The 113,717-nt window shown below is 63.7% G+C and carries 109 protein-coding genes, 2 tRNA genes and 1 pseudogene (1 of these 112 cut by a window edge); 40 read left to right on the top strand and 72 right to left on the bottom strand.

Going from position 1 to position 113,717, the window contains the following annotated elements; translation table 11 throughout:
• The 3 genes from AWB72_RS22510 to AWB72_RS22500 form a co-directional block, all read left to right on the top strand.
• Positions 1-543 carry the 3' portion of a helix-turn-helix transcriptional regulator gene (locus AWB72_RS22510; RefSeq protein WP_374728912.1) on the top strand. 252 nt of this gene lie to the left of the window's left edge, so the window shows 543 of its 795 coding nt (coding positions 253-795); the start codon falls outside the window, past its left edge; the stop codon is at positions 541-543.
• Between the two features lie 68 nt (positions 544-611).
• Positions 612-1,286, top strand: a complete 675-nt coding sequence (locus AWB72_RS22505; RefSeq protein ID WP_040051640.1) for an energy-coupling factor ABC transporter permease — start codon at positions 612-614, stop codon at positions 1,284-1,286.
• 138 nt (positions 1,287-1,424) lie between these two features.
• Entirely contained in the window at positions 1,425-2,051 is a 627-nt protein-coding gene (locus AWB72_RS22500; RefSeq protein ID WP_040051591.1) for a BspC domain-containing protein, read from the top strand.
• A 98-nt stretch (positions 2,052-2,149) separates the two neighbouring features.
• Here AWB72_RS22500 and AWB72_RS22495 read toward each other — a convergent pair whose 3' ends face one another.
• Both AWB72_RS22495 and yaaA read right to left on the bottom strand, forming a co-directional pair.
• Positions 2,150-3,328 carry a M14 family metallopeptidase gene (locus AWB72_RS22495; protein WP_040051590.1) on the bottom strand — a complete coding sequence of 393 codons (1,179 nt, stop codon included), beginning with the start codon at positions 3,326-3,328 and terminating at the stop codon, positions 2,150-2,152.
• Between the two features lie 37 nt (positions 3,329-3,365).
• Positions 3,366-4,145, bottom strand: a complete 780-nt coding sequence (gene yaaA / locus AWB72_RS22490) for a peroxide stress protein YaaA (protein ID WP_040051589.1) — start codon at positions 4,143-4,145, stop codon at positions 3,366-3,368.
• Positions 4,146-4,201: 56 nt separating this feature from the next.
• Here yaaA and AWB72_RS22485 point away from each other — a divergent pair, with 56 nt between their 5' ends.
• The 7 genes from AWB72_RS22485 (at position 4,202) to AWB72_RS22455 (ending at position 11,434) form a co-directional block, all read left to right on the top strand.
• Positions 4,202-4,687, top strand: coding sequence for a putative toxin-antitoxin system toxin component, PIN family (locus AWB72_RS22485; RefSeq protein WP_040051588.1), 486 nt, complete (start codon positions 4,202-4,204; stop codon positions 4,685-4,687).
• Positions 4,688-4,762: 75 nt separating this feature from the next.
• A complete protein-coding gene (locus AWB72_RS22480) occupies positions 4,763-5,944 on the top strand; it encodes a pyridoxal phosphate-dependent aminotransferase (RefSeq protein WP_040051587.1) in 1,182 nt (393 codons plus the stop codon).
• A gap of 61 nt (positions 5,945-6,005) precedes the next feature.
• Complete coding sequence (locus AWB72_RS22475) at positions 6,006-7,547, top strand: 3-hydroxyacyl-CoA dehydrogenase (protein ID WP_040051586.1); 1,542 nt, start codon at positions 6,006-6,008, stop codon at positions 7,545-7,547.
• Entirely contained in the window at positions 7,544-8,332 is a 789-nt protein-coding gene (locus AWB72_RS22470; RefSeq protein WP_040051585.1) for an oxepin-CoA hydrolase, alternative type, read from the top strand. Before AWB72_RS22475 ends, AWB72_RS22470 begins: the two co-directional genes overlap by 4 nt.
• Positions 8,333-8,335: 3 nt before the next feature.
• The gene (locus tag AWB72_RS22465; protein ID WP_040051584.1) at positions 8,336-9,061 is read left to right on the top strand and encodes a histidine phosphatase family protein; all 726 of its coding nucleotides are present in this window, start codon (positions 8,336-8,338) and stop codon (positions 9,059-9,061) included.
• Between the two features lie 29 nt (positions 9,062-9,090).
• Positions 9,091-10,188, top strand: coding sequence for a phosphotransferase (locus AWB72_RS22460; protein ID WP_040051583.1), 1,098 nt, complete (start codon positions 9,091-9,093; stop codon positions 10,186-10,188).
• Between the two features lie 22 nt (positions 10,189-10,210).
• On the top strand, positions 10,211-11,434 hold the full coding sequence (locus AWB72_RS22455) for an acyl-CoA dehydrogenase family protein (RefSeq protein ID WP_040051582.1): 1,224 nt from the start codon (positions 10,211-10,213) through the stop codon (positions 11,432-11,434).
• Here the strand turns inward: AWB72_RS22455 and AWB72_RS22450 are convergent.
• From AWB72_RS22450 to AWB72_RS22320, 27 genes are all read right to left on the bottom strand, one after another.
• Positions 11,423-11,884 carry a MaoC family dehydratase gene (locus AWB72_RS22450; RefSeq protein ID WP_040051581.1) on the bottom strand — a complete coding sequence of 154 codons (462 nt, stop codon included), beginning with the start codon at positions 11,882-11,884 and terminating at the stop codon, positions 11,423-11,425. The two genes, AWB72_RS22455 and AWB72_RS22450, sit on opposite strands and share 12 nt — an antisense overlap.
• Positions 11,885-11,903: 19 nt before the next feature.
• Positions 11,904-13,040, bottom strand: coding sequence for an acyl-CoA dehydrogenase family protein (locus AWB72_RS22445; protein ID WP_040051580.1), 1,137 nt, complete (start codon positions 13,038-13,040; stop codon positions 11,904-11,906).
• A 10-nt stretch (positions 13,041-13,050) separates the two neighbouring features.
• Complete coding sequence (locus AWB72_RS22440; RefSeq protein WP_040051579.1) at positions 13,051-14,247, bottom strand: acyl-CoA dehydrogenase family protein; 1,197 nt, start codon at positions 14,245-14,247, stop codon at positions 13,051-13,053.
• Positions 14,248-14,299: 52 nt separating this feature from the next.
• Complete coding sequence (locus AWB72_RS22435) at positions 14,300-14,749, bottom strand: DUF1178 family protein (protein WP_040051578.1); 450 nt, start codon at positions 14,747-14,749, stop codon at positions 14,300-14,302.
• 204 nt (positions 14,750-14,953) lie between these two features.
• The gene (locus AWB72_RS22430; protein ID WP_040051577.1) at positions 14,954-15,547 is read right to left on the bottom strand and encodes an NUDIX domain-containing protein; all 594 of its coding nucleotides are present in this window, start codon (positions 15,545-15,547) and stop codon (positions 14,954-14,956) included.
• Between the two features lie 46 nt (positions 15,548-15,593).
• Positions 15,594-15,914, bottom strand: a complete 321-nt coding sequence (locus AWB72_RS22425) for a DUF2818 family protein (protein WP_040051576.1) — start codon at positions 15,912-15,914, stop codon at positions 15,594-15,596.
• On the bottom strand, positions 15,914-17,386 hold the full coding sequence (nuoN, locus tag AWB72_RS22420) for an NADH-quinone oxidoreductase subunit NuoN (RefSeq protein ID WP_040051575.1): 1,473 nt from the start codon (positions 17,384-17,386) through the stop codon (positions 15,914-15,916). Before nuoN ends, AWB72_RS22425 begins: the two co-directional genes overlap by 1 nt.
• A gap of 25 nt (positions 17,387-17,411) precedes the next feature.
• Positions 17,412-18,902: an NADH-quinone oxidoreductase subunit M gene (locus AWB72_RS22415; RefSeq protein WP_040051574.1), complete on the bottom strand. Its 1,491-nt coding sequence runs from the start codon at positions 18,900-18,902 to the stop codon at positions 17,412-17,414.
• Between the two features lie 13 nt (positions 18,903-18,915).
• Positions 18,916-20,985 carry an NADH-quinone oxidoreductase subunit L gene (nuoL, locus tag AWB72_RS22410; protein WP_040051573.1) on the bottom strand — a complete coding sequence of 690 codons (2,070 nt, stop codon included), beginning with the start codon at positions 20,983-20,985 and terminating at the stop codon, positions 18,916-18,918.
• A 17-nt stretch (positions 20,986-21,002) separates the two neighbouring features.
• Positions 21,003-21,308, bottom strand: a complete 306-nt coding sequence (gene nuoK, locus AWB72_RS22405) for an NADH-quinone oxidoreductase subunit NuoK (protein ID WP_007588140.1) — start codon at positions 21,306-21,308, stop codon at positions 21,003-21,005.
• Positions 21,309-21,329: 21 nt separating this feature from the next.
• Complete coding sequence (locus AWB72_RS22400) at positions 21,330-22,028, bottom strand: NADH-quinone oxidoreductase subunit J (RefSeq protein WP_040051572.1); 699 nt, start codon at positions 22,026-22,028, stop codon at positions 21,330-21,332.
• A gap of 207 nt (positions 22,029-22,235) precedes the next feature.
• Positions 22,236-22,724 carry an NADH-quinone oxidoreductase subunit NuoI gene (gene nuoI / locus AWB72_RS22395; protein WP_040051571.1) on the bottom strand — a complete coding sequence of 163 codons (489 nt, stop codon included), beginning with the start codon at positions 22,722-22,724 and terminating at the stop codon, positions 22,236-22,238.
• Between the two features lie 26 nt (positions 22,725-22,750).
• Positions 22,751-23,815 carry an NADH-quinone oxidoreductase subunit NuoH gene (gene nuoH / locus AWB72_RS22390; protein ID WP_040051570.1) on the bottom strand — a complete coding sequence of 355 codons (1,065 nt, stop codon included), beginning with the start codon at positions 23,813-23,815 and terminating at the stop codon, positions 22,751-22,753.
• Positions 23,815-26,151, bottom strand: coding sequence for an NADH-quinone oxidoreductase subunit NuoG (gene nuoG / locus AWB72_RS22385; RefSeq protein WP_040051569.1), 2,337 nt, complete (start codon positions 26,149-26,151; stop codon positions 23,815-23,817). Before nuoG ends, nuoH begins: the two co-directional genes overlap by 1 nt.
• Positions 26,152-26,200: 49 nt before the next feature.
• A complete protein-coding gene (gene nuoF, locus AWB72_RS22380; RefSeq protein ID WP_040051568.1) occupies positions 26,201-27,523 on the bottom strand; it encodes an NADH-quinone oxidoreductase subunit NuoF in 1,323 nt (440 codons plus the stop codon).
• Positions 27,520-28,005 carry an NADH-quinone oxidoreductase subunit NuoE gene (gene nuoE / locus AWB72_RS22375; RefSeq protein ID WP_040051567.1) on the bottom strand — a complete coding sequence of 162 codons (486 nt, stop codon included), beginning with the start codon at positions 28,003-28,005 and terminating at the stop codon, positions 27,520-27,522. Before nuoE ends, nuoF begins: the two co-directional genes overlap by 4 nt.
• A 167-nt stretch (positions 28,006-28,172) precedes the next feature.
• On the bottom strand, positions 28,173-29,426 hold the full coding sequence (locus AWB72_RS22370; RefSeq protein WP_040051566.1) for an NADH-quinone oxidoreductase subunit D: 1,254 nt from the start codon (positions 29,424-29,426) through the stop codon (positions 28,173-28,175).
• Between the two features lie 9 nt (positions 29,427-29,435).
• Positions 29,436-30,038 (bottom strand): NADH-quinone oxidoreductase subunit C, encoded by a 603-nt coding sequence (locus AWB72_RS22365; protein WP_040051565.1) that lies wholly within the window; start codon positions 30,036-30,038, stop codon positions 29,436-29,438.
• 20 nt (positions 30,039-30,058) lie between these two features.
• Entirely contained in the window at positions 30,059-30,538 is a 480-nt protein-coding gene (locus AWB72_RS22360) for a NuoB/complex I 20 kDa subunit family protein (protein ID WP_006052903.1), read from the bottom strand.
• A gap of 61 nt (positions 30,539-30,599) precedes the next feature.
• Entirely contained in the window at positions 30,600-30,959 is a 360-nt protein-coding gene (locus tag AWB72_RS22355; protein WP_040051564.1) for an NADH-quinone oxidoreductase subunit A, read from the bottom strand.
• Between the two features lie 176 nt (positions 30,960-31,135).
• Positions 31,136-31,220: transfer RNA gene (locus AWB72_RS22350), tRNA-Leu, on the bottom strand.
• A 127-nt stretch (positions 31,221-31,347) separates the two neighbouring features.
• Positions 31,348-31,716 carry a preprotein translocase subunit SecG gene (secG, locus tag AWB72_RS22345; RefSeq protein WP_040051563.1) on the bottom strand — a complete coding sequence of 123 codons (369 nt, stop codon included), beginning with the start codon at positions 31,714-31,716 and terminating at the stop codon, positions 31,348-31,350.
• Between the two features lie 80 nt (positions 31,717-31,796).
• Positions 31,797-32,570 (bottom strand): triose-phosphate isomerase, encoded by a 774-nt coding sequence (tpiA, locus tag AWB72_RS22340; protein WP_040051639.1) that lies wholly within the window; start codon positions 32,568-32,570, stop codon positions 31,797-31,799.
• Between the two features lie 187 nt (positions 32,571-32,757).
• Positions 32,758-33,774: an NAD(P)H-quinone oxidoreductase gene (locus AWB72_RS22335; protein ID WP_208863170.1), complete on the bottom strand. Its 1,017-nt coding sequence runs from the start codon at positions 33,772-33,774 to the stop codon at positions 32,758-32,760.
• Between the two features lie 208 nt (positions 33,775-33,982).
• A complete protein-coding gene (pnp, locus tag AWB72_RS22330; protein ID WP_040051562.1) occupies positions 33,983-36,118 on the bottom strand; it encodes a polyribonucleotide nucleotidyltransferase in 2,136 nt (711 codons plus the stop codon).
• A 364-nt stretch (positions 36,119-36,482) separates the two neighbouring features.
• Positions 36,483-36,752 (bottom strand): 30S ribosomal protein S15, encoded by a 270-nt coding sequence (rpsO, locus tag AWB72_RS22325; RefSeq protein WP_040051561.1) that lies wholly within the window; start codon positions 36,750-36,752, stop codon positions 36,483-36,485.
• Between the two features lie 183 nt (positions 36,753-36,935).
• A complete protein-coding gene (locus tag AWB72_RS22320) occupies positions 36,936-38,216 on the bottom strand; it encodes a branched-chain amino acid ABC transporter substrate-binding protein (RefSeq protein ID WP_040051637.1) in 1,281 nt (426 codons plus the stop codon).
• 152 nt (positions 38,217-38,368) lie between these two features.
• On the opposite strand from AWB72_RS22320, the gene AWB72_RS22315 reads away from it, so the two are divergent.
• Positions 38,369-38,884: a hypothetical protein gene (locus AWB72_RS22315; RefSeq protein WP_040051560.1), complete on the top strand. Its 516-nt coding sequence runs from the start codon at positions 38,369-38,371 to the stop codon at positions 38,882-38,884.
• 66 nt (positions 38,885-38,950) lie between these two features.
• Here the strand turns inward: AWB72_RS22315 and AWB72_RS22310 are convergent, their stop codons facing one another.
• The 6 genes from AWB72_RS22310 to AWB72_RS22285 all read right to left on the bottom strand — a co-directional run bounded on the left by AWB72_RS22310 (position 38,951) and on the right by AWB72_RS22285 (position 47,277).
• On the bottom strand, positions 38,951-40,495 hold the full coding sequence (locus AWB72_RS22310) for a 2-isopropylmalate synthase (protein WP_087128711.1): 1,545 nt from the start codon (positions 40,493-40,495) through the stop codon (positions 38,951-38,953).
• Positions 40,496-40,873: 378 nt separating this feature from the next.
• Positions 40,874-41,536 (bottom strand): C40 family peptidase, encoded by a 663-nt coding sequence (locus AWB72_RS22305; protein WP_040051558.1) that lies wholly within the window; start codon positions 41,534-41,536, stop codon positions 40,874-40,876.
• Positions 41,537-41,683: 147 nt separating this feature from the next.
• Positions 41,684-43,282 (bottom strand): ABC transporter ATP-binding protein, encoded by a 1,599-nt coding sequence (locus AWB72_RS22300; RefSeq protein WP_040051557.1) that lies wholly within the window; start codon positions 43,280-43,282, stop codon positions 41,684-41,686.
• Positions 43,279-44,319 carry an ABC transporter permease gene (locus AWB72_RS22295; RefSeq protein WP_250452035.1) on the bottom strand — a complete coding sequence of 347 codons (1,041 nt, stop codon included), beginning with the start codon at positions 44,317-44,319 and terminating at the stop codon, positions 43,279-43,281. Before AWB72_RS22295 ends, AWB72_RS22300 begins: the two co-directional genes overlap by 4 nt.
• A gap of 74 nt (positions 44,320-44,393) precedes the next feature.
• A complete protein-coding gene (locus tag AWB72_RS22290) occupies positions 44,394-45,443 on the bottom strand; it encodes a microcin C ABC transporter permease YejB (RefSeq protein ID WP_040051555.1) in 1,050 nt (349 codons plus the stop codon).
• A 10-nt stretch (positions 45,444-45,453) separates the two neighbouring features.
• On the bottom strand, positions 45,454-47,277 hold the full coding sequence (locus tag AWB72_RS22285; protein WP_040051636.1) for an extracellular solute-binding protein: 1,824 nt from the start codon (positions 47,275-47,277) through the stop codon (positions 45,454-45,456).
• Positions 47,278-47,602: 325 nt separating this feature from the next.
• Between AWB72_RS22285 and fabI the strand changes: the two genes are divergently transcribed.
• Positions 47,603-48,394, top strand: a complete 792-nt coding sequence (gene fabI, locus AWB72_RS22280; RefSeq protein ID WP_040051554.1) for an enoyl-ACP reductase FabI — start codon at positions 47,603-47,605, stop codon at positions 48,392-48,394.
• A 74-nt stretch (positions 48,395-48,468) separates the two neighbouring features.
• Here the strand turns inward: fabI and AWB72_RS22275 are convergent, their stop codons facing one another.
• Together AWB72_RS22275 and AWB72_RS22270 are read right to left on the bottom strand one after the other, a co-directional pair.
• Positions 48,469-48,837 (bottom strand): hypothetical protein, encoded by a 369-nt coding sequence (locus tag AWB72_RS22275; protein ID WP_040051553.1) that lies wholly within the window; start codon positions 48,835-48,837, stop codon positions 48,469-48,471.
• 237 nt (positions 48,838-49,074) lie between these two features.
• A complete protein-coding gene (locus AWB72_RS22270; RefSeq protein ID WP_040051552.1) occupies positions 49,075-49,434 on the bottom strand; it encodes a hypothetical protein in 360 nt (119 codons plus the stop codon).
• A gap of 340 nt (positions 49,435-49,774) precedes the next feature.
• On the opposite strand from AWB72_RS22270, the gene loiP reads away from it, so the two are divergent.
• The 3 genes from loiP (at position 49,775) to AWB72_RS29515 (ending at position 51,831) form a co-directional block, all read left to right on the top strand.
• Positions 49,775-50,545: a metalloprotease LoiP gene (gene loiP / locus AWB72_RS22265; RefSeq protein ID WP_040051551.1), complete on the top strand. Its 771-nt coding sequence runs from the start codon at positions 49,775-49,777 to the stop codon at positions 50,543-50,545.
• Positions 50,546-50,892: 347 nt separating this feature from the next.
• Positions 50,893-51,408: a tyrosine-type recombinase/integrase gene (locus tag AWB72_RS29695; protein ID WP_084592989.1), complete on the top strand. Its 516-nt coding sequence runs from the start codon at positions 50,893-50,895 to the stop codon at positions 51,406-51,408.
• A gap of 120 nt (positions 51,409-51,528) precedes the next feature.
• Positions 51,529-51,831, top strand: a complete 303-nt coding sequence (locus tag AWB72_RS29515; RefSeq protein ID WP_052449988.1) for a tyrosine-type recombinase/integrase — start codon at positions 51,529-51,531, stop codon at positions 51,829-51,831.
• 23 nt (positions 51,832-51,854) lie between these two features.
• On the opposite strand, the gene AWB72_RS22255 is transcribed toward AWB72_RS29515, so the two are convergent.
• The 8 genes from AWB72_RS22255 to cysS all read right to left on the bottom strand — a co-directional run bounded on the left by AWB72_RS22255 (position 51,855) and on the right by cysS (position 60,614).
• Positions 51,855-52,319: a hypothetical protein gene (locus AWB72_RS22255; RefSeq protein ID WP_084592987.1), complete on the bottom strand. Its 465-nt coding sequence runs from the start codon at positions 52,317-52,319 to the stop codon at positions 51,855-51,857.
• Between the two features lie 24 nt (positions 52,320-52,343).
• Entirely contained in the window at positions 52,344-53,339 is a 996-nt protein-coding gene (locus tag AWB72_RS29275; RefSeq protein WP_208863169.1) for a hypothetical protein, read from the bottom strand.
• 401 nt (positions 53,340-53,740) lie between these two features.
• A tRNA-Ser gene (locus tag AWB72_RS22245) sits at positions 53,741-53,833 on the bottom strand.
• Between the two features lie 145 nt (positions 53,834-53,978).
• Positions 53,979-55,229: an aspartate kinase gene (locus tag AWB72_RS22240; protein ID WP_040051548.1), complete on the bottom strand. Its 1,251-nt coding sequence runs from the start codon at positions 55,227-55,229 to the stop codon at positions 53,979-53,981.
• A 333-nt stretch (positions 55,230-55,562) separates the two neighbouring features.
• Positions 55,563-56,987 (bottom strand): tRNA lysidine(34) synthetase TilS, encoded by a 1,425-nt coding sequence (tilS, locus tag AWB72_RS22235; RefSeq protein WP_374728911.1) that lies wholly within the window; start codon positions 56,985-56,987, stop codon positions 55,563-55,565.
• Positions 56,988-57,015: 28 nt separating this feature from the next.
• Positions 57,016-57,987: an acetyl-CoA carboxylase carboxyltransferase subunit alpha gene (locus AWB72_RS22230; RefSeq protein ID WP_040051546.1), complete on the bottom strand. Its 972-nt coding sequence runs from the start codon at positions 57,985-57,987 to the stop codon at positions 57,016-57,018.
• Positions 57,988-58,113: 126 nt separating this feature from the next.
• Positions 58,114-59,169 carry a DNA-3-methyladenine glycosylase family protein gene (locus AWB72_RS22225; RefSeq protein ID WP_040051545.1) on the bottom strand — a complete coding sequence of 352 codons (1,056 nt, stop codon included), beginning with the start codon at positions 59,167-59,169 and terminating at the stop codon, positions 58,114-58,116.
• A 47-nt stretch (positions 59,170-59,216) separates the two neighbouring features.
• Positions 59,217-60,614: a cysteine--tRNA ligase gene (gene cysS, locus AWB72_RS22220; protein WP_040051544.1), complete on the bottom strand. Its 1,398-nt coding sequence runs from the start codon at positions 60,612-60,614 to the stop codon at positions 59,217-59,219.
• Positions 60,615-61,057: 443 nt separating this feature from the next.
• Here cysS and AWB72_RS22215 point away from each other — a divergent pair, with 443 nt between their 5' ends.
• The 4 genes from AWB72_RS22215 (at position 61,058) to AWB72_RS22200 (ending at position 63,957) form a co-directional block, all read left to right on the top strand.
• Positions 61,058-61,864, top strand: a complete 807-nt coding sequence (locus AWB72_RS22215; protein WP_084592985.1) for a tetratricopeptide repeat protein — start codon at positions 61,058-61,060, stop codon at positions 61,862-61,864.
• A gap of 118 nt (positions 61,865-61,982) precedes the next feature.
• Complete coding sequence (locus AWB72_RS22210; RefSeq protein WP_040051543.1) at positions 61,983-62,570, top strand: peptidylprolyl isomerase; 588 nt, start codon at positions 61,983-61,985, stop codon at positions 62,568-62,570.
• A gap of 61 nt (positions 62,571-62,631) precedes the next feature.
• Complete coding sequence (locus tag AWB72_RS22205) at positions 62,632-63,123, top strand: peptidylprolyl isomerase (RefSeq protein ID WP_040051542.1); 492 nt, start codon at positions 62,632-62,634, stop codon at positions 63,121-63,123.
• Between the two features lie 12 nt (positions 63,124-63,135).
• The gene (locus AWB72_RS22200; protein ID WP_040051541.1) at positions 63,136-63,957 is read left to right on the top strand and encodes a UDP-2,3-diacylglucosamine diphosphatase; all 822 of its coding nucleotides are present in this window, start codon (positions 63,136-63,138) and stop codon (positions 63,955-63,957) included.
• On the opposite strand, the gene cysE is transcribed toward AWB72_RS22200, so the two are convergent.
• Positions 63,952-64,737 (bottom strand): serine O-acetyltransferase, encoded by a 786-nt coding sequence (gene cysE, locus AWB72_RS22195; RefSeq protein WP_040051540.1) that lies wholly within the window; start codon positions 64,735-64,737, stop codon positions 63,952-63,954. The genes AWB72_RS22200 and cysE overlap by 6 nt on opposite strands.
• Positions 64,738-64,905: 168 nt before the next feature.
• Complete coding sequence (locus tag AWB72_RS22190) at positions 64,906-65,676, bottom strand: RNA methyltransferase (protein WP_040051539.1); 771 nt, start codon at positions 65,674-65,676, stop codon at positions 64,906-64,908.
• A 255-nt stretch (positions 65,677-65,931) separates the two neighbouring features.
• Here AWB72_RS22190 and AWB72_RS22185 point away from each other — a divergent pair, with 255 nt between their 5' ends.
• The 5 genes from AWB72_RS22185 (at position 65,932) to AWB72_RS22165 (ending at position 73,081) form a co-directional block, all read left to right on the top strand.
• Positions 65,932-66,735 carry an inositol monophosphatase family protein gene (locus AWB72_RS22185; RefSeq protein ID WP_040051634.1) on the top strand — a complete coding sequence of 268 codons (804 nt, stop codon included), beginning with the start codon at positions 65,932-65,934 and terminating at the stop codon, positions 66,733-66,735.
• Between the two features lie 212 nt (positions 66,736-66,947).
• A complete protein-coding gene (gene lplT / locus AWB72_RS22180; protein ID WP_040051538.1) occupies positions 66,948-68,246 on the top strand; it encodes a lysophospholipid transporter LplT in 1,299 nt (432 codons plus the stop codon).
• Positions 68,247-68,457: 211 nt separating this feature from the next.
• Positions 68,458-68,826: an ElaB/YgaM/YqjD family protein gene (locus AWB72_RS22175; protein WP_040051537.1), complete on the top strand. Its 369-nt coding sequence runs from the start codon at positions 68,458-68,460 to the stop codon at positions 68,824-68,826.
• Positions 68,827-69,093: 267 nt separating this feature from the next.
• Positions 69,094-71,724 (top strand): DNA mismatch repair protein MutS, encoded by a 2,631-nt coding sequence (gene mutS / locus AWB72_RS22170; RefSeq protein ID WP_052449986.1) that lies wholly within the window; start codon positions 69,094-69,096, stop codon positions 71,722-71,724.
• A complete protein-coding gene (locus tag AWB72_RS22165; RefSeq protein WP_084592984.1) occupies positions 71,687-73,081 on the top strand; it encodes a hypothetical protein in 1,395 nt (464 codons plus the stop codon). The genes mutS and AWB72_RS22165 overlap by 38 nt, the downstream gene beginning before the upstream one ends.
• Before the next feature lie 61 nt (positions 73,082-73,142).
• Here the strand turns inward: AWB72_RS22165 and AWB72_RS22160 are convergent, their stop codons facing one another.
• On the bottom strand, positions 73,143-73,697 hold the full coding sequence (locus AWB72_RS22160; RefSeq protein ID WP_040051534.1) for an FKBP-type peptidyl-prolyl cis-trans isomerase: 555 nt from the start codon (positions 73,695-73,697) through the stop codon (positions 73,143-73,145).
• Positions 73,698-73,730: 33 nt separating this feature from the next.
• Here AWB72_RS22160 and AWB72_RS22155 point away from each other — a divergent pair, with 33 nt between their 5' ends.
• Together AWB72_RS22155 and AWB72_RS29510 are read left to right on the top strand one after the other, a co-directional pair.
• Entirely contained in the window at positions 73,731-74,966 is a 1,236-nt protein-coding gene (locus AWB72_RS22155; protein ID WP_040051533.1) for a cupin domain-containing protein, read from the top strand.
• 266 nt (positions 74,967-75,232) lie between these two features.
• Positions 75,233-75,487, top strand: coding sequence for a hypothetical protein (locus AWB72_RS29510; RefSeq protein ID WP_084592983.1), 255 nt, complete (start codon positions 75,233-75,235; stop codon positions 75,485-75,487).
• A 141-nt stretch (positions 75,488-75,628) separates the two neighbouring features.
• Here the strand turns inward: AWB72_RS29510 and AWB72_RS22140 are convergent, their stop codons facing one another.
• From AWB72_RS22140 to AWB72_RS22095, 10 genes are all read right to left on the bottom strand, one after another.
• Complete coding sequence (locus tag AWB72_RS22140; RefSeq protein ID WP_040051532.1) at positions 75,629-76,402, bottom strand: MBL fold metallo-hydrolase; 774 nt, start codon at positions 76,400-76,402, stop codon at positions 75,629-75,631.
• A gap of 19 nt (positions 76,403-76,421) precedes the next feature.
• The gene (gene bamC / locus AWB72_RS22135) at positions 76,422-77,564 is read right to left on the bottom strand and encodes an NlpB/DapX family lipoprotein (RefSeq protein ID WP_040051531.1); all 1,143 of its coding nucleotides are present in this window, start codon (positions 77,562-77,564) and stop codon (positions 76,422-76,424) included.
• 187 nt (positions 77,565-77,751) lie between these two features.
• Positions 77,752-78,681, bottom strand: a complete 930-nt coding sequence (gene dapA / locus AWB72_RS22130) for a 4-hydroxy-tetrahydrodipicolinate synthase (protein ID WP_040051530.1) — start codon at positions 78,679-78,681, stop codon at positions 77,752-77,754.
• 63 nt (positions 78,682-78,744) lie between these two features.
• Positions 78,745-79,341 (bottom strand): class I SAM-dependent methyltransferase, encoded by a 597-nt coding sequence (locus AWB72_RS22125; protein ID WP_052449984.1) that lies wholly within the window; start codon positions 79,339-79,341, stop codon positions 78,745-78,747.
• On the bottom strand, positions 79,341-80,543 hold the full coding sequence (locus tag AWB72_RS22120; protein ID WP_040051529.1) for a tryptophan--tRNA ligase: 1,203 nt from the start codon (positions 80,541-80,543) through the stop codon (positions 79,341-79,343). Before AWB72_RS22120 ends, AWB72_RS22125 begins: the two co-directional genes overlap by 1 nt.
• Before the next feature lie 4 nt (positions 80,544-80,547).
• Positions 80,548-81,213, bottom strand: a complete 666-nt coding sequence (locus tag AWB72_RS22115) for a site-2 protease family protein (protein WP_040051528.1) — start codon at positions 81,211-81,213, stop codon at positions 80,548-80,550.
• A gap of 85 nt (positions 81,214-81,298) precedes the next feature.
• Entirely contained in the window at positions 81,299-81,928 is a 630-nt protein-coding gene (locus AWB72_RS22110) for an L-threonylcarbamoyladenylate synthase (protein ID WP_040051632.1), read from the bottom strand.
• 101 nt (positions 81,929-82,029) lie between these two features.
• A complete protein-coding gene (locus tag AWB72_RS22105) occupies positions 82,030-82,875 on the bottom strand; it encodes a 3',5'-nucleoside bisphosphate phosphatase (RefSeq protein ID WP_208863168.1) in 846 nt (281 codons plus the stop codon).
• A gap of 45 nt (positions 82,876-82,920) precedes the next feature.
• Positions 82,921-83,805 (bottom strand): alpha/beta fold hydrolase, encoded by an 885-nt coding sequence (locus tag AWB72_RS22100; protein ID WP_040051527.1) that lies wholly within the window; start codon positions 83,803-83,805, stop codon positions 82,921-82,923.
• A gap of 69 nt (positions 83,806-83,874) precedes the next feature.
• Positions 83,875-84,729, bottom strand: coding sequence for a ferritin-like domain-containing protein (locus AWB72_RS22095; protein WP_040051526.1), 855 nt, complete (start codon positions 84,727-84,729; stop codon positions 83,875-83,877).
• Between the two features lie 197 nt (positions 84,730-84,926).
• Between AWB72_RS22095 and AWB72_RS22090 the strand changes: the two genes are divergently transcribed.
• The 3 genes from AWB72_RS22090 (at position 84,927) to AWB72_RS22080 (ending at position 86,959) form a co-directional block, all read left to right on the top strand.
• Positions 84,927-85,451 carry a gamma carbonic anhydrase family protein gene (locus tag AWB72_RS22090; RefSeq protein WP_040051525.1) on the top strand — a complete coding sequence of 175 codons (525 nt, stop codon included), beginning with the start codon at positions 84,927-84,929 and terminating at the stop codon, positions 85,449-85,451.
• 59 nt (positions 85,452-85,510) lie between these two features.
• Positions 85,511-86,461 carry an Hsp33 family molecular chaperone HslO gene (hslO, locus tag AWB72_RS22085; RefSeq protein ID WP_040051524.1) on the top strand — a complete coding sequence of 317 codons (951 nt, stop codon included), beginning with the start codon at positions 85,511-85,513 and terminating at the stop codon, positions 86,459-86,461.
• Positions 86,462-86,611: 150 nt separating this feature from the next.
• Complete coding sequence (locus AWB72_RS22080) at positions 86,612-86,959, top strand: hypothetical protein (RefSeq protein WP_040051523.1); 348 nt, start codon at positions 86,612-86,614, stop codon at positions 86,957-86,959.
• 68 nt (positions 86,960-87,027) lie between these two features.
• On the opposite strand, the gene ftsB is transcribed toward AWB72_RS22080, so the two are convergent.
• The 9 genes from ftsB to AWB72_RS22035 all read right to left on the bottom strand — a co-directional run bounded on the left by ftsB (position 87,028) and on the right by AWB72_RS22035 (position 97,949).
• Positions 87,028-87,492 (bottom strand): cell division protein FtsB, encoded by a 465-nt coding sequence (gene ftsB, locus AWB72_RS22075; protein ID WP_040051522.1) that lies wholly within the window; start codon positions 87,490-87,492, stop codon positions 87,028-87,030.
• Between the two features lie 106 nt (positions 87,493-87,598).
• Positions 87,599-88,882, bottom strand: coding sequence for a phosphopyruvate hydratase (gene eno / locus AWB72_RS22070; protein WP_040051521.1), 1,284 nt, complete (start codon positions 88,880-88,882; stop codon positions 87,599-87,601).
• A 174-nt stretch (positions 88,883-89,056) separates the two neighbouring features.
• Positions 89,057-89,911 carry a 3-deoxy-8-phosphooctulonate synthase gene (gene kdsA, locus AWB72_RS22065; protein ID WP_040051520.1) on the bottom strand — a complete coding sequence of 285 codons (855 nt, stop codon included), beginning with the start codon at positions 89,909-89,911 and terminating at the stop codon, positions 89,057-89,059.
• Entirely contained in the window at positions 89,908-91,605 is a 1,698-nt protein-coding gene (gene pyrG, locus AWB72_RS22060) for a CTP synthase (protein ID WP_040051519.1), read from the bottom strand. The genes kdsA and pyrG overlap by 4 nt, the downstream gene beginning before the upstream one ends.
• A 133-nt stretch (positions 91,606-91,738) precedes the next feature.
• The gene (locus AWB72_RS22055) at positions 91,739-92,554 is read right to left on the bottom strand and encodes an alpha/beta fold hydrolase (protein WP_040051518.1); all 816 of its coding nucleotides are present in this window, start codon (positions 92,552-92,554) and stop codon (positions 91,739-91,741) included.
• Positions 92,555-92,566: 12 nt separating this feature from the next.
• Positions 92,567-95,095, bottom strand: a complete 2,529-nt coding sequence (locus tag AWB72_RS22050; protein ID WP_040051630.1) for a ComEC/Rec2 family competence protein — start codon at positions 95,093-95,095, stop codon at positions 92,567-92,569.
• A gap of 81 nt (positions 95,096-95,176) precedes the next feature.
• The gene (locus tag AWB72_RS22045; protein WP_040051517.1) at positions 95,177-95,965 is read right to left on the bottom strand and encodes a TatD family hydrolase; all 789 of its coding nucleotides are present in this window, start codon (positions 95,963-95,965) and stop codon (positions 95,177-95,179) included.
• 24 nt (positions 95,966-95,989) lie between these two features.
• Positions 95,990-96,703: a lipoprotein-releasing ABC transporter ATP-binding protein LolD gene (gene lolD / locus AWB72_RS22040; RefSeq protein WP_040051516.1), complete on the bottom strand. Its 714-nt coding sequence runs from the start codon at positions 96,701-96,703 to the stop codon at positions 95,990-95,992.
• Entirely contained in the window at positions 96,696-97,949 is a 1,254-nt protein-coding gene (locus tag AWB72_RS22035; RefSeq protein WP_040051629.1) for a lipoprotein-releasing ABC transporter permease subunit, read from the bottom strand. Before AWB72_RS22035 ends, lolD begins: the two co-directional genes overlap by 8 nt.
• A 243-nt stretch (positions 97,950-98,192) precedes the next feature.
• On the opposite strand from AWB72_RS22035, the gene AWB72_RS22030 reads away from it, so the two are divergent.
• The 7 genes and pseudogenes from AWB72_RS22030 to AWB72_RS22005 all read left to right on the top strand — a co-directional run bounded on the left by AWB72_RS22030 (position 98,193) and on the right by AWB72_RS22005 (position 105,817).
• The gene (locus AWB72_RS22030; protein WP_087128707.1) at positions 98,193-99,290 is read left to right on the top strand and encodes a regulator; all 1,098 of its coding nucleotides are present in this window, start codon (positions 98,193-98,195) and stop codon (positions 99,288-99,290) included.
• A 25-nt stretch (positions 99,291-99,315) separates the two neighbouring features.
• Complete coding sequence (gene recJ, locus AWB72_RS22025; RefSeq protein WP_040051514.1) at positions 99,316-101,016, top strand: single-stranded-DNA-specific exonuclease RecJ; 1,701 nt, start codon at positions 99,316-99,318, stop codon at positions 101,014-101,016.
• A 150-nt stretch (positions 101,017-101,166) separates the two neighbouring features.
• Positions 101,167-101,691: pseudogene (locus AWB72_RS29805) on the top strand (DUF5672 family protein); the annotation flags it as partial.
• Between the two features lie 72 nt (positions 101,692-101,763).
• Positions 101,764-102,045: a hypothetical protein gene (locus tag AWB72_RS28630; protein ID WP_143754665.1), complete on the top strand. Its 282-nt coding sequence runs from the start codon at positions 101,764-101,766 to the stop codon at positions 102,043-102,045.
• 109 nt (positions 102,046-102,154) lie between these two features.
• A protein-coding gene (gene prfB, locus AWB72_RS22015) for a peptide chain release factor 2 (protein WP_208863167.1) occupies positions 102,155-103,259 on the top strand; the annotation gives its coding sequence in 2 pieces (ribosomal slippage) (positions 102,155-102,226 and positions 102,228-103,259; 1,104 coding nt in all).
• 88 nt (positions 103,260-103,347) lie between these two features.
• Entirely contained in the window at positions 103,348-104,874 is a 1,527-nt protein-coding gene (gene lysS / locus AWB72_RS22010; protein WP_040051513.1) for a lysine--tRNA ligase, read from the top strand.
• A gap of 232 nt (positions 104,875-105,106) precedes the next feature.
• Positions 105,107-105,817: a glycine zipper 2TM domain-containing protein gene (locus AWB72_RS22005; RefSeq protein ID WP_040051512.1), complete on the top strand. Its 711-nt coding sequence runs from the start codon at positions 105,107-105,109 to the stop codon at positions 105,815-105,817.
• Between the two features lie 80 nt (positions 105,818-105,897).
• Here the strand turns inward: AWB72_RS22005 and pssA are convergent, their stop codons facing one another.
• The 5 genes from pssA to AWB72_RS21980 all read right to left on the bottom strand — a co-directional run bounded on the left by pssA (position 105,898) and on the right by AWB72_RS21980 (position 110,981).
• The gene (gene pssA / locus AWB72_RS22000; protein WP_040051511.1) at positions 105,898-106,764 is read right to left on the bottom strand and encodes a CDP-diacylglycerol--serine O-phosphatidyltransferase; all 867 of its coding nucleotides are present in this window, start codon (positions 106,762-106,764) and stop codon (positions 105,898-105,900) included.
• Between the two features lie 13 nt (positions 106,765-106,777).
• Positions 106,778-107,422: a phosphatidylserine decarboxylase gene (locus AWB72_RS21995; RefSeq protein WP_040051510.1), complete on the bottom strand. Its 645-nt coding sequence runs from the start codon at positions 107,420-107,422 to the stop codon at positions 106,778-106,780.
• A 105-nt stretch (positions 107,423-107,527) separates the two neighbouring features.
• On the bottom strand, positions 107,528-108,544 hold the full coding sequence (gene ilvC, locus AWB72_RS21990) for a ketol-acid reductoisomerase (RefSeq protein ID WP_040051509.1): 1,017 nt from the start codon (positions 108,542-108,544) through the stop codon (positions 107,528-107,530).
• A gap of 74 nt (positions 108,545-108,618) precedes the next feature.
• Positions 108,619-109,110 (bottom strand): acetolactate synthase small subunit, encoded by a 492-nt coding sequence (ilvN, locus tag AWB72_RS21985; protein ID WP_008341906.1) that lies wholly within the window; start codon positions 109,108-109,110, stop codon positions 108,619-108,621.
• 107 nt (positions 109,111-109,217) lie between these two features.
• A complete protein-coding gene (locus AWB72_RS21980; RefSeq protein WP_040051508.1) occupies positions 109,218-110,981 on the bottom strand; it encodes an acetolactate synthase 3 catalytic subunit in 1,764 nt (587 codons plus the stop codon).
• 391 nt (positions 110,982-111,372) lie between these two features.
• On the opposite strand from AWB72_RS21980, the gene AWB72_RS21975 reads away from it, so the two are divergent.
• From AWB72_RS21975 to AWB72_RS21960, 4 genes are read left to right on the top strand one after another with little or no spacing between them, the layout of a single operon-like run.
• A complete protein-coding gene (locus tag AWB72_RS21975; protein WP_040051507.1) occupies positions 111,373-111,933 on the top strand; it encodes an RNA polymerase sigma factor in 561 nt (186 codons plus the stop codon).
• Complete coding sequence (locus AWB72_RS21970) at positions 111,930-112,388, top strand: DUF3619 family protein (RefSeq protein WP_040051506.1); 459 nt, start codon at positions 111,930-111,932, stop codon at positions 112,386-112,388. The genes AWB72_RS21975 and AWB72_RS21970 overlap by 4 nt, the downstream gene beginning before the upstream one ends.
• A 41-nt stretch (positions 112,389-112,429) precedes the next feature.
• Entirely contained in the window at positions 112,430-113,182 is a 753-nt protein-coding gene (locus tag AWB72_RS21965) for a DUF3106 domain-containing protein (RefSeq protein WP_040051505.1), read from the top strand.
• A 10-nt stretch (positions 113,183-113,192) separates the two neighbouring features.
• Positions 113,193-113,708: an RDD family protein gene (locus AWB72_RS21960; protein WP_040051504.1), complete on the top strand. Its 516-nt coding sequence runs from the start codon at positions 113,193-113,195 to the stop codon at positions 113,706-113,708.
• Positions 113,709-113,717: the final 9 nt, after the last annotated feature.

Genomic DNA, 113,717 nt, shown 5'->3' with positions numbered 1-113,717 from the left:
CTGTTGGGAGCGGGCGCCATGGGCGTGATTCCGAGGACTCTCGAGCCTATCTTGATCCTCCGTGCGTTCGAAATGGTGCTCGTTGGCGGGCACTATATTCCGCCCGATGTCATCGATCTCGAGCCGCTGCGTCTTCTTCCGCTTCGCCGCTTTCAAACCGCTGCTGCACTTCCGCCCAGCGCGCCGATGCATACGACCTTGTCGCCGCGTCAGCAGCAGATCATGCGCTGCGTGCACATGGGAAGCACGAACAAGATGATCGCGAAGACCCTCGGCATCAGCGAGGGCACGGTGAAAATCCACCTTGCGAGCATCTTCCAGCAACTCGGCGCGACAAATCGCGCAGCTGCGGTCGCGATCTACAACGGTGTGCAGAATTCGCACCTCGAGATTCTGCGCATCGAGCGGCAACGGGCGCCCCGGCCGACGCCCGGCGCGTCCAACGTGATTCCGCTTCGTCAGCGGCGGACCAAGTATCCGTCGCTCGCGGGCGGCGGGGCGGTGTCCCTGCCGATGGCCGCGGAGCCCGAGGCGCCGTTCTAGCAACAATCGCCGGAAGCGGGTTCGTGGATTGCGCACACGTTTCACACGCAACGAGTAATATGCAAGGCATGGGGTTCTTCTATACACCGCTACCGCTTTGGCTGACCGCCGGCAGTTGGATTGCCGCCGTGGGGCTGCTCGCACTCGTGCTCGTGCAGCGGCCGTTCAGCCGCCTGCAGGACGCGACGCTCCAGCACGTGTGGCTGGGTGTCATCGTGTCGGTAACGGTGCTATGGGCATGCAATGCATGGTTCGACGACGGACCCGTCATTCACCTGCTGGGCGCGACGCTAATGGTCACGCTCTTCGACTGGCGGCTTGCGCTCCTCGGCACGGCCGCCAGCACGGGGCTGGCGGCCGTGGTGCTCGATGCGTCATGGCTCTCGGTTGCAACCACGTACCTGCTTTTCGGTGCGCTCCCCGTTGGCGTGTCGACGCTTCTGCAACGGCTCTCCAACGCGTGGCTGCCTCGAAATCTTTTCACGTTCATCGTGGGCCACGGGTTCGTTGCATCGGCTGCGGCGGTCGCCGCCGCGTGCGGCGCGACGATACTGCTCGAAACAGCGCTCGCCGGCGGCCCGGTCAACGTTCCTGCGGCTTTCACGCGCGGCTCGCTGCTGCTCGGCGCGGGCGAGGCGCTTTTCACCGGCTTGCTCACCATTCTGATCACGGTGTACAAGCCTGCGTGGATCACCACTTACGACGTGCGCCGTTATCGGCTCGATCGCGGCCCGCGCGTCTGAACGGAGCGATTTCTCGCTCGCTTCCGTAGCACCGTCCGGGACTGCGCGCGGTTCGGAGCGCGCACAAAGTACGATAAGATTGAACTCCTTCCCCACACGAGGCATCTTACTTGCCCGTGTCTTCTTAGCGCCAAATTGATGGAAAGTAACTACGCACCGCGCCGGCTCATGCGGCTCGTCGGCCGGTTCGCGGTATGCGCATGGCTTGCATGCGCGGTGTCCGCCTTTGCCGATACGCTCGACGAGCGCAACGAACTGATTCACCACTTCGTCATCGATTACAACGCCAACCCGCTCGTGGCGGATTGCGCCGCGCACGGCAACTTCATCGCCGGCACATCGACGGCGTTCGATCATGTCGAATTCCCGCCCTCCTCGTTCGATTCGTCGCATTCCACCATCGAGCCGTGGAACGACTCGTTCGATGAGAAGAAGCAGCGCATCAAGGTCGATAACGTCGTGACCGTCGAGGGCGAGGGCATGCCGAAGAGCGGCGAGCGCGAGCCCACGCCGCTCAAATTCCGCTGCGGATATGTCGGCAGCCAGATGCTGGCGTTCGGCTGGAACGATCCCGTGCCGCCTTTGCGTGGGCACGCCGAAGCACCCGCCGCGCGAGGCGCGTCGCGGGGAACCGGGCACAAAGCGACAGGCAAGCACGGCGCGAAGACCAAGTCGGCCTCGTCGGGCAAGGCGAAGAGCACGACCAAGTCGTCCGCCAAATCGGGCAAAGCGTCCAGCCCGAAGAAGTCATCGAAGAAACACTGAGCTTCAAAGAGGCGCGGTAAAACGAAAGGGCGTGGCCATCGGACGATGACCACGCCCTTTTTGCATGACGTGACGTGACGTGACGCGACTCGATCAGCTTACGCAGCGTCGTCGGCAAACGCCTGCAAGTGCCAAAGGATCGCTTGCAGCATCGACGCGCCCAGCGCCGCGCTCCGTTCTCCGCTCCAGCCTACGCGCTCGTCGGGCAGATTCGCGTTGTCCTTGAACGGCATCTCGAGCGTCAGCGACAGACATTTGTATTCGTTGCCGATGTACTTCGACGCGAGCTTCAACGCGTCCGTCTGATACCGGCTCGCTTCGTAGCCGTAGACGTCCTGGAAATCCGGGCTCGCCTGCTTGAAGAAATCGACGAACGTCTTCTGCTCCTTGAGCTGCTGCTCAGTGAACCCAGGCAGCATCTCCGACCCCGCGACGAACACATACGGCAGGCCTTCGTCGCCGTGAATATCGAAGAACATGTCGCAGCCCGTCGCGCGGATCGCATCGCGCACGAGCAGCACTTCGGGGCTGCGCTCGGCGCTCGGCTCCATCCATTCGCGATTCAGGTTCGCGCCCGCCGCGTTCGTACGCAGATTGCCGAGCACGCTGCCATCCGGATTCATGTTCGGCACGATATGAAACACCGCGCGATCGAAAAGCGCCCGCGCGACCGGATCGCCCGACCAGTCGCCCCAGCCCGCCAGGCGCTTCACGAGTCCTTCGACGAACCATTCCGCCATCGCCTCGCCCGGATGCTGGCGCGCGATGATCCACACGTTCTTCTTGGCTTGCGCACCTGCGTCGTTCGCGTCGCCCGTTAAGCCCAGCGTGAGCACCGACATCGGCCGATTCTCGACCGTGCGGCCGAGTTCCGTCAGCGTCGCGTGCGGCATCTGCTGAAGCGCGCCGAGAAATTCCGAATGACGCTCCTCGCTGTACGGCTCGAAGTACGCGTAATAAATGCGATCGAAGTCCGGCGTATGATCGATGGTCAGCACCGCGCCGTCATAGCGCGTCGGCACGCGGAACCAGTTCACGCGGTCGTAGCTCGCGACCGCCTGATAATCGCGCCAGCCCTCGGGGAACGCGCACTTCGACGCGTTCTCGAACGTCATCGCGAGGCGCTCGCCCCGCGCGCCCGATACGCGAAAGTAGAACCACTGCGCGAAGTCCGCGTGCGTATCCGGACGCACGCGAAGGCGAATGTCCGCCGGATTGCTGGCGTCGATGATCTCGATTGCGCCCGCGTCGAAGTTGCTGGTGATGGAAATGCTCATGTCGATGTCCTTTGTGCCGCGTCGGAACGCGTGAATGTCACTCCGCGACGCGGCGGCGAAACACGTAAGTCGTATCGTTCGATGCTGCCTGATCGAACTGGTAGCCTTCGCTGTCGAAGCCCTTCAGCGCCTCGGGCTGGTCGATCCGGTTCTGCACCGCGTAGCGCGCCATCAATCCGCGCGCGCGCTTCGCGTGAAAGCTGATGATCTTGTAGCGGCCGCCCTTCCAGTCCTCGAACACGGGCGACACCACCGGCACGTCGAGCAGCTTCGGCTTGACTGACTTGAAATACTCCTCCGATGCGCAATTCACGAGCACCCGCGCGCCGCGCTGCCGCCTGAACTGCTCGTTGAGCGCCGCCGTGATGCGCTCGCCCCAGAACGCGTAGAGATCCTTGCCGCGCGCGTTCTGCAGCTTCGTGCCCATTTCCAGCCGATACGGCTGCAGCAGATCCAGCGGCCGCAGCAGCCCATAAAGCCCCGACAGCACGCGCACGTGGTTCTGCGCGAAGTCGAGATCGGCGGAACTCAGCGTCTTCGCCGCGAAGCCTTCGTACACGTCGCCGTTGAACGCGAGCACCGCCTGCTTGGAATTGTTCGCGTCGAAAGTCTTCGACCATTCGGCATAGCGCTGGAAGTTGAGCACCGCGAGCTGATCCGAAATGCCCATCATCCCGCCGATCTGTTGCGGCGAAAGCTGGCGCAAGCCCTGGATGAGTTCGGCGGCGTCATCGACGAATTCGGGGAGCGTGTGTTTCCGGATGTGTGCGGGCGTCTCGTAGTCGAGCGATTTGGCGGGCGAGAGAACGATTATCATGGAGGCTCGCCGGCGCCTCGCCGACGAAGATAGGCATAAACCCCTGATTGTATCGAATGGATAATTCCGCCGCGTCACCGCAAAAACCGCGCGTCGTGCTCGATTCGAACGTGTGGATCGACATCCTCGTGTTCGACGATCCCGTCACCCGGCCGATCCGCGCCGCGCTCGAAGCGCGCACGCTCGATGCGCTCATCGACGCCCGCTGCCTCGCCGAACTCACGCACGTGCTCGACTATCCGCAATTCGTGCGGCTGGGGATCGACAAGGCGGCAGCGCTCGATACGCTCGGGCTGCTGTCGCGGCTCGTCGCGCCGGAAGCATCGGCGGACGAGCGTCCGTTGCCGAAGTGCCGCGACCGCGACGACCAGAAGTTTCTCGAACTCGCGCATGCATCGAATGCGGACTGGCTCGTATCGAAGGATCGCGCGGTGCTGAAGCTCGCGCGGCGCGTCGCGCGGGACTTCGCGTTTCGCATCGCGGAGCCGAAGCCGTTCGTCGCGGCGCTCGAAGCCGAGGCGCGCACCGCCGAAGTCGCCTGATCGCGCGCGTGAATAGTCGAAACGCATAGCCGAAACGCAAAGCCCAACAAGCACAGCACACGTCCAACAATCACCATGAACGCCATGCACGAAATGCCTGAAGCGTCACCCGAGCTGTCCTTTCCTTCGCGCCTGCCGAACGTCGGCACGACCATTTTCACCGTGATGAGTGCGCTCGCCGCGCAAAAAGGCGCGGTGAATCTCGGCCAGGGCTTCCCCGATTTCGATTGCGATGCGCGCATCGTCGATGCCGTCTCGGCCGCGATGCGCGACGGCCACAACCAGTATCCGCCGATGGCCGGCGCCGCGCCGCTGCGTCAGGCCATCGCGCGCAAGATCGAGGCGCTCTACGGCCGCGCCTATGACGCCGACCGCGAGATCACCGTCACCGCCGGCGCGACGCAGGCGCTGCTCACCGCCGTGCTGTGCTGCGTGCATCCGGGCGATGAAGTCGTCGTGATCGAACCGATGTACGACAGCTACGTGCCCGCGATCGAACTCGCGGGCGGCAAGCCGGTGTTCGTGTCGCTTGAAGCGCCGGACTACGCGCTGCCCTTCGACAAGATCGCCGCCGCGATCACGCCGAAGACGCGCCTTCTCATGATCAACACGCCGCACAATCCGACCGGCCGCGTCTGGCGCGAAGCGGACATGCGCAAGCTCGAAGACATCGTGCGCGGCACCAACGTGCTGATCGTCTCCGATGAAGTCTACGAACACATGGTCTACGACGGCGCGCCGCACGAAAGCGTCTCGCGCTATCCGGAACTCGCGCAGCGCAGCTTCGTGGTGTCGAGCTTCGGCAAGACGTTTCATGTGACCGGCTGGAAGATCGGCTATGTGGCCGCGCCTGTCGCGCTGACCGCTGAATTCCGCAAGGTGCATCAGTTCAACGTGTTCACCGTGAACACGCCGATGCAGATCGGTCTTGCGCATTACCTCGAAGACCCGAAGCCGTATCTCGAGCTTCCCGCGTTCTATCAGAAAAAGCGCGACTTCTTCCGAGCGGGCCTGGCGAACACGCGATTCTCGCTGCTGCCTTGCGACGGCACGTATTTCCAGTGCGTCGATTATTCGGCGATCAGCGACATGCCCGAAGCCGATTTCTCGCAATGGCTCACGAGCGAGATCGGCGTGGCGGCGATTCCGGTGTCGGCGTTCTATCACGAGAGCCACGAATCGGGCGTCGTGCGTTTCTGCTTCGCGAAGAAGGAAGAAACGCTCGCGCTCGCGCTGGAGCGGCTCAGCAAGCTCTAGCGCGCGACTCGCTGCCGGACATCCAGATCAGACAGAGCACATCGAGGAGACAGAAAGCATCATGAGTCCGCAGGAATACGAGATCGAGACGCTCGGCATTGTCGGCAGCGGCGCGATGGGGCGCGGCATCGCGCAGATCGCCGCGCTCGCCGGCCTGACCGTGCGTCTCCACGATTCGAACCCGGCCGCGCTCGACGCCGCCCGCGCGTATCTATCCGAGACGTTCGACAAGCTCGCGGCCAAAGGCAAGATCAAGGAAGCCGACGCGCACGCCGCGCTCGCCCGCGTCCACGATGCGCGGAACGTCAGCGAGCTGGCCGATTGCGGCGCGGTCGTCGAGGCGATCGTCGAGAACATCGAGATCAAGCGCAAAGTCTTTCGCGAACTGGAAAGCGTCGTCGCCGAGTCGTGCATTCTGGCGTCGAATACTTCGTCGCTTTCGATCACCGCGATCGCGGCGGGCTGTTCCCGGCCTGAGCGCGTCGCGGGCTTTCACTTCTTCAACCCCGTGCCGCTGATGCGCGTGGTGGAAGTCATCGACGGCCTGCGCGGCGACCCGCACGCCGGCGACGCGCTGATGGAGCTCGCGCGCCGCATCGGTCACACGCCGGTGCGCGCGAAGGACATGCCGGGCTTCATCGTCAATCATGCCGGGCGCGGCATGAACACCGAAGGCTTGCGCGTGGCGAGCGAAGGCGTCGCGAGTTTCGCGGACATCGACCGCATCATGCGCGAGCAGGCCGGCTTCCGGCTCGGGCCGTTCGAACTGCTGGACTTGACCGCGCTCGATGTCTCGCATCCGGTGATGGAATCCATCTATCATCAGTTCTACGAAGAACCGCGCTTCACGCCGTCGCCGATCACCGGCACGCGGCTCGCGGGCGGGCTGATCGGGCGCAAGGCGGGCGAAGGCTTTTATCGTTATGTCGATGGCAAGCAGCACGTGCCCGAAGAAGCGCCCGCGCCCACGCAACTGCCGGCGCGCGTGTGGATCAGCCGCGCATCGCACGCGGCGCGCGAGCAAGTGCTGAAGGTCATCGCGAAGCACGACGCGAATGTTCACATCGATTGCGGCAACACGCCCGAGCCGGATTCGCTGATCATCGTCACGCCGCTCGGTTTCGATGCAACCACGACCGCCGTCGCCGAGCATCTCGACGCCACGCGCGTCGTCGCCGTCGATACGCTCTTTCCGCTCGATACCGTCGCGCGCCGCACGATCATGACGACGCCCGCGACCACGCCCGCCATGCGCGACGCCGCCCACGCGCTCTTCGCCGCCGACGGCGTGCCGGTCACCGTCATCCGCGATTCGACCGGCTTCGTCGCGCAGCGCGTCGTGGCGACGATCGTCAACATCGGCTGCGATATCGCGCAACAGGGCATCGCGACGCCTGCGGACATCGACCTCGCCGTGACGCTCGGACTCGGCTATCCGCGCGGCCCGCTCGCGCTCGGCGATTCGCTCGGCGCGGCGACCATCCTCACGATTCTGCGCAACATCCAGAGCGTGCTCGGCGATCCGCGCTACCGCCCTTCTCCGTGGCTCACGCGCCGCGCGCAGCTCGGCCTTTCGCTCACCCACACCGAGGAACTTCGATGAGCGCCGAACTCCTGACACACCGCCCCGCCGGCAGCGACACCACGCTCGTGCTGAAGCTCTCGAATCCGGGCGTGCGCAACGCGCTGCATCCGGACATGTACGCGGCGGGCATCGAGGCGCTTTCAACGGCCGAACGCGACAACTCCGTGCGCGCGATCGTGCTGACGGGCGCCGACAACTTCTTCTGCGCGGGCGGCAATCTGAACCGGCTGCTGGAGAATCGCGCGAAGGAGCCGTCGGTGCAGGCAGAAAGCATCGACCTGCTCGCGGAATGGATCAGCGCGTTGCGCGCATCGACGAAACCGGTGATCGCGGCCGTCGAAGGCGCAGCGGCCGGCGCGGGCTTTTCGCTCGCGCTCGCGTGCGATCTGATCGTCGCCGCCGACGACGCGAAGTTCGTCATGTCGTACGCGCGCGTCGGCCTCACGCCCGATGGCGGCGCTTCGTGGTTCCTGTCCCGCGCGTTGCCGCGCACGCTCGCGAGCGAAGTGCTGCTCGAAGCCAAGCCGATCGGCGCGGTGCGTCTGCATGAAGTCGGCGTCGTGAACCGGCTGACGAAGAAAGGCATTGCGCTCGATGCCGCCATCGCCTGGGCCGACGATCTCGGCAGCGTGTCGCCGAAAGCGCTCGCGCGCATCAAGTCGCTGATCAACGCGGCGGACGTGCAGCCGCTCGCCGCGCACCTCGACATGGAGCGCGATTCTTTCGTCGATGCCCTTCATCACGGCGATGCGCTCGAAGGCATCACCGCGTTCCTCGAAAAGCGTCAGCCGAACTATCGCTAAGCCATGACTCAATACGAATTGCCGAAGCGGCGGCGCATCTTCCTGATGCGACACGGCGACGTCACGTATTTCGACGACACCGGTCGCGCGATCGATCCCGAGAGCGTGCCGCTCAACGAACGCGGCCGCGAGGAAGCGAGCGCGGCGGGCCGCGAGTTCGCGGCGCAGAAGATTCGCTTCGACCGCGTGATCGCGAGCGGCTTGCCGCGCACGGTCGAAACGGCGCAGCGCGTGCTCGCGGAAACGGGGCAATCGGCGGAAATCGAAATCTGGCCCGAGTGGCAGGAGATACGCGGCGGACGGCTCACGAATCTGTCGACGAGCGATATCGAGCGCGCGTTTCTCTCGGTGTTCGACGGCGTCGTGCCCGAAGAAACGCAGTTTCTTGGCGGCGAAACCATCGGGCAACTGCTCGACCGCGCGCTGCCCGCGATGACCAAACTGCGCGCCGACGCCGCGTGGGACACCGTGCTGCTCGTGCTGCACGGCGGCGTGAATCGCGCGTTGCTGTCGCATGCGATCACAGCGGGCGGACGCGCGTTCTACGGGCATCTGTCGCAGGCGACGGGCTGCATCAACGCACTCGATGTCGGCGACAAACCCGGCGACTGGGTCGTGCATGCGATCAATCATTCGCCGCCCTCGCCGCTGCACGCCGACGTGCGCAACACGACGATGGAACTGCTCTACGCGCAATTCGTCCGGTTCAAGGCGAGCGACATGAACTGACGACGCTTCACCACAAAACGGAGGAGACGATGCCTGACAACGACACGAACAAGCACTCCGATTTTTCAGCATTCGAAGGCACGCGCCCGGTGAACGAGCGCCAGCGCTTCGATACCGATGCGCTCGCCGCGTGGCTCGCATCGCACGTCGATGGTTTCGCGGGACCGCTCGCCGTCGAGCAGTTCGCGGGCGGCCAGTCGAACCCGACGTTCAAGCTCGTCACGCCGTCGCGCAGCTATGTGATGCGCGCGAAGCCCGGCCCCGCCGCGAAGTTGTTGCCATCGGCGCATGCGATCGAACGCGAGTATCGCGTGATGGACGCGCTCGCCGCCACCGACGTGCCCGTCGCGCGCATGCTCGCGCTTTGCGAGGACGAAAGCGTGATCGGCCGCGCGTTCTACGTGATGGAGTTCGTCGAAGGCCGCGTGCTGTGGGACCCGTCGCTGCCCGGCATGACGCAGGCGGAACGCGCCGCGATCTACGACGAAACGAACCGCGTGATCGCCGCGCTCCATACGGTCGATGCCGAAGCCGCCGGACTCGCCGATTACGGCAAGCCGGGCAATTACTTCGAGCGGCAGATCGGGCGCTGGAGCAAGCAATACGTCGCGTCGCAGACGGAGAAGATCGATGCGATGGACCGGCTCATCGACTGGCTGCCGCAGCGCATTCCGCCGGCGTCCGACAGAAAGGCGAGCGTGGTGCACGGCGACTTCCGGCTCGACAACCTGATCTTTCATCGCGACGAGCCGCGCGTGCTTGCGGTGCTCGACTGGGAACTCTCGACGCTCGGCGACCCGCTCGCCGACTTCGCCTATCACTGCATGGCGTGGCATGTCGATCCGTCGCAGTTTCGCGGCATCGCGGGCCTCGACTGGGCGGCGCTCGGCATCCCCGACGAAGCCGCATACGTCGCGCGATATTGCGAACGCACGGGCCTCGCGATCGAAGGCGACTGGAACTTCTATCTCGCGTACAACATGTTCCGCATCGCGGCGATCCTGCAAGGCATCATGAAGCGCGTCACCGATGGCACCGCCGCGAGCGCGCAAGCCATCGACGCGGGACGCCGCGCGCGCCCCATGGCCGAACTTGCGTGGCAATACGCGCAGAAAGTCGGACGATAACGACGAACGAGGAGACACCGGCATGAACTTCGATTACACGCCCAAGGTGAACGCGTTGCGCGAGAAGCTGCTCGCGTTCTTCGACGCGCACATCTATCCGAACGAGCGCGCGTTCGTCGATGAAATCGCGGCCAATCGCGCGGCCGGCAACGCGTGGATACCGACGCGCCTCATCGAAGATCTCAAGGAGCAGGCGCGAAGCGAAGGCTTGTGGAATCTCTTTTTGCCCGCGTCGGAGCGAGGCGCGGGCCTGACGAATCTCGAATACGCGCCGCTCTGCGAAATCATGGGGCGCGTGCCGTGGGCGCCCGAAGTCTTCAATTGCAGCGCACCCGATACCGGCAACATGGAAACGATCGAGCGTTACGGTACGGATGCGCAGAAGGCGCAATGGCTCGAGCCGCTCTTGCGCGGCGAGATCCGTTCGGCGTTTCTGATGACGGAGCCGGAAGTCGCATCGTCGGATGCGACGAATATCCGATGCAGCATCGTGCGCGACGGCGACGGCTACGTCATCGACGGCCACAAGTGGTGGTCGTCCGGTGCGGGCGATCCGCGCTGCAAGGTGTTCATCGTGATGGGCAAGACGGACCCCGATGCGCCGAAGCACGCGCAACAATCGATGATTCTCGTCCCCGCCGATGCGCCGGGCATCACGGTGCATCGTCCGCTCAATGTGTTCGGTTACGACGACGCGCCGCACGGTCACATGGACATCACGCTCGACGGCGTGCGCGTGCCCGCCGCGAATCTGCTACTAGGCGTTGGACGCGGCTTCGAGATCGCGCAAGGGCGGCTCGGGCCGGGGCGCATTCACCATTGCATGCGTTTGATTGGCCTCGCCGAACGCGCGCTCGAACTGATGACGAAGCGCACGCTCGCGCGCGTCGCATTCGGCAAGCCGATCGCGCAGCATGGCGTGACGCAGGAACGCATCGCACAAGCGCGGATCATGATCGAACAGGCGCGGCTTCTGACGCTTAAGGCCGCGTACATGATGGATACCGTCGGCAACAAGGGCGCGCGCGGCGAGATCGCGATGATCAAGGTCGTCGCGCCGAACGTCGCGTGTCAGGTCATCGACTGGGCGATTCAGGCGCACGGCGCGGGCGGCGTCAGCGACGACTTTCCGCTCGCGTATGCGTACGCGTCGGCGCGGGCGCTGCGTCTCGCCGACGGACCCGACGAAGTTCACCGCAACGCGATCGCCAAGCTGGAACTGGCGAAATACGTTTCAGGAAGCTGACGCGCTCGAATCGCGCAGACCGAAGAGCGCGGCGGAATCGACCGTCAAAACCAGTTCGCCATCCTGATTGTGCGCTTCCCAGCGCGTCGACACGATGCCGCGATCCGGCTTGCTCTTCGACACGCGCTTGTCGAGCACGCGCACGGTCAGGCGTACCGAATCGCCGACGCGCACCGGCTTCAGCCAGCGGATGTTGTCGAGCCCGGGCGATCCCATCGATGTCGAACCGGCGAGCATGTCGCGCACGAGAATGCCCATCATCGCCGAGCACGTGTTCCAGCCGCTCGCCACCAGTCCGCCGAAATGCGACGCCCTGCCCGCTTCGTCGGAAAGGTGAAACGGCTGCGGATCGTAACGGCTCGCGAATTCCACGATCTCCTCGCGCGAAAAGGTATGCGCGCCGAGCGTCACTGCCGCGCCTGCTTCGAAGTCTTCAAAGCTGTAGGTCATGCAAAGGTCCTCGTGAACGTCAAACGTCGGTGAGAGAAAACGCGGGCGACGCAGCAAAGCGCGCGAGGTGATGATCCACGTCGCCGAGCGTCGTCTCGATGATGGAAAGCCGCTTGAACCAGTGCGCGACGGGCAATTCGTTCGTCACGCCCATGCCGCCGTGCAACTGCACCGCCTGTTGGCCGACGAAGCGCGCGGCCTGCCCGACGCGCGCCTTCGCCGCCGATACGGCCTGCGCGCGGGCGACGGCGTCCGCGCTTGCGTAGCGCGCGGCGGCGAGATACGTGATCGAGCGCGCCTGCTCGGTGTGAATGAGCATGTCGACCATGCGATGCTGCAACGCCTGAAAGCGCGCGATCGGCACGCCGAATTGCTGGCGTTCCTTCGTGTATTCGACGGTCGCGCGATTGAGCGCATCGAGCGCGCCGAGCGCTTCGGCGCATAGCAGGAACGTCGCGTAATCGGCGATACCTTCGAGCGTCGCCGCGCCGGTCCCACGGCCGTCGAGGCGCGTGGCGGGGGTCGCGTGGAAGGCGAGCGTCGCGGCGCGCTGACCGTCGATCGTGCGATATTCGGTGATGTCGGCGTTCGCGGCGTCGCGCGCCACGACGAATAGCGCGATTTCGCCTTCGATGCGCGCGGGCACGATCCAGTAGTCGGCCTGCGCGCCGTGCCGCACGACCGATTTCACGCCGGCAATCGTGTAGTCGCCGGAATTGGCACTGGCCGTGGCCGTCGTGCGCAGATCGAAGAGGTCGTAACGCGCGTGCGGTTCGTCGAACGCGACGGACAGCCGAATGTCCCCTCGCGCCGCGCGTTCGAGCAAGGCGCTCGCGATCGCGCTTTCCTTCGATGCCACCAGCCGCAACGCTTCGATGCCGACCACCGTCGCCCACACCGGCTCGACGACGAGCGCACGCCCAAGCTCCTGCATGACCACGAGCATATCGACGGGACCGCCGTCGAAACCGCCCTGCGCTTCGGGCACCGGCAGCGCGAGCACGCCGAGTTCGGCGAAGGCGCGCCAATGCGCGTCATCGATGCCGGCATCCGACGCCACGATTTTCTGCCGCGCATCGAAGCCGTATTCGTTGTCGAGATAGCGGCGCAGCGCATCGCGAAACTGCTGCTGTTCATCGCTGAAGTCGAAATTCATGCGCCGCTCCTCAAAGTCCCAGAATCATCTGCGCGATGATGTTCTTTTGAATCTCGTTCGATCCGCCGTAAATCGATGTCTTGCGGAAGTTGAAGTAGTACGCGGCGAGCGGCGCGGCGTCATCGTCGCCCGTGATGCTGGTTTCGCGCTCGCCTTCGAGAAACGCGGGATCGAAAGCGGCGGCCTGCGGGCCGATTGCCTCGAACATCAGCTCGGTCAACGCCTGCTGCACTTCGGTGCCCTTGATCTTGAGCATCGACGCTTCCGGGCCCGGCCCCTTCCCGCCCGCCTCGCTCGCGACGACGCGCAGCACCGTCACTTCGAGCGCCATCAATTCGATTTCGAGCGCCGCGACTTTGGCGGCGAAAAGCGGATCGTGCAGCAGCGGCTTGCCCTGCTTGTTCCGGTCGAGTGCGAGGCGCTTGAGAAACGCCAGCTCACGCTTCGATTGCCCCACACGCGCGATGCCCGTGCGCTCGTGGCCGAGCAGGAACTTCGCGTAGGTCCATCCGCGATTTTCCTCGCCGACGAGATTGGCGACCGGCACCTTCACGTCCTCGAAGAACACTTCGTTGACTTCGTGATCTTCGTCGAGCGTGATGATCGGACGCACGGTGATGCCCGGCGTCTTCATGTCGATGAGCAGGAACGAGATGCCCTCCTGCTTCTTGGCTTGCGGGTCGGTGCGCACGAGGCAGAACATCATGTCGGCGTGCTGCCCGAGCGTCGTCCAGGTCTTTTGTCCGTTGACGATGTAGTGATCGCCCTGCCGATCGGCGCGTGTGCGCAGCGATGCCAGATCGGAGCCGGAGCCGGGTTCGGAATAGCCCTGGCACCACCAGTCGGAGCCATCGAGAATGCGCGGCAGGAAGTAGGACTTCTGCGCCTCGCTGCCGTATTTCATCAGCACGGGCGCGACCATCGATACACCGAACGGCAGCACGATCGGCGCGCCGGCGCGCGCGCATTCCTCGTCCCAGATGTGGCGCTGCGTCGCGTCCCAGCCCGGACCGCCGTATTCACGCGGCCATGCGACCGCCGACCAGCTGCGCGAGCCGAGCAGCTTGTGCCAATTGGCGTAGTCTTCGCCATTCAGGCGTTTGTGATGGAGAACTTTGTCGCGCAGAACGCGCGGCAGATTGGCTTCGAGCCAGGCGCGGACGTCGGCCCGGAAGGCGTCGTCGGCAGGGGAATAATTGATGTCCATGCGCGGTGTCTCCTTTTTGTGCCGAAGCCACCGGAGACGCCGCGCTCGCGCTTTACTGCAGCGGCTCCTTCAGTGAGGCCGGTACGGGCAACTGCATCACTTCGATGCCTTCTTCGAGCAAGGCGTGCGCGTCTTCGGGCGTGGTGACGCCGCGAATGTTGCGCGCCGGCGCTTCGTTGTAGTGAATGCGCCGCGCCTCTTCCGCAAAACGCTCGCCCACGTTCTCGGTCTTCTCGATCAACTCACGCATGAACTGCAGCGCGCGGGCCTGAAGCGCGGCGGCTTCGGGCGCGGCGTGCGGCGGCTGCGCGGGCGCGGGCGCATCGCCGCGCGCCGACGACAGATTCAGCCGAGGCGCGGAAGGCATGCGGCTGACATCCGTCGCAGAACACACGGGACACGCGACCAGCTTGCGCGCCAATTGCGACTCGAACTCGTCGGCCGAGGCGAACCAGCCTTCGAACCGATGTTCGTGCGCGCACTTTAAATCGAGGACCTTCATGCTGATGGGGCTTCGTTGTAGTTTAATCTCGCAATCGCGAATTGTGAACGGTCGTTCGTTACATATGACGATATCGAACGATCGCGGAACGGTCTTTTGATTCTAGCCGTTCGCCACATGCGACGCTTAACGTAACGCTGCATCAAAACGACAAAAGCGGCCATGTGGCCGCTTCCAAGAAACGCGTCGCGTAGTGGCTCGCGTTCAGACGGGCTCGCCCGGCTGCCACTCGCCGGAGCGGATCTTTTCCAGCCAGAACGCGCCGATGATCGTCTTCACGTCGCTGATCGTTCCGTCCTTCACCCACGCCATGAGCTGCTCGTGATCGACGATGAACGTTTCGAGGAACTCGCCTTCGTCGAGCTTCGCATCGCCGGCAGTGAGGCCTTTCGCGAGGTACAGATCGATGAATTCGGTCGAATACGAAATCACCGGATGAACGCGCGTCAAAAACGTCCACTCGCGTGCGCTGTAGCCCGTCTCTTCCTGCAACTCCCGCTTGGCGCACGTGAGCTCGTCCTCGTTCGGATCGATCTTGCCCGCCGGAAATTCGAGCAGCACGCGGCCGACCGGATAACGGAACTGGCGCTCGAGCAGCACGCGGCCATCGTCGAACACCGGCAGGATCATTACCGCGCCGGGATGCAGCACGAACTCGCGCGTCGCGTGCTTGCCATCGGGCAACGCGACGGTATCGCGCTTGAGCGTCAGAAATTTGCCTTCGTGCAGCGTGACGCTTTCCACCTTCTTCTCGATGAGGCCGTCGTCGCTATCGGGAACGGACGTGAGATCTGCCATGCTGAGCCCTGAGTTGGAAGCAAACAAGCCGCCGACGGCGGAACCGTCAGCGGCGTTTGACGAGATATTGATACGTGAAGCCCGGAAACGCGAGCACCACGAAGAGACTGAAGGTAATGGCGTAGAACTGCCATCCCTGTTCGAAGCGGTTGCCGGCCTGCGCTTCGAGCATGAAGCCGAGCGTGCCGACGACGAAATAAAGAACGATCAACTCGCCGATCCTGATCCACGCGCTCTTCTTCGCCGCCTTGCGTCCCGTCGGCGCGGGAAGCCGCAACGGCACGACGGCGAAGAGCCGCTGATTCAGGAACGGGATGTTGGCGCCCACGAGCGCCAACAGCACGATGAACCAGCCCGCAACCGACATTACAGCGGCAGCGTATGCGAGATGGCTTGCAGGCACGCCGACATCAGCGGACCCGGCACGAGGCCGAGCACGAGCACAGCCAGACCGTTGAACGCGAGCAGCGAACGATTGAGGCCACCGGCCACGATCGGCGATGCGTCTTGCGGCGCGTCGAAGTACATCAGCTTCACGATACGCAGGTAGTAGAACGCACCGACCAGCGAGGTCAGGACGGCCAGCACCGCGAGCCACGTGAGGCCGGCGTTCATCGTCGCTTCGAGCACGGCGAGCTTCGCGTAGAAGCCGACCGTCGGCGGAATGCCGGCGAGCGAGAACATCATTACCATCATCACGAAGGCGAAGACCGGGCTACGCTGATTCAGGCCCTTGAAGTCGTCGATCATTTCGGCTTCGAAGTCGCGGCGCGCCAGCAACATCACCACGCCGAACGTGCCGAGCGTCGTCACGAGATAGATGATGCTGTAGAACATCGCCGAGCTGTACGCGCCCGCCGCGCCCGTCACCTTGCCGTCCACGACGCCCGCCAGCAGGCCCAGCAGCACGAAGCCCATGTTGGAGATGGCCGAGTAAGCCAGCATCCGCTTGATGTTCCGCTGCACGATACCCGTGATATTGCCGACGATCAGCGACAGCGCCGCCATGATCACCAGCATTTCCTGCCAGTCCACCGCGAACGGCAACAAGCCCATCACCAGGAAGCGCAAGCCCCACGCGAATGCCGCGACCTTCGGTCCGCCGCCGGTGAGCAGCGTCATGGCGGTCGGCGCGCCTTGATAGACGTCGGGCACCCACATATGGAACGGCACCGCGCCCATCTTGAACGCCACGCCCGCGACAATGAAGATCACGCCGAAGAGCAGCACGGCGTCGTTGATGCGGCCCGACGCCACCGCCTTCAGCACTTCGTTCAGTTCCAGCGAGCCGGTCGCGCCGTACAGCATCGAGATGCCGTAGAGCAGGAAACCGGACGCGAGCGCGCCGAGCACGTAGTACTTCATCGCCGATTCGTTCGACTGCGGCGAATCCTTGCGCAGCGCGATGACCGCGTATAGCGACAGCGACATCAGTTCCAGACCGAGATACAGCGTCAGGAAGTTGTTGCCCGAGATCATCACGCACTGGCCGAGCAGCGAGAACAGGCCGAGCAGGAAGAAGTCGCCGCGGAACAGATCGCGGTCTTCCAGATACTGGCGCGAATAGATGATCGACACCGCGAAGCCGAGCGTCACGACGGCCTTCATCGCGCTCGCGAACGGATCGACGATATACATGCGCGAGAAGAAGTAATGCGGTGTCGGATCGAGCGCGGTAAAGGCGAACCACACGCCGACGACGATCGTCGACACGAGCGAGATCAGGTACGTGACGCGACGGCTCGACGGGCCGAACATCGTGTCGTTCAACCAGGCCACGACGACCGCGGCCATCAGGATCGCGTCGGGCAACAGCACACTCATAGGGGCGTTTTGCATGATCTTTTAGTTCCTCCGCACGGCGTTACTGATCCAGCGGCAGCTTGGACTGCGCGACGTGGGAGAGCAGGTTTGCCACCGACTCGTGCATCACGTCGGTGAAGGGCTTCGGATGCAGGCCCATGTAAAGCGTGAACAGCGCGAGCACGACGAGCATGAACATCTCACGCTTGTTGATGTCCGCCAGTTTCGCGACGTGGTCGTTCGCGACCGCGCCGAAGTACACGCGCTTGTACATCCACAGCGTGTACGCCGCGCCGAGAATCAGCGTGAACGTGGCGAGGAAGCCGATCCAGAAGTTGAACTTCACGGCAGCCAGAATCACCATGAACTCGCCGACGAAACCCGAGGTGCCCGGCAGGCCGCAGTTGGCCATGGCGAAGAGCATCGAGAACGCCGCGAACTTCGGCATGGTGTTGACGACGCCGCCGTAATCCGCGATCTGACGCGAGTGGACGCGGTCATACAGCACGCCGATGGAAAGGAACATCGCGCCGGAGACGAAGCCGTGCGAGATCATCTGGATGATCGCGCCTTCCACGCCCAATTGGCTAAAGATGAAAAAGCCGAGCGTGACGAAGCCCATGTGCGCGATCGACGAATACGCGACGAGCTTCTTCATGTCCGCCTGCACCATCGCCACGAGGCCGATGTAGATGACCGCGATCAGCGACAGCGTGATGACGACCGGCGCGAGGAAATGGCTTGCGTCCGGCGCGATCGGCAGCGAGAAGCGCAGGAAACCGTATGCGCCGAGCTTCAGCATGATCGCCGCCAGCACGACGGAGCCGCCCGTCGGCGCTTCCACGTGCGCGTCCGGCAGCCACGTGTGGACCGGCCACATCGGCACCTTCACGGCGAACGCGAGGAAGAACGCGATGAACAGCAGCACCTGCGGCGTCATGCCGATCTTCGCGGCCTGCCACGTGGCGAGATCGAACGTGTGCGTCTGCGTGTACAGGTACAGCAGTGCGACCAGCATCAGGAGCGAGCCGGCGAGCGTGTACAGGAAGAACTTGAACGCCGCGTACACACGGTTCGGGCCGCCCCACACGCCGATGATGATGTACATCGGAATGAGCGTGGCTTCGAAGAACACGTAGAACAGCATGCCGTCGGCCGTCGAGAACACGCCGATCATGATGCCCGAGAGGATCAGGAACGCAGCGAAGTACTGCGACACGCGCTCGGTAATCACTTCCCAGCCGGCGATCACGACGATGACCGTGATCAGCGCGGTCAGCACGACGAACCACATCGAGATGCCGTCCACGCCCAGGTGGTACGTGATGTTGAAGCGCTCGATCCAGTTCGACTGTTCGACGAACTGCAGCGCGGCGGTCGACGAGTCGAAGCCCGTGATCAGCGGAATGGTGACGATAAGGCCGAGAACGGAGCCGATCAGCGCGACCCAGCGCGCGGGCGCCGGGTTGCGGTCATTGCCTACAGCGAGAACCAGGAGACCGAAGACGATCGGCAACCAGATCGCGACACTGAGAATCGGAAAAGAGTGCATAGGATCCCTCGCCTTATTTGCCGCCGAGCGTCACAAACAGGGTCAAGAGCCCCAACATGCCGATAATCATGGCGAACGCGTAGTGATAGATGTAACCGGATTGAAGGAAGCGGATCACACCGGCGAACCAGCCCATGAACCGCGCACTGCCATTGACGATGCCGTCGATGACGACCACATCGCCCTCTTTCCACAGCCCGCGGCCGATCGCGATGGCGCCCTTCGCGAAGACCACTTCGTTGATCTTGTCGAAGTAGTACTTGTTGTCGAGCAGCGTGTAGATGGGACCGAAACGACGGCGGATGACCGGCGGCAGATCCGGACGCTTCATGTACAGGAACCACGCGACGACCACGCCTGCGAGCGCGAGCCACACCGGCAAGCCGGAGACCGAATGCAGGCCCATGGCGAACCAGCCGTGGAATTCGTCGGCCATTTCGCGCATGCCTTCGTGGTTCTCGGCGATGTAGATCACCTTGTCGAACACCACGCCGTGCGAGAAGAAGTCGCCGAAGAGCATCGGGCCGACCATGATCGCGCCGATGACCACCGACGGAATCGCCAGCAGGATCAGCGGGAGCGTGACCACCCACGGGCTTTCATGCGGCTCATGCGCGTGACCGTGGTCGTCGTGACCATGACCGTGGCCGTGGTCATCGTGACCGTGGCCGTGCACGGCTGCTTCGGCGCCCATCGGCGAGTCGGGGTGCTTCGGACCGCGGAAACGCTCTTCGCCGTGGAACACGAGGAAGTACATGCGGAACGAGTACAGCGCCGTGACGAAGACGCTCGCCACCACCGCGAAGTACGCGAAGCCCGAACCCGGCAGATGCGAGAGCTTCACTGCATCGATGATCGAATCTTTCGAATAGAAGCCCGAGAAGAACGGCGTGCCGATCAGCGCGAGCGATCCGATCAGCGACGTGATCCACGTGATCGGCATGTACTTGGCGAGGCCGCCCATGTTGCGCATGTCCTGGTCGTGGTGCATGCCGATGATGACCGAACCCGCGCCGAGGAACAGCAGCGCCTTGAAGAACGCGTGCGTGCCGAGGTGGAACACGGCGACCGGATACGCCGACACGCCCAGCGCGACCGTCATGTAGCCGAGCTGCGACAGCGTGGAATACGCGACGACCCGCTTGATGTCGTTCTGGACGACGCCGAGGAAGCCCATGAAGAGCGCGGTGATCGCGCCGATGACCGTGACGAACGAAAGCGCCGCATCCGAGTGCTCGAACAGCGGCGACATGCGCGTCACCATGAAAATGCCGGCCGTCACCATGGTCGCCGCGTGAATCAGCGCGGAGATCGGCGTCGGGCCTTCCATCGAGTCGGGCAGCCACACGTGCAGCGGGAACTGCGCGGACTTACCCATCGCGCCGATGAAGAGGCAGACGCATGCCACCGTCAGCAGGCCCCAGCTCGTGCCCGGGAACTGCATGCTCGCGAGCTTCTCGCCTTGCGCGAAGACATCGCCGTAATTGAGCGATCCGGCGAACGCGAGCAACAGGCCGATGCCCAGCAGAAAGCCGAAGTCGCCGACGCGGTTCACGATGAACGCCTTCATGTTGGCGTAGATCGCGCTTTCACGCGTGTAGTAGAAACCGATCAGCAGGTACGACACGAGACCCACCGCTTCCCAGCCGAAGAACAGCTGCAGGAAGTTGTTGCTCATGACGAGCATCAGCATGGAGAACGTGAAGAGCGAGATGTACGAGAAGAAGCGCTGGTAGCCGTCTTCCTCCGCCATGTAGCCGATGGTGTAGATGTGCACCATCAGCGAGACGAAGGTGACGATGACCATCATCATCGCGGTGAGCGAGTCGACCAGGAAGCCGACTTCCATCTTCAGCGAACCGAGCGACATCCACTGATAAATGGTGCCGTTGAAGCTCGCGCCGTTCAGCACGTCGTAATAGACGATCGCGGACAGAATGAACGCGATGAAGACGCCGAGAATGGTCACGCGATGCGAGCCCTTGCGCCCTACCGCCTTCCCGAGCAGCCCGGCGATCAGCGAGCCCGCGAGCGGCGCAAGCGGGATCGCAAGCAGGAGGTTTTCGTTGAGTGTCGTGGACATAACAGCCTAGCCTGAAATTAACCTTTGAGCTGATCGAGATCCTCGACGTTGATCGTGTCGAGGCTACGGAACAGGGTCACGAGAATCGCGAGACCGATCGCGGCTTCGGCAGCGGCCACGGTCAGGACGAAGAACACGAAAATCTGGCCGTGCACGTCGCCCAGATAGTGCGAGAACGCGACGAAATTGGTATTCACCGCGAGCAGCATCAGCTCGATCGCCATCAGGATGATGATGACGTTGCGGCGGTTCAGGAAGATCCCCACGATGCTGATCGCGAACAGGATCGCGCCGAGCACGAGGTAATGGGCAAGACTCAACATGTTTTGATTTCTCCTCTCTGCTCAGCCTTTGTTGTCGACCGTGCCCGCGCCGACGTTGCCCGTCACGGCGGGTTCCACGGCCGCGTCCGGCGCCTGCGTCTCGGCCTGCATCTTCACGAGGCGCACGCGATCTTCGCGGCGCACCTTGACCTGCTTGCTGACGGTTTGCGTCTTCTTGTCCTTCTTGTCGCGGATGGTCAGCGAGATCGCCGCAATGATGGCGACCAGCAGCACGAGACCCGCGATTTCGAACGCGAAGATGTAATCGGTGTAGATGACCTTGCCGATCAGCTGCGTGTTCGGCATGAGCGCCGCGCCGCTGACGCCCGCGCCCGCGGCTGCCGTGCCGGCATCGCGCAGCGGCGTGACGGTCGCGCCGTAGCCGTGCCACAAGATCAGCGCCGTTTCGATGACGATGATCGCGCCTACGATGGTCGCGAGCGGCACGAAGCGGCGGAAGTCGCGCCGCAGCACGTCGATGTTGATGTCCAGCATCATCACGACGAAGAGGAACAGCACCATCACGGCGCCGACATACACGAGAACCAGAAGGATCGCGAGGAATTCGGCTTGCAGCAGCATCCAGATCGCGGCCGCGTTGAAGAACGCGAGCACGAGAAAGAGCGCGGACGACACCGGGTTGCGCGAGGTGATCACCTTCAGCGCGGACACGGTCAGCAGCAGCGCGAAGATATAGAACAGTACGGTTGTGAATTCCATGATTACCGGTTCATCGTTAGCCCATCATCAGGCATGGTGTGTGTCGGCGCGCGGCGCGTCCTGTTTCACTTTCTCGGGCAGCACTCACTGCCCTTCGCGTGCGCCACGGTTTGCCGAACAGCAACAGCAAAATCGCATCGATTCCGATACCGGCTCGCGCGAAACGTGATTTCTCGTTCTCGGCGCGGCGCGGGCATCGGAGTCGTATCAACGGTAAGGAGCGTCGGCCGCCTTCGATGTGGCGATTTCCTTCTCGTAACGATCGCCCACTGCAAGCAGCATGTCCTTCGTGAAATACAGATCGCCGCGCTTTTCGCCGTGATACTCGAGAATGTGCGTCTCGACGATCGAATCGACTGGGCAGCTTTCTTCGCAGAAACCGCAGAAGATGCACTTGGTCAGGTCGATGTCATAGCGCGTCGTGCGGCGCGTATTGTCCGCGCGCGTTTCCGACTCGATGGTGATCGCGAGCGCCGGACACACCGCTTCGCACAGCTTGCACGCGATGCAGCGCTCTTCGCCGTTCTCGTAGCGGCGCAGCGCATGCAGGCCGCGGAAGCGCGGCGAAACCGGCGTTTTTTCTTCCGGGAACTGCACGGTGATCTTGCGCTGGAACGTGTAACGGCCCGTCAGCGCCAGACCCTTCAGTAGCTCGGTCAGGAAGAAAGTCTTAAAGAAGTTCTGAATTGCATTCATGATGGTTTTCGTCCGCTCTTTCGCCGTTACTTCCAGATGTTGAGCGGCGACATGATCCAGAAGCCGACCACGACCACCCACACGACCGACACCGGCAGAAACACCTTCCAGCCGAGACGCATGATCTGGTCATAGCGGTAACGCGGGAAAGTCGCGCGCGCCCAGATGAAGATCGACAGCAGGAAGAAGACTTTCAGCACGAACCAGAAGACGCCCGGGATGAACGACAGGAAGCCGAGCGGTGCATCCCAGCCGCCCAGGAACAGCGTCGCCGCGATCGCCGAGATCACGATCATGTTGATGTACTCGGCGAGGAAGAACAGCGCGAACGCCATGCCCGAGTAATCGATCATGTGACCCGCGACGATTTCCGATTCGCCTTCCACCACGTCGAACGGGTGACGGTTCGTTTCAGCGATGCCCGAGATGAAGTACACGACGAACATCGGCAACAGCGGCAGCCAGTTCCACGACAGGATATTGACGCCGAAGCTCGCGAAGATGCCGCGCTGCTGCGAAGCGACGATGTCCGACATGTTCAGCGTGCCCGCGACCATCAGCACGACGACGAGCGCGAAGCCCATCGAGATTTCGTAGGACACCATCTGCGCCGCTGCGCGCATGGCGCCGAGGAACGCGTACTTCGAGTTCGACGCCCAGCCCGCGAGAATCACGCCGTACACGCCGATCGACGAGATCGCCATGATGTACAGCAGGCCCGCGTTGATGTTGCCGAGCACCGCCTTCGCCTGGAACGGAATGACCGCCCACACGGCGAACGCCGGCACCACGGTCATGATCGGCGCGATGACGTAGATCCACTTGCTGGCCTGCGTCGGCTGAATGACTTCCTTCAGCAGCAGCTTCAGCACGTCCGCGATCGGCTGCAGCAGACCCGCCGGGCCGACGCGATTCGGCCCGATACGCACGTGCATCCAGCCGATGAGCTTGCGCTCCCAGAGAATCAGGTAAGCGACGCACAGCAGGATCACCACCGCGACCACGAGGATGCGCACGAGCGCCCACACGGTCGGCCATGCAACGCCCAGAAGCTGCGTGCCGCCTGCGTTGATCGTATCGAACAAGCCCATTACGCCTTCTCCACTACCAGTTCACCGAACAGGCCGCCGAGTGCGGCGCCAGCCGTGGTGGCCGACGGCACGCGGACCACCGATTCCGCCAGATTGGCGTCACGGACCGCAGGCACCACCACCGACAGATTGCCTTGCTTGATGCGCACCGCGTCGCCGTCCTTCAGGCCGAGCTTGTCGAAGAGCGTCGTCGGCAGGCCCGCGACGTTGGCCTCGCGCGCCGCTGCGGTCAGATGCAGCGACGGTGCGCGGCGCACGAGCGCGTCGGCGTGATAGATCGGCACATCGGCAAGACGCTCGAAGCCGCCGTTGACCGCGACGTTCGACGCCGCGCGCTTCGCCGCGACCGTCGTCGTGTTCGACAGACGCGCGGTGAGATCACCCGTGCCGAGCGCCGCGATGCGCACTTCTTCGGCGGTATCGAACTCGAAGCCCTGCAGGCCGAGCATCGTGCCGAGCACGCGCAGGACCTTCCAGCCCGGGCGCGTATCGCCCAGACCGCGCACCACGCCGTTGAACGACTGCGCGGTGCCCTCCGCGTTGACGAACGTGCCCGATGTTTCCGTGAACGGCGCGATGGGCAGCAGCACGTCCGCATAGTCCATGCCGTGCTTGAACGGCGACATCACGACGACCATTTCCGCCGCCTTCAGCGCGGCGATGGCTTGCGCCGGATTCGCCGTGTCGAATTCCGGCTCCGCGTTCAGCAGCACGTAGCCCTTGCGCGGCTGTTCGAACACCTGGCGTGCGTCGAGACCGCCTTCGCCCGGCAGTGCATCGACGAGATACGCGCCGACCGAGTTCGCGCCTTCCGTGAGGAAGCCGAGCGTCGCGCCGGTGTTATCGGCGATCCATTGCGCTGCCGCCTGAATCTGCGCGAAGTCCGGATGCTGAACCGCGACGTTGCCGAGCAGCACGACGCGCTTGTCGCCCGCCGACAGCGAGGCCGCGACATCCTTCGCCGCCGCCGATGCTTCGCGGCCCGCGAACGCCTCGGGCACCGCGACGCCGCGCGCTTCCGATACCGCCGCCGCAATGCCGGCCAGCTGGTCGAGCCACGCCGACGGCGCCGCCACCAGGCGATGCGCGGTCGGGATCAGCGAGTCGTCGTTGCTTGCGTTCAGGAACGTGAGCTTCGCACCGTTCTTCGCGGCCTGGCGCAGACGCGCGGCAAACAGCGGATGATCGCGACGCAGGAAAGAGCCGATCACGAACGCCGTGTCGATGTTCGACAGGTCCGCGATCTTCACGCCGAGCCACGGCGCGCCCGCACCGACCGGCGCGGAGAAGTCGCTCTGGCGCAGACGGAAATCGACGTTCGGCGTGCCGACGCCTTCAGCCAGCGCCTTCAGCAGATGCAGTTCTTCGACCGTGCTGTGCGGCGTGGCGAGCGCGGCGATGGCGTTCGCGCCATGATCCGCCTTGATGCCCTTGATGCCCTTCGCCACGTATTCGAGCGCGGTCTGCCAGTCGGTTTCGATCCAGTTGCCGCCCTGCTTCAGCATCGGCGTGGTGAGACGCTCGTCGCTGTTCAGGCCTTCGTACGAGAAGCGGTCCTTGTCCGAGATCCAGCATTCGTTGATGGCTTCGTTTTCCATCGGCAGAACGCGCATCACGCGGTTGTTCTTGACCTGAACGACCAGGTTCGCGCCGACGGAATCGTGCGGGCTCACCGACTTGCGGCGCGACAGCTCCCACGTCCGCGCGCTGTAGCGGAACGGCTTGCTCGTGAGCGCGCCGACCGGGCACAGGTCGATCATGTTGCCCGACAGTTCCGAATCCACCGTCTTGCCGACGAACGACGTGATTTCCGAATGCTCGCCGCGACCCAGCATGCCGAGCTCCATCACGCCGGCGACTTCCTGGCCGAAGCGCACGCAGCGCGTGCAGTGGATGCAGCGCGTCATCTCTTCCATAGAGATGAGCGGACCGACGTTCTTGTGGAACACCACGCGCTTTTCTTCGCTATAGCGCGACTGCGACTTGCCGTAACCGACGGCCAGGTCCTGCAGCTGGCACTCGCCGCCCTGATCGCAGATCGGGCAATCCAGCGGGTGGTTGATCAGCAGGAATTCCATCACCGACTGCTGGGCCTTCACGGCCTTGTCGGACGTGGTGCGCACGACCATGCCCGCCGAAACGGGCGTCGCGCACGCGGGGACGGCCTTCGGCATCTTCTCGACTTCGACGAGGCACATCCGGCAGTTCGCCGCGATCGACAGCTTCTTGTGATAGCAGAAGTGAGGGATGTACGTATCGACCTTATGCGCAGCCTGGATCACCATGCTGCCTTCAGGCACCTCGACCGTCTTGCCGTCAATTTCTAGTTCAACCATGATGGGGAATGGTCCTCAACCTCTTTCGCGCAACTGACTGTGCGCCTGATTACGCGGTAAGCGCTTCGGACGCCGCATGATGCGCGTGCCCGCCGACGAGACACTGCTTGTGCTCGACGTGATATTCGAATTCGTTCCAGAAGTGCTTCAGCATGCCGCGCACGGGCATGGCCGCCGCATCGCCGAGCGCGCAAATCGTGCGGCCCATGATGTTTTCGGCGACCGAGTTCAGCAGATCCAGGTCTTCCTTGCGCCCCAGACCATGCTCGATGCGATGCACCACGCGATACAGCCAGCCCGTGCCCTCACGGCAAGGCGTGCACTGACCGCACGACTCTTCGTAATAGAAGTACGACAGGCGCAGCAGCGAGCGCACCATGCAGCGCGTCTCGTTCATGACGATGACCGCGCCCGAGCCGAGCATCGAGCCCTGCTTGGCGATCGAATCGTAGTCCATGTCGGTGGCGAGCATCGCTGCGCCCGGCACGACCGGCGCGGACGATCCGCCCGGAATCACCGCCTTCACCGATTCGCCGCGCACGCCGCCCGCCAGTTCCAGCAGCGTCGAAAACGGCGTGCCGAGCGGAACTTCGTAGTTGCCCGGAAGATTCACGTCGCCCGATACGGAGAAAATCTTCGTGCCGCCATTGTTCGGCTTGCCGATTTCCAGGTAATTCTGCGGGCCGATTTCCAGCAGGAACGGCACGGCCGCGAACGTTTCGGTGTTGTTGATCGTGGTCGGCTTGCCGTACACGCCGAAGCTCGCCGGGAACGGCGGCTTGAAGCGCGGCTGGCCCTTCTTGCCTTCGAGCGATTCGAGCAGCGCCGTTTCTTCGCCGCAAATGTACGCGCCGTAACCGTGGTGCGCGTAGAGCTCGAACGAGAAGCCGGAGCCGAGGATGTTCGCGCCAAGATAACCGGCCGCCCGCGCCTCTTCCAGCGCGGCTTCGAACACGCGATAGACCTCGAAAATCTCGCCGTGGATGTAGTTGTAGCCGACGGTGATGCCCATCGCGTACGCGCCGATGGCCATGCCTTCGATCAGCGCGTGCGGATTCCAGCGCAGGATGTCGCGGTCCTTGAACGTGCCCGGCTCGCCCTCGTCCGAGTTGCAGACGAGATACTTCTGCCCGGGGAACTGACGCGGCATGAAGCTCCACTTCAGCCCGGTCGGGAAGCCCGCACCGCCACGGCCGCGCAGACCCGACGCCTTGACGTCGGCGATCACCTGCTCAGGCGGAATCTTTTCTTCGAGAATGCGGCGCAGTTGCTTGTAGCCGCCGCGCGCGACGTAATCTTCGAGATGCCAGTTCTCGCCGTTGAGGCCGGCGAGGATCAGCGGCTTGATGTGACGATCGTGGAGTGACGTCATTTCGAAAGTTCCTCGATCAGCTGGTCGATCTTCTCGCGGCTCATGAAGCTGCACATGCGGTGATTGTTCACCAGCATCACGGGCGCATCGCCGCACGAACCGAAACACTCGCCTTCTTTCAGCGTGAATTTGCCGTCGGGCGTGGTCTCGCCGAAGTCGATGCCGAGCTTCTGCTTCAGATACTCCGCCGCGCTGTCGGAACCGCCGTCCGGACCCAGCTGGCAAGGCAGGTTCGTGCAGAGCGTGATCTTGTGCTTACCGACCGGCGCGAGCTCGTACATCGTGTAGAACGTGGCGACTTCCTGCACGGCGACAGGCGGCATGCTCAGATAGTCGGCGACGAACTTCATCAGTTCCGGCGACAGCCATCCGTGTTCCTCCTGAGCGACAGCGAGCGCCGCCATCACCGCCGACTGCTTTTGCTCGGCGGGATACTTGGCGATCGCACGATCGATTTCTTTCAGGCCTTCAGCTGAGATCATTTTCAGACACGACTCTTTCAATTCCTACCGAACGAAAACCTGCCGCGAGCATCGTATTGCGGCAGACCTGGCGTCCTGCGGTTTCCTGTAATTGCTTCTACGCTTCCCGCTTCGACTTCCGGCGACGGCGGCCCGACGAGCGCGCCGTGCTGCCAGCGGGCGATGGATCAGCGATCGATCTCGCCGAACACGATGTCCTGCGTACCGATGATCGTCACGGCGTCGGCGATCATGTGGCCTCGCGCCATCTCGTCGAGCGAGGCGAGGTGCGCATAACCGGGCGCGCGGATCTTCAGGCGATACGGCTTGTTCGCGCCGTCCGAAACCAGATAGATGCCGAACTCGCCCTTCGGATGCTCGATCGTGGCGTACGTCTCGCCTTCCGGCACGTGGAAGCCTTCGGTGAAGAGCTTGAAATGGTGAATCAGCTCTTCCATGTTGCTCTTCATGCCGACGCGCGACGGCGGCGCAACCTTGTGATTATCGATCATCACAGGGCCGGGATTCGCACGCAGCCAGGCAATGCACTGTTTGGCGATGCGCGTGGATTGCCGCATTTCCTCGACACGCACCAGATAGCGGTCGTAGCAGTCGCCGTTCACGCCGACCGGAATGTCGAAGTCCAGTTGGTCATAGACTTCGTACGGCTGCTTCTTGCGCAGATCCCACTCGATGCCCGAGCCGCGCAGCATCGCGCCGCTCATGCCAAGCTGCAACGCACGCTCCGGACTCACCACGCCGATACCCACGAGACGCTGCTTCCAGATACGGTTGTCGGTGAGCAGCGTTTCATACTCGTCGACATAACCCGGGAAACGCGTGAAGAAGTCGTCGATGAAGTCGAGCAGCGAACCCTGGCGGTTCTCGTTCATCTTCTCGAGCGCCTTCGCGTTGCGAATCTTCGAGACCTTGTATTGCGGCATCGCATCCGGCAGATCGCGATACACGCCGCCCGGACGATAGTAAGCCGCGTGCATGCGCGCGCCCGACACCGCCTCGTAGACGTCCATCAGGTCTTCGCGCTCACGGAACGCGTAGAGGAACACCGCCATCGCGCCGACGTCGAGCGCGTGCGAACCGATCCACATCAGGTGGTTCAGGACGCGCGTGATTTCGTCGAACAGCACGCGGATGTACTTCGCGCGAACCGGCACATCGATGCCGAGCAGCTTTTCGATGGCGAGCACGTAAGCGTGCTCGTTACACATCATCGACACATAGTCGAGACGGTCCATGTACGGCACGGACTGGAGGAAGGTCTTGCTCTCCGCGAGCTTTTCGGTCGCGCGATGCAGCAGGCCGATATGCGGGTCCGCCCGCTGAATGACTTCGCCGTCGAGTTCCAGCACGAGGCGCAACACGCCGTGCGCGGCAGGGTGCTGCGGGCCAAAATTAAGCGTGTAGTTCTTGATCTCTGCCATGACGCTCTCTTAATGTTTCAGGCCACCGTAGCGATCTTCGCGGATCACGCGCGGCGTGATTTCGCGCGGCTCGATCGTAACGGGCTGATACACGACGCGCTTCTCTTCCGGGTCGTAGCGCATTTCGACGAAGCCGGTCACCGGGAAGTCCTTGCGGAACGGATGGCCGATGAAGCCATAGTCCGTGAGAATGCGGCGCAGATCCGGATGGCCTTCGAACACGATGCCGTAGAGGTCGAACGCTTCGCGCTCGTACCAGTTCGCCGACGACCATACGTCGACCACCGACGGGACGATGGGCACGTCGTCGTCCGGTGCGAACACGCGCACGCGCACACGCCAGTTGTTCGAAACGGAAAGAAGATGCAGAACGGCCGCGAAGCGCGGGCCTTCGTAAGCGCCGTCGCCATACGTCGAATAGTCGATGCCGGCGAGGTCCATGAGTTGCTCGAAGCCGAGCGAGCGGTCGTCACGCAGCTTCGTTGCGACTTCGAGGTAATCGGCCGCCTTGACGACGACCGTCAACTGACCCAGCGACTCGGTGATGCTCTGGAGACGGCCGCCAAATGCCGCCTCGAGGTTCGCCTTCAGGGTCTCGAGTTTGCTTGCCATAATTGGGGAGGCTTGGGCCTTTATTGACGGGCGATGGTGTTGGTGCGACGAATCTTCGCCTGCAACTGGATCACGCCGTAGACCAGCGCTTCGGCCGTCGGGGGACAGCCGGGAACGTAGACGTCGACCGGAACGATCCGGTCGCAGCCGCGCACGACGGAGTACGAATAGTGGTAGTAGCCACCACCGTTCGCGCACGAACCCATGGAGATGACCCAGCGCGGCTCGGCCATCTGGTCGTACACCTTACGAAGCGCGGGCGCCATCTTATTGCACAGCGTGCCGGCCACGATCATGACGTCCGACTGACGCGGACTCGGGCGAAACACCACGCCGAAGCGGTCCAGGTCGTAGCGGGCGGCGCCCGCATGCATCATCTCGACCGCGCAGCACGCGAGACCGAACGTCATCGGCCACAGCGAGCCGGTGCGCGTCCAGTTGATCAGCTTGTCAGCCGTGGTGGTGACAAAGCCTTCCTTCAAGACCCCTTCGATACTCATTTGATTTCCACTCCAGATGAGCAGCCAGCCAAAGCCGCCCATGAATCCGGTGATCTACCCGTTACTCCCAGTCCAGCCCGCCTTTTCTCCAGATGTAGGCGAAGCCGAGCAGGAATTCGAGCAGAAAGATCATCATGGCCATGAAGCCGGGCCAGCCGATGTCGCGCAGCGCTACGCCCCACGGGAACAGGAACGCCGTCTCAAGGTCGAAAATGATGAAGAGAATTGCGACGAGATAGTAACGCACATCGAACTTCATACGCGCGTCTTCGAATGCTTCGAAGCCGCACTCGTAAGGCGCGTTCTTTTCGGTATCGGGCTTGTTGGGACCGAGAATCTTTCCAATGCTCACCAACGCTATACCTAAACCAAGGCCCACCAGAAGAAACAAGAAGACGGGGTAATAGGGTGCGAGGTTCAAGGCTATCCTCAGATTGGTTGATTCGGTCAGTCGATGATTGGATACGTCTGCCGGGACGGACCACCCGGCGGTGGGATTCACTTGGGACCGCTCACGATACACGCGATAACGTAAGCGTACTCCAGAAGTGACAATGCCAGCCGAAGCGATGCAAGCGGCTGGCATTGGATAACTTTTGGTGCCGACGGCGAGACTCGAACTCGCACAGCTTTCGCCACTACCCCCTCAAGATAGCGTGTCTACCAATTTCACCACGTCGGCACTGTACTGCAATCCGGGAAAACAACTTCTTAATTGCCGCGAATCGCTTCAAGACTTGAATTATAACTAGGCCTCAAGAATTGTTCAACGCATAAAACACGAAATTCGCGAAAAAATGTTCCGGACGTTATTTCGGCACGTCAGCGCCCGGCGCGGACGCAACAGGCGCCGATGCCGCCGGAGCCGAGGCGCCCGCTGCAGGAGCCGATGCGGGCACCGGAGCCGCGCCGCCGAGCACGCCAGCCGACGCCTGCGGCTTGTAGCTACCGAGGTACGTCAGCGCGAGCGTCGTGATGAAGAAGATCGCTGCGAGAACGGCGGTAGTGCGCGAAAGAAAGTTCGCCGATCCGGTCGCGCCGAACAGACTGCCCGATGCGCCGCTGCCGAACGCCGCGCCCATGTCCGCGCCCTTGCCGTGTTGCAACAGCACGAGCCCGATTACGCCAAGCGCCGACAGCAACTGGACGACGATAATCAATGTCTTCAAATACAGCATTTCAACTCACCTGGATCTTGATGTTTCCGTGACACTCACGTGCCGCGACGTACTCTTTTCACTGCCCTGCACTCGACCGCTCACTGCAACGCGGTTCGCGCCGCCTGGCAGATCGCGAGAAAATCTTTCGACTTCAGCGACGCGCCGCCAATCAGCCCGCCGTCGATGTCCCGTTGCCCGAACAATTCCTGCGCGTTCTCGGGCTTCACGCTGCCGCCATACAACACCGGCACGCTCGCCACAGCCGCACCCTTCTCGACCAGCTTCGCCCGCACGAACGCATGAACGCTCTGCGCCTGCTCGGCGGTTGCGCTCTTGCCCGTGCCGATCGCCCACACCGGTTCGTAGGCGATGACGATGCGCGCCGCTTCTTCCTCGCTCAACACGAGAAGCACGGCATCGAGCTGCCCGCCGATCACCTGCTCCGTCGCATCGGATTCGCGCTCGTCGAGCGTTTCGCCGATACACACGATGGGCGTGAGACCCGCATCCAGCGCGCGACGCGCCTTCGCCGCGACGAGCTCGGGCGACTCGCGATGATACGCACGCCGCTCCGAATGCCCGACGATCGCATACGTCACGCCGAAATCGGCCGCCATTTCCGCGGCGACCTCTCCGGTGTACGCGCCTTGCGCATGCGCCGACACGTCCTGCACGCCCCACCGCACCACCGAACCTGCGAGAAGCGCCTGCGATTGCGCGAGATACGGACACGGCACGCACACGCCGACGCTCACTTCATTCTGCAAAGCCGATGCGCCCGCGGCGACTTCGGTCAGCAGGGCCGCGTTGTCCTTGATGCGACCATGCATCTTCCAGTTGCCCACCACCAGTTTTGCTCGTTCTCTGGACATTGTCTCGTCGCTCGACGGCTTGCGAGAGCCGCCCCTGTTATCGATCAGACGGCCTGTTTGCCGCTTGGCCGCCTTGTTATTGGAATGAAGCGCTACGAACTGCAAACTGCTCACAAAACAGGCGATTTTACTGTGATACGGCGAAACCGGTCAAACCGCCAAAACCGTCGGCTTCGCGCATGCTCCGCTACGCATCCTCGCGCCAGTCGAGCACGATCTTGCCGACATGCGTGCTGCTTTCCATCAGTGCGTGCGCAGCGGCTGCTTCGCTCGCCGGGAAAACCTGGTGGATCACCGGCTTGATGCGCCCGGCTTCGATCTCCGGCCACACGCGCTCTTTCAGCTTCGCCGCGATCTTCGCCTTGAACGCGACAGGACGCGGACGCAGCGTCGAGCCGGTGATGACGAGCCGGCGGCGCAGGATGTCGTTGAGATTGATTTCGGCCTTCGCACCGCCAAGCAGCGCGATCACGCAGATGCGCCCACCGTCGGCCAGTGCCTTCAGCTCGCGCGGCAGATAGTCGCCGGCGACCATGTCGAGAATGACGTCGACGCCGCGATCGTTCGTCAGCGACTTCACCACTTCGACGAAATCTTCCGTCTTGTAATTGATCGCGCGTTCCGCGCCGAGCGCCTCGCACGCGCGGCACTTTTCGTCGCTGCCGGCGGTGGCGAACACGCGAAAGCCGAGCGCGCGCGCAATCTGGATCGCCGTCACGCCGATGCCGCTCGATCCGCCCTGCACGAGCAGCGTCTCTTCCTCGCCGTTCTCGCCGGCGCCCAGATGCGCGCGCTCGAACACGTTGCTCCACACGGTGAAGAACGTCTCGGGCAACGACGCGGCTTCCACATCGGAAAGGCCCGCCGGCACCGGCAGACATTGTTCGAGCGGCGCAACCGCGTACTCCGCGTAACCGCCGCCCGCGAGCAGAGCGCACACGCGATCGCCCTTCTTGAGACCGAACGGGTTGTGCTTAGGATCGAAGTCGCCATCGACGATCTCGCCCGCCACTTCCAGCCCCGGGAGATCGGACGCGCCCGGAGGCGGCGCGTACGCGCCCTTGCGCTGAAAGACGTCCGGCCGGTTCACGCCCGAAGCCGACACCTTGATCAGCACCTCGCACTCGCCTGCTTCGGGCATCGGCCGCTCGCCCGGTTTCAGCACTTCGGGTGCGCCGAACTCAGTGATTTCGATGGCCTTCATAGCTTTCCCCTGAATGCGTGGCAAGTTGATCGATGAAAACGGCGATGGAAACGGCTCGAACCGGATGGCGGTGCGCACGCGAATAGCAATCCGCGCTCCACACTGCCATCGAGTCCGATGACGCATCGGACAATGCATAGCCCGATCGCCCTCGTACATGAAAACGGCCGGCTCGCAGCAGCGAGCCGGCCGTCGACACCTTACCGCATTACTGCTGCGGCTGCGTCGGCTCTGCCTGCGCGGCTTCGTTCAGCAACGCCTTGGCCGACAAGCGCACGCGGCCCTTCTCGTCCGTCTGGATGACCTTGACCTTCACGATCTGGCCTTCCTTCAGATAGTCGTTGATGTCCTTCACGCGCTCGTTGACGATTTCCGAGATATGCAGCAGACCGTCCTTGCCCGGCAGGATGTTCACGATCGCACCGAAATCCAGCAGCTTCAGCACCGGACCTTCATAGACCTGACCCACTTCCACTTCAGCCGTGATGTTCTCGATGCGCTTCTTCGCCTCGGCCATGCCTTCGGCGCTCGTGCTCGCGATCGTCACCACGCCGTCGTCCGAAATGTCGATGGTCGTGTTGGTTTCTTCGGTCAGCGCGCGGATCACCGAACCGCCCTTGCCGATCACGTCGCGGATCTTCTCCGGATTGATCTTGATGGTGATCATGCGCGGCGCGTAGTCGGACAGTTCCGTGTTCGTGCCCGGCACGGCGGTCGTCATCTTGCCGAGGATGTGCATGCGGCCTTCCTTCGCCTGCGCGAGCGCGACCTGCATGATTTCCTTCGTGATGCCCTGGATCTTGATGTCCATCTGCAGCGCGGTCACGCCTTGCGCGGTGCCGGCCACCTTGAAGTCCATGTCGCCCAGGTGATCTTCGTCGCCGAGGATGTCGGTCAGAACCGCGAACTTGTTGCCTTCGAGGATCAGGCCCATCGCGATGCCCGCGACGTGCGCCTTCATCGGCACGCCGGCGTCCATCAGCGCGAGACAGCCGCCGCAGACCGAAGCCATCGACGACGAACCGTTCGACTCGGTGATTTCCGAGACGACGCGGATCGAGTAGCCGAATTCATCGGCGCTCGGCAGGCACGCGACCAGCGCGCGCTTGGCGAGACGCCCGTGGCCGATCTCACGGCGCTTCGGCGAACCGACGCGGCCGGTTTCGCCCGTCGCGAACGGGGGCATGTTGTAGTGGAGCATGAAGCGCTCGCGGTATTCGCCTTCGAGTGCGTCGATGCTTTGCTCGTCGCCCTTCGTGCCGAGCGTGGCAACCACCAGCGCCTGCGTCTCGCCGCGCGTGAAGAGCGCCGAACCGTGCGTACGCGGCAGCACGCCGGTGCGGATTTCGATCGGACGAACCGTGCGCGTGTCGCGGCCGTCAATGCGCGGCTCGCCGTTCAAAATCTGCGTGCGGACGATCTTCGCTTCGATGTCGAACAGCACGTTGCCGACGGTCGCCTTGTCGGCGGCGGCCGTGCCGCTCGCAGCGGCTTCTTCTTCCAGCTTCGCCGACGTCGCTGCGTAGACTTCCTTCAGCTTGGTCGAGCGCGCCGTCTTGTTGCGCAGCTGGTAAGCGGCTTCGAGTTCCGGCTTCGCGATTTCCGTCACGCGCGCGATCAGCGCTTCGTTCTTCGGGGCCGGCTGCCAGTCCCATTCCGGCTTGCCGCCGTCACGCACGAGCTCGTGGATCGCGTCGATGGCGGTCTGCATCTGGTCGTGGCCGAACACCACCGCGCCGAGCATGACTTCTTCCGACAGTTGCTGCGCTTCGGATTCGACCATCAGCACCGCGCGCTCCGTACCCGCGACGACGAGATCCAGCGCCGATTCCTTCATCTGCGCGCGCGTCGGGTTGAGCACGTATTCGTTGTTGATGTACGCGACGCGCGCGGCGCCGACCGGGCCGTTGAACGGCAGGCCGGACACGGCGAGCGCGGCGGACGCGCCGATCAGCGCGGGAACGTCGGCCGGGATTTCCGGATTCAGCGACAGGACGTGAATCACGACCTGCACTTCGTTATAGAAGCCTTCCGGAAACAGCGGACGCAGCGGACGGTCGATCAGGCGCGAGATGAGCGTTTCGCCTTCCGACGGACGGCCTTCGCGACGGAAGAAGCCGCCGGGGATCTTGCCTGCTGCGTAGGTCTTTTCGAGATAGTCGACGGTCAGCGGGAAGAAGTCCTGACCCGGCTTAGCCGTCTTCGCGCCGACGACGGTCGCCAGCACGACGGTGTCTTCCACGTCGACGATGACCGCACCGCTCGCCTGACGCGCGATTTCACCGGTTTCGAGGCGGACGTTGTGTTGTCCCCACTTAAATTCTTTGACGATCTTATTGAACATTGCGACTCCTTCTATGTTGCGCCGCGCCTTCGATCGAGCGCATGAGGCTCAAGCGGCGCTGGGCTGGGCGGCCCCGAGCCACGCTTGAGAGGTGTGTTATGCCATTCCAGCGCGACGCGCGAAAAGCGGCGCGGTGCCGCGCTGGAATGACACAAAGCTCTGCCGCGAGGCTGGACCGGGTATCGAACCGGATGACTCATCCGGGTAAAGCGAAAACTGCCAAAGCAAACTGCGCGTGCCGACGATAGATCTGCGATCGGGCACCACTTCGCGAGCGGATCGCGCAAAAACAAAATGCCTGCATCAGCGAACTGACACAGGCACTTCGTTAGAACGCTGGCCGCGAAGCCACGTTATGGGCCAATTACTTGCGCAGACCCAGCTTTTCGATCAGCGAGCGATAACGATCCGCATCCTTGCCCTTCAGATAGTCGAGCAGCTTGCGACGGCGGCTCACCATGCGCAGCAGACCGCGGCGGCTGTGGTGATCCTTCGTGTGGGCCTTGAAGTGGACGGTCAGTTCGTTGATGCGGCTCGTGAGCAGTGCGACTTGCACTTCGGGGGAGCCGGTATCGTTGGCGCCGCGCGCGTACTCAGCGACGACGTCGGACTTCTTGATTTCTGCTACGGACATTTGCTTTTCCTTTGAAACAGACAGGCGGTCACGGAAGAAAGGCCGTGCCGTGGGTTGCATCGACGGACTCGACTGAGCCCGTCTCCTTTCGGATTCGCTCCTGGCGCATGAAGCGCTCGGTGAGCCAAAAACGAAGCGCAGAGTATAGCACAGCGCGCCCCGTCACGCGGACGGTTCCGGCGCCTATCGCGACGGCCGCGCCATTTTGCACGTAGTCGCCGGCGCGGTCGCGTCCGCGGGAACGGCGAGCAGCGTGCGAAAGCCGTAGCCGGAGCCTTCATTGTCGAACTGCACGCCCGGCGCGCCCGCCTTGTCCATCTCCATCACATAAAGGGGCTGGATGAGCTGATGATCCGACGCGCGCATCGTCGACGGATGGAAGCCGTAGCCATCGAAGCGCATGCCTTCGAGCGCGCGCGCAACGAGGAGCGGGTCGGCGCTGCCGGCGCGTGTCATGGCGGTGGCGAGCATGTCGATCATGAGCGGCATGCGCAGCACGAGGTAATCGTCCGATGCAGCCGGAAAGCGCGCGCGGAACGCCCGATAGTACGCGTCGGACGCCGCGCCGCCCGCGTTCGGATGCCAGTCGGCGACGGCGATCACGCGCTTCACGCCGGCATCGCCCAGCGCGGCGGGCGCGCCGAGACTGTTGCCGTAGAACGTGTAGAACTTCGTGTCGAGCCCCTGCTCGCGCGCCGCCTTCACGAGCAGCGTCAGGTCGTTGCCCCAGTTCCCGGTGATGACCGCGTCCGCCCCGCTCGCGCGAATCTTCGCGATGTACGGCGCGAAGTCCTTCACGCGCCCGATCGGATGAAACTCGTCGCCTGTAATCGCGACGTCCGGCCGCTTCTCCTGCAACGCGCGCCGCGCCTCGCGGCTGACGTCGTGACCGAAGCTGTAGTCCTGGTTCAGCAGATAGACCTTCTTCACGGCGCGGTCGCGGGCGAGCGCATCGGCGAGCGCGTCCATGCGCATGCCGGCGTGCGCGTCGAAGCGGAAATGCCAGAAGCTGCAGGCGTCGTTGGTGAGCGCGGGATCGTCGGCGGAATAGTTGAGGAACAAGACGCGGTGATCCGGCTCGCGCGCGTTCTGCTTGTCGATGGCCGCGACGAGCGCCGCCGCCACCGCCGAGCTGTTGCCCTGCATGACGAAGCCGATCTTGTCGTCGATCGCCGCGCGCAACTGCACGAGACTCGCTTCGCTGCTGCCCTTGCCGTCGAGCACGACGAGCTGCAGCGGATGCATGCCATCGGCGAGCCGGACGCCGCCCTTCGCATTCACGCGCTCGACGCCGAAGCGCAGATTGCGCTCGACCGCCGCGCCCGCGTTCGCGAACGGGCCGGACATGCCTTCGATCATCGCGAGCTTGATCGGCGGCAGATCGGCGGCGCTCGCCTGCACGCAGATCGACGCGACGCATGCGGCGAGCCATCGCAAGGCCGTTTTGAATTGAACGCTTGCCATCGGTCTTTCCGGGAGAAGAAAGCGCGGATCATAGGCCGACGCGCGTCCGCGATGCAAGGCGCACGGCGCATGGTTCGCGTGTCGCGTGTCAAAATCACGGGAAAACATGAACAATCTTCGCCGTCGCGAGGAACCAGCACGTGGAGGCTGCCATGCTGCACTCATTCAACCGCCTGCGCGGCGCGCTTTTGGGCGCGGGCGCGGCGCTGCTGCTGTCGGCTTGCGCGCAGCCGTGGCAGAACTATCAGCAGGGCGCGGATGCATCGACGATCACCGCGCGCCTCGGCCCGCCGCGCGAAATCTACGATCTGCCCAACGGCGGCAAGCGTCTGATGTGGCCGACGCAGCCGCTCGGCGAATTCACGACCGCCGCCGATGTCGATGCCGCCGGCAGAATCGTCAGCGTGCGTCAGGTGCTCGACGACAGCGAGTTCTACAAGGCGCAGATCGGCACGTGGACTAAGGACGACGTGCTCGTGAACTTCGGCCGGCCCGTGGAGACGTCGTACTTTCCGCTGATGAAGCGCGAAGTCTGGACGTATCGGTATATGGAGGCGAACTTCTGGTACATGATGTACAGCTTCTATTTCGACGACCAGGGCATCTTGCGGCTCACGCAAAAAACGCCCGACCCGCTGCACGATCCCGACCGGCGCAGTCTCTTCTGACATCGCCCGAAACGCAAAAAAGCCCTCGTTCAGAGGGCTTTTTGCTTCAGACCGGACGCTCGCGCATCAAAGCTGCGGATTCAGCTTCTCGACCTTCGAGTGCAGCTTGTTGAGCGCCGCGATATACGCCTTCGCGGACGCAGCGACGATATCCGGATCGGTGCCGACGCCGTTCACGATCCGCCCGCTCTTCGACAGACGCACCGTCACTTCACCCTGCGCCTGCGTGCCGGTGGTGATCGCGTTGACCGAGTACAGCACGAGTTCGGCGCCGCTATCCACCTTCGATTCGATCGCGTGCAGCGTCGCATCGACCGGACCGTTGCCGCGCGCCTCGCCGGTCACTTCCGTGCCTTCGACCGCGAACACGACCTTCGCTTGCGGCTGCTCGCCGGTTTCCGAATGCTGCTTCATCGAAACGAAGCGGAAATGTTCCTTGGCCTGCGCTTCCGCCGATTCCTCGGAGACGATCTGCATGATGTCTTCGTCGAAAATTTCGGCCTTGCGGTCGGCGAGATCCTTGAAGCGTGCGAACGCGGCGTTCACGTCGGCTTCGGATTCGAGCGCCACGCCGAGTTCTTCCAGACGCTGCTTGAACGCATTGCGGCCGGACAGCTTGCCGAGCACGATCTTGTTCGCGCTCCAGCCCACGTCTTCCGCGCGCATGATTTCGTAGGTGTCGCGCGCCTTCAGGACGCCGTCCTGATGGATGCCCGACGCGTGCGCGAACGCATTCGCGCCGACCACCGCCTTGTTCGGCTGCACCACGAAGCCGGTGATCTGCGACACGAGCTTCGAAGTCGGCACGATCTGCGTCGTATCGATGCCGACATCGAGACCGAAGTAATCCTTGCGCGTCTTCACCGCCATCACGATTTCTTCGAGCGACGTATTGCCCGCGCGCTCGCCGAGGCCGTTGATCGTGCATTCCACCTGACGCGCGCCGCCGATCTGCACGCCCGCGAGCGAGTTGGCCACGGCCATGCCGAGGTCGTCGTGGCAGTGGACGGAGAAGATCGCCTTGTCGGAATTCGGAATGCGCTCGCGCAGCGTCTTCACGAGGTTGCCGTAGAGTTCCGGCACGCCGTAACCCACGGTATCGGCGATGTTGATCGTGCGCGCGCCTTCGTCGATGACCGCTTCGAGCACGCGGCACAGAAAGTCGATATCCGAGCGGCTGCCGTCTTCCGGCGAGAACTCGACGTCGTCGGTGAACTTGCGCGCGAAACGCACAGCGAGCCGCGCCTGTTCGTACACCTGCTCCGGCGACATGCGCAGCTTCTTCTCCATATGCAGCGGCGAAGTGGCGATGAACGTATGGATGCGGAACTGGTTGGCGGGCTTGAGCGCATCGGCGGCGCGCTGGATGTCCTTGTCGTTGGCGCGCGCGAGCGAGCAAACCGTGCTGTCCTTCACGAGCGATGCGATCGTGTGGATCGCGTCGAAGTCGCCGTTCGAGCTGGCGGCGAAACCCGCTTCGATCACGTCGACCTTCATGCGCTCAAGCTGCTTCGCGATGCGGATCTTTTCGTCCTTCGTCATCGAAGCGCCGGGGGACTGCTCGCCGTCGCGCAAGGTCGTATCGAAGATGATCAACTTGTCTGCTGCCATGTTCGGCTCCTGTGGGGAGATTTATTGATTGTCGGGAGTATCGGGATGAAACGACAAAACGGAATCCGGGTGTTCGCGCCACCGCTGGCGTCGAAAACCTTGAACGAGCAGACGGGAGGCGAGAAGAATCAGCGCGCGAGCGGCGCTAGTAGCGATAGTGCGCGTAGCGACGCACCAGCCAGGAAAGACGAGAGGGGGAACGAAGAAAAGTTCATTCGAAAACTATAACGGCTTTTAGTAGCGCGTGCAATGAGGCTTTCCGATGGCGTCCATAGGCGGCGCGCTTGCGCCAAACGCGCTTGGGACAAAATGCATGCGCGAAAAAAAAGCCTGCGTTCACGAGGAAGCAGGGCTTTTTTGATCCGACGCGAGCGGCGATCAGTATCCGCCGAGCGTTGCGCTCACGCGCTGACGCAATTCGCTGCCGTCGCCGATCTGCGCATTCTCGATACGGCGCGCGCCCTGGAAACGCTGTTCCCAGTAGCCGCTTTCCATGTCGTCGACGCGGATGGTGCTGCCCGTCGACGGCGAATGCACGAATTTGTTGTCCCCGATATAGATGCCCACGTGCGAGAACGAGCGGCGCATGGTGTTGAAGAAGACGAGGTCGCCCGGCTTCAGGTCCGACACGCGAACCTTTTCGCCGACGCGGCTCATTTCCTCGGCGCGGCGCGGCAGCGTCATCCCGAGCGTGTCCTGGAAGACGTAACGCACGAAGCCGCTGCAATCGAGACCGGAGTCCGGCGTGTTGCCGCCCCAACGATAACGCACGCCGATCATGTTGAGCGCGCCGACGACGACGTCGCCCGCCTTGCTCGCCATGCCGGAAAGAAACGCCTTCGCGCCGCCGGGCGCGCTCGCCGTGTCCGGCGTGGCTGCGACATCGATGGCTTTGGAAGAGGTGAAACTGCCGTTGCCGGCATTCTGGCTGTTACTGCTGACTTCGTCGGCGAACGCGACGGAAGTGGTGGTCATCAGAAGGCCGATCAACATGCCGGCGGCCGCGCGCGCGCATGTCTGAGTCAACGTTAGTGGCTGCATCGGTCGGTAGAATTTACAATTAAAGACTGAAAAATCAGTGAGATATGCGAAAAGTTGAACGCATACTAGCCACAAAGTATTTAACTGTCAAAAGAAATAGAAAAATACAATGGACACGCACACGCAATTGACGAAAAAGAAAGATTTTTAGGAATTCAGGGCTGCCGCCAGCAGCTTTCGTGTGTATTCGTCGGATGGTTTCGCAAAAATCTTCTCTACGTCACCCGCTTCCACGACATTTCCATCTCTCATCACCGCCACCCGGTGCGCCATGGCGCCGATCACCTTCAGATCGTGGCTAATGAACACGTACCCAAGGTTGTGCTTTCGCTGTATATCGGCGAGCAGCGCCAGAACTTGAGTCTGGATTGAGACATCGAGTGCGCTCGTCGGTTCGTCGAGAATCAAAATACTCGGCTCGAGCACGAGCGCACGCGCGATGGCAATGCGCTGGCGCTGCCCGCCGGAGAACTCGTGCGGATAGCGCGTGAGCGCGGTTCGATCGAGGCCCACTTCGCGCAACACGGCGATGACTTTCGCGCGCCGGGCGGCGGCATCCAGTTCCGGCCGATGCAGCGCGAGCCCTTCCCCGACGATCCGCTCCACGGTCTGCCTCGGCGACAGCGAGCTGAACGGGTCCTGAAACACGACTTGCAAATTCGAGCGCAGCACGGTTTTTTCGCGTCCGCGAAAATCGTCGAGCGGCTTGCCCTGAAATTCGACGCTGCCGTGCGAAATGCGCTGCAGGCCGAGCAGCGCCATCGCGAGCGTCGACTTGCCCGAACCCGATTCCCCGACGATCCCGAGCGTTTCGCCCTGACGCACCGACAGCGTGACGTCGTCGACCGCCTTGAAGCGGCCGCGCTTGAACCATCCAGCGACGCCCGGAAGCCGCGTCGGATATTCCACGCGGACGTCTTTCGCATCGAGCAGCACGGGCGCGATCGGCAGCACCGGCAGCACGCTGCGCTTCGGCCGGCTCTGCAAGAGGCGCTGCGTGTACGGATGCTGCGGCGCCTCGAAGAGCGCGTCCACCGCGCCGCTCTCGACGAGCACGCCTTTTTCCATCACCGCGACGCGCTCGGCGAAGCGCCGCACGAGATTCAGATCGTGCGTGATGAGCAGCACCGCCATGCCGCGCTTCTCGGCTTCATCGCGCTGCAACTCCAGCAGCAATTCGACGATCTGCGCGCGGATGGTCACGTCGAGCGCGGTCGTCGGTTCGTCAGCGAGCAGGAGACGCGGGCGGCACGCGAGCGCCATCGCGATCATCACGCGCTGACGCTGCCCGCCCGAAAGCTGATGCGGATAACTGTCCACGCGCCGCTCCGGCTCGGTGATGCCCGTGCGAGCCAGCAGCGCGATCGCCCGCACACGCGCCTCGCGAGGCGTCGCGCCGTCGTGAAGCTGGATCGTTTCGCCGATCTGATCGCCCACCGTGTAGAGCGGATTGAGCGCCGTCATCGGCTCCTGGAAGATCATCGCGATGTCGGAGCCGCGCAGGCCGCGCATCGCGTGTTCGCTTTTCGTGAGCAACTCCTCGCCGGCGAAACGGATCGAGCCGGTCACTTCGGCGTCGCGGACGAGGCGCAGGATCGACAGCGCCGTCACGCTCTTGCCCGAACCGGATTCGCCGACGAGCGCGACACGTTCGCCCGCGCGGATGTCGAGGCTCACGCCGTCGACGGCGAGCGTGTCGCCGAAGCGCACGCGCAGATTGTCGATGGACAACAAGGCTTCGCTCACTGCCCGCCTCCCGCTTTCACCGCATCCGCGATGCGCGTGTCGAGCGCGTTGCGCAACGCGTCGCCCATGAACGTGAGCAACAGCAGCGTCGCGACGAGCACGCCGAAGGTCGATAGCGAGATCCACCACGCGTCGAGATTGGCCTTGCCCTGCGCGAGCAGTTCGCCGAGCGATGGCGTCGGCGACGGCACGCCCAGACCGAGAAAATCGAGGCTCGTGAGCGCGAGAATCGCGCCGCTCATGCGAAACGGCAGGAACGTGATCACAGGCGTCAGGCTATTGGGCAACACGTGGCGCCAGATGATCTGCCAATTGGAGAGCCCCATCGCGCGGGCGGCGCGCACGTAGTCCTGCGTGCGATTGCGCAGGAATTCCGCACGCACGTAGTCCGACAGGCCGATCCAGCCGAACAGCGACAACAGCACGATCAGCAGCACGAGACTCGGCTCGAAAATCGACGCGAAGATGATGAGCAGATAAAGCTCCGGCAACGCGCTCCAGATTTCGATGAGCCGCTGCCCGACGATATCCGTCCTTCCGCCGAAGTAGCCCTGCACCGCGCCCGCCACCACGCCGAGCACCGTGCCGATGGCGGTCAGCACCAGCGCGAAGAGCACCGACACGCGAAACCCGTAAAGCAGCCGAGCGAAGACGTCGCGGCCGCGATCGTCGGTGCCGAGCCAGTTTTCGCGCGATGGCGGCGCGGGATTCGAGCCCTTCGAGAAATAGTTGAGCGTGTCGTAGTAGTAGTGATTCGGCGGATACACCGCGAAGTTGCCCGGCGCGTTGAAGCGGTCGCGCACGAAGGGATCGAGATAATCGGCGGGCGTCGGGAAGTCGCCGCCGAACGTCGTCTCGGCGTACGTCTTCACGAGCGGAAAATAGAGCTGCCCCTGATACCGCACGACGAGCGGCTTGTCGTTCGACCACAGCGGTCCCGCGAGACTCAGGACGAACGCCGCGACGAACACGACGAGACTCCAGTAGCCCAGCCGATTGCGCCTGAAGCGCAGCCACACGCGCCGCCCGGGCGTCATCGAGACTTCGCTCGAAAGCGGCTGGGCGTCGCTGGCGGTCGCGGCGCGGCGCGGCGATGCGGCTCGATTCAAGGTCAGCGCTCCAGTTGCTCGAATTGAATGCGCGGATCGACCCAGACATAACAGAGGTCCGAGATGAGCTTCGTCGCGAGCCCGATCAGCGTGAAGAGATACAGCGTGCCGAGCACGACCGGATAGTCGCGCCGCACCACGGATTCATAGGAAAGCAAGCCGAGCCCGTCGAGCGAAAAGAGCGTTTCGATCAGCAGGCTGCCCGTGAAGAACGCGCCGATGAATGCCGCCGGAAAGCCGACGATCAGCGGCAAAAGCGCGTTGCGGAACACGTGCTTCCACAGCACGCGCCGCTCGGAAAGCCCTTTGGCGCGCGCGGTCAGCACGTACTGCTTGCGAATTTCATCGAGAAATGCGTTCTTCGTGAGCATCGTGACGATGGCGAAGCTGCCCACCACCGACGCCACCACGGGCAACGTGATGTGCCAAAGGTAATCGACGACCTTTCCGCCGAGCGAGAGCGTCGCCCAGTTATCGGAAGTCAGGTTGCGCAGCGGGAAAAGCTGCAGGAACGATCCGCCGCCGAGCAGCACGAGCAAAAGCACGCCCAGCACGAAGCCGGGAATCGCGAAACCGATGAGCACGATGAGACTCGTGGCGACATCAAAACGCGAGCCGTTTTTCACCGCCTTCGCGATGCCGAGCGGCACCGATATCAGATACGTGATGAAGAACGTCCATAAGCCGATGCTGATCGACACCGGCAGCTTCGACACGATCAGCGACCACACGCTCTGATGCCGGAAGTAGCTGTCGCCGAGATCGAAGCGCGCGAACTTGCCGAGCATGGAGAGATAGCGTTCGAGCGGCGGCTTGTCGAAGCCGTAGAGCGCCTTGAGTTGCGCGATCTGCTGCGCATCGACGCCGGTATGCGCGCGCATCCCGAAGCCCGCGCCGCCCCCGCCCCCTTCCGCGTTGCCGCGCCGCAAGTCGTGCACGGCCTGCTCGACTGGGCCGCCCGGCACGAACTGGATCACGACGAACGTGAGCGTGAGCACGCCGATGAGCGTCGGGATCATCAAGAGAATGCGTTTGGCGATGTAGCTCCACATGGCTCGTCCTTTATTTCGAAGCGCCGGCGGGCTGCTTCCACCACGTCGACAGCACCCATTCGTCCGCTGTGTAGTAGAGCGGCAGCGTCGCGGGATAGCCAAGCGTGTTGCGATAAGCAATGCGATGCGTCGCCGAGTACCAGTGCGGCACCACGTAGTAACCGTGCATCAGCACGCGATCGAGCGCGTGTGTCGCGTCCACGAGCTGCTCGCGCGTCTGCGCGCCGACGACCTTTTGCAGGATCGCATCGATAGCCGGCGACTTCACGCCCGCGAGGTTGTCCGAGCCCTGCTCGTCGGCGTATCGGCTGGCGAAGCGCGATACCTGCTCCGTGCCGGGCACCTGCACGTCGGGCAGACGCACGCTCGTCATGTCGAAGTCGAACGCGTCGAGGCGCTTCTGGATCAGCGCGTAATCGACGGTGCGAAAGTTCATCGTGATGCCGAGCTTCTGCAGATTGCGCCCGAACGCGGCGGCGACCGGCTCCATCGACGCCCCGCCGCCCGTATCGTCCAGTATCTCGAAGACGAACGGCTGACCCTTCGCGTTACGCAGCGCGCCATCGCGATACGTCCATCCGGCTTGCGCCAGCAACTCGCGCGCCTTGATCAGATTGGCGCGCAGCGAACCGGGCGGATCGGTGTCCGGCTGCTTCGGCATTTCGCCGAACACGGCGGGATCCAGCTTCTTGCGCAGCGGCTCGAGAATGGCGAGTTCGCCTTCGCTCGGCGTGCCTTTCGCCTGCAGATCCGTATTGACGAAGAAACTGTCCGTGCGCTTGTACTGATTGAAGAACAACTGGCGGTTGAGCCACTCGAAGTCGAGCGCGAGATCCAGCGCCTGCCGCACGCGCACGTCCTTGAAGAGCGGCCTGCGCAGGTTCATGAAGAAGCCCTGCATGCCGGTGCCGTTGTGATGCGGAAACTCGCGCTTGATGAGTTCGCCGCTGTCGAAGCGCTTGCCGATGTCCCGCCGCACCCAGCTTCGCGCGACATTCTCGACGAGCACGTCGTACTCGCCTGCCTTGAACGCTTCGAGCCGCGCGGTGGCGTCCGAGTACAGCTTGTAGTCGATGCGCGCGAAGTTGTGCGTGCCGATTCGCACCGGCAGCGACCTGCCCCAGTAGTTCGGATCGCGCTTGTAGGTGATCGTGCGGCCGTTGTCGAAGCTGTCGATGACGTAATCGCCGCTCGCGATCGGCTTCTCGAACGCGAGCTGATCGAACGGAACGCGCGTGCCGTCCGCCCGCATGCCCCACTTGCGCGAGAACACCGGCATGCCGCCCGCGAGCAGCGGCATTTCGCGCGTTGCGACCTTGAATTCGAAGCGGATCGTCAGCCGGTCCACGACGACCGCGCGCGCGATCTGCCCGAAGTACACGGAAAACTGCGGCGCGGCCTTCGGACTTTTCAGCGTCTCGAACGAGAACTTGACGTCCTCGGCCGTGACGGGATCGCCATTGGTGAAGCGCGCTTTCGGATTGATGTGGAAGGTCGCCGAAAGGCCATCGGGTGCGACGGCGATGTCGTCGGCAAGCAGGCAATACGCGCTCGCCACTTCGTCGGAACTGCCCGTCGTCAGGCTTTCGAACATCAGCCCGAGACCCGGCGCGGGATTGCCGCGCAGCGTGAACGGATTGAACTTGTCGAAGCTCGTCAGACGGTTCGGATTCGCGAGCACGAGCGTGCCGTCGCGCGGGGCGTCGGGATTGACGTAGTCGAAGTGCCTGAAGCCAGGCGGATATTTCGGCTCGCCGTACTGCGCGATGGCGTGCGCCGCGTGCGCCGGACTGCCCGAACTCGACGCGATCCATGCCGCGAGCGCGAGCGCCATGCACTTGCCCCATGCGGGCGATGATGGGATCGGCGTGGCGGTCGTCGTCAGCCCGGTCATAGGCTCCTTGCGAGATAAATGATGGCCCCGGCGCGATGAATAACGCAGCGTGCGAAGCCGTGAGACAGGCCGGACCGCAGTGTCGATGTGAGAGAATTCTACCCAATCAAAACGCCATCCGGTTTCGGCGCATGGCTGGCCCCTTAGCACGATGCCTGCCCGCCCCGCCGAACCGATGCGCCCTGCACCCGACGCGAAGCGCGCACTCGCAATGAACGGCGACCCGCCGCGCGCCTCGCGTGACATTGACACTCAAGGAGCATTCATGGGCTTTCTCGCTGGAAAACGAATTCTGCTGACGGGCTTGCTGTCGAACCGCTCGATCGCATACGGCATCGCGCAGGCCTGCAAGCGCGAAGGCGCGGAACTGGCGTTCACGTATGTCGGCGAGCGCTTCAAAGACCGCATCACCGAATTCGCGACGGAGTTCGGCAGCGACATGATCTACCCGTGCGACGTGGGCAGCGACGCGGAAATCGACGCCCTCTTCGCCGCGCTGAAGGAACGCTGGGGCACGCTCGACGGCATCGTGCATTCCATCGGCTTCGCGCCGCGCGAAGCGATCGCGGGCGACTTCCTCGAAGGCATGACGCGCGAGAACTTCCGCATCGCCCATGACATCTCCGCGTACAGCTTCCCGGCGCTCGCCAAGGCCGCGCAGTCGATGCTGTCCGACAATGCGTCGCTCCTCACGCTCAGCTATCTCGGCGCCGAGCGCGCGATTCCGAACTACAACACGATGGGTCTCGCGAAGGCATCGCTCGAAGCGAGCGTGCGCTATCTCGCGGCATCGCTCGGAAGCAAGGGCGTGCGCGTGAACGGCATTTCGGCCGGCCCGATCAAGACGCTCGCGGCAAGCGGCATCAAGAGCTTCGGCAAGATTCTCGATTTCGTCGAAGACAACGCGCCGCTCAAGCGCAACGTGACGATCGAGCAAGTGGGCAACGTCGCGGCGTTCCTGCTGTCAGAACTGGCGAGCGGCGTGAGCGCGGAAATCGTGCACGTCGATTCCGGCTTCCACGCGGTCGTCGGCGGAATGGCGGGCATCGGCGAGTAAGGCCCGCGGCATTTGCCGCACTGTCCGGTTCATGCAAAAGGGCTGCTTTCGTTCGGAAGCGGCCCTTTTGCCGTTCAGTGGTGTCCGTGGCCGTTGCCGTGACCGTTTCCATGGCCGTGACCGTGTTTGTCGTGGCCGCGCCCGTAACCGTGATGCCGATCCCAGTCGCCGCGGCTCCAGTAGCGCCGGCCGTCCCAGTAACGGTCGCCGTGCCAACCGATCACGATGGCCGGTTGCGCATACATCGGCGCGGGCCGCGGCGCATACACGACAGGCGGCGGAGGCGGCGCGTACACCGGCGTCGGCGCGACATACACCGGCGCAGGCGTGCCGATATTGACGCCCACGTGGACATCGGCGGCATTGGCCAGGCCGGCCGTCGTGGCGCATGCCGTGACAATCGATACGCTCGTGAAGATTCGCCCCGTCAGTTTGGCTTTCATACGTTTTGTCCTCGTGTTCTGGTTGTTCGCGTACGACAAAATATAACGGCAAGCTTTCAACGCGATATTTCAGCTTTGTAAGTTGCTTTGCCGCCGAACGTAATGTCAGAGGAAAGCTTACCTTTTGTTACATTCTGTCGCCACAGGCCAACAGGGTGACGCGCGGTAATCGGCGGCCGGAAACGAAAAAACCACCCTCGCGGGTGGTTTTTTCTCATTGACCGGAGCGTTCGCGGCTCAGTGCCAGCCGTGGCGCCCGTGATCCCCGTGATCCCCGTGATCCCCATGTTCCTCGTGCCCGTACGCGTGACCGCGTCCGTTGTGACGATACCAGTCGTCGCGATCCCAATAACGGCGGCCGTCCCAGTAATGATCGCCGTGCCAGCCGATCACGACGGCCGGTTGCGCGTACATCGGCGCGGGCGCATACACGACGGGCGGCGGAGGCGGCGCGTACACAGGCGCCGGCGCGACATACACAGGCGCGGGAACCCCGATGTTCACGCCCACGGAAACTCCCGCCATCGCCGCACCCGACAGCGTCAGACCGCCGATGACGAGCGCGTAGGCCACGGAAGCCTTCGAAACCTTGTTCATGTGATGCCTTACCTCGATGGGTTGTTTGTTGTGTCGGACCGACTATAGCGAAGAATGGCGCGGCGAGTGTTTGACTTGGTAACGTCCTATTACCGGCTCGGAACTTACGAAAACGCAAGGATTTATCCGAAAGTCGCTAAGCTCGCCCCGCTTCTAATTTCCCCCGACCGCCTGATTCGCCTCGCACGCGCCACTGATTCACATCACGACTGGCTTTCTATCTACCTTCGTCTGCAGAATAGGAATTTTCGGATAGCTTACGGCGCGGCGCCCATTGAGGATTGCGCCCGTCCGCGAACGCTTGCGGACCGACAATCACAACAGATCACAAAGGTAGACCATGAAATTCTCTCGCTTGGCATTGGGCGCTTCCGCTATCGCAGCGGCCGTGGTGACGCTCGCATCGTGCGGCAGCGTCGCCAATATGAATCCCGACGCGCTGCTCCAATCGGGCCAGATGGCCACTCAGGCGTTCTCGCTCAGCGACAGCGACGTCCGCGCGCTCTCCGACAAGTCCTGCGCGCAGATGGACGCCGAAAGCAAGATCGCGCCGGCATCGAGCCAGTACGCGCAGCGCCTGAACCGCATCTCGAAGCAACTGGGCGACAACATCAACGGCGTGCCGGTCAACTACAAGGTCTACATCACGAAGGACGTCAATGCGTGGGCGATGGCGAACGGCTGCGTGCGCGTCTACAGCGGCCTGATGGACATGATGAACGACGACGAAGTGCGCGGCGTCGTCGGTCACGAGATGGGCCACGTGGCGCTCGGCCACACGAAGAAGGCGATGCAGCTCGCCTATGCGACGTCGGCGGCGCGCTCGGTGGCGTCGCAGGCTGGCGGCGTGGTCGGCAGCCTGTCGTCTTCGCAACTCGGCGATCTGTCGGAGAAGTTCATCAACGCGCAGTTCTCGCAGTCGCAGGAAAGCGCCGCGGACGATTACTCGTTCGACCAGCAGAAGAAGAAGGGCTACAACCCGGCCGGTCTCGTGACGGCGTTCCAGAAGCTGGCGGCGCTGGATGGCGGCAAGTCGAGCATGCTCAGCTCGCATCCGTCGTCGCCTTCGCGCGCGAAGCATATCGAAGAGCGGATTGCTTCGAGCAAGTAAGCGCGGTATCGGCGGTACGGCCGGCGGCTGCCATGCCGCCGGTTGTCGATGGCGCGGGCGGTGGTTACTCGTGCTTCTAGATCGCGGTTCACGCATGCACGTCGAAAAGAAAGCAGAACGAATCGTTTCTGTTTTGCCCATGAACAAAAAGCCCCGCAAGTCTTTCGACTTGCGGGGCTTTCTTCCTACCACTGGCGGAGACGGAGACCGACATAACAAGGTCCAGCATGTTCCGGAAAATTCCGCAATCTCCCTTTGACTTAATAACTTACCTTTCGCATTTGTCCGTTTGAGTCTGCATTATTGCAGCACTGTCCGCCGTTCGCCGAGGGCTGATCGGCTGAAAAATCGCATCGACGGACAAACAAGCGAAAGCGTTACGACCGGACGATAAATCGGTATTCGATGGCAAGGTAACGAGGCTCTTCCTCACACCGACCAAGACCGGCAATAAGTGGACGTTCCGCTTCACCAGCCCGATAACGGGAAAGCGTCGCGATGCAGGCCTCGGCACATATCCAAACACATCGATCGCGGACTCCCGCGAGAAGGCGCTCGCCATGTGCAAGATTCTCGATTCTGGGGACGATCCTATCGAGCAGCGCAACCGCGAACGCGAGGTCGCCGCTGCTGCCGCCGCTGCGCTCAGCTTTGAGAAGGCAGCGCGCGAACTGTACGAGGAACTGAAACCGGGCTGGAAGAACGCGAAACACGCCGATCAGTGGATCAACACGCTACAGACGTACGTCTTTCCGAAGATCGGCGCGAAGAAGCTGAACGCGATTAAGCCCGCCGATTGCGCGGACGTGCTGCGTCTCATCTGGCTCGAAAAACAAGAAACCGCCTCCCGCACGCGCCAATGAGTGCACGCGGTCATGCAATGGGCTTGGGGCGCTTGGCCACATTGCAGCGAATCCCGTTAGCGTGGTCGATCACATCCTGCCCAAGCAGACGGGCAAGAAGGAACGTCAGCCCGCGATGCCGTGCGCGACGTGCGCACATTCGTGAAGAAGCATGTCGCTGAATTCCAGCAAGCCGAAGCCACGCGCGCCGCCCTGATGTTTCTGAGTCTGACGGCGGCGCGCGGCGGCGAACGTGGCGCGACGTGGGGCGGATTCGACCTTAAAGCGGGTATCTGGACCGTACCGTGCGAGCGGATGAAGGCAAAAGAGCCGCACCGCGTTCCGCTCTCGACGGCGGCGCTCGCGCTCGTCAAGAAAGGGCGGCGCATGTATTTGGGCTGGCAGGTTGACTCGGTGGCCGTCCACAAAAAAGCCGCCTATTGATGAATTTTGCTGCCGGAAAGCAACTAGACGTCGCGCGTGTAAGGGCGCAAATCGACAACAACAGCTTCCTTACACATTAGCCGTATATCAAGGCCAACATTTGGAGTAAGGTCAAGTTGGATCAAACCTTCCGGCGTTTTTGCAAGCGTCATTTCCATAATCGTTGCTTCTTCCACCATACCGTTCACGTCGATATCCGACACTTGAATATCCAGAAAATCTAGTACCGCTATGTAATCCGGATGACCCGAAACGGGCGGTGCACCATACCGGTTGTGAAACACCTCCAGCCGAAGGTCCAGCAATTCGCGTGTGCGATTTCCCGGCAACGGAAGGCCGCTCACCCCTTCATGAGTTCGCCGGATTCTCTGCAAACAGAGTGAGCGTACGGCGGAATCGTGAAAAGAAGAATATCCACCAAGGACCAATTCAAGCCAATTACCACCCTTGGCAAGATGCCAGCCCCATGTCTTGTTTGCGTTGCTCATAAGGGTCCTTTATTCTGCACGCGCCTAGTCAAAGTTGATCGGTGACATCGGAAGATGCGTGTTGTCCCGCACACCGTCAGAAAAATTGTGTCCGTGCGGTTCGCCGTGGCTTCCATGATATTGCGCCGAAAGATTGCCGTCTGAATCGAAGTAATCCACGTCTTGGCCATTGGGGTTAATGGCGAAGCCCCCCGGCTCGTTTCCCGTCATACGAACTCCCCGCGCCGCGACTTGTTCCTCATCGCCGTCCGGCATATCAGGCTGATAGTCGAACGGCTGAGCATCGCCAAGCGGGGTTGAATCGTCCGACACATCGCCATCGGCTGAATCGTCAGCCATGCTCTCGGCAAGGTCCGGCGTATCGTCGCTGACGTCCGAGTCATCGTCACCCCCACCAAGCAACCCTCCCGCCGCCGCCTCGACCGCGCCAAGCCAATCAGCCCCGCCGTTTGAACCGGCGGCATTGCTCGCGCTCGCGGCAACCGGAACATAGGGCGTGCGGTCGATAAAGTATCCGCTCGCATCAAGTGGTACGAAGTAGCCGTTACCGACCCCGTAGACGGTCGGCTTCGGGTCCGGCGCTCGCTTCGGCCAGCTTTGCGGCGCGTAGGCCCGGCTCACCCGCCGACTACCCCGCCACGCCCGGTTAATAGCGGGAATGAGCGAGCCATCGCGCACCGCGCCGCGAAGGATGCGCGTCACGCCTTCCCCATCGACCGGCGCGGCCAGGCGCGAGATACGCAGATGTTCGCTGATAAACGCGGCATAGGCGCTGAAGTCACTACAGGCGCGCGCCGCGCGGCGGCTCGTGTCAACCCGGAAAAGCCGGTCGAAGTCTCCCCGGTCCTGCTCAATCTGTTCTTCGCGACCCTTGCGCGCTTTCTGACGCTCCTCATAGGAGAGTGTCCAGCCGCGATCAACGTCCTGCACGTCACGGGCAGGCACGAGCGAGCATTGCCAGTCGCTCGTCAGCGGCACATAGAGAGCATTGTACGAATGCCCCCATTCTGGAAACGACATGTCATCTCCGTCTGGTTTGTGGTCATAATCCGGGCAGTACGCCGAGTGTTCTACTCCATGTTGCGGACTACCCGCCCTTTTTCGGGGTCTCAGCGTACCCCGCATTCGCGGCCAGATTTGCAAAAGAAGGTCAAGCTTTTGACCGTCCGCAATGGCGCTCCCCTACCGGGGCCGTGCTATCAGAATGGGAGTGGTCCTATAAGCGCCCGTAAAGGATCACGCAATTCAGAACCGGCTAGAGTCAGCCAGAACATTCCGCCGTAGCGTTTCACCAACAGTCGACTTCCCGTCGTAAGGACAACAGAACTAGTCTGAACGGTGCCCGCTGATGGGCTAAATGATGGGCCAGAAAAGCAAAAGCCCCGCAAGTCTTTCGACTTGCGGGGCTCTCTTCCTACCACTGGCGGAGACGGAGGGATTCGAACCCTCGATCCAGTTTTTAGCCAGATGCTCCCTTAGCAGGGGAGTGCCTTCGACCTCTCGGCCACGTCTCCCAAACTTTTCGTTGCACCGGGAGTGCAGTGCAACGAGATCGAGATAATAGCGTGTTCGCCGGCAGCGGTCAAATTCACATGACGATTTTTTTCCAATCGATCGACTTCGATTGTCCCCGCCGCCAGTGAGCGCAATCAAACGCAATCAAGCGCGATCCAGCTCGAACGCCTTGTGCAGCGCGCGCACGGCCAGCTCGGTGTATTTCTCGTCGATCAGCACGGAAATCTTGATTTCGGACGTCGAGATCATCTGGATGTTGATGCCCTCTTCCGACAACGTGCGGAACATGGTGCTCGCGATGCCCACGTGCGAACGCATGCCCACGCCCACCACCGAAACCTTCGACACCTTCGGATCGCCCAGCACGGTTTCCGCCTGAACGTGGCCCTTCACTTGGCCGTTCAGAATTTCCAGCGCACGCTGATAATCGCCGCGGCCGACCGTGAACGTGAAATCGGTTTTGCCGTTCACGCTCTGGTTCTGAATGATCATGTCGATGTCGATGTTCGCATCGGCCACCGGCCCGAGAATCTGATACGCGACGCCCGGCTTGTCGGGCACGCCCATGACCGCGATGCGCGCTTCGTCGCGCTGGAACGCGATGCCAGAAATCACTGCTTTTTCCATGTTCTCGTCTTCTTCAAAAGTAATCAGGGTGCCCGAGTGCATCTCTTCGTCGAGTGCCATCAGCGGGTCGGTCAGGCTGGAGAGCACGCGCGTCTTCACCTGATACTTGCCGGCAAACTCCACCGAGCGGATCTGCAGAACCTTCGAGCCCAGGCTCGCCATTTCCAGCATTTCCTCGAAAGTCACGCGATCGAGCCGGCGCGCATCGTCGACGACGCGCGGATCGGTCGTGTAGACGCCATCGACGTCCGTGTAGATCAGGCATTCGTCCGCCTTCAGCGCCGCCGCGATCGCGACCGCCGACGTGTCCGAGCCGCCGCGTCCGAGCGTGGCGATATGGCCGTCCGGATCGACGCCCTGAAAGCCCGTGATGACCACGACCTTGCCCGCGTCGAGATCGTTCAGCACGCGCTCGCCGTCGATTTCGCTGATGCGCGCCTTCGTGAACGCGCTGTCCGTCTTGATCGGCACTTGCCAGCCGGCATAACTCACGGCGTCGAGGCCTTCGGCGTGCAGCGCGATGGCGAGCAGCCCCACGCTGACCTGCTCGCCCGTGGAGGCAATCATGTCGAGTTCGCGCGGGTCCGGGTTCGCCGTGATGTCTTTCGCGAGACCGAGCAGGCGGTTGGTTTCGCCGGACATCGCCGACGGCACGACGACCATCTTGTGGCCGGCCTTGTGCCATTTGGCGACGCGCTTGGCGACGTTCTTGATGCGCTCGACCGAGCCCATCGAAGTGCCGCCGTATTTGTGTACGATGAGTGCCATTGTCGTTTTGAACAGAAGGGAAAACCGCGCTGACGCGCTCAATGCAAGATGCTGTGCGTTGCGCTCGACGGCTTCGGGGATGGATGAAGCCAGCAACGATACGCGGGATGCCGCCGCATGCCCGCCTTGCGGTCGAAACTCACGCAAGTGTGCTCAAGAGGTACGTCAAGGGCAATGGCGCGCGTTTGCAGGCGAAATTCGCGTCTTTTGAACGGAGATGCCGCGCAAAAGCGCGTAGCGGGCAAGCAGGCTACGGTACCCGATCGAGGCCGAAATTACAAGATTGTGCGCTTGCAGACGTAATTTTACCGGCTTGGACGCAACGGTGCCGCGTCAGGCGAGCAGCAAATCCGGCCGCCACACGATGCGGCGTAACGGAGCATGCGCGGTATCCGGCGCGACATCGCGGTTCACGCCGATGAGCGGCACGAACAGCAGCGCATCGCGCATGAAGAGCAGCGGCACGTCGCGCTTCCACGCCGGCACGCCGCGCTCCTGAAAGAGGTTCTTCAGCGTGCGGCTCGGCGCATCGGTGGCAAGCCGCATGCGCTCGCCGCCGCCACGCGATCGCGCGACGAGCGGCGCCGCGCGCAACAAGCCTTCGGCGATCACATCCGCGCCGGGTGCATCGACGGGTTCGAACACGAACGATCCGCGCCACTGCGGCAGCCGCCAGACCTCATCGCCTTGCCAGCGCAATTCGCTCGGCGCGCGGGCGATGGCCGCGCCGTCGTCGAGATCGGGCGCATCGGCGCTATCGCCGTGCTCCCAGAACAGCGCATTGCGATACACGCGCAAGCACTGCCCCGCATGATCGACGCGCAACGCGTGACCATCGCGTGCGCGCGCCGCGTGCCGAAGCTGACGCAGCATGTCCGCGATCCGCGCGCTCGATGCCGCCGGCAGGCCGCACGTGCGCATCCAGTAGCGCAACAGGTTGATGGCGCGTTCGTCGTCGAGTGCGAGCAACGCATCGAGCGCGAGCGCGCCCGCTTGGTCGCCGCACGCCGTTTCCAGGTCGAGCTTGGCGAGTTCGTCGAGCAGCCTTTGAGCCGACGCCGCGTGCGACGCCGTGCGCGCGAGCGCATCGCGAAAGCCGGGGAAATGCACCGCGAGCACCGGCAGGACGTCATGCCGCAGCGCGTTGCGCGCATAGCGCGTATCGGCGTTGGATTCGTCGTCGATCCAGGTCAGGTCGCGCTCGTGCGCGTATTGCTCGAGTTGCGCGCGCAAGAGCCGCAGCAGCGGACGGAGGCGCGGCGTGGCGCTATCGATGCGCTGCGGCGCCATCGCCGCCAGGCCCGCGACGCCAGCCCCGCGCAGCAACTGCAGCAGCACCGTCTCGGCCTGATCGTCGGCGTGATGCGCGATCAGCAGCGCGGCCGCGCCGTGCTCGTCGCACATCTCGTCGAGCGCGCGATAACGCGCATCGCGTGCGGCGGCTTCGAGGCTTTCGCCGCCCGCGCGCGTCACATCCACATGGCGCGACGCGTACTGCACGGCGAGCGATGCCGCGAACGCCGCGCAATGCGCAGCCCACGCATCGGCGTTCGGACTCAGCCCGTGGTGCACATGCAGCGCGACGACGCGCGCCGCGCCGAGACAGCGCACGGCGGCATCGAGCAGAACGGTGGAATCGAGACCGCCGCTCAACGCGACGGCAAAGCGCGCGTCGGATGCGAGCGCGGCGTCCGAAACCGAGGCGCGCACCGCCTCGAGCACGAGGCGGCTGGCCGGGGTTTCGGTATCGGACATCACGAGAAATCGTGAAGGAGAGAAAGCCCGCTCAAGCGCCGGGCAGCGATTCCTTGAACTTGCCGTAGGCCATCAGCTTGTCGAAGCGGCGATCGCGCAGTTCCTGCACGCTCAGGCCCTGGAACTGACGCAGCGAGTCCGCGAGCGCACGGCGCAGCATGGCGGCCATGCCCTTCGGATCGCGATGCGCGCCGCCGAGTGGCTCGTTCACGATCTTGTCGATGAGTCCCAGCGCCTTCAGGCGATGCGCCGTCAGACCGAGCGCTTCGGCCGCTTCCGGCGCCTTCGCCGCGCTCTTCCACAGAATCGACGCGCAGCCTTCCGGCGAGATCACGGAGTACGTGGAAAATTGCAGCATCATGACCGTATCGGCGACGGCGATTGCCAGCGCGCCGCCCGAACCGCCTTCGCCGATGATCGTCGTGATGATCGGCGTCTTCAACTCGGCCATCACGTAGAGATTGCGCCCGATGGCTTCCGACTGGCCGCGCTCCTCCGCGCCGATGCCCGGATACGCGCCCGGCGTATCGACGAACGTGAAGATGGGCATGCCGAACTTCTCGGCGAGTCGCATGAGCCGCTCGGCCTTGCGATAGCCTTCCGGACGCGGCATGCCGAAGTTGCGCAGCGCGCGTTCCTTGGTATCGCGCCCCTTCTGATGGCCGATGACCATGCACGGCTGGCCGTTGAAACGCGCGAAGCCGCCGACGATCGCGAGGTCATCCGCATAAGCGCGGTCACCATGCAGTTCGTGGAAGTCGGTGAACAGCTCGCTCACGTAGTCGAGCGTGTACGGACGCTGCGGATGCCGCGCGATTTGCGAAACCTGCCACGGCGACAGGTTTGCGTACAGATCCTTCGTGAGCTGCTGGCTTTTCTTCGACAGCCGCTCGATTTCTTCCGAGATATCGACAGCGGAATCGTCCTGAACGAAGCGGAGTTCTTCGATCTTCGCTTCGAGTTCAGCGATCGGCTGCTCGAAATCCAGAAACGTGGTCTTCATGTGTTCGAGTCCTAGAACAACGGGCGGGGCGCAGGGGCGTTTATTCTAACCGCGTCCGTCCCTGATAAATACGCGCGGAAGCTATCGATTATAAATCAACGATAGCCCGGCAATTGTTGTGCGAAATCAGTGGTCTGCGGGAATGGGGTTCAGGCTGCGCCACATGTACCACGTCGCGACCGTGCGCCACGGTTCCCAGTTCGCCGCGACTTCACGCGCCTCGCTGCGCGTGACCGGCTCGCCGCTGAAGTAATTCACGCTGATGGCCTGGATCAGCCCGAGGTCGTCGAGCGGCAGAACGTCCGGGCGCGACAGATTGAAGATGAGGAACATCTCTGCCGTCCATCGGCCGATGCCGCGAATCTGCGTGAGTTCGGCGATGACGGCTTCGTCGTCCATCGATGCCCAGGTATCCACATGCAGCGCGCCGGATACGAAATGCTGCGCGAGATCGAGAATGTATTCGGTCTTGCGCTTCGACAATCCGCACGCCTGCAGCTTCTCGGGCCCGAGCTTGATGAAGTGCGCGGGCACGACTTCCGGACACGCGGTCTTCACGCGTTCCCAGATGGCTTGCGCGGCCTTCACCGAAATCTGCTGGCCGGCGACGGAGCGCGCGAGCGTCGAGAACGGATCGCCGAGATTAGCGAGATGAATCTGTCCGAATTTCGGGATCAGCTTCTTGAGGATGCGGTCGCGCTTCATCAGATCCGCGCACGCCTTGTCCCAGTAATCAGGACGCACGGCTTCGCGCGTGAGACCGCCGACCTGCACGGACACCTCGGCATCGGCAGTGACGACGCGCGACTTGCGCACCACTTCGCCGTGCTCTTTATCGGCGACGAGCGCCTGCGCGTTCGCCGCATCGCCCGCGGTGGCGCGGCCGTTGCCCTTCGCCGGCAACGCTTCCGCTTCCACGGTGCGCGCCTTCGATGCGCGAGCGGGCACATCTTCCCCGTTGCCGCGACGCGCGCCGCTCAGGCCGTCGCCCGCGGTCCGCTTCTGAGCCGCCCGCGTGGCGTTCGCGCGTTTGAGCGCGGTCTTGCGTGCCGTCGTCTGAGTTCCACCATTGGTCTTCTGCGTCGTCGGTTCCGCTTGTGCCCCGCGCGCACGCTTCGTTGCGAGCGACGCGGCGCTTCCTGACGCGGGTCGCTTGACCGGCGTCTTCCTGGCCGTTGCCATCTTGCCTCCTGCCTGGCGAGTCGATCAGAGGGTTCGAAGGTTCGCGATCAAACGCGGCGCCATTCGGTCGACCCACCCGGTTTGTCTTCAAGCGCAATTCCGGCTTCGAGCAATGCGGCGCGAATCCGGTCTGCTTCGGCATAGTTCTTCGCCTGCTTGGCGGCGATGCGTTCGGCGATCTTCGCTTCGATCTCCTGCGGCGACAGTCCGTCCGCCGCGGCCGTGCCCGCTGCCTGCTGCAGGAACACGCGCGGCTCGCGCCCGAGAAGCCCGAGCACGCCCGCGAGACCTTTGAGCTGGCGAGCGAGCGCGGGCTCGCGCGTGCGGTTCACTTCGCTTGCGAGATCGAACAGCACGGACACGGCCACCGGCGTATTGAAGTCGTCGTTCATCGCAGACTGGAAACGCTGCGCGTTCGCCTCATTCCAGTCAAGTTGCTGATTGTCCGGCTCGACATCTTTCAACGCCGTATATAGGCGAGTCAACGCGTTTCTTGCATCGTCGATATGCACGTCGCTGTAGTTCAGCGGCGAACGATAGTGTGCCCGTACGATAAAGAAGCGCACGACTTCCGCATCGAATTTTTGCAGCACTTCGCGGATCGTGAAGAAGTTGCCGAGCGACTTCGACATCTTTTCACTGTCGATCTGCACGAAGCCGTTGTGCATCCAGTAGTTCACGAAGGTCTTGCCCGTCGCGCCTTCGCTCTGCGCGATCTCGTTCTCGTGATGCGGGAACTGCAGGTCCTGACCGCCGCCGTGAATGTCGAACTGTTCGCCGAGCAAACTGCAGGCCATTGCCGAACATTCGATATGCCATCCCGGGCGGCCGCGTCCCCACTTCGAGTCCCAGCCGGAATCCGCCGGCTCGCCTTCCTTCGAATGCTTCCACAGCACGAAGTCGAGCGGATCTTCCTTGGCATCGTTGGCGGCCACGCGCTCGCCCGCGCGCAGGTCTTCGAGCGACTTGCCCGAGAGCTTCCCGTAGCCCGCGAACTTGCGCACCGCGTAGTTCACGTCGCCGTCCTTCGCGTGATACGCATAGCCGTTCGCCTGCAATGCATCGATCATGCCGAGCATCTGCGGGATGAAGTCGGTCGCGCGCGGCTCGAGGTCGGGGCGCTGGATGCCGAGCGCATCGGCGTCTTCGTGCATCGCCTGGATGAAGCGCCCTGTGAGCGCCTTGATCGGCTCGTTGTTCTCGACGGCGCGGCGAATGATCTTGTCGTCGACGTCCGTGATGTTCTGCACGTACGTGACCTTGTAGCCGATCGTGCGCAGCCATCGCTGAACGACATCGAACACGACCATCACGCGTGCATGACCGATGTGACAGTAGTCATAGACGGTCATTCCGCAGACGTACATGCGTACCTCGCCGGGGCGAAGCGGCGTGAAGGGTTGCTTGTCACGCGCGAGCGTGTTGTAGATGCGCAGCGAATTCATAGAGGACAGTGCGTGTGCCGGAAACAACCGTGCGTTGTCGACGGAGTGACATGCTCGATGCTGGCGGGAACGGATGAGACGCACACGCGAGCGCGAACACGACGGTCAGTCGACCAGGACGGAGACGGCCACGAGTGGCAAAAGAGAGTCCGGCTTCGGCAGCGCGTGACCACGGGCAAACATGGTGTGCAAGGCGCGTGCGCGGAACGGGCGGACCTTTTGTTAGAATGGGTCGGAGTATAACACTCGGACTTGAGCCTATGAAATCTCCAAGCGGCCGCACGACGGGCGTTGCCGGTCATGCTGCGAGCCAGGCTGAAGCCCCTGCCGTTCATCGTCTCTCGCGTTCCGCGTTGCGCTCGTTGCGCTTCCCGCGCTTCGCTCCAACTCTCTTCCCGCACCATTCCTTGACCCGATTCCAAGTGACTCACGCTCAAGCGCGCATGCCTTCGCAAGTTCTCCGCCTGCCGGCCATCGTCCGTTCCCGCAACGCCGTTCACGCGACGCTTTCGCGCGCCGCCGCTGTCGCCGTCATCGGCGTGGCTGCATGCTTCGGCGCATCGACGGCGGCGCTCGCGCAGGTAGCGGCAGCGACGGCGGACGGCACGCCGCAGATCGATGCGTCCATCGCCAACAAGGACTGGAACGGCGCGTTGACGCAACTCGATGCGCGCATCGCCGCGAACCCGCGCGACGTGCAGGCGAAGTTCAAGCGCGCGACCGTGCTCGCGCGCCTGAATCGCGACGACGAAGCCATCAACGCGTTCACCGAGTTGACGCAGGCGTACCCCGAGCTGCCCGAACCGTACAACAACCTCGCCGCGCTCTATGCGAAGAAGGGCCGCTACGAAGACGCGCGGGTCGCGCTGGAGACGGCCGTGAAGGCGAACCCCGGCTATGCGCTCGCCTACGACAATCTCGGCGACCTGTACCTGCGGCTCGCGAGCGAATCGTACCGGCGCGCGCAATCGCTCGGCTCGACGAGCCCGCTCACGCGCCAGCGCTTCGCGGGCATTCAGAACATCATCACGCCGCCGCCTCCGAAGAAACGCGCCGCGGGCGCGGCTTCCGGCGCGCAGGCAGCATCGGCGCCGCGCGCGGCATCGGATGAATGGGCGCCCGCGAACGGCGCGAATCCGTCGACAATGCCTTCGCCCGACAGCTATTCGCCGTTCGGCGGACCGAGCGGACCGCTGCCGACTTCGCCGTATGTCGCGCCCTATGTCGCGCCGAATCCGCAGCAGCCGTGACGATTCAGCACGAACCGGCGCGCGCAGGCGGTAAGCTGTAGCCTTCACGCGGCGGCGGACGCGCAGCCCGGCCGTCGCGCCAGACGCTTTGCATTCATCACCCGAGGATCGAACCTTCATGAAATTGCTGATGTTGGCGCTTTCCGGCGCCGCCCTGATCGCGACCGCCCCCGCCTTTGCTCAACCCGGGCAACCCGCGCAGGCTGCGCATCCGAACGTGCTCATTAAGACTTCGCAAGGCGACATCCGCGTCGAGCTTTATCCCGAGAAGGCGCCGAAGACCGTCGAGAACTTTCTTGCCTACGTGAAGTCCGGACAGTACAGCGGCACGATCTTTCATCGCGTGATTCCGGGCTTCATGATCCAGGGCGGCGGCTACAGCACGAGCTTCGCGGAGAAGCCGACGCGCGCGCCGATTCCGCTCGAAAGCCGCACCGGCCTGAAGAACGCCACCGGCACCATTTCGATGGCGCGCACGAGCGATCCGAACTCGGCCACGGCGCAGTTCTTCATCAATACGGTCGATAATGCGGGCCTCGACTATCCGAACCCGGACGGCAACGGCTATGCGGTATTCGGCAAGGTCGTCGCGGGGATGGACGTCGTGAAGAAGATCGAAGCCAGCCCGACCACCACGCGCGGCCCGATGGCCGACGTGCCGCAAAAGCCGACCGTGATCGAGTCGGCAACCGTGGTGTCCCAGTAACGCGAACATCCCAGGCGGCGGGCATTCGCGCGCCGCTCAATCAACACACCGGAGAAAACACATGGTCGAACTGCATACGAACCACGGCGTCATCAAGCTCGAACTCGACGCCGAAAAAGCACCGAAGACGGTCGAGAACTTCCTCAACTACGTGAAGAAGGGCCACTACGACAACACGGTGTTCCACCGCGTGATCGACGGCTTCATGATCCAGGGCGGCGGCTTCGAGCCGGGCATGACGCAAAAGCCGACCGACGCGCCGATCAACAACGAAGCGAACAACGGCCTCACGAACGACAACGGCACGATCGCGATGGCGCGCACGAACGATCCGCATTCGGCGACCGCGCAGTTCTTCATCAACGTGAAGGACAACGACTTCCTGAACCACTCGTCGCCGACGCCGCAGGGCTGGGGCTACACCGTGTTCGGCCGTGTCGTCGAAGGCATGGATGTCGTCGAGAAGATCAAGAAGGTCAAGACAGGCTCGAAGGGCTTCCATCAGGACGTGCCGGTCGACGACGTCGTGATCGAAAAGGCCGTGGTGGTCTAAAACGCGCATCGCATGATCGATACGCCGCCTTTCAGCCACGAGGCGAGGCACGAAGCAGGACGGGAAGCAGCGGGCGCAGCGCATGACGCGCGCCCGCTGTTTTTCATTTCGGACCTGCACTTGAGCGAGGCGATTCCGAACACGGTCGCCGCGTTCGAGCATTTCATCGAGGTCACGGCGAACGACGCCGACTCGGTTTTCGTCCTCGGCGATCTCTTCGAATTCTGGATCGGCGACGACGTGCTCGATCCTGCCTGCACCGACGAGCGTGGCCGCTTCGCGCGCCGCATGACGAAGCTGATGCACACGCTGTCCGAGCGCGGCATCGGGCTTTACGTGATGCACGGCAATCGCGACTTCCTGCTGGGCAAGCGTTTCATGAAGGAAGCCGGCGCGATGCCCCTGCCCGATCCGTTCACGATGACCGCGTTCGGCACGCGCATGGTGCTCGCCCACGGCGATGCGCTCTGCACCGCCGATCCCGGCTATCAGCGTTTTCGCCGCTTCGCGCGCAACCCGCTCGCGCAACGGCTGTTCCTCGCGTTGCCGCTCAAGTCGCGGCTTGCCATCGGCCAGCGCATGCGCATGACGAGCGAAGGCGCGCGGACGAACGGCGCATCGCCGAAATACGACGTGACGCGCGAGGCCGTCGCGTCGCTGTTCGCCAGGAGCCGCACGCATACGATGATCCACGGCCACACGCATCGCCCGGCGATGCATCGCGAAGCCGACGGCGTGCGCTGGGTGCTGCCGGATTGGGAACTCGATATCGACGCGCCGCGCGGCGGCTATCTGCGCGTCGATGCCGGGGGCGTGCGCGCGTTGCCCTTATAGCTGGCGTTCGGCGTCGCGCGGCTGGCCGTCCATCGCGGTGCAAAGACGCTTGAGATCGACGAGCGCCGCGCCGTCCGCGCCGTGCAGCGCCTCCACGCGCGCGCCCAGCCGCTCCAGCGCCGCGACGATTTCATCGGTGCGCTGCGACTGCGTCGACGCGTGATCGATCAGGCCGTGGATCGCGAGCGACACGGGATCGTCCGCGTTCGGCGTGATGCCGTAGGCGCAGAAGCCGTCGCGGGCATCGACTTTCGGCTTCGGCACCGCGGGCATCACGATGCGCGCCGGATTGCCCACCGCCGTGCCGCCTGCCGGCACCGGCTTCACGACGACCGCGTTCGAGCCGATCTTCGCCTCCGCGCCGACGGTAAAGCTGCCCAGCACCTTCGCGCCCGCGCCGACGATCACGCCGCGCTCGAGCGTCGGATGCCGCTTCGCGCCGCGCGCGAGCGACGTGCCGCCGAGCGTCACGCCCTGATAGATCGTGCAGTCGTCGCCGATTTCCGCCGTCTCGCCGATCACGACGCCCATGCCGTGATCGATGAACACGCGCCGTCCGAGCGTCGCGCCCGGATGAATCTCGATGCCGGTCAGAAAGCGCGCCATCTGCGACACGAATCGCCCGAGCCAGCGCCAGCCGCGCCGCCAGCACGCGTGCGCGAAGCGGTGCAGGACGATCGCATGCAGCCCCGGATAACACGTCACGACTTCCCAGACGCTGCGGGCGGCGGGATCGCGCTCGCGGATGGCGGCGATGTCTTCGCGGATTCGGTCGAACATGTCGGACTCTCGGTCGGGGATTGGGGCGACGCGGCATCGGCGCGGCGTTGTGTCGTCCGCCGCTTAAGCACGAAAAAAGCAATGCTTATGACGGCGCGCTGTTTTTCGCCGATTGTAGGACGCTCGCGCGCGCCGCGTCCGATGCCCCCGCTGGCAGCGCGGTCTGCGTCAGCCCTTCTTGTCGCGCAGGAGAATGTGCTTCGCGATGCCGCGCAGGATGTTCACTTCCTCGCGCTCCAGCCCCGAACGCGCGAAAAGCCGCCGCACGCGCGACATCAACTTCTTCGGATTGGCGGGATCGAGAAATTCGAGCGCGACGAGCGCCTCTTCTAGATGCGCGTACATGCCTTCGATTTCATCGCTCGATGCGCTCTGCCCCGCCGATGCCACGGCCGCCGCTTCGGGCGCGGCTTCGTGAAACGCGAGGCGCAATTCGTACGCGAGCACCTGCACCGCCTGCGCGAGATTCAGCGAGCTGTACGCCGGATTGGCCGGAATATGCGCGAGCGCGCTGCATCGCTCGACATCGGCGTTGGACAGGCCCGTGCGCTCGTTGCCGAACACGAGCGCGATGTCGCCGTCCCGCGCGAATGCGGGCGCGCGCTGCGCCAGCTCGCGCGGCGGCATCTGCGGCGGGCCGTATTCGCGCATGCGCGCCGTCAGCGCGACGGACCAGTGCACGCCGACGAGCGCGTCCGCGAGCGACTCGACGACTTGCGCCGAAGCGAGGACATCGTCGGCGCCGGAAGCCATCGCGACGGCTTCCGGCTCGTCCTTGACGTTCGGCACGCGCGGCGCGACGAGCACGAGGCGCGCGAAGCCCATCGTCTTGAGCGCGCGCGCCGCCGCGCCCACGTTGCCCGGGTGACTCGGCTCGACGAGAACGAAGCGCGTGGACGCGAAGCCGTCGGCGTGAAGAGAAAGTTCGTTGGATTCCAAGGCGCGGATTCTGCTTGAGGGTTGGAAAAGCGGGTAACCGGCTATCTTATCGCGAAGCACCGGGACCGCCGCCGCAGTCGGAAACGGCCGGCTTCGGGTAAAATGGCGCGTTCGCGCGCCGTGACCGTTTCTTTTCGAAACCGTCTGCGAGCGCCCCGCTCTTATTCAATTCGTCTTTCGTCGACATAGTCGTTGTCGCCAACTTCATCGCCCGCGCCATTGCATAGCGCGCGTGGCGATCAAAGGATTTCGCTCATGCAACCGATGCTCAATATCGCTGTCAAGGCCGCGCGCCGCGCCGGACAGATCATCAACCGCGCGTCGCTCGACCTGGATCGCCTCCTGGTCAGCAAGAAGCAGCACAACGACTTCGTGACGGAAGTCGACAAGGCGTCCGAAGCCGCCATCATCGAGACGCTGCACACCGCCTATCCCGACCATTCGATTCTCGCCGAAGAATCCGGCGCGGACGAGCGCGAGTCCGAGTATCAGTGGATCATCGATCCGCTCGACGGCACCACCAACTTCATCCACGGCTTTCCGTATTACTGCGTGTCCATCGCGCTCGTGCACCGGGGCGTCGTCACGCAGGCCGTCGTCTATGACCCGACGCGCAACGATCTCTTCACCGCATCGCGCGGACGCGGCGCGTATCTGAACGAGCGCCGTATTCGCGTCGGCAAGCTGGATCGTTTGTCGGATGCGCTCATCGGCACGGGCTTCCCGTTCCGCGACGGCCAAGGCCTCAACGCCTACACGCGCCTCTTCAGCGAAATGACGCTGTCGTGCGCGGGCCTGCGCCGCCCCGGCGCGGCTGCGCTCGATCTCGCGAACGTCGCGGCCGGACGGCTCGACGGCTTCTTCGAGCAGGGCATTCATCCGTGGGACGTGGCGGCGGGCAGCCTGATCGTGACCGAAGCAGGCGGACTCGTCGGCAATTACACCGGCGAATCGGATTTCCTGTTCAAGAACGAAATCGTCGCGGCGAATCCGAAGGTCTACGCGCAAATGGTCAAGATTCTCGACATGTACTCGCGCACGCGCCTGACGGGCGAATAACGCGACGAACGTGGCACAGCGGGGCGCACCGTCGCCTCGCTTTTCCCATTCTTCCTCCGGGCGCGGCGCGTGCTCTGCAATCGACGCCCGGCTCCGCTACAGTTCGCTGTCGCCTCTCATCGCAGAGCGCGCTTTTCGGCTATCCGGTCGAGAGGACCGCCGCCGTTTCAGTCGTTTCCCTTCCCCGCCGCGCGCCCGGCATCCAGCCCGACATGAAAAAAGGCTTCTACACGATCATCGCCGCGCAGTTCGTCTCGTCGCTCGCGGATAACGCGCTCTTGATCGCGGCCATCGCGATGCTCGCCGTCGTGCATTCCGCGCCGTGGGTCACGCCGCTGTTGCAGATCTTCTTCACCGTGTCGTATGTGGTGCTCGCGCCCTTCGTCGGTGCATTCGCCGACGCCTTGCAGAAGCGCCACGTCATGTTCATCTCCAACGCGCTCAAGGCGGGCGGCTGCGCGCTGATGATCGCGGGCGTGCATCCGATGATCGCGTACGGCGTGGTCGGCCTCGGCGCGGCGGCGTATTCGCCCGCGAAGTACGGCATCCTCACGGAACTGCTGCCGGCGGAAAAGCTGATTACCGCGAACGCATGGCTCGAATCCGCGACGGTCGGCTCGACGATTCTCGGCACCGTGATCGGCGGCGCGCTGGTGAGCCAGGTCGTCGGCCGATGGGTCGAGCACGCGCACGTGCCGCTCGTGAGCAGCGCCGCGCATGCCGCGATGTTCGCCGTGATGGTGATCTACGCGTCGGCGGCCGTCATCAACGTGTTCATTCCCGATACCGGCGCGCGCTACCCGAACCTGCTCACGCAGCCGACGCGCCTCGTCCACGACTTCTCGCACTGCTTCAAGGTGCTGTGGAGCGACAAGCTCGCGCAGATCGCGCTATGGGTCACGACGCTGCTGTGGGGCGCCGCCGTCACGCTGCAACTGCTCGTGCTCAAATGGGCCGATGCGAATCTCGGGCTCTCGCTGTCGAAAGCGGCGGTGCTGCAGGGCGTGACGGGCGTAGGCATCGCGCTGGGCGCGGCGGCGGCATCGGCGTGGATCGCGCTCAGGCAGTCGCTCAAGGTGCTGCCGGTCGGCGTGCTGATCGGCGCGGTGGCTGTCGCGATGGCGTTCTACAACAAGGATCTGTTTCCGGCGGGCGCGGGCGTGCACGTCGGTTCGCTTTTCATGCCCGCGTATATCTTGATGGCCTATCCGCTGATGATCGCGCTCGGCGGATTGTCGGGCTTTTTCATCGTGCCGATGAACGCCATTCTTCAGCATCGCGGCGCGACGCTTCTTTCGGCGGGGCATTCCATCGCCGTGCAGAATTTCAACCAGAACCTCGCCGTGCTCGCCATGCTCGGCTCCTACGCCCTGCTTTTAACCGGGAAAGTGCCGGTGCAGTGGATCATCGTGATATTCGGCGTCTTCGTCTGCGGCATGATGGCGCTCGCCATGCGCCGCCACACGCGCAACGAGCGCGAAGTCGACCTCGGCGCGCTCGTCGAGGAATGATCCTTGCTTGAGCCTGGTGTCCGGTTCATCGCCTCGCGCCGCCCGATTCGCGACAAAGGGAGGGAACGATGGCGGACGAGTCGAAGTCGTAACAGCAGTGAACGCAAGAGGACGAAAGGCGCATGATGCGCACGAGGCGGCGCGCGTAACAGGCACGGGCATCACGCGTGTGCGCCGCCATTCTTCGGCACGTCAATAAAGGAGCATGAAAATGGGATTGTTCACACGTTCGACGCTCGAGAGCAAGATCAATGGCGCAGCCGACGTCGGCCAGCGCGCGGTGCGCGGTGCGGGCGATGTCGTCGATTCGGCCAGCGACCAGTTGCGCAGCCTTCTCGACGATCTGGAAAGCTCGCTCCAGGGCGCCAAGGACATCGACGCCGACAAGCTGCGCAAGCAATTGCAGTCGAAGCTCAAGTACGCACGCTCGCAGATGGACGGCGCAAGCTCGGCAATCAGCGGCCGGATCGGCGACGCAGCAGGCTACGCCGATGACTTCGTGCACGACAAGCCGTGGCACACGCTCGGCGCGGTGGCGGGCCTCGCGCTGCTCGTCGGCTTCCTGGCGGGACGCTCCTGATCGGCAGGCGCTGTAGCCGCAGGACGGGGCCACCACCGGGTGGCCCCTTTCGTTTTTGCACTCGGCCTATCCCTTCCGGCCGTCTCCGCCCCTCAACCTGCACAGGTTAAACTCTTGCACTATCGGCTGATTCGCGGCTGAACGCGCGTCGCGTTCGGTCCATTCGCCATTACCGCACGCAAGATGGGCAATCACACGGCAACTCCCGACTCTTCTCCCGCCCCGGCCTCGGCCGCGCTTCCGGCGGACTTCTCGCACCACACGCCGATGATGCAGCAGTACCTTCGCATCAAGGCGGAGCATCCCGGCACGCTCGTTTTTTATCGCATGGGCGATTTTTACGAGCTGTTTTTCGACGATGCCGAGAAAGCCGCGCGCCTGCTCGATCTCACGCTCACGCAGCGCGGCGCGTCGGGCGGCAATCCCATCCGCATGGCGGGCGTGCCGCATCATGCGTGCGAGCAATACCTGGCCAAGCTCGTGAAGCTCGGCGAATCGGTGGCGATTTGCGAGCAGATCGGCGATCCGGCGACATCGAAAGGACCGGTCGAACGCAAGGTCGTGCGCGTGGTGACGCCCGGCACGCTGACCGACGCCGCCCTGCTCTCCGACAAGAACGATGTCTATCTGCTCGCGCTGTGCCCCGCGCATAACCGTCGCGGCGTGGTGACGAACGTCGGACTCGCGTGGCTCAATCTCGCGAGCGGCGCGCTCAGGCTCGCGGAAGTCGCGCCCGAGCAGGTGGCGGCGGCGCTGGAGCGCATCCGTCCGTCGGAAACGCTCATCGCGGATACCGTCACGGACATGCGCGCCACGTTCGGCGTCGCGCAGCTCGCCGCGACCACGCGCGTGCCGGCCTGGCACTTCGATGTCGGCTCCGGCACCGCGCGCCTGCGCGAACAGCTCGATGTCGCGAGCCTCGACGGCTTCGGCGGCGAATCACTCACCTGCGCATGCGGCGCGGCGGGCGCGCTGCTGCTGTACGCGGCGGCGACGCAAGGCCAGCAGTTGCGTCACGTGCGCAGCCTGAAGGTCGAATATGAATCGGAGTACATCGGGCTCGATCCCGCGACGCGGCGCAATCTCGAACTCACCGAAACGCTGCGCGGCACGGAATCGCCCACGCTGTGCTCGCTGCTCGATACGTGCTGCACGACGATGGGCAGCCGCCTGCTGCGGCACTGGCTGCATCATCCGCCGCGCGATGCGTCGATTGCGCAGACGCGTCAGCAGGCCATCGGTGCGCTGCTGGACGCACCGTCGTCCACCGGGCTCGACGCGCTGCGCACCGCGTTGCGCAAGATCTCCGACATCGAGCGTATTACGGGCCGGCTCGCGCTGCTCTCGGCGCGTCCGCGCGATCTGTCGAGCCTGCGCGATACCTTCGCCGCCCTGCCCGATCTCCAGGCGCTCGTCGCCGCGATGCCCGCGCAAACCGCGGCGCTCGCGCGCATCGGCGAAGCGCTGCAGCCGCCGGGCGAATGCCTGCATTTGCTCACGAGCGCCATCGCGCCCGAGCCGGCGGCGCTGATTCGCGACGGCGGCGTGATCGCGCGCGGCTACGACGCCGACCTCGACGAACTGCGCGACATTTCGGAGAACTGCGACCAGTTTCTGATCGATCTCGAAACGCGCGAACGGACACGCACGGGCATCGCGAATCTGCGCGTCGAATACAACAAGGTGCACGGCTTCTATATCGAAGTCACGCGCGGCCAGACCGACAAGGTGCCGGACGACTATCGTCGCCGGCAAACGCTGAAGAACGCCGAACGCTATATCACGCCGGAACTTAAAGCGTTCGAGGACAAGGCGCTGTCCGCGCAGGAACGCGCGCTCGCCCGCGAACGCGCGCTTTACGATGCGCTCTTGCAAAACCTCCTGCCCTTCATCGCGGATTGCCAGCGAGTCGCGAGCGCGCTCGCCGAGCTCGATCTGCTCGGCGCATTCGCGGAACGCGCCCGCGCGCTCGACTGGGTCGCGCCCGAGTTCGCGGCCGATGCCGGCATCGATATCGAACAGGGACGGCATCCGGTCGTCGAGGCGCAGGTGGAGCAATTCATCGCGAACGATTGCTGCCTGAGCCACGAGCGCAAGCTGCTGCTCATCACCGGCCCGAACATGGGCGGTAAATCCACGTTCATGCGGCAGACGGCGCTGATCGCGCTGATGGCGTATGTCGGCAGTTATGTGCCGGCCAGGCGCGCGCGCTTCGGCAAGCTGGATCGCATTTTCACGCGCATCGGCGCAGCGGATGACCTCGCAGGCGGACGTTCGACCTTCATGGTCGAGATGACCGAAGCGGCAGCCATTTTGAACGACGCGACCGCATCGAGCCTCGTGCTGATGGATGAAATCGGACGCGGCACCTCCACGTTCGATGGCCTCGCGCTCGCGTGGGCGATCGCGCGGCATCTGCTGTCGCACAACAACTGCTACACGCTTTTCGCCACGCATTACTTCGAGCTCACGCAACTGCCTTCGGAGTTTCCGCAGGCGGCGAACGTGCACTTGTCGGCGGTTGAGCACGATCACGGCATCGTGTTTCTGCATGCCGTCAGCGAAGGGCCGGCGAATCAGAGCTACGGCCTGCAGGTCGCGCAACTCGCGGGCGTGCCGGGAGCGGTCATCCGCGCGGCGCGCAAGCATCTCGTGCATCTGGAGCAGCAGTCCATCGGCCAGCCGACCGCGCAGTTCGACCTCTTCGCGAGTCCGCCGTACGCGTTCGAAGATCCGGCCGAAGAAGCCGACGAAGCCACGAAGACCGACGCACCGGAGCATCCCGCGCTCGAAAAGCTGCGCACGTTCGATCCGAACGACCTGCGTCCGCGCGATGCACTCGATCTGCTCTACGAACTACATGAACTGGCGACCTCCGCGCCGGATTCGTCACGTTGAGCGCATGGTGGCGCGCAGCCGATCCCGCTTCGCGGCCGCGGCCTCACGCGCCGTGCATGCCGTGCTGGCGGCGCTGCTAGGCATCGCATGCTTCGGCGCGCACGCGCAGAACAACGACACGCTCACTTTCGCCGTCATCGCGGATGCGCTCACCCGCCCCGCCGACGAAGCGCCCGTGCGTCAGATGCTCGATGCGATCGGGCGCGATCGCGATATCGCGTTCATCGTCTACGACGGCAACGTGAAGGGCAGCGCCGAGGCTTGCCGCGATAGCGTGTACCAGTCGCGCCGCGATCTGCTCGACGCCTCGCGCGCGCCGCTCGTCTTGCTGCTCGGCCAGCACGACTGGGCCGATTGCGGCCTCGCGCACACCGGCGCATACGATCCCGTCGAACGGCTCGATTTCGTACGCCAGCTCTTCTTTCCGGATGCGAATTCGCTCGGACAGGAGCCGCTCACGCTTTCGCGCGAGAGCGACGTCGCGCGCTTTCGGCCGTTTCGCGAAATCGTGCGATGGCAGGCGCAAGGCGTCGCGTTGATCGGCCTCAATGCGCCGGGTCCGAACAATCATTACCTGACCGCGGGCGGGCGCAACGGCGAGTTCGAAGACCGCGCCGTTGCGACGACGTTCTGGCTCGAGCATGCCGCCGAATCCGCGCGTCGCTCGGGGATGCGCGCGCTCGTCATCGTCCTTCAGGGCGATCCCGACTTCGCGCGTTACGAGCGGCGCGACCGCTTCGCGTGGCTGCGTTTTTCCCGCTCGACGCAGCTGCGCGACGGCTTTCTCGAATTGAAGCGCAGTCTCGTGAAGGCTGCGGAAACGTTTCGCGGACCGGTCATCGTGATTCATCGAACGGAGACGCCCGATGCGAACGGCTTTCATATCGATCAGCCGCTGCGCAACGACAAGGGCCTCATCGTCACGAACCTGACGCGTGTGGCGCTCGCGCTGAAGAAACCGCAATCGCAATGGCTGGAAGTGTCGAGCGGCGCGGGATGGCGTCCGCCTTTCCGCCTGCGCGTGCGTGATACACGCGATGTGCGCGATATCCGCGATGCTCGCGGCCCGAACGACGCGCGCAGACGCGATTTCGGCGAACCGCAATTCGAAGCGCCCGTGCCGTATGTTCCGAATGCGATGAACTACCCGGCGCCGTCATCAACGCCGGCCGCGCCGTTGCGGCACGATTTGCCCGACGCACTGCCGCCGGCGCCATCGCTCGTGCAACCGGCATCCGGTGTGCCGCCCATTCTCACAGCACCGCAGGCGCTGCCGCCCATCCTTCCGGTGCCATCGTCGCCGGCGTCGAGCGTGCAGCCGGGCGGCGCTGCAAACCCGAACGGTCGCGCGCAATAAAAAAGCGCAGCCTTGCGCTGCGCTTTTTCAATGACCGCCTGCCACGAAGTTCGACGCACGCTCAGTGCAGCGTCGGACCCGAATTCGTGCGCGGCTCGCCTTCATCGTCGTCGTCTTCGTCTTCATCCGCGATGTGCAGGCCATCCGCGCCATGCGCGTGCTGATGCTCGATTTCGTCTTCGGTCGCCGTGCGCACTTCCTGCACCGACAACGCGAAACGCAGCGCCATGCCCGCGAGCGGATGATTGCCGTCGAGCACGACCTTGTCTTCCGCGACGTCCGTCACCGTGTAGATGAGCGTGTCGAGTTCGTCGTCGCTGTCTTCGGGCGCGCCTTCGAACTGCATGCCCACTTCGAGCGGCTCGGGAAAACGGCTGCGCTCTTCGATCTTCACGAGCTCGGGATCGTATTCGCCGAACGCGTCCTGCGGTTCGAGCTGGATCAGCGTTTCATAGCCGGGCTCGCGACCGTCCAGCGCTTCCTCGATCTTGGGGAACGTGCCATCATAGCCGCCGTGCAGATAGACCATCGGCTCGTCGCTTTCCTCGATCAGATTGCCTTGCGCATCCGATAGCTTGTACGCGACCGAAACGACAGTGTCTTTCGCAATTTTCATTGAATCCTCCAAGATACAAGCCTCGATTATACGATGCGTCAGCAGCCCTCAGACGTTACTCCTTTGCCTCAAAACAACCATTCCTTACCTTCCCGCGCGCCGCTTCCCGACGAAGTGTCGCCCTTGTTGGGCAACCGCACGCCGCGACAGTTCATGCGGCGCTACTGGCAGAAAAAACCGCTGCTGATTCGTCAGGCGGTGCCCGGCATCTCGGCGCCGCTTTCGCGCGACGAACTCTTCGAACTCGCCGATTCCGACGACGCCGAATCGCGCCTCATCACCCATTTTCGCAATACATGGAATCTGGAGCATGGGCCGTTCGCGCCCGACGAACTGCCATCGGTGAAAAAGCGTGATTGGACGCTGCTCGTGCAAGGCGTGAACCTGCATGACGATCGCGCGCACGCGCTGATGAATCTCTTTCGCTTTATCCCCGACGCGCGTCTCGACGATCTCATGATCTCCTACGCGACGGACGGCGGCGGCGTCGGCCCGCACTTCGACTCTTACGACGTGTTCTTGCTGCAGGTGCATGGCAAGCGCCGCTGGCGCATCGGCGCGCAGCGCGACCTTTCGCTAAAACCCGGTTTGCCGTTGAAAGTTTTACAGCACTTCGAGGCGGAAGAGGAATGGGTGCTGGAACCGGGCGACATGCTCTATCTGCCTCCGCATATCGCCCATGACGGCGTTGCCGAGGGCGAATGCATGACGTGCTCCATCGGCTTTCGTGCGCCGTCCGCGCATGAACTGACGGCGCAGTTCCTGTATCACCTGGCCGAACGTACCGGCGAGAAGGCCTCGGGCAAGGCGGACGCGCGTTATCGCGATCCTGCGCAGCCGCCCGTCGACACGCCCGCCGCGTTGCCGTCGCTTCTGGTCGAGCGGGTTGGCGCGATCCTTGCAAACGTCGACTGGAGTGATAAGGATATCGCCGAGTTTTTGGGCACTTACCTGAGCGAACCGAAAGCGAATGTGGTATTCGATCCGCCGACTCGCACGCTAAATGAGCAAAAATTTGTGGAGCGCGCGAAAAAGACGGGTATCAGGCTAGATAGAAAGACGATTTTGCTCTACAACACGCACTCGTATTTCGTTAATGGCGAAGCCGCTGCGTTATCCGCAAAGGCTAAAAAGTGGCTGCCCGAACTCGCCGATACCCGGCGTCTGGAGGCGAAACGCTTTGTAACACTTACAGGCGATTTGGCAATGACATCCTTGCTGCACGAGTGGTATCGTGCGGGCTGGATTCATACGGACTCATTGGCCTGAAACGCTTGACGTGAAAGCGCGTGAGAGCGTTCACAATACTGCGGTTTTGCTGTTCCGCAATACGAAAGTTTGTATGAGAAAGACAACGTACCGTCCCCTCATTTATCGACGGTCGTGACGAAAGTGCCTATAATTTCCGGCCAAGCCGTAGTTGGTCTCACACCAAAAAGAATTGTGAGGCTCCACAGCGGCCCAGGTCGGTGTTGGAGCACACATTACCGGTACTTTGCGCTGTTGCTTACCTTTAACCATAAAAGGACGTGATCATGAAGAAATCCCTCCTCGTAGCATCCCTGTTGGCTGCTGTTGCTCTGGCTGCATGCAACAAGTCTAGCGATACGGCTGCTCCGAGCGCTGCAAGCGATACGTCGGCTGCTTCGGCTCCGGCTGCTGCCGCTTCGGACGCTAACGCGGCTGCATCGAGCGCTTCGGCCGCTGCAAGCGACGCAGCTTCGGCTGCTGGCGCTGCTTCGGACGCTGCTGCTTCGGCTGCTGCTCCGGCATCGGGCGCAAGCCAGTAAGGCCTTCGGGTCTTACGCCAGCGCGTCAAGCCTGGCACAGGCCGCTCAATGCGGCCTGAAACAAAAAAACCGGCTCTTGGGCCGGTTTTTTTGTGCTTCCTTTCTTTGCACTTGTGGGGCGTACGCTTTAGCGCCGCGCGATCAAAGCGTGAGCCAGTCGAAGCCTTCCGCTTGCGTCGCTACGACGACATCCATCGCCGATGCGCCCAGCACCGCCGCCAGCGCCGCCTGGGCGAGATGCGGCAGGTTGTTCTGCTGACTGAGGTGCGCCGCCACCAGATGACGCAGCTTCGAACGATCCAGCGACGCGAGAATCGCGGCAGCCGCATCGTTGTTCAGATGCCCATGCGTCCCGCCGATGCGCGCCTTCAACGAAGCCGGGTATCGGCTCGCGGCAAGCATCGCAACATCGTGATTGGATTCGAGCACGAGCGCGTCGCAGCCGCTCAATACGCTCGTGATATGCGGTGTCGCCACGCCCACATCGGTCAGTACGCCTAGACGCTTTGCGCCGTCCGAGAAGACATATTGCAGCGGCTCGCGGGCATCGTGCGGAACGGTATAGGGCAGCACGCTGACATTGCCGATGGCGACGCTCTCATCGCCCCACAGCACGCGCAGATCGACCTTGCCTTCGTCCGCGCCCACGGCTTGCGCGGTGCCCCAACTCGTGTACAGCGGAATGGACCACTTGCGCGCCAGCGTCAGCGCGCTGCCGATGTGGTCCGTGTGTTCATGCGTGATGAAAATGGCGTCGAGCTGCTCGGCGCTCGTGCCGAGGCGAAGCAGACGACGCTCCACTTCCTTCGCGGAAAAACCGCAATCGAGCAGCACGCGCGTGGTGGTCGCGCCGCTCGTTGCTTCCACGAGCAATGCATTGCCTTCGCTGCCGCTGCCGAGACTGGCGAATCTCACAATCGCTTGCGCCTTCCGCCTAGTTCAACTGCGCGTGCAGCAACGACACGATGCGCTGCGCATCGGACGAGTTGTCCGGCTGGCCGTTCGCATCGACGACGGCGACCTGCGTCACCGCATCCGCCTTCGGACGCACGTTCACGAGGAACTGGCGCGTCGGTCGCGGCGTGTTGCTCGAGAACAGCTTGCCGAAGAGGCCTTCCTTCTTCAGCTCCGCCATGGAGTCCGAATAATGCACGTAGTAGATGCCCTTCTCGCGATCGCGATTGTCGACCGTGAAGTTGGTGCGATCGAGCGCGAGGCCCACGCGCAGCCACGCGCGATCGAACGGCTCGGCGAGATCGAGCGTCGACGTACCCGCCGTCTGCTCCACCGCCACTTTCGCGCCCGCCGGACGCGCCTGCGCGATCAGCTGCTTCGACTGGTCTTCGGTGAGACCGAACTTTTGCATCATCTTGGCGAGGAACGCGGCTTCGAGCGCCGGATTGCGCGGACGCGTCTCCCAGCGCGACGACGTCTTGTCCTGACCCGTCAGCACTTCTTCCATCGCGCTATGCGTGACGGAAATGTCCGTCGAGCCGTCCGACGCGCGATCGACCTGCGTGCGGAACATGTCGCGCGTGCCCGACGAATACGCGAAGTCGATCAGCTTGCCGACGCTCTTGCGGAACCAGTCGTCCGGAATGTTCGCGCGGTTCTCGGCCCAGTCGGTCGCCATGATGCCGGTCTGCGCGGAATCGGTCTTCAGCGTGAAGCCGTTCTCGGTCCAGAATTCCTGCAATTGCGGCCAGATCTGATCCGGCGTGCGGCCATCGACGACGAGCCAGCGGCGGTCGCCGTCGCTCTCGACGTGCATGCCGTACGGGTCTTGCGTCGTCGGCACGCCGAGCGTCAGGTTGCCGGCGGGCGTGGTGTTGCGCTGGGCGGCGCCGCCGAGCGTGTTGATCGGCGGCGGCGCGGCGTAGCGCTGGCTGATGTCGGCCGCGCTGAGGTCGGACGGCACGTTGAGGGCGGGCGCGGTTTCAGCCGCCTTGTAGTTGACGCGATCGGGCGCGAGCCAGTCGTTCAGCGTTTCGCAGCCCGCAAGCGAGAAGATGACGCCGGCGCCCAGCGACAGCACGCTCAGGCGTTTGGCTTGGGTAAGAAGAGCGGAATGTTTCATGAGGTCCTTCTTTGCTGCAGATAACGGCTGAAAACGCATTGCCCCGCGTCGGGCCCGCGCGTGGTGCGCGCGGGTCATCGAGGCCAATGAACGGCGATTGACGGTTGGCTCTTCGTGTCGGTCATATGCAGCGGCGCGTTCCTCTTCGGTTCATCGCGAGAGCCGCGATTCGCGCCGCCGCGCCCGATCAGGCGAGAAGCCCGGCGTCGCGCAGTGCGCCACGCACGACGTCGTGATAGCGCGCATCGAGCGGCGTGAGCGGCAGACGGATGCCGCCTTCCATGCGACCGAGCGCTTGCAGCGCCCACTTTGCCGGAATGGGATTCGACTCGCAGAACAGTTGCTTGTGCAGTTCCAGGAGACTCAAATGGATGCGGCGGGCGGTGATGGCGTCGCCGGCGAGCGCGGCGCGGCACAGTTCGCTCATCTGCTTCGGCGCGACGTTCGCCGTCACCGAGATGTTGCCGTGACCGCCCAGCAGCATCAGCGCGATGGCCGTGGGATCGTCGCCGGAGAGGATCGCGAAGTTCGCGGGCGCGTGCTTGATGAGATACGCCGCGCGATCGATGTTGCCGGTCGCTTCCTTCACGCCGATGATGCCCGGCACGTCAGCAAGACGCAGGATGGTTTCGTTGCTCATGTCGGCGACGGTGCGGCCCGGCACGTTATAGAGCAGCACGGGCAAGTCGACGGCTTCCGCGATGGCGCGGAAATGGCGGACCATGCCTTCCTGCGTCGGCTTGTTGTAATACGGCACGACTTGCAGCGTGGCGTCGGCGCCGACCTCTTTCGCGTGCTTCGAGAGTTCGATGGCTTCCGCCGTCGAATTCGCGCCTGCGCCCGCGATGATCGGAATGCGCTTCGCAGTGTGCTCGACCGCGGTTTGCACCATCAGGACGTGCTCTTCGACCGACAGCGTGGCCGATTCACCGCTCGTGCCCACGACGACCAGCCCGTTCGAGCCTTGTTCGACGTGCCAGTCGATCAGCTTTCGAAACGCCGCCAGATCGAGACTGCCGTCCTCGTGCATCGGAGTGACGATGGCAGGAATGCTGCCACGGATCTGGATGCCGCCGCTGGTACCGCTGCTAGTTCCGCTGCTAGTTCCGTTTGTCATGAAACTCTATGAATTTAATCGTAAATTTAATCGCAAAAAGCGATATTACGCGATTGTAGCGGATTAGCCGGCCAAATCGTAACGCGGCGGACCCGGGGGTGTGTTACCAATCGTGAGTGTATTTCCGGACGCGTCGGACGCCGTCGCTTCGCGGATCGCGCAGATTCGCTGCACAAAAGCGACGCGCGGCGTTTCCAGAAAACCGTCTTCGTAAGCGATCACGCGAAGACGCCCGCGCACCGCCTCCAACAACTCGCCGGCCTTGAGCAGAAACGCTGGATTGGAAGGCTTGCCGACGCTTTCGTTTCCGACTGCAAACGTCTCGTAAATAAGCACGCCGCCGGGCGCGAGCGCATCGATCAAATGCCCGAACAGCGGCCGATGCAGATAGTTCGTGACGACCACCGCCGCGAACGCGCGATCGGCGGGCAATGGCCACGGCGCGCCTTCGATATCCGCCGCGAGCGTCTCGATGCCCTCGCACGCGGACATCGACGCGAGCGCGTCGGCATCGCGATCGACGGCGAGCACCGCATGACCGCGCGCCGCGAGCCAGCGCGCATGCCGCCCGCTGCCCGATGCGACATCGAGCACCGGCGCACCCGGCGCGATGAGATGCGCCCAGCGCGTGACCCAGGCGCTCGGAATGCCGGCTTCCATCAGTTGTAGGAGAGGCCCATCGCCTCGCGCACGTCGCGCATCGTTTCGATAGCGAACTTGCGCGCCTTGTCGCAGCCATCGGCGACGATCGCGCGCAGCAGCGACGGGTCGTCCATGTACTTCTGCGCGCGTTCGAGCATCGGCTGCTGCTCGCGCAGAATGCCTTCGATCACCGGCTGCTTGCAGTCCAGGCAACCGATGCCCGCGCTGCGGCAGCCCTTCTGCACCCACTCGTGCGTGGCTTCGTCCGAATAGACCTGATGCAGTTGCCATACCGGGCACTTGTCCGGATCGCCCGGATCGGTGCGGCGCACGCGCGCGGGGTCGGTCGGCATGGTGCGGACCTTCTTCGTGATTGTCTCGGCGTCTTCGCGCAAGCCGATGGTATTGCCATACGACTTCGACATCTTCTGACCATCGAGGCCCGGCATGCGCGACGCTTCCGTCAGCAGCACCTGCGGTTCGACGAGAATGATCTTGCGCGCGCCTTCGAGATAGCCGAAAAGTCGCTCGCGATCGCTCATCGACAGGCTCTGCGATTCCTGCAGCATCGCGCGGGCTTGTTCGAGGGCTTCGGCGTCGCCTTCCTGCTGATACGCGACGCGCAACTCGTGATACAGCTTCGCGCGCTTGCCGCCGAGCTTCTTGGCGGCGTCGAGCGCCTTCTCCTCGAAGTCCGGCTCCTTGCCGTACAGATAGTTGAAGCGGCGCGCGATCTCGCGCGTCATTTCGACGTGCGGCACCTGATCTTCGCCCACCGGCACCAGCGACGCGCGATACAGCAGAATGTCCGCCGCCATCAGCACCGGATAGCCGAGGAAACCGTACGTCGAGAGATCCTTTTCTTTCAGCTTCTCGATCTGTTCCTTGTAGGTCGGCACGCGTTCGAGCCAGCCGAGCGGCGTGCCCATGCCGAGCAGAAGCGACAGTTCCGCATGCTCGGGCACGCGGCTCTGGATGAAGAGCGTCGCCTGCGCCGGGTCGATGCCCGATGCCAGCCAGTCGATCAGCACTTCCCAGACGTTTTTCTCGATGACCTCGGGCGTCTCGTAGTGCGTGGTGAGCGCGTGCCAGTCGACGACCGCGAAGAAGCACGGGTATTCGGATTGCAGCCGCACCCAGTTTTTCAGCACGCCGTGATAGTGGCCGAGGTGCAGCGATCCGGTGGGCCGCATGCCGGAGAAGATACGGTCAGGGAACATGATGTTATGGAAATAATGAAGCGAAAGGATTCAGAATGGCCGATACCGCCGCGTAACCGACGTTCACGAGCGGGCTCAGCCAGAAGCGCGTGAGCACGCCCGTCACGACGAGCGCCATCACGATGAAGAAACCGTAGGGTTCGAGCTTCGCGAACGCAATCGAAGCGCGTACGGGCAACAGCGCCATCAGCACGCGCCCGCCGTCGAGCGGCGGCAGCGGAAACAGATTGAGCACGCCGAGCACGAGATTCACGCCGACGCCCGCCGCGGCCATGCGCGTGAGAAACGCTTCGTCGACGTTGAAGGCTGCCAGCAGCACCGCGATCACGCCCCAGATGAGCGCCTGCACGAAATTGCTGCCGGGACCGGCGGCCGCGACCCACAAGCTGCCCCAGCGCGGATTGCGCAGGTTGCCGAAAGCAACCGGAACGGGCTTCGCGTAGCCGAACATGAACGCGCCGCTCGTGACGAAATACAGCACGATCGGAATCACGATGGTTCCGATCGGGTCGATGTGGCGCATCGGATTCATGGAAACGCGGCCGAGCACGTAGGCCGTGTTGTCGCCGAGCAGGCGCGCGGCGTAGCCATGCGCGGCCTCGTGCAGCGTGATCGCGAAGATCACCGGAAGCGCGTAGACCGCGATGGTTTGTATCAGAGAAGGATCCATGGGGCGATATTGTATCAAGCGGATTGCCGTCATCAGGCGCGCTTCGCCCGGCCCTTTCGCGATGTTTCGCCCGTTGGCCGTAGCCTTACGCCGCCAGCCCGAACGGCTCCAGGCTGCCCCGCCCCGCGCGCACGAGCACCGGATCGCCCGTGGAGAGATCGATCACCGTGGACGGCTCCGCGGGACACGCGCCCGAATCGATCACGAGTTCGATGCGCTTTTCCAGGCGCTCGCGGATTTCCTCGGCGTCGTTGAGCGGCTCGGTGTCGGGCGGCAGGATCAGCGTCGATGCGAGCAGCGGTTCGCCGAGCGCCTCGAGCAGCGCCAGCGTGATGGCGTGATCCGGCACGCGCAGCCCGATCGTCTTGCGCGACGGATGCGACAGCCTGCGCGGCACTTCTTTCGTCGCCTGGAGGACGAACACGTACGGCCCCGGCGTCACCGATTTGATGAGCCGGTATTGCCGGTTATCGACCATGGCGAAGTTGGCGAGCTCCGACAGATCGCGCACGAGCAGCGACAGCAGTTGCTTGTCGTCGATGCCGCGTATGCGCCGCAAGCGCTCGACGGCGTCCTTGTCGTCGAGATGGCAGGCGAGCGCGTAGCTCGAATCGGTCGGCAGCGCGACGATGCCGCCGTCGCGAATGATCTGCACCGCCTGATTGATGAGCCGCGGCTGCGGATTGTCCGGATGAATGCGAAAGAATTGGGACATGGCGACGCCTTCTTGTTCGGATCGTGTGCGCGGGTTCGATGCGTCCGCGCGTGCGCCATGAGACGCAAGGAGCATGCGCGCCGGCGCTTACAAGTCAGCGCTTACAGCCAGCGCTGCCACACGGGCTTCAGGTCCGGCGGCAGCGGCGGAAGCTGACCGAGATCGATGCGCCCTTCTCCCGGCGCGTGAAAGTCCGAGCCGCGCGACGCCTCGAAGCCGTATTTGCGCGCGACATCTGCGTACTCGCGATACTGGTCCGGCGTATGGCTGCCGGTGACGACTTCGATGGCCTTACCGCCCAGCTGGATGAACTCGTCGAACAGCGCGGCGAACTCGACCGGCGTGTAATCGTAGCGCCCCGGATGCGCAATGATCGGCTCGCCGCCCGCGTTGCGGATCCATCGCATGGCGTCCGCGAGCTTCGCCCAGCGATGCCCGACGAAGCCCGGCTTGCCGTCGCCGAGATAGCGCGCGAAAACGTCGGACGTGCTTTGCGCATAGCCCGCGTCCACCAGAAAGCGCGCGAAGTGCGTGCGCGAAATCATGTCGGGATCGTCGGTGTAGCGCAGCGCGCCTTCGTAGGCGTTCGGAATGCCGACCGCCGCGAGCGCTTCGCCGATCGCGACGCCGCGTGCCGCGCGTCCGTTGCGCGTCGATGCGAGCCCGTTGCGCAACTCTTCGTTCTCGGGATCGACGTTCATCCCGACGATATGCACCGTGCGTCCCGCCCACGTCACCGAAATCTCGACGCCCGCCAGATACCGCATGCCGAGCGCCTCGGCGGCCGCACGCGCTTCCCGCTGGCCGCCCAATTGGTCGTGATCCGTCAGCGACCACACCGTGACGCCGCCCGCGTGCGCGCGCGCCGCCACGTCGGCAGGCGAAAGCTGGCCGTCGGATACGGTGGAATGGCAATGCAGATCGGCGTTGATGGCAGTCGGGTTCATGGTCGTGATTTTACTTTAAGGGCGACAAACGTCGCTCCGGCCCGTTCACGCGCAGAACGACTCGATCAACGCAGCCACGCGCTCGGGCTGGTCGTGATGGATCATGTGTCCCGCGCCGCTCACGATTTCCTCGCGCCAGTCGGAGAAGGCGGAGAAGCGCGCCTTGAATTCGGCGATGGGCATGTCCGCGGCGAACCGCGCGAGCGTCGGCGACGCTTCAGCCTCGACGTGCAGCACCTTCGCCTGCACGCGCGACCAGACGGCCGTCACTTCGTCGAGGCGATACAACGTTGGGCTTCGCAGCTTGTGTGCCGGGTCGGCGAGCAGATGAAACGCGCCGTCCGCTTCCTGACGCGACCAGTGTTCCGCAAGAAAACGCGCCCGGGAGCGCGCCAGACGCGGATTCGTCTTGATCAGCCGATCGGCGACTTCATCGAGCGACGCGTAGCTGCGCAGGAACGGCGGCACGCGCAGTTCGTCGAGCCATCGCGCGATTGTGCCCGGCGACTGCGCAGCACGCGCCGCCGGCAGCCCGAAGCCTTCCAGATCGACGACGCGCCGCACTCGCTCCGGCCGCACGCCTGCGTAATGCATCGACACGTTCGCGCCCATGCTGTGCCCGACGAGATTCGCCTGGCCGGCGGGCGCGTAGTGATCCAGGAGCGCGTCGAGATCGGCGAGATAGTCGGGAAAGTAGTAATGCCCGCCGCCCCGTTGCGCCACGGGCCAGTCCGACAGACCGAAGCCGCGCGCGTCGGGCGCAAGCACTTGCCAGTCGCCGGCGAGCGCATCGACGACGAACTGGAACGACGCGGCCACGTCCATCCAGCCGTGCAGCATGAAGAGCATGGGCGCGTCGGGCGAACCCCAGCGGCGCACGTGCAGCCGCACGCTGCGCGCATCGACGAACTCGGAGCGCGATTCTTTCATCGTCCGGCCTCAATCGTGAAAAAGGATGATCGTTCGAGTATAGCGGCGACTTAGCATCGCGGCGACGCGTCAGGCGGAATCGTCGAGTCCGGCGAGCGCGCGCAGCTCGGCTTCGTCGAAACCCGCGTCGCGGCGCGCCTCGAAGTTGAACGGGCCGCGCAGCTTCGGCGCGTGATATTGCTCCGCGAGACGTTCGTAGGTCGCGTGCGGATCCAGCGAAGCGTTGCCGCACAGGAACCGAAACCAGCGATTGCCGATCAGCACGTGGCCGATTTCATCGCGGAGAATCACGTCGAGGATCGCGGCGGACGCGTGATCGCCCGCCTGCGCGAGCCGCTTTCGAATGGGCGGCGAGGCGTCGAGACCGCGCGCTTCGAGCGTGCGCGGCACGAGCGCCATGCGCGCGAGGACGTCGCCGCGCGTGCGCTGCGCCATGTCCCAGAGGCCGTCGTGCGCGGGGAAATCGCCGTATGCGTGACCGAACTCCGCGAGGCGCGCACTCAGGAGCGAGAAGTGATGCGCCTCTTCCGCCGCCACCTTCAGCCAGTCGACGTAGAAGTCGGCGGGCATCGACGGGAAACGCCAGACGGCGTCGAGCGCGAGGTTGATTGCGTTGAATTCGATATGCGCCAGCGCGTGCAGCAGCACCGCGCGCCCCGCTTCCGACTGCATCCCGCGGCGTTTCAGCGACGACGGTTCCACGAGTTCCGGCCGCGCGGGGCGTCCGGGCAAATCGCCGGGATCGGACAGCGCGAGCGCCGGATCGATGCGCGATTCGCCCGCCTGCACGCTGTCGTACAACGCACGCGCACGCGCCGCTTTGGACGCCGGATCGCGCTCGCGCAGGATCATCAGCGCGGCAAGGCGGGCGCACGGCGGCGGCGGAGCGAAATCAATATCGGGCGATGAGGAAACGTTCGGCATGGCAACGTCGATGAAAAAAAAGCAAACAAAGCACAAAAAAGGCGCGTCCGGCGGCGAAATCCCGCAAACGGCTAAAATGTTAAACCCGGCGGACAGCGCAAAGCGCGCGACGATCCGGGCGGCGCGAGGCGCGCATTGTAGCGCCGCGCGACCGGCATTCCACATCGAAGACCGAACGAGAAACCTGAGGAGACACCGTGGCAATCTACAAACTCGGCGACGACGCCCCCACCATCCACGAAAGCGTTTTTCTCGCGGATAGCGCGACGATCATCGGCCAGGTCACGCTTGAAGAAAACGCGAGTGTCTGGTTCGGCGCGGCGCTGCGCGGCGACAACGAGCCGATCGTCGTCGGGCGCGGCAGCAACGTGCAGGAAGGCGCGGTGCTGCACGCCGATCCGGGATTTCCCCTGACGATTGCGAACGATGTCACTGTCGGCCATCAGGCGATGCTGCACGGCTGCACCATCGGCGAAGGCTCGCTGATCGGAATTCAGGCCGTGGTCTTGAATGGTGCGGTAATCGGCCGCAATTGTCTGGTTGGCGCGGGCGCGATCGTCACCGAGGGCAAGGTTTTTCCCGACAACACGCTGATTCTCGGCGCGCCCGCGAAGGCGGTGCGCGAGATCGGCGAAGCGGACATCGCCCGCATGCGCGCGGCCACGGCAAGTTATGCCGACCGGCGCGAATACTATAAAGCGCAGCTCGTGCGCATCGGCTGAACGGCGGCGCTGCGCAAGACGCGGCGTCGCACGTTCCGCTTCAAACCCAAGGAAGAGTTGTGAACGACCAGTTGCAGAAATTCATGTTCAACGCGGCGCCCGTGCGCGGCGAAATCGTCTCGCTGCGCAACACGTGGCAGGAAGTGCTCGCGCGCCGCGCTTATCCGGCCGCCGTGCGCAACGTGCTCGGCGAAATGATGGCCGCGTGCGCCCTCTTGTCCGCGAACCTCAAGTTCGACGGCACGCTCGTCATGCAGATTTATGGCGATGGCCCCGTGAAGATGCTGGTCGTACAGTGCAACTCGAACCTGTCGCTGCGCGCGACGGCCAAGCTCGCCGAAGGCGCGGAAGGCGAGCTCGACAGCGACATGTCGCTCGCCGACCTGCTGAATCGCCACGGCCACGGCCGCTGCGTCATCACGCTCGATCCCGCCGACAAGAAGCCCGGCCAGCAGCCGTATCAGGGCATCGTGCCGCTGTCGGGCGAGCATGGGCCGCTCTCGTCGATGGCCGAAGTGCTGGAACATTACATGCATCACTCGGAGCAGCTCGACACGCGCATGTGGCTCGCGGCCGACACCGACCGCGCCGTCGGCGTGCTGCTGCAGAAGCTGCCGGGCGATGGCGGCATCGTCCCGCATCCGGGCGAACACGACGCCGATACGTGGCAGCGCGTGTGTCATCTCGGCAGCACGCTATCGACGGAAGAATTGCTGAAGGAAGAACCGGAAACGGTGTTTCGCCGCCTGTTCTGGCAAGAGAACGTGCAGCACTTCGAGCCCGCGCCCGCGCGCTTCCAGTGCACGTGCTCGCGCGAAAAGGTCGGCGGCATGCTGAAGATGCTCGGCCGCGAGGAAGTGGACAGCGTGATCGACGAACGCGGAGCCGTCGAAGTGCATTGCGAATTCTGCAATCAGCGCTACGAGTTCGACCCGGTCGACGTTGCGCAACTTTTTGTCGCAAAAGAGCTCTCACAGGGCGTAAGCCCCGCGTCCGGCCAGCGGCACTGAACGCCGTCGAAGCCTTAGTGCGCGTGCTTTCGAGCGTGCCGGGCGTATGCCGGATCGCCTGAACGGACGATCCGGCGCGCGTGGTTCGCAGAAGCTGCCGCGCGCTATGATGGAACTTTGTTTAGTTGTCCGACCGGCTGGAGGTCGCAAATGAAAAACGTCCCGTTCCTGTTGAAACTGTCGTCCGGCGTGGCCGCTGTGCTGCTCGTCGCGGGCTGCGTGATGGACCCGCCCGGCCCGTCGCCCATCTATAGCCGGCTGCCGAGCACGTCGACGAATGTGCAGCAGACGCTTACGCCCGAACAGGAGATGGAGCGCTACAACCAGATCGACAAGCAGGCGCTGGCCGAATCGCAGCAAGCGGCGACTGTCGGCAACAATGCGAAGATGATGTCGGGCTACTACACGCCGCCCGTCAGCGTGTACGGCGGCTATTCGAGCGGCGGCTGGGGCGGCCCTTACTGGGGAACGGGCATCGGTTTCGGAACGGGGTGGTAACGTTCCGGCAGAATAAAAAAATGGCGCAGTCGATGACTGCGCCATTTTTTTGCATCTATCCGGCGATGTCACTGCGCCGCGCCCTGCTTCTTCTTCGCCTCCTGGGCTTTATCCTTGCGCGCCTTGCGATCGAGATCGCGCAGTTCCTGCTTCGAACGCGATACCGGATTCGGCACCACACGCAGCGGCGCCGCCGATACCTGTCCGCGCGTCGAGCCGTTCATGCCGGGCGTGTTCGCCGAGTTGACCGGCGCCGTGGAATTGGGCGAGACGAACTGCACGAAGACCTCGCTGTCCTTCACCATGCCCATTTCATAGCGCGCGCGTTCCTCGACGGCGGCCGTGCCGGCTTGCAGGTCCTGCACTTCGCCTTGCACGCGCTCGTTGCGCAGTTTCAGGTTCGTGTTCTTGTCGGTCTGCTGCGCGAGTTGCTGCTGCAATTCGTGCACACGCAGCCAGCCGCCGTGTCCCCACCAGAGCGGGTATTGGATCAGCGCCAGCAACAAGACCAGAACGACAGTTACAAGCCGCATTCGAGTAGCCGAGATAAGCGCCGCCGGGCGGCTTCAGTGATTACCGAAGCCGGGCGGCGGCCAAAAAATAAAGCTAACGTCCTTATCGACTAAAGCGGCAAAAGCTTTAGCGCAAGTTGTAGAACGCCGACTTGCCGGGATAGCTTGCGATATCGCCGAGGTCTTCTTCGATACGCAGCAACTGGTTGTACTTCGAGATGCGATCGCTGCGCGACAGCGAACCGGTCTTGATCTGACCGGCGTTCAGGCCGACGGCGATATCCGCGATGGTCGAATCTTCCGTTTCGCCCGAGCGGTGCGAGATGACCGCCGTGTAGCCCGCGCGCTTCGCCATTTCGATAGCCGCGAAGGTTTCCGTCAGCGTGCCGATCTGGTTGATCTTGATGAGGATCGAGTTAGCGATGCCGCGCTCGATGCCTTCCTTCAGGATGCGCGTGTTGGTCACGAACAGGTCGTCGCCGACGAGCTGCACTTTCTTGCCCAAGCGATCGGTCAGCGTCTTCCAGCCGTCCCAGTCGCTTTCGTGCATGCCGTCTTCGATCGAGACGATCGGGAACTTGTCGGCGAGCGTCGCGAGATAGTCGGTGAATTCGCCCGACGAAAGCTGCAGGCCTTCGCCCGCGAGCTGGTACTTGCCGTCGTGATAGAACTCGCTCGCCGCGCAATCGAGCGCGAGCAGCACGTCTTCACCCGCGCGATAGCCCGCCTTCTCGATGGCCTGGAGAATGGTCGACAGGCATTCGTCGTTGCTGCCGAAGTTCGGCGCGAAGCCGCCTTCGTCGCCGACCGCCGTGCTCATGCCGCGATCCGACAGGATCTTCTTGAGCGCATGGAACACTTCCGCGCCGCAACGCAGCGCTTCGCGGAACGTCGGCTGGCTCACCGGCACGATCATGAATTCCTGGATGTCCAGGCTGTTGTTCGCGTGCGCGCCGCCGTTGACGATGTTCATCATCGGCACCGGCAGTTGCATGGCGCCCGAGCCGCCGAAATAGCGATACAGCGGCAGGCCGGCTTCTTCGGCGGCTGCCTTGGCGACCGCCATCGACACGGCGAGCAGCGCGTTCGCGCCGAGGCGCGACTTGTTCTCGGTGCCGTCGAGCTCGAGCAGGGTCTTGTCGAGGAAGGCTTGTTCCGAGGCGTCGAGGCCCATGATGGCTTCGGAAATCTCGGTGTTGATGTGTTCAACCGCTTTCAGCACGCCCTTGCCGCCGTAACGGCCGGCTTCGTCGTCGCGCAGTTCGATGGCTTCGCGCGATCCGGTGGAGGCGCCCGACGGCACTGCGGCGCGGCCCATCGTGCCCGATTCGAGCAATACGTCGCACTCGACGGTGGGGTTGCCTCGCGAATCGAGAATCTCGCGGCCGATGATATCTACGATAGCACTCATGGTTTCCTCAAATTGACGATGAATTCTGTCGGTCACGATGAAGCGGTGATGCGCGCTTCATTTGGCTTCGCTCAGACCTTCTGACGGCTGCCCGGTTCGCGTCTCATTTCACGCGACCCTTCTTGTTCTGTTCTTCCGAAGACGGACGCCGACCGCGAGGCGCCCGCCCGTTGCTCAGTTGAAGTCGTTCTCGAGGAACGGGCCGCTCTTCACCGCGCGATCGAGCGCGACGAGCGTTTCGAGCAGCGCTTCCATGCGATGCAGCGGCACCGCGTTCGGGCCGTCCGACTTCGCGCACGCGGGATCGGGATGCGTCTCCATGAAGACCCCCGCGACACCCGTGGCCACCGCCGCGCGCGCCAGCACCGGCACGAACTCGCGCTGGCCGCCCGAACTCGTTCCCTGCCCGCCCGGCAACTGCACGGAATGCGTCGCGTCGAATACTACCGGCGCGTTCGTTTCGCGCATGATCGCGAGCGCACGCATATCGGACACGAGGTTGTTATAACCGAACGACACGCCGCGCTCGCACGCCATGAAGCGGTCTTCGGACAGACCCGCTTCACGCGCCGCGTCGCGCGCCTTGTCGATCACGTTCTTCATGTCGTGCGGCGCGAGAAACTGGCCCTTCTTGATGTTGACCGGCTTGCCCGAGCGCGCGCACGCGTGGATGAAATCGGTCTGGCGGCACAGGAATGCGGGCGTTTGCAGCACGTCCACGACCGATGCGACCGCCTCGATCTCATGTTCGGCATGCACGTCCGTCAGAACGGGCACGCCGAGCTGCTTCTTCACTTCGCCGAGGATGCGCAAGCCTTCGTCCATGCCGAGGCCGCGAAACGACTTGCCCGAACTGCGGTTCGCCTTGTCGTAGGACGACTTGTAGATGAACGGCACGCCGAGCTTCGACGTGATTTCCTTCAACCGCCCGGCGACGTCGATGGTCATCTGCTCCGATTCGACGACGCACGTACCCGCGATCAGAAAGAACGGCTGGTCGAGCCCCGCTTCGAAATGACACAGCTTCATGCCTGCGCTCCTGCCGTTGCGGCGACGTTTGCACTACCCTTCGCGTCGCCGGCTGCGAGCGAATGATCGCGCGCCGCTTCGACGAACGCCTTGAAGAGCGGATGCCCGTCGCGCGGCGTCGAGGTGAACTCGGGGTGGAACTGCACGCCGACGAACCACGGATGCAGCGATTGCGGCAATTCCATCATTTCGGGCAGATCCTCGCTCGGCGTACGCGCGCTGATGATAAGCCCGCCCGCTTCCAGTTGCGGCACGAAACGGTTATTCACTTCATAACGGTGACGATGACGCTCGTTCACATCCGTGCCGTAGATGCGTTCGGCCATGGTGCCGGGCTTGATCGGGCACTTTTGCGACCCGAGGCGCATGGTGCCGCCGAGATCCGATTCTTCGGTGCGCTTTTCGATACGGCCCGCGCGGTCGTACCACTCGGTGATGAGCGCGACGACGGGATTCGTGGTGTCGGAATCGAACTCGGTGCTGTTCGCGTCGGCGAGACCGGCGACGTCACGCGCGAATTCGATGACCGCGAGCTGCATGCCGAGGCAGATGCCGAGATACGGCGTCTTCGATTCGCGCGCATAGCGGATGGCCTTGATCTTGCCTTCCGTGCCGCGACGGCCGAAACCGCCCGGCACCAGCACGGCGTCGAGGTGCTCCAGCGCGCCCGTGCCTTCGGCTTCGATCTGCTCGGAATCGAGATATTCGATGTTGACCTTCGTCGACGTATGGATAGCCGCGTGGCGCAGCGCCTCGATCAGCGACTTGTACGACTCGGTCAGCTCGACATACTTGCCGACCATGCCGATGGTCACTTCGTTCTTCGGATGCTCGAGCTTCTCGACGAGGTCCGACCACATCTTCAGGTCGGCCGGCGGCGGCGAGAGCTTCAGTGCTTCGCAGATGATGTCGTCGAGATGCTGGTCGTTCAGCATCTGCGGAATCTTGTAGATGCTGTCCGCGTCCCACACGGAAATGACCGCGTCTTCGGGCACGTTCGAGAACATCGAGATCTTGGCGCGCTCGTCGTCGGGAATCGGGCGGTCCGCGCGGCACAGCAGCACGTTCGGATAGATACCGATTTCGCGCAGCTTCTGCACGCTGTGCTGCGTCGGCTTGGTCTTGAGCTCGCCCGCGGTGGCGATGAACGGCACGAGCGTCAGGTGCACGAAGCACGCGCTGTTGCGGCCCATGCGCAGGCTCATCTGACGCGCGGCTTCGAGGAACGGCAGCGATTCGATGTCGCCCACGGTGCCGCCGATCTCGACGATCGCGACATCCGGCTGGCCGCACGTGGCCGCGGCCGCGCCGCGCTCGACGAACGCCTGGATTTCATTGGTGATGTGCGGAATGACCTGCACCGTCTTGCCGAGATACTCGCCGCGGCGTTCCTTGCGGATCACCGATTCGTAGATCTGGCCCGTGGTGAAGTTGTTGGCCTTGCGCATCTTCGTGCTGATGAAGCGCTCGTAATGGCCGAGGTCGAGGTCGGTCTCCGCGCCGTCTTCCGTCACGAACACTTCGCCGTGCTGAAACGGGGACATCGTGCCGGGGTCGACGTTGATGTAGGGATCGAGCTTGAGGAGGGTGACTTTCAGACCGCGCGATTCGAGGATCGCGGCGAGGGAGGCGGCGGCAATACCCTTGCCGAGGGAAGAAACTACGCCGCCGGTGACGAATACATATTTGGTCATCGCTAGATGCTCGCGGGAAAAACGGATTATACCGTAAAGGCCGTCCGCGACCTACCGCCCGACCGGGGGAAACCCGCATCTCGCGCGCTTCTTTTAACGCGATTCATACCGGCTGCGTCGGGTTCGTTTTGCGTCATCGCTGCATGGCGACGATGAGCCGCCGCACCGCGCGCGCCGTCTCGATGGGCCGCTCCATCGGAAAGAGATGGCTGCCTTCGATCCACTCCACGTGCTCGCCCGCGATGCGCCGCGTCATCGCGAGTCCGACCTGCCGCACTTCCGTGGAATGCGTGCCCGCGACGAACCCGACCGGCACCGGCGCGCCATGCGCGAGCCGCGCGCCGAGCGTATGCGGCAGCGTGCGGTAGATGAGGTATTCGACTTGCCGGTCGAAGGCGAGCGTGCGCGTGCCGTCGGCGTGCGTCGAAGGCATGCCGAAGTCGATGTAATCCGAGAGCATCCGCTCGTCCCATCGCGCGAACGCGGGTTTTGCGCGGAAATGACGCCACGCTTCGTCGCGGCTCGCCCAGCGCGTGCGCCGCTTTTTCGTCGCGGCGGCGGGCGACAGGCGTTCGTCGAGCCCGGTTCGCTGCATCGCGCGCAGAAGGCCGCTGCGCCAGCCCGCGATGACCGGCGAATCCAGCATGACGACGCCCTTCACCCACTGCGGGCGCTTGATCGCCGCCATCAGCGACAGATAGCCGCCGAGCGAATGCCCGACGAGCCACACTTTCGGATGCGCGCCGCCCGCTGCTTCGCGGTGGCGGCTCATGTCGTCGATGAGTTCGTCGACGAGATAGGGCCAGTCGCGCGTCACGGGAAAGCGCGGGTCGTGGCCGTACCGTTCGATGCTGCGGATCTCGTAATCGTCGGCGAGTTCGGCGAATACCGTGCGATACGTCGACGCCGGAAAGCCGTTCGCGTGCGAGAAATGGATGATGTCCTTCAAGCGGGTCCTTTTTTATTGGCTCATCCAGTAGCGTGCGTGCGTTTGCCGGAAGCGTTCGAGCACGATGTCCGAGCCCATGTCGATGCGCGCCGCGCCGTCCTCGTCGCTGCGCGTGAGCGCGATGCCCCGCATGCGATAGCGCGCGTACACCGTCGGGTTCGGATGATGAAAACGGTTGCGATAGCCTACCTGAAATACCGCGGCGAGCGGCCCGACAGAATCGAGGAAAGGCTCGGTTGATGACGTGCGGCTGCCGTGATGCGGAACGATGAGGACATCGGCGCGCAACGCGGATGGATCGCGCGCGAGAAGCGTCCGTTCGACGTCGGCTTCGATGTCGGCGGTGAAAAGCGCGACGCGGCCCGCTGCGTTTGTCACCTTGAGCACGCACGCCTGATGATTCGGCTTGCCGGTCAGCGGGCCGGCGTCCGGCCAAAGCACGCGGAATTCGACGCTGTCCCATGTCCAGCGCTGGCCCGCCGCGCAGCGCAGCGTGTCGCTGCCGCGCTTGCCGGCGTTGGACCAGAGCCCGTCGCTCGAGGGAAGCGATGCGAGCAGTTGCCGCACGCCGATCGATTGCAGCACCGCCGGCGCGCCGCCCGAATGGTCGGAATCGGAATGGCTGATGACGAGCGCATCGAGCGAATGCAGGCCCGCCGCGAGCAGATACGGCGCGACGATGCGCTCGCCGGCGTGCGTCGATTCGGGGCCGGGGCCGGCATCGAAGAGCAGCGCGTGCTTCTCCGTTTCGACGACGAGCGCCGAACCCTGGCCGATATCGAGCGCCGTGATGCGGAACGCGCCGTGCGCAGCGACGTGCGGCGCGGGTGCGGGCGCGAGCAGCGGCAGCCAGGTCAGCGGCGCGGCGAAGCGCAACGGCCAGCCGCGCGGCGCGAGCGCCCACGCGCTTCCGGCGAGCGCGGCCACGAGCGCGAACGGCGTCGGCTGCGGCAGATGCCAGAGGAACCACGCGGGGCCGGCATCGGCGAAGCGCGCGAGGGCATCGCAGAGAACGGAAAGCGCGGCATGGGCTAAGTGGAACGCGGGCGCATCGATGGGCGCAGGAAGGATCAGGCCGGCGAGCGTCGCGGGCGTGACGACGAAGCTCGTCCACGGGATCGCGATTGCATTGGCGAGCGGACCGATCAGCGGGATTTGCGAGAACCAGTAAGCGGTCAGCGGCGCGAGTGCGAGCGTGACGGCGTATTGGACGCGGGCACTTGATTTGATGTGAGCGTGCAGTTTGAAAGCCGCGCGGCGCCATGCCGATGCAAGGCGTTTTCGCTTCGATGTTGCAGCGATCGGTCGCGCGGCTTGATTCGATACGCTCTCGACTTCGTCCGGCAATATCGGATCGCGCGCCTCGAGGCCTGCCAGCCAATCGTCGTCATCATCCACTCGCGCTTTCGACGCCCGCCTGCCGTACGCCGCGATCGCGTGCAAAATCGCCGCCACCGCGCAGAAGGACAGCCAGAATCCGGGCGATGTCACCGCCCACGGATCGACGATCAGCACGAGCGCGAGCGCCCACGCGAGCACGAGCGACGACGCCGGCCGCCGCCCGCCGACATACGCGACGGCGAACACCAGCAGCATCCACAACGTGCGCTGCGCGGGCACATTGAAGCCGGCGAGCGCGGCATACACCGCCGCGAACGATGCCGCGCCGAACGCCGCGACCTTCGGCGTGGCGAGCCACAGCGGCCCCGGCAAGCCGCGCCACGCGATGCGCCGCCACACGAAGCCGCAAGCCAGCGCCGCCAGTCCCGCGACGAATCCGATATGAAGCCCCGAGATCGCGACGAGATGACTCGTGCCGGTCGCGCGCATGACGGCCCAGTCGTCGTCGCTGACGGATGCCTGCGCGCCCACCGCCAGCGCGACGATGATCCCGCGATGCGGCGCATCGCCGAGCACGGTCTCGATGCGATCGCGGATATGCGCCCGCCATCGGTCGATGGCAAGGCGCGGACCGATGGCATCGGCGTGAAGCCTGCGCGGCGCACGCGTGAGCGACACCGATCCCGTCGCGCGAATGCCCTGCTCAAGGAGGCTCACTTCGCCATCGCGCAACAGGAAATTGGCGTTGGCATGCGGGCGCTTGAGCCGCGCGGTCAGCGTCCAGCGCTGACCCGCGCGAAGCGCAGGCGCAACGAGCGGCGCGGTGGGCGCCCAAAGCAGCCGGACGATGTGCGGAAAGTCGCGCAGCCCCGCCCCGTTCGCTTCGACCTCGAAAAGAAACCGCGTGCCCTCCTCTTGCGGCTCCGGCAATCCGCGCACGAAGCCGGTCATTTCGATATCGCGCTGCTCGTATTCAACCGGCAAATGCGGCTGCAAGCGCACTTCGGCACGCAACGCCGCATACGCGAATCCCGCGACGATCGCCGCCAGCACGAACACGCGAACGCCGAAACGACGCCTCGCCATGACCGCGACGCTGAAAATCAGGAAGCACATTCCCCAGCCGCGCCAGCCCGGCAAATCCGCCTGTTGCTGCAGCCACCAGACGCCCAACGCAAACCCCAGCAATACCGCACGCACGCTTTCCTCTTCCATCGTCGAGACGAACGCATTCGCTTCGGATAACGTTAGCCATCCGAATCGAATGCAACTTGCCGACGATTATGAAGAAGCGAGCGCGAGCCGGGGCAGCGCCGCGTGAGCGTTAGCCGTTGTGCCTATGGAAAGCGCGTTTTCGTCGATGCCGCGCAGCTCCGCCAGCACCTTCGCGATGCCCGCGACCTGATCCGGCGTGTTGCGTCCCTTGTAGCGCCAGGCCGGCGCGATATCGGGCGCATCGGTTTCGAGCACGATCGCATCGAGCGGAAGTTCCGCCGCCAGCCGCCGGATCTGCCGCGCGCGCTCAAAAGTGAGATTGCCGCCGAAGCCGAGATGCATGCCCTGCGCGATGAACGCCTCGGCCTGCTGGAAGCTGCCGTTGAACGCATGCGCGATGCCGCAATGAATGTCGTGCACGCGCAAGCCCTTCAGCACCTTGTCCTGCGACTTGCGCACGTGGCAAATGACCGGCAGACCGAATTCGCGCGCGAGCTTCAGTTGCTCGTAGTAGAAGAACTGCTGACGCGCGTCGTCGAGCGTCGGCACGAAATAATCCAGCCCGATTTCGCCGATGCCGACAAAACGCGGATCGTCGAGGCTCGCGGCGATCTGGTCGCGCAGCACGCGCAGGTCGTCGTCGGTGGCGCGCGGCGTGAAAAGCGGATGGATGCCGAGCGCATATGCCCCGCCTTTCACGCGATGCGCGAGCGCGCGCACCGTATCGAAGTTCGCGCGCTCGACGCCGGGAATCACGATACGCCGCACGCTCGCATCGAACGCCGCGCGGGCGACGTCGTCGCGGTCCGCGTCGAACTCCGAGGCATCGAGATGACAGTGCGTATCGATCCACATGGCGTTCTCCGCGTCCCGCAGCGTTCAGACCGGCACCGACGGCTCTTCGTGCAGCACGCCGTCGCGCAGACGCATGATGCGGTCGCAGCGCGCGGCGAGATCGGGATCGTGCGTGACGATCACGAAGCTCGTCTCCAGCGTCTGCGACAGTTCGAGCATCAGGTTGAAGACGGTATCGGCGGTGCCGCCGTCGAGATTGCCGGTGGGTTCGTCGGCGAGCACGCACGCAGGACGCGTGACCAGCGCCCGCGCGATCGCCACGCGCTGCCGCTCGCCGCCCGACAGTTCGCCTGGCCGATGCTTCGCGCGATGCCCGATGCCCACGCGCTCCAGCATGCCCATCGCCTCTTTGCGCGCGGCGTCCTCGGACATGCGGCGGATGCGCAGCGGCATCGCGACGTTATCGAGCGCGGTGAATTCCGGCAGCAGATGATGGAACTGATACACGAAGCCGAGCGCGCGATTGCGCAGGTCGTTGCGCTCCTTTTCCTTCAGCTCCGTGAAAGGCTTGCCGAGCAGCGAGACCTTGCCCGCGCTCGGTTCGTCGAGTCCGCCGAGCACATGCAAAAGCGTGCTCTTGCCGGAGCCGGACGCGCCGACGATCGCGAGCTTCTCGCCGCGCCGCACTTCGAGTTGCGCGTTGTCGAGCACCTGCACATTGAAGCCGCCCTGCACGAAGGTCTTCGAAATCGCCGTTGCGTGCAGCACGATGTTGTTGTCTGGAATCATGTCACTCATAGCGCAGCGCCTCCGCCGGACGGACCTTCGCGCCGCGCCAGCTCGGATAGAGCGTGGCGAGCGACGAAAGCAGGAACGCAATGACGCCGATCTTCGCGACATCGCCCGGCACGAGTTCCGACGGCAGTTCGCTGATGAAATAAACCGAAGGCGGCAGGAATTGCACGCCGAGCAGATGCTCGATCATCGGCACGAGCCACGGAATGCTCCACGCGATCAGGCAGCCGAGCGAGACGCCGAGCGCCGTGCCGATGAAGCCGATGGTCACGCCCTGCACCACGAATATCTTCATGATCGAGCCGGGCTGCGCGCCGAGCGTGCGAAGAATGGCGATATCGGCTTGCTTGTCGGTGACGGTCATCACGAGCGACGACACCAGATTGAACGCCGCCACCGCGATGATCAGCGTGAGGATGATGAACATCATGCGCTTTTCGATCTGCACGGCGGAGAACCACGTCTTGTTCTGCTGCGTCCAGTCGCGGATATAAAGATCGCCGGACAGCGTGTGCGACAGTTGCCGCGCGACTTCGGGCGCGCGCTGCATGTCCTTCAGGCGCAGGCGCACGCCGGTCGGCGCGGGCAGGCGGAAGAGCGCTTCGGCGTCGCGCATCGAAATGAGCGCGAGCGTCGAGTCGTATTCATAGTGTCCCGATTCGAAGATGCCGACGACCGTGAACTGCTTCAGGCGCGGCATCATGCCAGCCGGCGTGATGGTGCCTTCGGGCGCGACGAGCGTGATCTTGTCGCCGGTCATCACGCCGAGATTCGTCGCCAGATCGCCGCCGAGCACGATGCCGAATTCGCCCGGCACGAGATCCGCGAGCTTGCCCGCGCGCATTTCCTTGCCGATATCCGACACTTGCGGCTCGAGCGACGGCTCCACGCCGCGCAGCGCGACGCCGCTCACCGCGCCTTGCCGCGTGAGCAGCGCCTGCGCCTCGACATAAGGCGCCGCGCCGATCACTTCGGGATTGCGGCGCGCTTCCTGCGCGGTCAGTTGCCAGTTGGGCATCGAGCCGGTCGGCGAAAAGATCTCGACGTGCGCGAGCACCGACAGCATGCGGTCGCGCACTTCCTTCTGGAAGCCGTTCATGACCGACAACACGACGATCAGCGCTGCGACGCCGAGGGCGATGCCCGCCATCGACACGAGCGCGATGAAGGAGATGAAGCCGTTGCCTGTGGTGCGTTTGCTGGCGCGTGTGTAGCGCCAGCCAATCTGCCATTCGTACGGGAGTTTCAAGCGAATCCTTTCTTCTGCGAGTGCTGCGTTGGTGTTGCTCGTTGGTGTTGCGCTTTGTTGCGGCCTGACGGTCATCTCGCCGATGCAACGCATGGCCGAAATTTGCGAAAGTTTGCCATAGGTGACGAATGCGCCGTAACAGCCGACAGCGCGCGTTAGCCATTCGGCCGGCTCCCGAACGGCCATTTCGACGGACAAACTCGCGCGGCGCGCGCCCGATCCAGCCCCACGCTTTGCCCTACAATGCCGACCATCATGCCCGTTCCCGACCTTCATCTTCTGCTGCCGTTCGCGCTGCCCTCGGCCGCGGACGCCGCCACCGCATTGCACGGACTGGAAAGCGCGGCGCTCGACAAACTGCTCGCCCGCGCCACGCTCGAAGAGCGCGTGATCGGCGAAGACTTTCAGCGCACGCTGCCGCACGAACGCTGGATCGCGCAACGCTTCGGCGCGGTCGCATCGAGCGCGGGCCAACGTCACGCCGACGACGCCCCGCTCGCTCCCTTCATGCTGCTCGCCGATGGCGGCACGCCCGGCGATGCGCTCTGGGCCTGCATCGAGCCGGTCCACGTGCGGATCGCGCACGATCATCTCGTGCTGATCGATCCCGCCACGCTCGGCGTGCGTACCGAGGAAGCGCGCGCGTTGCTGGAAACGGCGCGGCCGGTCATCGAAGATCTCGGCATCGTGCTGCAAGCGCCCACGCCGCTGCGCTGGTACGTGTCCGGCGAGGCGCTCGGCGCGCTCGCGGGCGCATCGCCGTTGCGCGCGACGGGGCGCAACATCGAAATCTGGCTGCCGCACGAAGCCCGCACCGGAGAACGCTCGCGCGCCTGGATGAAGCTGCAGAACGAAGTGCAGATGGCGTGGTTCGAGCATCCGCTCAATGTCGACCGCGAGTCGCGCGGACTGCCGGCGATCAATTCCATCTGGCTGCACGCACAAGGCGCGATGCGTCCCGTGACGAGCCCGTTCGCGCGCGTGATGTCGGATGCCGCCGCGACGCGCGGGCTTGCGATCGCCGCGGGCGTCGCGCCGGAGCGATCGCCCGAAAGCCTCGCCGCATTGGCCGACAAGAACACCGAAGGCGCCACGCTCGTCGAACTCGATCCGTTTTCCGCGCCGTTCATCGAGCAGGACTGGGCGCGCTGGAACGCGTCGCTGAAGGCGCTCGAGAACGACTGGTTCGCGCCCGCGCTGAACGCGCTCGCGAACGGCTCGCTCAAGCGCTTCGGCCTCACGCTCTGCGGCGACACCGGCTCGGTCACGCTCTCCGTCACGCGCGCCGACTTGCGCAAGTTCTGGCGTCGCCGGCCGATCGCGGCGCTCTTCATCGAATAAAGCATCGAATAAAGGCGAACCCCGAATGACGCGAATCGTTACGCGCGCTTCCTCCCCCGCCGACGCCGAAGCGCTGATGCGCCACGGCCTGCATCCCGTGATCGCGCGGCTCTACGCGGCGCGCGGTGTCACGTCGCCCGACGAAATCGAGACCGAATTCAAGCGCCTGCACGCGCCCGTCGGCCTGAAAGGTTGCGACGATGCCGCCGTCGTGCTCGCCGATGCGCTCGCCGCAAAGAAGCGCATGCTCGTCGTCGCGGATTACGACTGCGACGGCGCGACCGCCTGCGCCGTCGCGGTGCGCGGCTTGCGGATGTTCGGCGCAAGCATCGACTATCTGGTGCCGAATCGCTTCGAATACGGCTACGGACTGACGCCGGAAATCGTCGAACTGGCCGCGCGCTCGCCGCTCGGACTGCCCGAACTGCTGATCACCGTCGATAACGGCATCGCCAGCGTCGAGGGTGTCGCGGCGGCGAATGCGCTCGGCATCGACGTGCTCGTGACCGATCATCACCTGCCCGGCGACGAACTGCCCGCCGCGCGCGCGATCGTCAATCCGAACCAGCCGGGCTGCGCGTTTCCGAGCAAGTGCATCGCGGGCGTGGGCGTGATGTTCTACGTGCTGCTCGCGCTGCGCGCCGAGTTGCGCCGTCGCGGCGCTTACGAGAACGCGCCGGAGCCGCGTCTGGACGGCCTGCTCGATCTCGTCGCGCTCGGCACCGTCGCGGATGTCGTGAAGCTCGATGCGAACAACCGGATTCTCGTCGCGCAAGGCTTGAAGCGGATTCGCGCGGGACGCATGCAGCCGGGCATCGCGGCGCTCTTTCGCGCGGCGGGCCGCGATGCGCGCGCGGCATCCGGCTTCGATCTCGGCTTCGCGCTGGGGCCGCGGCTGAACGCGGCGGGACGGCTCTCGGACATGTCGCTCGGCATCGAATGTTTGACGACCGACGACATCGGCCGCGCGTGGGAACTCGCGCAGCAACTGGATTCGATGAATCGCGAGCGGCGCGAAATCGAAGCCGGCATGCAGCAGCAGGCGCTCGCGGAACTGCAGAACTTTCAGCCTGGCGAGCGCGCGACGCTCACGCTCTTCGATCCGGGCTGGCATCAGGGCGTGATCGGCATCGTCGCGGGTCGGCTGAAGGAGCGGTTTCATCGGCCGTCGTTTACGTTCGCGCACGCCGACGACGCCGGCACGCTCTCGAAAGGCTCCGGCCGCTCGATTCCGGGCTTCCATCTGCGCGACGCCGTCGATCTGATCAGCAAGCGCGAGCCCGGCCTCATCCACAAGTTCGGCGGCCACGCGATGGCGGCGGGCCTGACGCTCGCCACCGCGGACATTGCGCGCTTCACCGACGCGTTCGAGCGCGTGGGCCGCGAATGGCTCACCGCCGATGCCCTCGCGCGCACCGTCGAAACCGACGGCGAACTGGAGGACGCGTATTTCACGCCCCAGTTCGTGGAACTGCTCGATGCCGCCGTCTGGGGCCAGGGCTTTCCGGCGCCGACGTTCTCCGGCGAGTTCGACGTGGCTTCGCAGGCGCTCGTCAAGGAAAAGCATCTGAAGCTGCAACTCGTGCGCGGGCGGCAGCGCTTCAACGCGATCTGGTTCAATCACGTCGATCCGCTGCCGCCGCGCGCGACCGTCGCGTACCGGCTCGTCAGCGATTCGTGGAATGGCGTGGCGCGCGTGCAATTGATCGTCGAGCACGCGGCGTAGTTGCATCGGCGAAACTACGGCCAGAAGCATTGCATACGGGAATTGATTGACACGAATCAGTCAATTCTCATTTTCGCGAATATCGTCGCGAATGTGCGGTCCGCGCAAATATAATCACGCGATTGCGGACGCCTATGCTTTTGCCTGTCGATGAATAATGAAAAGATCAACCTGCGCAATATCACGCTTTGCGCAGTGGACTGCCTGAATCCCATGCTTGCCGCCCGGGCGCTCGATATTTCCAGAAGGCATTGCCTGTTTGGCGATACGATTCTCCTGACCGACGAACGAATCGATGCGAATGTGCGAATCGGCCTGATACCGCGCATCAAATCCCGGGAAGAATATAGCGTCTTCGTCATGAGGCAACTCCTCGAATACATATCGACGCCCTGGGTGCTGCTCGTTCAATGGGACGGATTCGTCGCCAATCCGTCCGCCTGGTCGGACGATTTCCTCGCGTACGATTACATCGGCGCGCGCTGGCCGAATCACCATGACGGCATGGCGGTCGGGAACGGCGGATTCACGTTGCGTTCCAGACGGCTTCTTCAGATTATCGCCAGCGACGAACGATTCACGCCGCATTCGGATAAAGTCGAAGATGAACTGATCTGCCGGACATATCGCCCGATGCTGGAAGCGGAATACGGCATTCGTTTCGCGCCCGAGCATATCGCCGACCGGTTTTCCGCCGAATTCACCCGCCCGCGCGAGCGCACCTTCGGATTTCATGGCGTTTTCAATATGCATCGCCACGTCGAAGACGACGATCTGATTTTCTTCGCGCAAAACGCCCGGCAAAGCTCGGTGCTCACCATCGATTTCATCGATCTTTGCCTGAGTTGCCTCAAGCAAAGCAGAACAGCGGTCGCGAGCGCGCTCTATTCGAAATTGCGGACTTACGTGGGTGCACCGCAAGTCGAAGAGATTTTCCGCAACCCGAAAATCGGGGCGACGCCCGAAGAGTCCGCAAAGTACATCGCGGCGCTCGAAGCACTGCGCGAGGCGCCGGCGAACGCGCGTTGAAAAGACCCGCGCCGCTCGCACCGGCGCGCGTTCCGCGTGCGCGGTTGGGAGCGGGCGTAAGGCGTCGATCGGCTATAATTGCACCTTTTTACGAAGCCGAAGATCGACAATGGAAGCAGAACGTCTCAACGCGATCGAAAGCCTTCTGGCCGACCTGCGCCGCCGCGCGGGCGAGCTACGGGGGTATCTTTGACTACGACGCCAAATCCGCGCGTCTAGCCGAAGTCAACAAGGAACTCGAAGACCCGAACGTCTGGAACGATTCGAAAAACGCCCAGGCGCTCGGCCGTGAGAAGAAGCTGCTCGACGGCGTCGTGACCACGCTCACCGCGCTCGGCAACGACCTGCGCGACGCGCAGGATCTGTTCGACATGGCGCGCGAGGAAAACGACGAAGACACGCTCGTCGCTTGCGAAGCGGACGCCGATGCACTCAAGGCGCGCGTCGAAGACATGGAGTTCCGCCGGATGTTCTCGAATCCGGCCGATCCGAACAACTGCTTCATCGACATTCAGGCGGGCGCGGGCGGCACCGAAGCGTGCGACTGGGCGTCCATGCTGCTGCGCCAGTACCTGCGCTACTGCGAGCGCAAGGGCTTCAAGACCGAAGTGCTCGAAGAATCCGAAGGCGACGTCGCCGGCATCAAGAGCGCGACCATCAAGGTCGAAGGCGAATACGCCTACGGCTATCTGCGCACCGAAACCGGCATTCACCGCCTCGTGCGCAAGTCGCCGTTCGACTCGTCGGGCGGGCGTCATACGTCGTTCTCGTCGGTGTTCGTGTATCCGGAAATCGACGACTCCATCGAGATCGAAATCAATCCGGCGGATATTCGCACGGACACGTATCGCGCATCGGGCGCGGGCGGCCAGCACATCAACAAGACGGATTCCGCCGTGCGTCTCACGCACGCGCCGACGGGCATCGTAGTGCAGTGCCAGAACGACCGCTCGCAGCACCGCAACCGCGCGGAAGCCATGCAGATGCTGAAGGCGCGTCTCTACGAATTCGAGATGCGCAAGCGCCAGGCCGAACAGGACAAGCTCGAATCGAGCAAGACCGACGTGGGCTGGGGCCATCAGATCCGTTCTTACGTGCTCGACCAGAGCCGCGTGAAGGACCTGCGCACCAGCGTGGAAATGAGCAACACGCGCGCCGTGCTCGACGGCGACCTCGACGACTTCATCAGCGCGAGCCTGAAACAGGGCGTTTAAACCGCCGGCGCGGATATCGGCTCCGGTATCCGCGCGCTTCGTTTCGACTCAACGCGCATCCGCCTCGCATCAAAATCCAAGAATCATCATGACCGAACCGACTCAACCGAGCGCCGCTCCCGAACTGGAAGACAACCAGATCATCGCCGAGCGCCGCGACAAGCTGCGCTCGCTGCGTGAGCAAGGCGTCGCTTATCCGAACGACTTCCGCCCGACGCATCAGGCGGCCGCGCTGCAAAGCGAATACGCCGACACCGACAAGGAAGCGCTCGAAGCGAATCCCCTGCCCGTCGCGCTCGCCGGCCGCATGATGCTCAAGCGCGTGATGGGCAAGGCGAGCTTCGCCACGGTTCAGGACGGCAGCGGCCAGATTCAGTTCTTCGTGACGCCCGCCGACGTTGGCGCGGACACGTACGAAGCCTTCAAGAAGTGGGACTTGGGCGATATCGTCGCGGCGCGCGGCGTGCTGTTCCGCACGAACAAGGGCGAACTGTCGGTGCGCTGCACGGAATTGCGTCTGCTGTCAAAGGCGCTGCGTCCGCTGCCCGACAAGTTCCACGGCCTCGCCGATCAGGAAATGCGTTATCGCCAGCGTTATGTCGATCTGATCGTCACGCCGGAATCGCGCAAGACGTTCATGGCGCGCACGAAGGCGGTCACGTCGATCCGCAACTTCATGGCGCACGCGAACTTCATGGAAGTCGAAACGCCGATGCTGCACCCCATTCCGGGCGGCGCGGCGGCCAAGCCATTCACCACGCATCACAATGCGCTCGACATGCAGATGTTCCTGCGCATCGCGCCGGAGCTTTATCTGAAGCGGCTGATCGTCGGCGGCTTCGAGCGCGTGTTCGAAATCAATCGCAATTTCCGGAACGAAGGCGTGTCGCCGCGTCACAATCCGGAATTCACGATGATGGAGTTCTACGCGGCCTACACCGATTATCAGTGGCTCATGGACTTCACCGAGCAACTGATCCGCCAGGCCGCGATCGATGCGCTCGGCACCGCGACCATCACGTATCAGGGGCGCGAGCTTGATTTGGGCAAGCCGTTCCATCGTCTGACGATCAATCAGGCGATTCAGAAGTACGCGCCGAATTACACCGACGAGCAGTTGAACGACGGCGTCTTCATGCGCGCGGAGCTCAAGAAATTCGGCGTCGATACCACGCAGCCCGCGTTTCTGAACGCCGGCATCGGTGCGCTGCAACTGGCGTTGTTCGAAGAGACGGCGGAATCGCAATTGTGGGAACCGACGTATATCGTCGATTACCCGATCGAAGTATCGCCGCTCGCGCGTGAATCGGACAGCGTGCCGGGCATCACGGAGCGCTTCGAGCTGTTTATCACGGGGCGCGAGATCGCCAACGGCTTCTCGGAGTTGAACGATCCCGAAGATCAGGCCGCGCGCTTCCAGAAGCAGGTCGATCAGAAAGATGCCGGCGACGAAGAAGCCATGTACTTCGACGCCGACTATATCCGCGCGCTCGAATACGGCATGCCGCCGACGGGCGGTTGCGGCATCGGAATCGACCGTCTGGTGATGCTCTTGACCGACAGCCCGAGCATCCGCGATGTGATCCTGTTCCCGCATCTGCGGCGCGAAGACTGAGCGAAGCTCGGTTTCGCCAGCTGAAAAGCGCGTCCTTCGGGGCGCGCTTTTTTGTTTCTGGCCGCGTGCTTGTAACCGAAGGTACGGGACCCAAAAGCGCTCGCCGCGTCCGGGTGGCATCGGATGTGCTTCTGCTTCTTTGAAAACGGTAGTTACAACTCGAAAAAGCGCCGCACCGGCGTTTCGACCAAAATCAAAGTAGTCGGTAGTTCGCCTCGAACGGAGGTTCGAAATGGATAACGGGACCAACAAGTTTTCGCCATCGCCCTCGCCTGGCGCAGGCCAGCCGCCGCAGCGGCGTCTGCATCCGCTCATCGCGACGGCGGCGGGCGCGGTTATCGTCGCGAGTCTGGCCGCGACAGCCGCTATCACCGGGCTTTTCCCGGGCGCGTCCAGCACTTCCGCGCAGAATCCGCAGACTCAAACCGCGGCGGTCGCGCAGCAGCAGCCGGTCGTCAGTCCGGCCGTTCCCGCGCCGACGCAGCAGTTCGCGCAGCAAGCACCGCAGCAAACCGCGCCTCAACCGGTTCAGCAAGCCGCGCCGCAGGCTGTTCAGCAAGCGCCCGCGCAGCCTTCCTACGCGCAACAGCCGCCGCCCAAACCCGCGTACTGCTCGACTTGCGGCACCGTCGAAGCGATTTCCGCCGTGCGCCGCGAAGGGCACGGCACCGGCATCGGGGCGGTGGGCGGCGCGGTGGCGGGCGGTGTCGTCGGCAACCAGTTCGGACGCGGCAGCGGGCGCACCGCGATGACCTTGCTCGGCGCGCTCGGCGGCGGGCTCGCGGGCAATTCGGTGGAAAAACACATCCGCAGCGAAACCGATTATTCCGTCCGCGTGCGGATGGAAAACGGCAAGACGCGCTACTTCACGTACAAGCAGCAGCCGCCGTTCGCGCAAGGTCAGCATGTGCGCGTGCGCAATGGCGTGCTCGAGGCAGGTTGATCGGCTTGATCGGACGACGCGCAGGACGAAAAAAAGCGGCGGGCTTTGCGACCCGCCGCCTGTGCATCGAACAATGCGCTTCAGTGATCCCGCTGCGAACTGCGCGCGGGGTTCGGCCTGCCGCGTATCGCCATGTAGGCCCACCAGACGTATCCCGATAAGCCATACAGCACGAACAGGCAGAACAGCATGACCGGCGGATCGGACGATACGAGGACGAACGCCACCACGATCAGCAGCACGCCCGCGAACGGCACGCGATACCGCACGTCGAGCGCCTTGCCGCTGTAGAACGGCGCGTTCGATACCATCGTGACGCCTGCGTAAATCGTCAGTCCGAACGCGACCCACGGCAGCCACACGAGCTTGAGCGGTACGCGGTTATCCGTTGCGAGCCACACGAAACCGGCGATCAGCGCCGCCGCGGCCGGCGAAGGCAAGCCCTGGAAGTAACGCTTGTCGACCACGCCGACGTTCGTGTTGAACCGCGCGAGCCTAAGCGCCGCGCCCGAGCAGTAGACGAACGCCGCGAGCCAGCCCCAGCGCCCGAGATCCTTCAGCACCCATTCGTACATCACGAGCGCCGGCGCGACGCCGAACGACACCATGTCGGAGAGGCTATCGAACTGCTCGCCGAACGCGCTTTGCGTGTTCGTCATGCGGGCGACGCGGCCGTCCATGCCGTCGAGCACCATCGCGACGAAAATGGCGATGGCCGCGATCTCGAAACGCACGTTCATCGCCTGAACGACGGCGAAGAAGCCGCAAAACAGCGCGGCCGTGGTGAACGCATTCGGCAACAGATAGATGCCGCGCTTCTTCAGAAACTGCTGCCGCTTCGCGCGCCGTGTCTCCACGACGCCGACGTCCTGAATGGCCTTGTTGCGGCGGAACGCGCGCGGCGGCGTCGCGTTCGCCCGGTTACGGCGCGTCTTGAATGCCGCCATCGAAACCCCCGCGTTATTCCGCGAACTCGGCGAGGATGGTCGACGAGGCGGACACTTTCTCGCCGATCGACACGCGCGGCCGGCTTCCGACCGGCAGATACACGTCGACGCGCGAGCCGAAACGGATGAAGCCGTAGCGCTGGCCGCGCGTGAGCGGCTCGCCCGCGTGCACGTAGCAAAGGATGCGTCGCGCGATCAGGCCCGCGATCTGCACCGACGTCACCGTGTGCCCCGCCGCCGTCTGCAGCACGATCGCGTTGCGCTCGTTCTCGGTGGACGCCTTGTCGACCGCCGCATTCAGATACGCGCCGGGAAAGTACTGCACCTTCGTGATCGCGCCGTCCACGGGCGAACGTTGCGAGTGCACGTTGAACACGTTCATGAACACGCTGATCTTCAGCGCTTCGCGGCCCGCGTACGGATCGTGCGCGGTTTCGACCGCGACGATGCGCCCGTCGGCCGGACACAGCACCGCGTTGGCCTGAGTGGGAATGGGACGCGGCGGATCGCGGAAAAACTGGACGACGAAAATCACGATCAGCCAGAAGATCCAGGCGAAGCCGAAGCCGCCGATCGCCTGCACGAGAATGGCAACGACGGCCGCGATGGCGATGAACGGCCAGCCTTCGCGGGCAATGATCGGATGAGGATAGTTCATGAACGTGTTCTGTGTTTTTTAAAAACCGTAGGATAGCAAAAGCCGCCCGGCGCACAGCGGCTTCCGGGCGGCTTTCAGCGAAGCAAGAAACGTGACGCGAGGACCTTAGTTCTTTGCCTGGTCCACGAGCTTGTTCTTCGCGATCCACGGCATCATCGCGCGGAGCTTCTCGCCCACTTGCTCGATCTGATGCTCCGACGTCAGGCGGCGGCGCGATTGCAGCGTCGGCGCACCCGCGCGGTTCTCGATGATGAAGCTCTTCGCGTACTCGCCGGTCTGGATGTCCTTCAGCACGGCCTTCATCGCCTTCTTCGTCTCTTCCGTGACGATGCGCGGACCCGTCACGTACTCGCCGTACTCGGCGTTGTTCGAGATCGAGTAGTTCATGTTGGCGATGCCGCCTTCATAGATCAGGTCCACGATCAGCTTCAGTTCGTGCAGGCACTCGAAGTACGCCATTTCCGGCGCGTAGCCCGCTTCCACAAGCGTTTCGAAGCCGGCCTTGATCAGATCGACGGTGCCGCCGCACAGAACCGCTTGCTCGCCGAACAGGTCGGTTTCGGTTTCTTCGCGGAAGTTCGTTTCGATGATGCCGGCACGGCCGCCGCCGTTCGCCGCCGCATACGAGAGCGCCACGTCGCGCGCGGATCCCGACTTGTCTTGCGCCACCGCGATCAGATGCGGCACGCCGCCGCCCTGGCTGTACGTGTTGCGAACCGTGTGGCCCGGAGCCTTCGGCGCGATCATGATGACGTCCAGATCCGCACGCGGGATCACCTGGCCGTAGTGAACGTTGAAGCCGTGCGCGAACGCGAGCGCTGCGCCGTTCTTGATGTTCGCGTGCACTTCGTTCTTGTACACCTCGGCGATCTGCTCGTCGGGCAGCAGCATCATCACGACGTCGGCGCCCTTCACGGCTTCGGCCACTTCCTTGACCGGCAGGCCGGCGTTCTCGGCCTTGCTCCACGATGCGCCGCCCTTACGCAGGCCGACCGTCACGTTCACGCCGCTTTCCTTCAGGTTCAGCGCGTGCGCATGGCCTTGCGAGCCATAGCCGATGATGGTCACTTGCTTGCCCTTGATGAGGGAGAGGTCGGCGTCTTTGTCGTAGAAAACTTTCATGGTGGTTCCTTGCTGGGTCCTGAATCGGGGTTGTGTATTTGCGTGATGCAATGAATCTGGAATCGCGTGTGGTCCTACACCTTGAGGATGCGCTCGCCCCGGCCGATGCCGGAGCTGCCCGTGCGAACCGTCTCGAGGATCGCCGTGGCGTCGAGCGCCTGGATAAACGCGTCGAGCTTGTCGGACGCGCCCGTCAGTTCCATCGTGTAGGTCTTTTCGGTCACGTCGATGATGCGGCCGCGGAAGATATCCGCCATCCGCTTCATTTCTTCGCGTTCCTTGCCGACCGCCCTTACCTTGATGAGCATCAGCTCGCGCTCGATGTGGGCGCCCTCTGTCAGGTCGACCACTTTCACCACCTCGATCAGGCGGTTCAGGTGCTTCGTGATCTGTTCGATCACGTCGTCCGAGCCAATGGAGACGATGGTCAGCCGCGACAGCGAGCTGTCTTCCGTCGGCGCCACCGTCAGCGTTTCGATGTTATAGCCGCGCGCGGAAAAGAGACCGACGACACGCGATAACGCGCCCGGCTCGTTTTCCAGCAAAACGGAGATGATGTGTTTCATTGTGTTTTTCCCGAGTATGTCCAGTTGGCATTCATCCGAAAAACCCGCGCGCAGCACGTGTCCTTTGTGAAGACAGGCGCGCGCGAGCCTCGCGAGACGAAGCCGCGTTATAGATCCTCAGATCCGAGCAGCATTTCCGTGATGCCTTTACCGGCTTGCACCATCGGGAATACGTTTTCGGTGGGATCGGTCTGGAAGTCGAGAAACACGGTGCGATCCTTCAGGCGCAGCGCTTCCTTCAGCGCCGGCTCGACGTCCGCCGTCTTTTCGACGCGAATGCCGACATGGCCGTACGCTTCCGCGAGCTTCACGAAATCGGGCAGCGCGTCCATGTACGAACTGGAGTAACGCTTCTTGTATTCGATCTGCTGCCACTGGCGGACCATGCCGAGATAGCGGTTGTTCAGCGAAATGATCTTGACGGGCGTGTTGTACTGCTTGCACGTCGACAGTTCCTGAATGCACATCTGGATGGAACCTTCGCCCGTGATGCAGACGACGTCCTCGTCCGGATAGGCCATCTTCACGCCCATCGCGGCCGGCAGGCCGAAGCCCATCGTGCCGAGACCGCCCGAGTTGATCCAGCGGCGCGGCTTGTTGAACGGATAGAACTGCGCCGCCCACATCTGGTGCTGGCCGACGTCCGAACAGACGAACGCGTTGCCGTCGGTCAGTTCCGCGAGCTTTTCGACGACGTACTGCGGCTTGATGATCTCGCTCTTGCGGTCATACGCCAGGCAGTCTTTCGCGCGCCAGCCTTCGATGTCGCTCCACCACGTCTTGAGCGCGGCCGCGTCCGGGCCGTGCTCGGCGTGCTGAAGCTGCTCGATCAGTTCCTTCAGCACTTCCTTCACGTCGCCGACGATGGGGATATCCACCTTCACGCGCTTGGAAATGGACGACGGATCGACGTCGATATGGATGATCTTGCGCGGCGACGACGCGAAATGCTTCGGATCGCCGATCACGCGGTCGTCGAAACGCGCGCCGATCGCGATCAGCACGTCGCAGTTCTGCATCGCCATGTTGGCTTCGTACGTGCCGTGCATGCCGAGCATGCCGAGGAACTTCTTGTCGCTCGCGCGATAGCCGCCGAGGCCCATCAGCGTGTTGGTGACGGGATACCCGAGCAGATCGGCGAACTGGTTCAGCTCGCGCGACGCATCCGCGAGGATGATGCCGCCGCCGGTATAGATATACGGGCGCTTCGCCGACAAGAGCAGTTGCACGGCCTTGCGGATCTGGCCGGAGTGGCCCTTCGTCACCGGGTTGTACGAACGCAGCGACACGCTCTTGATCGGCTCATACTGGCACGGCGCCTTCGACACGTCCTTCGGAATGTCGATCAGCACGGGGCCGGGACGGCCTGTCCGGGCGATATAGAACGCTTTCTTGATGGTGGCGGCGAGATCGCGCACGTCCTTCACGAGGAAGTTGTGCTTCACGCACGGACGCGTGATGCCGACGGTGTCGCATTCCTGGAACGCGTCGAGGCCGATGGCCGCGGTGGGCACCTGACCGCTGATGACGACGAGCGGAATGGAATCCATGTAGGCCGTGGCGATGCCGGTGACGGCATTGGTCACGCCCGGACCCGATGTCACGAGGCACACGCCGACTTTGCCGGTGGAACGCGAATACGCGTCGGCGGCGTGCACGGCGGCTTGCTCGTGGCGCACGAGGATGTGCTGGATCTGGTCCTGCTTGTACAGCTCGTCGTAGATGTAGAGTACCGAGCCGCCGGGATAGCCCCAGATGAACTCGACGTTCTCGTCGGCGAGCGCGCGCATGAGCACGGTGCCGCCGATGGAGTCAGCGTCGTGAGGGGGAGTGGTATCCGACGTGGAGAATTCCGCGCTGGGCATATTCATTCATCACCTTTCGAATTTTCGGCAAAAAATTGATCGGGTGCTCTCTGCCGGGCTTGTGGCTCGGGTTCAAGCGGCGCGTCTTGGTTTGACAGGCGTGCTTCTTGGGCTCGCCTCAAAGCAGACATTTCACTTTATGATGCGAGTCGGAAAAGATATCCCGATTTCGCGAAACGGGTCAAGCGAAAATTTTCCCGACGATTGTCCGCATCGGTGGCATCGACCCGAAAAACCGCCGGCCGCGCAGGTCAACGGGCGAAAAAGAGCGCCATCCCGGCGCAACAATTTGCTCCCGGCGTTTCCGGGGACGGCGAAAATTTGCTAGCATCCGCAGGTTTCCCTGCAACTCCATAATCTCTTTCGACGCAAATTCGTTGCGCCGGGTCCCCAACGGATGGCATCAGACAAGGAACTCGCCGACTTTCTGGCGGGCGTCGAAAGACGCGCGTTCAAACAGACCGTCTACACCGTGCGCGATGACGACGCGGCGCTCGACATCGTCCAGGACGCCATGATCAAGCTCGCGGAAAAGTACGGCGACCGTCCTCCCGCCGAGCTTCCGCTTTTGTTCCAGCGTATCCTTCAGAATGCGACGCACGACTACTTCCGCCGTCAGAAGGTGCGCAACACCTGGGTGAGCCTGTTCTCGTCGTTCGGCAGCGCGGACGACGACGAATTCGATCCGCTCGAGACTTTCGAAGCGGAAAGCGGCACCGGCAGCGAGAGCAGCGAAAACCGACTGGAGCGTGAACAGGTGCTGAACCTGATCGACGCGGAAATCCAGAAGTTACCGGCGCGTCAACGAGAAGCTTTTCTCATGCGTTACTGGGAAGATATGGATGTCGCCGAGACGGCCGCCGCGATGGGCTGCTCCGAGGGTAGCGTGAAGACGCACTGTTCACGCGCCACGCACGCACTCGCGCAAGCCCTGAAAGCCAAAGGGATCACGCTATGAGTTCCGCTCTTGAAACAAACGAAAACGAGTTCGCGCTAAAGGTCGTTCGCGCGCTCGACGAAAGCACGTCGAATATTCCCGCCGCAGCCGCCGACCGCCTCGCGCTCGCGCGCCGCGCGGCCATTGCGCGCAAGAAGCCTGAGAAAGTGGCCGTCGCCGCGTTCACACCCGCCTTCACGCCGGCCTTCGCGGGTGCGGCAGGCGGTCTGGGCGGCGCGGGCGATCTCGGCGACGATCAGCGCGCCCGCAAGAGCCTCTTCGCACGGCTCGGCGGCTTCGGGCTGGCCTGGCCGGTCGTCGCGCTGGCCGTCGCGCTCGCGGGCGTCGCGTACTGGGAAGACCAGCAGCGCAAGGCCGAACTTGCCGACATCGACGCCGCCATGATGAGCGACAGCCTGCCGCTCGACGCCTATCTCGATCACGGCTTCAACGCGTATCTGACGCGCAATCACTAAGCATCGGTCAACAAGCAACAGCGAAGCGGGGGAATTTTCGGGTGAGTTACAAGCGCGGTCTCGCGATTGTTTTCGGCTGCGCGATTGCGGGTATGGTCGCGTTCGCCGCCACTTACCCGCGCTTCTACTCGTCCCCCGCCGCCGCGCCCGCCTCCGCCGCCGCGCCCATCGGCGCCAGTACCGGCGCGGATACCGAAATCCTGCCGCTCGCCGCGCTGTCGTCGAATCCGCTTTCCTGGAGCCGGCTGACGGATGCGCAGCGCGTCGCGCTCGCGCCGTTCGCCACGCAGTGGGATTCCTTCAGCGACGAACGCAAGCAGAAGTGGCTGAAGATCGCGTCGCGCTATCACCGGATGTCGCCGGAAGCGCAGAAACGCCTGCATCAGCGGATGCAGGAGTGGGTTCGCATGACGCCCGACGAGCGCAAGGTCGCGCGGGAAAACTATCAGGTGTCGAAGTCCGTGCCGCTGGACAAGCGCGAGCGGGCGTGGGACGCGTACCAGAAGCTGCCGGAAGAGCAGAAGAAAAAGCTCGCCGCGAGCGAGCATAACCGCCGGCCGACCGTCGTGAGCGCGCCGCCGACCGGCAAGACCGAAGTGAAGGACATCAACCGGCTCGTCACCGCGCGCGAGCAGGGCCACAGTCCCGCGCACGCGGGCGGTCAATCGGGTGCGGGCGCGTCGGTGCCGGCCATGCCGTCGCAACCGGCCATCCCGAACGCGGCCAGCATCGTTCCCGCCACGCCGATTCCCGTTTCCCCGCAGCAAGCGCCGTCGATGTACAACGGATCGTGAGCGCGCCCCAGTGAACGCCCCCGCCACCGTCCCGCCGCTTCACGCGCCCGCGCTGCGCCGCCGTCTCGCGACGATGGTCTACGAAGGCGTCATCCTGTTCGGCGTGGTGTTCCTCGCCGGCTATCTCTTCAGCACGCTCACGCAGCAGCGCAACGGGCTCACGCATCACAATCTGCTGATGTCGTGGATCGGCGTCGTGCTCGCCGCGTATTTCGTGTGGTTCTGGACCCACGGCGGCCAGACCTTGCCGATGAAAACCTGGCGCCTCAAGGTCGTCGATGCGCACGGCCAGCCGGTCAAACCCGGCCGCGCCCTCGCCCGCTACGCGCTCGCGTGGCTGTGGTTCCTGCCGCCGCTCGCGCTGCATCCGCTCCTCTCGCTCGCCGTGCCGCAGACGCTCGTCGTGTTCGCGGCCTGGGTGGCGCTCTGGGCCGCCGCCGTCTTTCTCGATCCGGCGCGCCAGTTTCTGCACGATCGTCTGGCCGGCACGCGCATCGTCGCGGCGCAGGCATCCGTCGGCAAATAAAAACCCGCG

The organism is Caballeronia concitans (assembly GCF_001544615.1).
Lineage (GTDB): Bacteria > Pseudomonadota > Gammaproteobacteria > Burkholderiales > Burkholderiaceae > Caballeronia > Caballeronia concitans.
The sequence above is the reverse complement of the archived record's forward strand: the minus strand, read 5'-3'. Positions and strand labels throughout refer to the sequence as shown.

Excerpts from the sequence above, each read along its gene's own strand:
- AWB72_RS22505 (WP_040051640.1), top strand. The coding sequence starts at position 612 with ATGGGGTTCTTCTATACACCGCTACCGCTTTGGCTGACCGCCGGCAGT.
- AWB72_RS22500 (WP_040051591.1), top strand. The coding sequence starts at position 1,425 with ATGGAAAGTAACTACGCACCGCGCCGGCTCATGCGGCTCGTCGGCCGG.
- AWB72_RS22495 (WP_040051590.1), bottom strand. The coding sequence starts at position 3,328 with ATGAGCATTTCCATCACCAGCAACTTCGACGCGGGCGCAATCGAGATC.
- yaaA (WP_040051589.1), bottom strand. The coding sequence starts at position 4,145 with ATGATAATCGTTCTCTCGCCCGCCAAATCGCTCGACTACGAGACGCCC.
- AWB72_RS22485 (WP_040051588.1), top strand. The coding sequence starts at position 4,202 with ATGGATAATTCCGCCGCGTCACCGCAAAAACCGCGCGTCGTGCTCGAT.
- AWB72_RS22480 (WP_040051587.1), top strand. The coding sequence starts at position 4,763 with ATGAACGCCATGCACGAAATGCCTGAAGCGTCACCCGAGCTGTCCTTT.
- AWB72_RS22475 (WP_040051586.1), top strand. The coding sequence starts at position 6,006 with ATGAGTCCGCAGGAATACGAGATCGAGACGCTCGGCATTGTCGGCAGC.
- AWB72_RS22470 (WP_040051585.1), top strand. The coding sequence starts at position 7,544 with ATGAGCGCCGAACTCCTGACACACCGCCCCGCCGGCAGCGACACCACG.
- AWB72_RS22465 (WP_040051584.1), top strand. The coding sequence starts at position 8,336 with ATGACTCAATACGAATTGCCGAAGCGGCGGCGCATCTTCCTGATGCGA.
- AWB72_RS22460 (WP_040051583.1), top strand. The coding sequence starts at position 9,091 with ATGCCTGACAACGACACGAACAAGCACTCCGATTTTTCAGCATTCGAA.
- AWB72_RS22455 (WP_040051582.1), top strand. The coding sequence starts at position 10,211 with ATGAACTTCGATTACACGCCCAAGGTGAACGCGTTGCGCGAGAAGCTG.
- AWB72_RS22450 (WP_040051581.1), bottom strand. The coding sequence starts at position 11,884 with ATGACCTACAGCTTTGAAGACTTCGAAGCAGGCGCGGCAGTGACGCTC.
- AWB72_RS22445 (WP_040051580.1), bottom strand. The coding sequence starts at position 13,040 with ATGAATTTCGACTTCAGCGATGAACAGCAGCAGTTTCGCGATGCGCTG.
- AWB72_RS22440 (WP_040051579.1), bottom strand. The coding sequence starts at position 14,247 with ATGGACATCAATTATTCCCCTGCCGACGACGCCTTCCGGGCCGACGTC.
- AWB72_RS22435 (WP_040051578.1), bottom strand. The coding sequence starts at position 14,749 with ATGAAGGTCCTCGATTTAAAGTGCGCGCACGAACATCGGTTCGAAGGC.
- AWB72_RS22430 (WP_040051577.1), bottom strand. The coding sequence starts at position 15,547 with ATGGCAGATCTCACGTCCGTTCCCGATAGCGACGACGGCCTCATCGAG.
- AWB72_RS22425 (WP_040051576.1), bottom strand. The coding sequence starts at position 15,914 with ATGTCGGTTGCGGGCTGGTTCATCGTGCTGTTGGCGCTCGTGGGCGCC.
- nuoN (WP_040051575.1), bottom strand. The coding sequence starts at position 17,386 with ATGCAAAACGCCCCTATGAGTGTGCTGTTGCCCGACGCGATCCTGATG.
- AWB72_RS22415 (WP_040051574.1), bottom strand. The coding sequence starts at position 18,902 with ATGCACTCTTTTCCGATTCTCAGTGTCGCGATCTGGTTGCCGATCGTC.
- nuoL (WP_040051573.1), bottom strand. The coding sequence starts at position 20,985 with ATGTCCACGACACTCAACGAAAACCTCCTGCTTGCGATCCCGCTTGCG.
- nuoK (WP_007588140.1), bottom strand. The coding sequence starts at position 21,308 with ATGTTGAGTCTTGCCCATTACCTCGTGCTCGGCGCGATCCTGTTCGCG.
- AWB72_RS22400 (WP_040051572.1), bottom strand. The coding sequence starts at position 22,028 with ATGGAATTCACAACCGTACTGTTCTATATCTTCGCGCTGCTGCTGACC.
- nuoI (WP_040051571.1), bottom strand. The coding sequence starts at position 22,724 with ATGAATGCAATTCAGAACTTCTTTAAGACTTTCTTCCTGACCGAGCTA.
- nuoH (WP_040051570.1), bottom strand. The coding sequence starts at position 23,815 with ATGGGCTTGTTCGATACGATCAACGCAGGCGGCACGCAGCTTCTGGGC.
- nuoG (WP_040051569.1), bottom strand. The coding sequence starts at position 26,151 with ATGGTTGAACTAGAAATTGACGGCAAGACGGTCGAGGTGCCTGAAGGC.
- nuoF (WP_040051568.1), bottom strand. The coding sequence starts at position 27,523 with ATGACGTCACTCCACGATCGTCACATCAAGCCGCTGATCCTCGCCGGC.
- nuoE (WP_040051567.1), bottom strand. The coding sequence starts at position 28,005 with ATGATCTCAGCTGAAGGCCTGAAAGAAATCGATCGTGCGATCGCCAAG.
- AWB72_RS22370 (WP_040051566.1), bottom strand. The coding sequence starts at position 29,426 with ATGGCAGAGATCAAGAACTACACGCTTAATTTTGGCCCGCAGCACCCT.
- AWB72_RS22365 (WP_040051565.1), bottom strand. The coding sequence starts at position 30,038 with ATGGCAAGCAAACTCGAGACCCTGAAGGCGAACCTCGAGGCGGCATTT.
- AWB72_RS22360 (WP_006052903.1), bottom strand. The coding sequence starts at position 30,538 with ATGAGTATCGAAGGGGTCTTGAAGGAAGGCTTTGTCACCACCACGGCT.
- secG (WP_040051563.1), bottom strand. The coding sequence starts at position 31,716 with ATGCTGTATTTGAAGACATTGATTATCGTCGTCCAGTTGCTGTCGGCG.
- tpiA (WP_040051639.1), bottom strand. The coding sequence starts at position 32,570 with ATGTCCAGAGAACGAGCAAAACTGGTGGTGGGCAACTGGAAGATGCAT.
- AWB72_RS22335 (WP_208863170.1), bottom strand. The coding sequence starts at position 33,774 with ATGAAGGCCATCGAAATCACTGAGTTCGGCGCACCCGAAGTGCTGAAA.
- pnp (WP_040051562.1), bottom strand. The coding sequence starts at position 36,118 with ATGTTCAATAAGATCGTCAAAGAATTTAAGTGGGGACAACACAACGTC.
- rpsO (WP_040051561.1), bottom strand. The coding sequence starts at position 36,752 with ATGTCCGTAGCAGAAATCAAGAAGTCCGACGTCGTCGCTGAGTACGCG.
- AWB72_RS22320 (WP_040051637.1), bottom strand. The coding sequence starts at position 38,216 with ATGGCAAGCGTTCAATTCAAAACGGCCTTGCGATGGCTCGCCGCATGC.
- AWB72_RS22315 (WP_040051560.1), top strand. The coding sequence starts at position 38,369 with ATGCTGCACTCATTCAACCGCCTGCGCGGCGCGCTTTTGGGCGCGGGC.
- AWB72_RS22310 (WP_087128711.1), bottom strand. The coding sequence starts at position 40,495 with ATGGCAGCAGACAAGTTGATCATCTTCGATACGACCTTGCGCGACGGC.
- AWB72_RS22305 (WP_040051558.1), bottom strand. The coding sequence starts at position 41,536 with ATGCAGCCACTAACGTTGACTCAGACATGCGCGCGCGCGGCCGCCGGC.
- AWB72_RS22295 (WP_250452035.1), bottom strand. The coding sequence starts at position 44,319 with ATGACGCCCGGGCGGCGCGTGTGGCTGCGCTTCAGGCGCAATCGGCTG.
- AWB72_RS22290 (WP_040051555.1), bottom strand. The coding sequence starts at position 45,443 with ATGTGGAGCTACATCGCCAAACGCATTCTCTTGATGATCCCGACGCTC.
- AWB72_RS22285 (WP_040051636.1), bottom strand. The coding sequence starts at position 47,277 with ATGGCGCTCGCGCTCGCGGCATGGATCGCGTCGAGTTCGGGCAGTCCG.
- fabI (WP_040051554.1), top strand. The coding sequence starts at position 47,603 with ATGGGCTTTCTCGCTGGAAAACGAATTCTGCTGACGGGCTTGCTGTCG.
- AWB72_RS22275 (WP_040051553.1), bottom strand. The coding sequence starts at position 48,837 with ATGAAAGCCAAACTGACGGGGCGAATCTTCACGAGCGTATCGATTGTC.
- AWB72_RS22270 (WP_040051552.1), bottom strand. The coding sequence starts at position 49,434 with ATGAACAAGGTTTCGAAGGCTTCCGTGGCCTACGCGCTCGTCATCGGC.
- loiP (WP_040051551.1), top strand. The coding sequence starts at position 49,775 with ATGAAATTCTCTCGCTTGGCATTGGGCGCTTCCGCTATCGCAGCGGCC.
- AWB72_RS22255 (WP_084592987.1), bottom strand. The coding sequence starts at position 52,319 with ATGAGCAACGCAAACAAGACATGGGGCTGGCATCTTGCCAAGGGTGGT.
- AWB72_RS29275 (WP_208863169.1), bottom strand. The coding sequence starts at position 53,339 with ATGTCGTTTCCAGAATGGGGGCATTCGTACAATGCTCTCTATGTGCCG.
- AWB72_RS22240 (WP_040051548.1), bottom strand. The coding sequence starts at position 55,229 with ATGGCACTCATCGTACACAAATACGGCGGCACTTCGATGGGCTCGGTC.
- AWB72_RS22230 (WP_040051546.1), bottom strand. The coding sequence starts at position 57,987 with ATGAAGACCACGTTTCTGGATTTCGAGCAGCCGATCGCTGAACTCGAA.
- AWB72_RS22225 (WP_040051545.1), bottom strand. The coding sequence starts at position 59,169 with ATGGCAACGGCCAGGAAGACGCCGGTCAAGCGACCCGCGTCAGGAAGC.
- cysS (WP_040051544.1), bottom strand. The coding sequence starts at position 60,614 with ATGAATTCGCTGCGCATCTACAACACGCTCGCGCGTGACAAGCAACCC.
- AWB72_RS22215 (WP_084592985.1), top strand. The coding sequence starts at position 61,058 with ATGCCTTCGCAAGTTCTCCGCCTGCCGGCCATCGTCCGTTCCCGCAAC.
- AWB72_RS22210 (WP_040051543.1), top strand. The coding sequence starts at position 61,983 with ATGAAATTGCTGATGTTGGCGCTTTCCGGCGCCGCCCTGATCGCGACC.
- AWB72_RS22205 (WP_040051542.1), top strand. The coding sequence starts at position 62,632 with ATGGTCGAACTGCATACGAACCACGGCGTCATCAAGCTCGAACTCGAC.
- AWB72_RS22200 (WP_040051541.1), top strand. The coding sequence starts at position 63,136 with ATGATCGATACGCCGCCTTTCAGCCACGAGGCGAGGCACGAAGCAGGA.
- cysE (WP_040051540.1), bottom strand. The coding sequence starts at position 64,737 with ATGTTCGACCGAATCCGCGAAGACATCGCCGCCATCCGCGAGCGCGAT.
- AWB72_RS22185 (WP_040051634.1), top strand. The coding sequence starts at position 65,932 with ATGCAACCGATGCTCAATATCGCTGTCAAGGCCGCGCGCCGCGCCGGA.
- lplT (WP_040051538.1), top strand. The coding sequence starts at position 66,948 with ATGAAAAAAGGCTTCTACACGATCATCGCCGCGCAGTTCGTCTCGTCG.
- AWB72_RS22175 (WP_040051537.1), top strand. The coding sequence starts at position 68,458 with ATGGGATTGTTCACACGTTCGACGCTCGAGAGCAAGATCAATGGCGCA.
- mutS (WP_052449986.1), top strand. The coding sequence starts at position 69,094 with ATGATGCAGCAGTACCTTCGCATCAAGGCGGAGCATCCCGGCACGCTC.
- AWB72_RS22165 (WP_084592984.1), top strand. The coding sequence starts at position 71,687 with ATGAACTGGCGACCTCCGCGCCGGATTCGTCACGTTGAGCGCATGGTG.
- AWB72_RS22160 (WP_040051534.1), bottom strand. The coding sequence starts at position 73,697 with ATGAAAATTGCGAAAGACACTGTCGTTTCGGTCGCGTACAAGCTATCG.
- AWB72_RS22155 (WP_040051533.1), top strand. The coding sequence starts at position 73,731 with ATGCGTCAGCAGCCCTCAGACGTTACTCCTTTGCCTCAAAACAACCAT.
- AWB72_RS29510 (WP_084592983.1), top strand. The coding sequence starts at position 75,233 with ATGAAGAAATCCCTCCTCGTAGCATCCCTGTTGGCTGCTGTTGCTCTG.
- bamC (WP_040051531.1), bottom strand. The coding sequence starts at position 77,564 with ATGAAACATTCCGCTCTTCTTACCCAAGCCAAACGCCTGAGCGTGCTG.
- dapA (WP_040051530.1), bottom strand. The coding sequence starts at position 78,681 with ATGACAAACGGAACTAGCAGCGGAACTAGCAGCGGTACCAGCGGCGGC.
- AWB72_RS22125 (WP_052449984.1), bottom strand. The coding sequence starts at position 79,341 with ATGGAAGCCGGCATTCCGAGCGCCTGGGTCACGCGCTGGGCGCATCTC.
- AWB72_RS22120 (WP_040051529.1), bottom strand. The coding sequence starts at position 80,543 with ATGTTCCCTGACCGTATCTTCTCCGGCATGCGGCCCACCGGATCGCTG.
- AWB72_RS22115 (WP_040051528.1), bottom strand. The coding sequence starts at position 81,213 with ATGGATCCTTCTCTGATACAAACCATCGCGGTCTACGCGCTTCCGGTG.
- AWB72_RS22110 (WP_040051632.1), bottom strand. The coding sequence starts at position 81,928 with ATGTCCCAATTCTTTCGCATTCATCCGGACAATCCGCAGCCGCGGCTC.
- AWB72_RS22105 (WP_208863168.1), bottom strand. The coding sequence starts at position 82,875 with ATGAACCCGACTGCCATCAACGCCGATCTGCATTGCCATTCCACCGTA.
- AWB72_RS22100 (WP_040051527.1), bottom strand. The coding sequence starts at position 83,805 with ATGAAAGAATCGCGCTCCGAGTTCGTCGATGCGCGCAGCGTGCGGCTG.
- AWB72_RS22095 (WP_040051526.1), bottom strand. The coding sequence starts at position 84,729 with ATGCCGAACGTTTCCTCATCGCCCGATATTGATTTCGCTCCGCCGCCG.
- AWB72_RS22080 (WP_040051523.1), top strand. The coding sequence starts at position 86,612 with ATGAAAAACGTCCCGTTCCTGTTGAAACTGTCGTCCGGCGTGGCCGCT.
- ftsB (WP_040051522.1), bottom strand. The coding sequence starts at position 87,492 with ATGCGGCTTGTAACTGTCGTTCTGGTCTTGTTGCTGGCGCTGATCCAA.
- eno (WP_040051521.1), bottom strand. The coding sequence starts at position 88,882 with ATGAGTGCTATCGTAGATATCATCGGCCGCGAGATTCTCGATTCGCGA.
- kdsA (WP_040051520.1), bottom strand. The coding sequence starts at position 89,911 with ATGAAGCTGTGTCATTTCGAAGCGGGGCTCGACCAGCCGTTCTTTCTG.
- pyrG (WP_040051519.1), bottom strand. The coding sequence starts at position 91,605 with ATGACCAAATATGTATTCGTCACCGGCGGCGTAGTTTCTTCCCTCGGC.
- AWB72_RS22045 (WP_040051517.1), bottom strand. The coding sequence starts at position 95,965 with ATGTGGATCGATACGCACTGTCATCTCGATGCCTCGGAGTTCGACGCG.
- lolD (WP_040051516.1), bottom strand. The coding sequence starts at position 96,703 with ATGAGTGACATGATTCCAGACAACAACATCGTGCTGCACGCAACGGCG.
- AWB72_RS22030 (WP_087128707.1), top strand. The coding sequence starts at position 98,193 with ATGCCGACCATCATGCCCGTTCCCGACCTTCATCTTCTGCTGCCGTTC.
- recJ (WP_040051514.1), top strand. The coding sequence starts at position 99,316 with ATGACGCGAATCGTTACGCGCGCTTCCTCCCCCGCCGACGCCGAAGCG.
- AWB72_RS28630 (WP_143754665.1), top strand. The coding sequence starts at position 101,764 with ATGCATCGCCACGTCGAAGACGACGATCTGATTTTCTTCGCGCAAAAC.
- lysS (WP_040051513.1), top strand. The coding sequence starts at position 103,348 with ATGACCGAACCGACTCAACCGAGCGCCGCTCCCGAACTGGAAGACAAC.
- AWB72_RS22005 (WP_040051512.1), top strand. The coding sequence starts at position 105,107 with ATGGATAACGGGACCAACAAGTTTTCGCCATCGCCCTCGCCTGGCGCA.
- pssA (WP_040051511.1), bottom strand. The coding sequence starts at position 106,764 with ATGGCGGCATTCAAGACGCGCCGTAACCGGGCGAACGCGACGCCGCCG.
- AWB72_RS21995 (WP_040051510.1), bottom strand. The coding sequence starts at position 107,422 with ATGAACTATCCTCATCCGATCATTGCCCGCGAAGGCTGGCCGTTCATC.
- ilvC (WP_040051509.1), bottom strand. The coding sequence starts at position 108,544 with ATGAAAGTTTTCTACGACAAAGACGCCGACCTCTCCCTCATCAAGGGC.
- ilvN (WP_008341906.1), bottom strand. The coding sequence starts at position 109,110 with ATGAAACACATCATCTCCGTTTTGCTGGAAAACGAGCCGGGCGCGTTA.
- AWB72_RS21980 (WP_040051508.1), bottom strand. The coding sequence starts at position 110,981 with ATGAATATGCCCAGCGCGGAATTCTCCACGTCGGATACCACTCCCCCT.
- AWB72_RS21975 (WP_040051507.1), top strand. The coding sequence starts at position 111,373 with ATGGCATCAGACAAGGAACTCGCCGACTTTCTGGCGGGCGTCGAAAGA.
- AWB72_RS21970 (WP_040051506.1), top strand. The coding sequence starts at position 111,930 with ATGAGTTCCGCTCTTGAAACAAACGAAAACGAGTTCGCGCTAAAGGTC.